We start from the raw sequence: 112,135 nt of genomic DNA, 5'->3' as shown, positions 1-112,135 counted from the left end.
GTCGCGCCCGATCAGGTCGAGCATCAGGTCGAGCGCGGCGATGCCGCCGGAGCAGGTGATGCGGTCGCCCTGGATCTCGAACAGCGATCGGACAACCGCGATCTCGGGGTAGCGCTCCTCGAAGGCCGGAACGTGCTCCCAGTGCAGGGTGCAGCGCCGCCCCGAGAGCAGGCCGGCGCGCGCCAGGAGATAGGGCCCGCCGGAGATGCCGCCGAGCGTCACCCCGTGGCGGGCGAGCCCGCGCAGCCACGCGAACAGGGCGGGATCGTCGAACTCGGCCGGATTGCCGCCGGCGCAGACGAAGACGCGGTCGGCGGCGATGCTTCCGGCGCCCACGGCGACGTCGGTGAGGATGCCGAGCCCGTTCGAGGCCTGCACCACGCCGCCGCCGGGAGCGGCGTGCCACCAGCGGTAGAGTTCGCAGCCCGACAGCGTGTTGGCGGCGCGCAGGGGCTCGACCGCCGCGGTGTAGGCCATCAGCGGAAAGTCCGGCACCAGCACGAAGCCGACCGTGCGCGGGGCGGGTGTGGCCGCCCGCGGCGCCCTGCGCCCGGACCGGGCCCGGCCGGTCGGTTCGTGTGTCTCATGCATTTCTACGCGATTTGCCGGAATCATGTCGCGAAATGCAAGCCAGACCGCGGGCGATGTCGGCTAGTGCTGGGGGCGAGCGACACTCCTCCGGCGATTGAGCGGATCCCCGCATGCGCTACTCCCTCTTCAGCGTCCTGGGACAAGCCCTGCGCGGCCAGCGCGACTGGACCCCGCAATGGCGCGACGCCGCCCCGCAGGAGGCCTACGACGTGGTGATCGTCGGCGGCGGCGGGCACGGGCTCGCCACCGCCTACTACCTCGCGCGTGAGCACGGCATCACCAACGTCGCCGTGCTGGAGAAGAGCCACATCGGCTCCGGCAATGTCGGGCGCAACACCACCATCGTGCGCTCGAATTACGGTCTGCCGGGCAACATCCCATTCTACGAGCGGTCGATGAAGCTCTGGGAGGGGCTGGAGCAGGACATCAACTACAATGCCATGGTCAGCCAGCGCGGCGTGCTGAACCTGTACCACTCGGATGCGCAGCGCGACGCCTATGCCCGCCGCGGCAACGCCATGCGGCTCGCCGGCATCGACGCCGAACTTCTGGACCGCGAGGGCGTGCGCCGCCTCGTGCCGTTCATCGACTTCGACAACGCGCGCTTCCCCGTGAAGGGCGGCCTGCTCCAGCGCCGCGGCGGCACCGTGCGCCACGATGCGGTGGCCTGGGGCTATGCCCGCGCGGCCGACGCGCGCGGCGTCGACATCGTCCAGAACTGCGCCGTCACCGGCATCCGCCGCGAGAACGGCCGCGTCACCGGCGTCGAGACCAGCCGCGGCTTCATCCGTGCGGGGAAGGTCGCGATCTCGGTGGCCGGCTCCTCCTCGCTGCTGGCCGGCATGGTCGACATGCGCCTGCCGATCGAGAGCCACGTGCTCCAGGCCTTCGTCAGCGAGGGCGTGAAGCCCCTGATCGACGGCGTGATGACCTTCGGCGCCGGCCACTTCTACGTCAGCCAGTCGGACAAGGGCGGCCTCGTCTTCGGTGGCGATATCGACGGCTACAACTCGTATGCGAGCCGCGGCAACCTCCACACCATCGAGGACGTGATGGAGGGCGGGATGGCGCTGTGGCCCGGCCTCGGGCGCCTGCGGCTGCTGCGCCACTGGGGCGGCATCATGGACATGTCGATGGACGGGAGCCCGATCATCGACCGCACCGATATCGGCGGCCTCTATCTCAATGCCGGCTGGTGCTACGGCGGCTTCAAGGCGACGCCGGCCGCGGGCTTCTGCTTCGCCCACCTGATCGCCCGCGACGAACCCCACGCGGATGCGAGCGCCTACCGTCTCGACCGCTTCGCCACCGGTCATCTCATCGACGAGAAGGGCATGGGCGCGCAGCCCAACCTGCATTGATACTTCCTTGGCGGCGCCCGCTGCGCGGGCGCCGATCTCGAAGAGGAGCGACACGCCATGCGCATCCGATGCCCCCATTGCGGCGAGCGCGACAACGGTGAGTTCAGCTATCTCGGCGACGCCGCCCCCGTGCGTCCCGACGGGATGGATGCCTCGGCGCAAGCCATGCACGACTACGTCTATCTGCGCGACAACCCCGCCGGGACCATCCGCGAACTCTGGTACCACGCTGCCGGATGCCGCTCCTGGCTGGTCGTGACCCGCGACACCCGCACCCACGCGATCGAATCGGTCGAGCCGGCGCGCGACGTCGCGCGGGCGCACCGCTCGGGAGAGGCCGCATGACCACGCTCGCCCTTCAGCGCGCCGAGGCGCCCGCTCCCGCGAACGCGGCCGACCAGCCGTTCCGCACCGCCGCCGGCGGCCTGATCGACCGGAGCCGGCCGCGCGACTTCACCTTCGACGGGCGGCGCCTCACCGGCTTCCATGGCGACACGCTGGCCTCGGCGCTGCTCGCCAACGGCGTGCGCCTCGTCGGCCGCTCGTTCAAGTATCACCGGCCCCGCGGCATCCTCTCGGCGGGTTCGGAGGAGCCGAACGCCCTGGTGGAACTGCGCTCCGGGGCGCGACGCGAGCCCAACACCCGCGCCACCATGGCCGAACTCTACGAGGGGTTGGAGGCGACGAGCCAGAACCGCTGGCCCTCGCTCGCCGTGGATGCGCTCTCGGTCAACGCGCTGCTCAGCCCCGTCTTCGCGGCGGGCTTCTACTACAAGACCTTCATGTGGCCGGCCGCGTTCTGGGAGAAGCTCTACGAGCCGATGATCCGGCGTGCAGCCGGCCTCGGCCGGGCCGCCGACGCCCCCGATCCTGACACCTACGACCACGTTCATGCCCATTGCGACGTGCTCGTCATCGGCGGCGGCCCGGCCGGTCTTTCGGCGGCGCTCACTGCGGGCCGCTCCGGCGCGCGGGTGATCCTGGTCGACGAGGATTTTTCGATTGGCGGCCGCCTGCTGGCGGAGCGTCGCGAGATCGGCGGCGCGAGCGGGGCCGAGTGGGCCGCCCGGGCGGTGGCCGAACTGGAGAGCTTGGCCGAGGTGCGCATCCTGTCGCGCACCACCTTGTTCGGCGTCTACGACCACGGCGCCTACGGTGCGGTCGAGCGCGTCTCCGACCATCTCGCGGTGCCCCCGGCCCACGCCCCGCGCCAGCGGCTGTGGCGGATCGTGGCGCGGCGCGCGGTGCTCGCGGCCGGCGCCATCGAGCGCCCGCACGTCTTCGGCGGCAACGATCGCCCCGGCGTGATGCTGGCCGGCGCGGTGCGGACCTATCTCAACCGCTACGGCGTCTTGCCGGGCCGGCGCCTCGCGGTGTTCACGTCGAGCGACGACGGCTGGCGCACTGCCGCCGACATCCTGGCCGCGGGCGGCGGGCTTGCGGCGGTGATCGACACCCGCACCACCGTTGCCCCCGCCTTGCGCCGGATGGCGGAAGCCGCCGGGGCGCGGGTGGTGACCGGCGGATACGTTGCCGGCACCAAGGGCCATCTGGGCCTCAGCGCGATCCAGGTCGTGGACGGCTACAACAGCACCGAGACCATTCCCTGCGACGGCCTCGCCATGGCCAATGGCTGGAACCCGATCGTCCACCTCGACTCGCATCTCTCCCGCCGGCCGGTCTGGGACGGGGCGATCCACGCCTTCGTGCCGGGCACCCTCCCCTCCGGCATGCGGGCGGCGGGCGCCGCCGCCGGGCGCTTCACCCTCGCCGAATGCCTGGAGACCGGCGCGCAGGCCGGCGCGGAGGCGGCGACCGATTGCGGTTTCACCGCGATGCCCGAGGCCGCGCCGCTGACCGACCCGGAGAGCGTGAGTCACACCCCGCTCTGGCGCGTGCCCAAGCCCCGCGGAAAGGCCTTTGTCGATTTTCAGAACGACGTGGCCGCCTCCGACGTCGAACTCGCCCACCGCGAGGGGTTCCGCGCGGTCGAGCTGCTGAAGCGCTACACCACGCTCGGCATGGCGACCGACCAGGGCAAGACCTCGAACCTCGCCGGCCTGTCGATCATGGCCGAGCTGACGGGCAAGGACATCCCGAGCGTCGGCACCACGGTGTTCCGCCCGCCCTTCACCCCCGTCGCCATCGGCGCCTTTGCCGGCCATCACCGCGGCAAGGAATTCCGTGCCACCCGCCATGTCCCGTCGCACGCCTGGGCCGAGGAGAACGGCGGCGTCTTCGTCGAGACCGGCCTGTGGCTGCGCCCGGCCTACTTCCCCCGCGCCGACGAGACGGATTGGCTCGACACGGTGGTGCGGGAGGTCGAGACCGTGCGCGCCCGCGTCGGGATCTGCGACGTCACCACGCTCGGCAAGATCGACATCCAGGGCCGCGATGCGCTAGCGTTCATCGAGCGGGTCTGCGCCAACCCCTTCGCAACGCTGCCCGTCGGCAAGGCCCGCTACGCCGTGCTGCTGCGCGAGGACGGCTTCATCCTGGATGACGGCACCGTCGCGCGCCTCGGCGAGACGCACTACGTCATGACCGCCTCGACGGCGAACGCCGCGCGGGTGATGCAGCACCTCGAATTTTGCCGGCAATGGTTATGGCCGGAGCTCGACGTGCAACTCGCCTCGGTCAGCGAGCAATGGGCGCAATATGCGGTCGCCGGCCCCCGCGCCCGCGATACGCTCCGCCGGATCGTCGATCCCGGCTTCGACCTCTCCAACGAGGCCTTCCCGTTCCTCGCCTGCGCCGACATCACCGTCGGCGGCGGCATCCCGGCGCGGCTGTTCCGCATCTCGTTCTCGGGTGAACTCGCCTACGAGTTGGCGGTGCCGGCCGCCTACGGCGACGCCGCGTGGCGGGCGGTCATGCAGGCGGGCCTGCCCTACGGCATCACCGCCTACGGTTCGGAGGCGCTCTCGGTGATGCGCATCGAGAAGGGCCACGCGGCGGGTGCCGAAATCAACGGCCAGACTACCGCCCGCGACCTCGGTCTCGGCGGGATGCTCGCCAAGAAGAAGGACTATGTCGGCCGCCTGATGAAGGAGCGTCCGGGGCTGGTCGATCCGGCCCGTCCGATCCTGGCCGGTTTCCGGCCGGTCGATCCCGGCGTGCGGCTACGGGCAGGCGCGCATTTCCTGAGTCTCGACGCGGAGCCGAGCCTGGAGGCGGACGAGGGCGTGATGACCTCGGTCGCCTACTCGCCGAGCCTGAAAGGCTGGATCGGCCTCGGCCTGATCCGGCGCGGGACGGAGCGTCACGGCGAGCGGGTGCGCGCCGCCGATCCGGTGCGCGGCGCCGACATCGAGGTCGAGATCTGTTCGCCGGTCTTCGTCGATCCCAAGGAGGAGAAGCTGCGTGTCTGAGGCGGCAACGATCCAAGCTTCGGCTTTCCAAATGCCCGCATCCCTCTGGCGCCCCCGCGGCGCCTGGGAAGGGGCCGCGAAGACCGGACGGCACGGCGCGGCGAAGGGCCCAGCGGGCATCCGCCTGCGGCTCCGCGAAGGCTGCGGCCTCGCCACGCTCATCGCGGCGGATGGAAAAGAAGCCGACTTACAAGCCGCTCTCGCGGATCGGTTCGGCCCGTCCCTGCCGGAGGCCGGCACCGCCGTCTTCGAGGGTGAGACGGGTTTGGTTTGGTCCGCGCCCGGCCAGTGGCTCGCGGTGGCGCCATCACCGCGCGATCTGTGGGATCTGCCCGAGACCCTGCGCGGCGTCGCGGCAGTCACCGACCAGAGCGACAGCCGCGCCCTGGTGCGGATCTCCGGTCCGCAGGCCCGCGCCCTACTCGCCAAGGGCGTCGCGATCGATCTGCATCCTCGCGCCTTCGGGCCGGGCCGGGCGGCGGTGACGAGCATCGCCCATATCGGCGTGCAGCTTTGGCAGCGCGATGCCGGCCCGACCTACGACCTCGCCGTCGCCCGCAGCTTCGCCGGCAGCTTCTGGCGCTGGCTGGAGCACGCGGCGGCCGAGTTCGGCTACGAGGTCGAGGGCGCGTAGGGCGCGGATCAGCGCCGGCCGAAATAGCGCCGGTCCGCGGCGCCGTTCTCGGAGAGCGGCATGACGAGGCGCCCCGTCCGGTCGATGAGGCCCCAGCGCCCGCCGACCATGGAGGCGGGCTCGCGTCCGTCCGAGCGGCAGCCCTCGCAGACCAGCGCCTCGCCGCGGGCGTTGAATGGGAAGGACCAGTCGTAGGGCGTGGCGAGGACGAGCCGCAGCCGGCGGTCGTAGAAGGCGACCTTGCGCTCGCGCCGACTGCGCACGAGGCCTTGCGCGAACGGGTCCGGCCCGTTGTCGAGCATGTAGACGGGCAGTGCGAGGCCGTCGCGGCGTGCCCAGAGACAGCCGACTCCCGGCACGCGCAACTCGGCCAAGCCGCGCTCGAACTGCATCCGCGCGGCGTGCGCCGGAGCGACCCGGACCATCCCGCCCTCACGCCGGGCGCAATGCTCGTACGAGTCGAGATCCCGTCGAAAGTAGGCGCAGGCCAGCGGATACGCGGTGGCCGCCGCGCCCTGGCCTGCGCCGAGCGCCGGAAACGGAAGCGCCACGAGCACTGTGAGGCCAGCCAGAACCCTCCGCGCGACCCGATGGGAATGGCGGCTTCGCAAGGGGAGTGCTTCGGCGCGGATCGCAGTCTCAGCCATCCGCCGCCTCTACCCGCCTTCCGTGCCGCGGACAAACCAAGAGGTTGAGGCGAGCGTCCCTACCCGACGCCGGTCGGCCCGTCGATCACCCGGCGCACCCGGCGGGCCAGCTCCATCCGCTTGTAGGGCTTGTTGATGATCTCGAACTCGGTGCCGCCCGCGTCGGTGCGCTCCATCGAAGCCTCGGCGTAGCCGGTGGTGAGCAGCACCTTGATCTTGGGCTGCCGCTCCCGCGCGGCGCGGGCCAGCATCACGCCGTTCATGCCGCCGGGCATGATGAGGTCGGTGAACAGCAGGTCGATGCGCCCCTCGCCGTCGAGGATTTCGAGCGCCGCCTTGGGACCGTCGACGACGGTGACCTTGTAGCCGAAATCCTCCAGGATGATGCCGGCGGTCTCGGCCACGTCGGGCCGGTCGTCCACGACGAGCACCGTCTCGGTGCCGTGCCGGTCGGCGGCGCGGATGGTCGGCTTGTGCTCCTCCTCGGCCTTCTGGTCGGAGGCGGGAAACAGGAGCCGCACCGTCGTGCCGTGCCCGACCTCGGAATAGATCTTCACCGAGCCGCCGGATTGCTTGGCAAAGCCGTAGACCATGGCGAGGCCGAGTCCCGTGCCTTTGCCCTCACCCTTGGTGGTGAAGAACGGCTCCATAACGCGCGCTAGGATCTCGGACGGCATGCCGGTCCCGGTATCGGTCACCGAGATCACCACGTAGGCGCCCGGCGGCACCGTCTTGTAGAGCGCGGTGTCCTCGTCCTCGATCAGCAGGTTCTCGGTCCGCACCGTGACCGAGCCGCCCTCCGGCATCGCGTCGCGGGCGTTGATCAGCACGTTGAGCAGGGCGACCTCGGCCTGCGTCGGGTCGATGCGGGTGGTCCAGAGGTCCGACGCGAGAACGGATTTCAGGACGACGTCGTCGCCCAGCGTCCGCCCGGCCATCTCGCCCATGCTCTCGACGAGGCCGTTGAGGTTCAGGAGCCGCCCCTCCAGTCGCTGCTTGCGCGAGAAGGCGAGGAGCTGGTGGGTGAGCTTGGCGGCGCGATCGGTCGCCGCCCGCACCGCCTCGCCGGCCCGGCGCATCCGCGGCACGTTGAGGGTGGGATGGTCGAGCAGCGCCAGCATCACCTCGTTGTGGCCCGACACGACCTGCAGCAGGTTGTTGAAGTCGTGAGCGATGCCGCCGGTGAGCTGGCCGAGGCTCTCCATTTTCTGGGCTTGGTGCAGCGATTCCTCCGCATCGCGGCGGCGCGACACGTCGAGCTGCGAGCCGAAGAAGTAGACGAGGTCGCCCGAGCGGTTGAACACCGGGCTGACGAACAGCGCGTTCCAGAACGAGGAGCCGTCCTTGCGGTAGTTCAGGATCTCGGCGGCGAATTCCCGATGCTCCCGGATGGCGTCGCGCACCTCCGAGACGGTGTCGCGGTCCGTATCGGGGCCCTGGAGAAAGCGGCAGTTCGATCCAATCAGCTCGTCGGCCGAATAGCCGGTCATCCGGACAAAGGCGCGGTTGGCGAAGATGATCGGGTTGTCCGGCTGGTGCGGATCGGTGACGATCATCGGCATGCGCGTCGTCTCGACGGCCGCGAAGAAGATGTCGTGATGTTGATCGACGACGCCGGAGGCACCGCTGCCGGTGACAGGCGTATTCGGCCCGGGTGCACTGGGCTTCTCGGGTGACGAAGGCATCGAAACTTTCCAGCGGGGACGACCCACTGGGTCGGATTGCGCGTGTCAATCCGATGCTACAGCAGCGCGTTCCCGATGAAATGACGGCTTGAACGCTTCGTGAACGACACAAGGTCGCAGAACCGGCGGGCAGGTTGGATTGCGCCAATCCGCCGCCCGTCACGGCATCGCAGCCGGACCCGGAAGGCCAGGGCCGGCTGCCACGGGATCAGACGTGGATCGCGCGCTTATCGACGGCGAGCGCGGCTTCCTTGATCGCCTCGGTCAGCGTCGGGTGGGCGTGGCAGGTGCGGGCGATGTCCTCGGCGGAAGCCGCGAACTCCATCGCCACGGCGACCTCGGCGATGAGGTTGCCGGCATCCGCGCCGACGATGTGCACCCCGAGCACGCGGTCGGTCTGCGCATCCGCGAGGATCTTCACGAAGCCGTCGGTGGTGCCGTTGGCCTTGGCCCGGCCGTTGGCGGTGAAGGGGAACTTGCCGACGTTGTAGCCGATCCCGTCCTTCTTCAGCTCCTCCTCGGACTTGCCGACCGAGGCAACCTCCGGGAAGGTGTAGACCACGTTCGGGATCACGCCGTAATTCACGTGACCCGACTGGCCGGCCAGGATCTCGGCGACCGCGACGCCTTCGTCCTCGGCCTTGTGCGCGAGCATCGGCCCGGCGATCACGTCGCCGATGGCGTAGATGCCGGTCACGTTGGTGGCGTAGTGGTTGTCGGTCTCGATGCGGCCCTTGTCGTCGGTGGCCACACCCACCGTCTCGAGCCCGAGCCCTTCCGTGTAGGGCACCCGGCCGATGGCCACGAGCACCACGTCGGCCTCGAGCTTCTCCGAGTCGCCGCCCTGCGCCGGCTCGACGGTGACGGTCGCGCGGCCCTTCTTGCCGGTCTCGACACCGGTCACCTTGGTCGAGAGCTTGAAGACCATGCCCTGCTTGGCCAGGATGCGCTGGAACTGCTTGCCGACCTCGCCGTCCATGCCCGGCAGCACGCGGTCGAGATACTCGATCACCGTCACCTCGGCGCCGAGGCGGCGCCAGACCGAGCCGAGTTCGAGCCCGATCACGCCCGCGCCGATCACCACGAGGCGCTTGGGCACCTCGGCGAGTTCGAGCGCGCCGGTAGAGGAGACCACCGTCTTCTCGTCGATCTCGACGCCCGGCAGCCGGGTCACGTCGGAACCGGTGGCGATGACGATGCTCTTCGTCTCCAGCAACTGGTTGCCGCCGTCGTCCGAGATCACCTCGACGCGGCCGGCCCCCGCGATGCGGCCGCGGCCGTGATAGGTGTCGACCTTGTTCTTCTTGAGCAGGAACTCGACGCCCTTGGTGTTGCCGTCGACGCCGCCCTGCTTGAAGCCCTGCATTTTTTTGAGATCAAGCTTCGGCGTGCCCACGTCGATGCCCAACTCCGAAAAGTGCTTGTTGGCCTCCTCGAACGCCTCAGAGGCGTGCAGCAGCGCCTTCGAGGGGATGCAGCCGACGTTGAGGCAGGTGCCGCCGTGGGTCGCCCGCTTCTCGACCACCGCGGTCTTCAGCCCGAGCTGGGCCGCCCGGATGGCGCAGACATAGCCGCCGGGGCCGGTGCCGATGACGACGAGATCGTAGGACATCAAGTCTACCTGACGAGTCGGAGAAGAAGTCGAGCAAGCCCGCGCGCGGAGAAAATAAGAGAGACGCCAGCGCGGCTATCGCAGCGAAATCAAGAAGCAAGGCGACGAACTGACGGCCGTCGGCAGGTCGGTGTCGGCAGCCATCGCGGGCGAAACCGCCATCGCGATCGCTGCCGACAGCGCTGTTTACAGGTCGAGCACGAGGCGGGCCGGATCCTCCAGCGCCTCCTTGACGCGAACGAGGAAGGTCACGGCCTCCTTCCCGTCGACGATGCGGTGATCGTAGGACAGCGCCAGATACATCATCGGCCGCGCCTCGATCTTGCCGTTGCGCACCACCGGCCGCTCCTCGATACGGTGCATGCCGAGGATGCCCGATTGCGGGGCGTTGAGGATCGGCGTCGACATCAGCGAGCCGTAGATGCCGCCGTTGGTAATGGTGAAGGTGCCGCCCTGCATCTCGTCGATGGAGAGCTTGCCCTCGCGCGCCTTCTTGCCGAAGCCCGAGATCTTCTTCTCGATGCCGGCGATCGAGAGGTCGTCGGCGTCGCGCACCACCGGCACGACGAGGCCCTTATCGGTGCCGACCGCGATGCCGATGTGGTAGTAGTTCTTGTAGACGAGATCCTGTCCGTCGATCTCGGCATTGACCGCCGGCACGTCCTTGAGGGCGCCGATCACCGCCTTGGTGAAGAAGCCCATGAAGCCGAGCTTCGTCCCGTGCTTCTTCTCGAAGATGTCCTTGTACTGCGAGCGCATCGCCATCACCGCGCCCATGTCCACGTCGTTGAACGTGGTCAGCATCGCCGCCGTTTCCTGGGCGCTCTTGAGGCGCTTGGCGATGGTCTGGCGCAGCTTGGTCATCCGCACGCGCTCCTCGCGCGCGGCATCGTCCGGCGCGGAGGGGGCGCGCGGCGGGGCGGGGGCCTTGGTCTCGCTCTTGGCGTCCTGGGCCGGGGCCTTCTGGCCGTTCTTGTCGATCGCGGCGAGCATGTCGCCCTTGGTCACGCGGCCGTCCTTGCCGCTGCCGTTGAGGCTCGCCGGGTCGATGCCGGATTCGCGGGCGAGCTTGGCCACCGCCGGGCCGCTGTCGTCGGCCGGGCGCCCGTCGGTGGGCGGAGCGTCGCCGTGGCTGCCGTAGGAGGCGGAGGATTCCTGGGCCGGGGCGTCGTCCTTGGCGGGCTTGCTCTCGCCCTTCTCCTCGCGGGACTGTGCCTTGGTCTCGGCCGGCTCGGCGCTCTTCGGAGCGGGCTTCGCATCCGACTTGGAGTCCGATTTGCCCGAACCCTTGCCGCCCTCGACGATCGAGCCGAGCACCGCGCCGGGCTCCACCGTCTCGCCGTCCTTGACGAGGATCTCGCCGAGTTCGCCCGCTGCGGGGGCGTTCACTTCGAGGGTGACCTTGTCGGTCTCGAGTTCGACGAGGGGCTCGTCGGCGGCCACCGTGTCGCCGGGCTTCTTGAACCAGCGGCCGATCGTGGCCTCACTGACGGATTCGCCGAGCGTGGGGACGAGGATGTCGGTCGCCATAATCTGTGTTCACCGGAGTTTCGGGGCGCGCATCGGGCAGGCGCGGCCCCGGTTGGTGGGTCGGTCGAAAAGTGCCGGCGGCGTCAGACCGCCAGCGCCTCGTTGAGGAAGGCCTGGAGCTGGGCGAGGTGCTTCGACATCAGGCCGACCGCGGTCGAGGCCGAGGCCGGGCGGCCGACGTAGCGGGCGCGCTTCGAGGCGGAGCCGGCTTGGCCCAGCACCCAATCGAGATAGGGCTCGACGAAGGACCACGAGCCCATGTTCTTGGGCTCTTCCTGGCACCACACCACCTCCGCGTTGCGGAAGCGGGTCATCTCGTTGGCCAGCGCCTTGAGCGGGAACGGGTAGAGCTGCTCGACGCGCATCAGGTAGACGTCGTTGACGCCGCGCTTCTCCCGCTCGTCGTAGAGGTCGTAATAGACCTTGCCCGAGCACAGCACGACGCGCCGGATCTTGTCGTCGCGGGTGAGCTTCACGCCGTTCTCGTCGTGCTCGGCGTCGTCCCACAGGATGCGGTGGAAGGTCGAGCCGTCGGCGATGTCCTCGATCTTCGAGACCGCCCGCTTGTGGCGCAGCAGCGATTTGGGCGTCATCAGGATCAGCGGCTTGCGGAAGTCGCGCTTCAGCTGGCGGCGCAGGATGTGGAAGTAGTTCGAGGGCGTCGAGCAGTTGGCGACCTGCATGTTGTCCTCGGCGCACATCTGGAGATAGCGCTCCAGACGGGCCGACGAGTGCTCCGGTCCCTGGCCCTCGTAGCCGTGGGGCAGCAGCATCACGAGGCCGGACATGCGCAGCCACTTGCGCTCGCCCGATGAGATGAACTGGTCGATCACCACCTGCGCGCCGTTGGCGAAGTCGCCGAACTGCGCCTCCCACAGCACCAGGGAGTTCGGCTCGGCCAGCGAGTAGCCGTACTCGAAGCCGAGCACCGCTTCCTCGGAGAGCATCGAGTTGATGACTTCCAGGCTCGCCTGCCCCTCGCGCAGGGAGTTGAGCGGGGTGTAGCGCTGCTCGTTCTCCTGGTCGATCACCACGGCGTGGCGCTGCGAGAAGGTGCCGCGCTCGACGTCCTGGCCCGAAAGCCGGACCCGGTGGCCCTCGATCAGCAGCGAGCCGAAGGCGAGCGCTTCCGCCGTCGCCCAATCGATGCCGACACCGGTCTCGACCGCCTTGGCGCGGTTGTCGAAGAAGCGCTGGATCGTGCGGTGCAGGTGGAAGCCCGGCGGGGGCGTGGTGATCCGGGTGGCGATGTCGCGCAGCGTCTCGAGCGGCACGCCGGTGCGGCCGCGGCGGGGATCGTCCACGTCCTCGCGCACCGCCTTGAAGCCGGACCAGCGCCCGTCGAGCCAATCCGCCTTGTTCGGCTTGTAGCCGCCCGCGACCTCGAGCTCACCCTCCAGTATCGAGCGGAACTCGGCCTTGCGCGCGTCGAGCTGCTCCTGGGTCAGGTCGCCCTGCGCGACGAGTTTCTTGCCGTAGGTCTCCAGCGCGGTCGGATGCTTGCGGATGCGCTGGTACATCTTCGGCTGGGTGAAGGCCGGCTCGTCGCCCTCGTTGTGGCCGAAGCGGCGGTAGCACAGCATGTCGATCACGACCGGCTTGCCGAACTTCTGCCGGTACTCGACCGCGACCTTCGCCGCGAAGGTCACCGCCTCCGGGTCGTCGCCGTTGCAGTGGAAGATCGGCGCCTCGACCATCTTCGCCACGTCGGACGGATAGGGCGAGGAGCGCGAGAAGCGCGGATCGGTGGTGAAGCCGATCTGGTTGTTGATGATGAAGTGGATCGAGCCGCCGGTGCGGTGACCCTTCAGACCGGACAGGCCCAGGCACTCCGCCACCACGCCCTGGCCCGCGAAGGCCGCGTCGCCGTGGATCAGCAGCGGCAGCACACGGCGGCGCTCGACGTTGGGCTTGGCCTTCTGGTCCTGCTTGGCACGCACCTTCCCCAGCACCACCGGATCGACGATCTCGAGGTGGGACGGGTTGGCGGTGAGCGAGAGGTGGACGGTGTTGTCGTCGAAGGCGCGGTCGGACGAGGCGCCGAGATGGTACTTCACGTCGCCCGAGCCCTCGACCTCCGCGGGAGAGGCCGAGCCGCCCTTGAACTCGTGGAACACCGCCCGGAAGGGCTTGGCCATCACGTTGGTGAGCACGTTCAGCCGGCCGCGATGGGCCATGCCGAGCACGATCTCCTCGACGCCCAGCGCGCCGCCGCGCTTGATGATCTGCTCCATGGCCGGGACCATCGACTCGCCGCCGTCGAGGCCGAAGCGCTTGGTCCCGGTGTACTTGAGATCGAGGAACTTCTCGAAGCCTTCGGCCTCGATCAGCTTGTTCAGGATCGCCCGCCGCCCTTCCGGCGTGAACGAAATTTCCTTGTCCTTGCCCTCGATGCGCTCCTGGATCCACGCCTTCTCCTCGGGATCGGAGATGTGCATGAACTCGACGCCGAGCGTCTGGCAGTAGGTGCGCTCCAGGATCGCGACGATCTCGCGGATCGTCGAGAATTCCATGCCCAGCACGTTGTCGAGGAAGATCTTGCGGTCCCAGTCGCTCTCTTGGAAGCCGTAATGCTGCGGGTGCAGTTCCTCGTGGTCGCCGCGCGGGGCGAGCCCGATCGGGTCGAGCTTGGCGTGAAGGTGGCCGCGCATGCGGTAGGCGCGGATCAGCATGATCGCGCGCACGGAATCCTTGGTCGCCTGCTCGACCGAGACACCGGTGGCCGCGACGATGGCCGCGCCCTTGGTCGAGTCGCCTGGCTTGCCGGGCTGAGCCTTGGCCTGGATCTTCTCGCCGAGCGTCTTTTCCAGGGCGCCCCAGTTGCCGTCGAGCGCCGAGACGATCTCGCCGTTCGCCACGACCGGCCAGTTCGGCTTGGCCCAGGAGGCGCCCTCGGCGTTCTTCTTCACCAGGGCGTTGTCCTCGCCCAGATCCTTGAAGAACTGTTGCCACTCGGGATCGACCGAGTTCGGATCGCGGGCATAGGCCGCCTGCAGTTCCTCGATCCAGGCGGCGTTGGCGCCGTAGAGGAAGGAGGTTCGAAGAAGCGCTTCGTTCGCGTCCTGGCGTGCCATCGCTGCCTGTCCTACCGCTCGGGCGGCGCTGTCTCAGCGGGCCGCCGCGTCGAGTTCGATCCGGCGCGTCGATCCGAGCGAGGTTTCAGAACCCCGCTTCGCGCCTCCGGATCAGGCCGGGGCACGGTCGCGCCCCGACATGTTCTTCCATATGGGTCGCCCGAGCACGCGTGCGGTGCAACACAGCCGCGCAGGTCCCGGTTACAGACCCCCTCAACTCTTCATCACCTGGACTTCAGCACGTCCACGAGCGTGGAGCCGAGCCGGGCCGGCGAGGGCGAGACGCGGATGCCCGCAGCTTCCATCGCCGCGATCTTGTCCTCGGCGCCGCCCTTGCCGCCGGAGATGATGGCGCCGGCATGGCCCATGCGGCGGCCGGGGGGCGCCGTGCGGCCGGCGATGAAGCCGACCATCGGCTTCTTGCGGCCGCGCTTGGCCTCGTCGGCGAGGAACTGCGCCGCCTCTTCCTCGGCCGAGCCGCCGATCTCGCCGATCATCACGATCGACTCGGTCTTGGGATCGGCGAGGAACAGCTCCAGCATGGCGATGAATTCAGTGCCCTTCACCGGATCGCCGCCGATGCCGACGGCGGTGGTCTGGCCGAGCCCCTCGACGGTGGTCTGGAACACCGCCTCGTAGGTCAGCGTGCCGGAGCGGGAGACGATGCCGACGGAGCCCGGCTTAAAGATGTTGGCCGGCATGATGCCGATCTTCGACTGGCCCGCGGTGACGACGCCGGGGCAGTTCGGCCCGATCAGGCGGGACTTCGAGCCTTCGAGCGCTCGCTTGACCCGCACCATGTCGAGCACCGGAATGCCCTCGGTGATGCAGACGATCAGCGGGATCTCCGCCTGGATCGCCTCGCAGATCGCATCGGCCGCGCCCGGCGGCGGCACGTAGACGACGGAGGCGTCGGCGCCGGTGGCCTCGCGCGCCTCGGCCACGGTGTCGAACACCGGCAGGCCGAGATGGGTGGAGCCGCCCTTACCCGGGCTCGTGCCGCCGACCATCTTTGTGCCGTAGGCGATGGCCTGCTCGGAATGGAAGGTGCCGTTCTTGCCGGTGAAGCCCTGGCAGATGACCTTGGTGTTCTGGTCGATGAGAATGGACATCTGTCAGCTCAACCCTTCTTCACGGCGGCGACGATCTTCTGCGCGGCGTCGTCCAGATCGTCCGCGGGGATGACGTTGAGGCCGGAGTTCCGGATGATCTCCTTGCCCTCCTCGACGTTGGTGCCCTCCAGGCGCACGACGAGCGGCACTTCGAGGCCGACGGCCTTCACCGCCGCGATCACGCCGCGGGCGATGACGTCGCACTTCATGATCCCGCCGAAGATGTTGACGAGGATGCCCTTCACCTGCGGGTCGGCGGTGATGATCTTGAAGGCCGCCGTGACCTTCTCCTCGGAGGCGCCGCCGCCCACATCGAGGAAGTTCGCCGGCTCCTCGCCGTAGAGCTTGATGATATCGAGCGTGGCCATGGCCAGACCCGCGCCGTTGACCATGCAGCCGATGGTGCCGTCGAGCGCGATATAGGCGAGGTCGTACTTCGAGGCCTCGATCTCCTTGGCGTCCTCCTCGGTCTCGTCGCGCAGCGCGACGATCTCGGGGTGGCGGTAGAGCGCGTTCGAGTCGAAGGAGATCTTGGCGTCGAGGCACTTGAGACCGCCCTCGCCGGTGAGCACCAGCGGGTTGATCTCTAGCATGCTCATGTCCTTGGCCGTGAAGGCCGCATAGAGCTTCTCGGTGAGCGCGCCCGCTTCCTTGGCCTGGGGCCCGGAGAGGCCGAGCGCCTTGGCGACGGCACGGCCGTGATGGGGCATGATGCCGGTGGCCGGATCGACCGAGAAGGTGACGATCTTCTCAGGCGTGTCGTGGGCGACCTGCTCGATGTCCATGCCGCCTTCCGTCGAGACGACGAAGGCGACGCGGCCAGTCTCGCGATCGACCAGCATCGACAGGTAGAACTCGGCGGCGATCGCCGCACCTTCCTCGATGTAGAGGCGGTTGACCTGCTTGCCGGCCTCGCCGGTCTGCACCGTCACCAGCGTCTGCCCGAGCATCTCGGCCGCGAACTGCACCACCTCGTCCTTGGACTTGGTGACGCGCACGCCGCCCTTGGCGCCCTCGGGCGCGCCCTTGAAGGTGCCCTTGCCGCGCCCGCCCGCATGGATCTGCGACTTCACCACCCAGACCGGGCCGCCGAGCTCGTCGGCCGCGGCCGCCGCCTCCTCCGGCTTGAAGATCGGCACGCCGCGAGAGACGGGCAGGCCGAATTCCTTCAGGACAGCCTTGGCCTGGTATTCGTGGATGTTCATCGAGACCTCGTCGGACGGGCTGGGAGGGAGGGCTGAGCGGGCGGCCGAGCCTCCCGCCGCCGAGCCTGACGGCGCTTGGAGTGCCTCACAAAACTCCCGGTTACTGACCGTGTCGCCTTCTTCGGCGACGGTGCAGCGGGAATTTTGTGCGCGTCACTCAGGCGAGCTTGTCGTTGACGCTCTTGCAGGCCTCGATCAAGCCCTTCACCGAGTTGACCGACTTCTCGAACATCGCCTTCTCGGCCTCGTCGAAGGTCACTTCGAGGACCCGCTCGACGCCGTTCTCGCCGATCACCACCGGCACGCCGACATAGAGGCCGTCGATGCCGTACTCGCCCGAGAGGTAGGCCGCGCAGGGCAGCACCCGCTTCTTGTCGCGCAGGTAGCTCTCGGCCATCGCGATGGCGGAAGCCGCCGGGGCGTAGAAGGCCGAGCCGGTCTTCAGAAGGTTGACGATCTCGCCGCCGCCCTTGCGGGTGCGCTCGACCATGGCGTCGAGCTTCTCCTGGGTGGTCCAGCCCAGCTTGACCAGATCCGTCAGCGGCACGCCGGCCACCGTCGAGTAGCGGGTCAGCGGCACCATGTCGTCGCCGTGGCCGCCGAGCACGAAGGCGGTCACATCCTCGACCGACACGCCGAACTCTTCCGCGAGGAAGTGGCGGAAGCGGGCGGAGTCGAGCACGCCGGCCATGCCGACGACCTTGTTGGTGGGCAGGCCCGAGAACTTCTGCAGCGCCCATACCATCGCGTCGAGCGGGTTGGTGATGCAGATCACGAAGGCGTCGGGCGCGTGCTCCTTGATGCCGGCGCCGACCGCCTCCATCACCTTCAGGTTGATGCCGATGAGGTCGTCACGGCTCATGCCGGGCTTGCGCGGCACGCCCGCCGTCACGATCACCACGTCGGCCCCGGCGATCGCGGAATAGTCGCTGGCGCCCGAATACTTGGCATCGAAGCCGTCGACGGGAGCGGACTCGGCGATGTCGAGCGCCTTGCCCTGCGGAACGCCGTCGACGATGTCGAACAGCACCACGTCACCGAGTTCCTTGAGGCCGGCGAGATGGGCCAGCGTGCCGCCGATCTGTCCGGCGCCGATGAGCGCGATCTTGCTGCGTGCCATGGATGGTCTAGCCTCCGGTCGGAATTCGCGACGGTTCGGAAATCATGTCAGCGATGTCGCGGATGGTGCGCTGCGGCCGAACCTTCGCCGATCAATTCTGATGGGGCGGTGTTTGGCGGAAAAGCCACAGCGCTTCAACCCGACGAAGGTCGGGAGGAGCGGGGCTACACCAAGGTTTGAAGAGCGGCCGAGCCTGGAGGGCCTCAATAAAACCTATTTTATTTCAACGCCTTATATTGATTGAGCCCGCCGAAGGGTCGCCGGCAAGGTGTCGGTGACAGGTTTTGCGCTCTGTCATCGAGTGGCATCCCGGCCCCGCCGCGATGCAGCACTGAGATCATATTCCGTATTCAGAAAGTACCGGTCCGCAGCGCCCGCTGGATCGACTGGATCACCGCGCCGAGCCGGGCATCGAGCAGGTCGCGGGGAACATCCGCGTCGTGCTGGATTGCGACCGGATGGGTGAAGCGGTAGCTCGCGTCGAAGATGACGGCGATGGCCCGTTCACGGTCGCGGGCGGCGAAGACGCCGGTGCCGATGCCCTCTTCCACCACGCGCTCGACAAGCGCACGCAGCCGCACGCGGTGGCGGCGGGCGATCGGACGGGAGGCCACGGTGGCGTCGAGATGCACGGCGAACAGGTTCGGCTCGCGGGTCAGCATCTCGCTCTGTGCGCTGGCCAGCGCGCTGACGAAACGCTCGATCTTGTCGTCGGCGGGATCGGGTGCGTCGGCGATGCCGGCGAGTTCCGTCTCCAGGTCGCGCAGCCAGCGCCCGGCAACCGCGTCGAGCAGGGCGTCCTTAGAGGGGAAGTAGCGGTAGACGTTGGCATGGGTCATGCCGGCTTCCGCCGCGACCGCCACCACCGTCACCCGTTTCGGCCCGAGCCGGGTCAGGTGCTCCGTGGCGATGGCGAGCAGCCGCGCGTCCGTCGAGACCGGTGTGGACCTGGCGCGGGCGGCAGGGCCGGTGAGGCGCGACGATCGAGGAGGGCCGGCACGGGGATCGGAGACTGGATCGCTCGCCTCCCTCTCGCTCTCGGCCAGGGTGACGGGAAGGGTGAGGGATCCGTACGGCAACATCATTTTCCCGGCACAGAGACAACAAGCGTGGGGGCACTCGACCAAGCAGGCCTGGTCGAGAGCGGTGCCGTCCCACGCGCTCGCGTATAAGCCTTTCCCTCTGCGCGGCACTTTGCAACCCCTTCCGGCACCGGTTTTTCTGCAGATCCCGTCTGGATTGCAGTCACGGCGAGGTCGTGGGGCTTTCGACTCGGCGCCGAGGGCGGTACCGGACGCTTCGCCGCGTCCGCAAAACCGTCTATGACCGCCCGATGACCGTCCCCCTGCCGCCGGCGCCGCCGCCCGGCGAACCGATCGAAGCACGTTTGCGCCGCGGCCTCGGAGCCCGGTCGATCGTGCTCGTCGGTCTGATGGGGGCGGGCAAGAGCACGGTCGGGCGCCGCCTCGCCGGCCGCCTCGGGCTGATGTTCAAGGATGCCGACCACGAGATCGAGGCGGCGGCCAAGCTCACCATCGCCGACATCTTCGCGATCTACGGCGAGGCGAGCTTCCGCGGGGGCGAGGAGCGGGTGATCACGCGTCTGCTGCGCGAGGGGCCGATGGTGCTGGCCACCGGCGGCGGCGCCTTCATGCGCGAGGCGACGCGGGCGCGGATCGCCGAGGGGGGTATCTCGGTCTGGCTCAAGGCCGACCTCGAAGTGCTGATGCGACGCGTCCGCAAACGCAACACCCGCCCTCTCCTCCAGACCGAGGATCCGGAGGCGACCATGCGCGCCCTGATGGAGGTGCGCCATCCGGTCTATGCCCAGGCCGATGTCACGGTTCTGTCCCGTGAGGTGTCCCACGACCGCGTGGTGGAGGACGTGATGGAAGCGCTCGATGTCCACATCAACCCATCTCATACGACACAATCACAACAATTGACATTCTCCATGGCGAAGCAACCCTCGCGTGTAAACGTTCCCCTGTCGGGGGGGCGGGAATACGATATCCGAATCGGGCGGGGCCTCATCGACGCGGTGGGCGCAGAAGCGCGCGATCTCGGTGCGAGGGCCGCCGGTATTGTCACCGACGAGACGGTCGCCGGCCTCTACGGCGAGCGCGTGCGGGCGAGCCTGGAAGCCGCCGGCTTGCGCTGCGGAATCATCGCCGTGCCGCCGGGCGAGGCTTCGAAGAGCTACGCCGAATTCGCCCGCGTCTGCGACGGGCTCCTGGCCCAGAAGATCGAGCGCGGCGACCTTGTCGTGGCGCTCGGTGGCGGGGTGGTCGGCGATCTGGCGGGCTTTGCCGCCGCCTCCCTGCGGCGCGGGGTCCGCTTCCTCCAGGTTCCGACGACCCTGCTCGCACAGGTTGATTCCTCGGTGGGGGGAAAGACCGGGATCAACTCGCCGCTCGGCAAGAACCTGATCGGCGCCTTCCACCAGCCCCGCCTCGTTCTGGCCGACACCGCCACCCTCGACACGCTCTCGGAGCGCGAGATGCGGGCGGGCTACGCCGAGGTCGCCAAGTACGGCCTGATCGGCGATGCCGACTTCTTCGAGTGGTGCGAGGCGAACTGGGCCGGTATCTTTTCCGGCGGGCCGGAGCGCGACGAGGCGGTCGCCGCCTGCTGCCGCGCCAAGGCCGGCGTCGTGACCCGCGACGAGCGGGAGGACGGCGAGCGCGCCCTGCTCAATCTCGGCCACACCTTCGGCCACGCTTTGGAGCGGCTGACCGGCTACGACGCCGCCCGGCTCGTCCACGGCGAGGGCGTCGCGATCGGGCTGGCGCTGGCCTTCCGCTTCTCGGCCCGGCTCGGCCTCTGCCCCGGCCAGGATGCGGGGCGCGTGGCCAACCACCTCGCGCTCGCCGGCCTGCCGACCCGCCTGCAACAGGTGCCGGGCGGGGCCGGCGATCCGGACGCGCTCCTCGACGCCATGGCCCAGGACAAGAAGGTCCGCGACGGCCAGCTCACCTTCATCCTCGCCCGCGGCATCGGCCAGAGCTTCATCGCGCCGGGCATCGACGCGGGCGAAGTGCGGGCCTTCCTGGAGGAGGAGCTGCGGGGCTGAGCGGGCCCCAGCGCGATGCAAGGGAGATCCGGAGCAGGCGCAGTCGCGTTCCCGCCCGAATACGACTATATGAGAGCCGTTCCAGCTTTCTAAGGTCTTGAGCCATGGCGACGGCGTCGTTCGACTCCGCCCCGGGCGCATCGCGCGCCCTCCCCGCAATCGAGAAGACCCCCGAGGTCACGGCGCTCTCGACCCTGCCCGGCCGCAAGGCCTCCCTCGTCGGCCTCACGCGCGAGGGTCTGAAGCAGGCGATGCTCGGCATCGGCGTGCCCGAGCGCGAGACGCGGATGCGGGTGAGCCAGGTCTGGCACTGGCTCTACGTGCGCGGCGCGCGCGAATTCTCCGAGATGACCAATGTCGGCAAGGGGCTCAAGGCGCAGCTTGCGGACCACTTCACCCTGGAGCGGCCGGAGGTCGTCACCGAGCAGGTCTCGCGTGACGGCACCCGCAAGTGGCTGCTGCGCATGGCGCCGACCGGCGCGCATGACCACAACCGCGGCGCCGAGATCGAGTGCGTCTACATCCCCGGCGACGACCGCGGCACGCTCTGCGTCTCGTCCCAGGTCGGCTGCACCCTGACCTGCTCGTTCTGCCACACCGGCACGCAGCGCCTCGTGCGCAACCTCTCGACGGCGGAGATCGTGGCGCAGCTCGTCGTCGCCCGCGACGCCCTCGGCGATTTCACCGGCCAGATGCCGGGCAAGGATGGCGGCGAGCCCGGTCGGCTCGTCACCAACATCGTGTTCATGGGCATGGGCGAGCCGCTCTACAATCTCGACGCGGTGATCGACGCCATCGCGGTGATGTCGGACCAGGAGGGTCTCGCGCTCTCGCGGCGGCGCATCACGGTCTCGACCTCCGGCGTGGTGCCGCAGATCGAGCGACTGGGGTTGGAGGCCAACGCCATGCTGGCGATCTCGCTGCACGCGGTGCGCGACGAGTTGCGCAACGAACTGGTGCCGCTGAACCGCAAATACCCGATCGCACAGTTGCTCGACGCCTGCCGGAACTATCCGGGGCTGAGCAACGCCCGTCGCATCACCTTCGAGTACGTGATGCTGAAGGGCGTCAACGATTCGGACGTCGATGCCCGCGCCCTGGTGCGGCTCCTCAAGGGCATTCCGGCCAAGATCAACCTGATCCCGTTCAACCCCTGGCCCGGCTCGACATACGAGTGCTCGGATTGGGAGCGGATCGAGCGGTTCTCCGAGATCGTGTTCGATGCCGGCTACGCCTCGCCGGTGCGCACCCCGCGCGGACGCGACATCCTGGCGGCCTGCGGCCAGCTCAAGAGCGAGACCGAAAAGCTGCGCGCCCGCACCCGGATGATGCTCGAGGCGGGCATGGGCGCGGAGGCGGTCTACGCCGATCAGGTCGACTGATTCTCGTGTCCCCTCCCCGCTCGCGCAGGGAGGGGCTGTGATCGCTCAGGCCGCGATCTGGGCGGCGACCGGCTCGGCGGCACGCACGTCGGCATCGACGTGGCTCTCGAAGCGCTTGAAGTTCTCACGGAACATCGTGACGAGGCGCGTGGCGGTGTCGGCGAACGCCGCCTTGTTGGTCCAGGTCTCGACCGGCGAGAGCACCTGCGTCTCGACGCCGGGCACCTCGACGGGCACCGAGAAGCCGAAATACGGGTCGCGGCGGAACTCGACCTGCGCCAGCGAGCCGTCCAGCGCCGCCGAGAGCAGACGGCGGGTGACGCGGATCGGCATGCGCCGCCCGGTGCCGACCCCGCCGCCGGTCCAGCCGGTGTTGACGAGCCAGCAATCGACGCCGTGCTCGGCCATCAGCTCGCGCAGCAGGTTGCCGTAGACGCTCGGGTGGCGGGGCATGAACGGCGCGCCGAAGCAGGTCGAGAAGGTCGCCTCCGGCGCGGTCAGGCCGCGCTCGGTGCCCGCCACCTTGGCGGTGTAGCCGGAGAGGAAGTGGTACATCGCCTCCGCGCCCGTCAGCTTGGCGATCGGCGGCATCACGCCGAAGGCATCGCAGGTCAGCATCACGATGTTCTTCGGATGCCCGGCCCGGCCTGTGGCGCTGGCATTCGCGATGAAGTCCAGCGGATAAGCGCAGCGGGTGTTCTCGGTCAGCGTCGCGTCGTCGAAATCCGGCACGCGGCTCACGGGATCGATGACGACGTTCTCCATCACCGTGCCGAAGCGCTCGGTGGTGGCGTAGATCTCCGGCTCGGCGTTGCGCGAGAGGCGGATGGTCTTGGCGTAGCAGCCGCCCTCGAAGTTGAAGATGCCGTCCCGGCTCCAGCCGTGCTCGTCGTCGCCGATCAGTTGGCGCGAGGAATCGTTCGAGAGCGTGGTCTTGCCGGTGCCGGACAGGCCGAAGAACAGGGCCGAATCACCGGTCTCGTCGAGGCTGGCATTGGCCGAGCAGTGCATCGGCATCACGCCCGCGCCGGGGAGCACGTAATTGAGGTAGGTGAAGACCGACTTCTTCATCTCGCCGGCATAGGCCGAGCCGCCGATCAGTACGATCTTCTGCGCGAAATCGATGGCGATGACGGTCTTGGAGCGGCAGCCGTGCCGGGCCGGATCGGCCTGGAAGCTCGGCAGGTCGATGATCGTCAGTTCCGGCACGTAGGCCGCGAGCTCGTCGCGCTCGGGGCGGATCAGCAGGTTGCGGATGAACAGCGAGTGCCACGCGAACTCGGTATAGACCCTCGCCCGTACCCGGTGGGCCGGGTCGGCGCCGCCGAACAGATCCTGGGCGAACAGCTCCTTGCCGCGGGCATGCGCGCGGAAGTCGTCGAGCAGCGTCGCGAACTGGTCGGGCGTGATCGAGCCGTTGTTGTCCCACCAGATCTCGTTCTCGGTGCTGGCGTCGCGCACCACGACCTTGTCCTTGGGCGAACGGCCGGTATGGCTGCCGGTGGTCGCCACCAGCGCACCGCCGCGGGCGAGCCCTGCCTCGCCGCGCTGCAAGGCTTCCTCGTAGAGGCGCGGCGCCTCCAGGTTCCAGTGGACGGCGGCGAGATCGGTCAGGCCGATCGCTTCCGGACCGTGGGCCGCGTTGAATTCACCGATGGTCTTCACGGATAGTTCCTCCCTCACGGCCCCTGATCGCGCCGTCACGCCGGTCGGTCCGGCTGTTTCGCGTTCTCGGTGGGGCGTCCGTGCGGTCGCTCAGGGCCGCCGCACGCAGGTTCTCCGCCCCGTCCGTTCAATGGATCGGTCTCCGGCTTGGCCGTCAACTAATCCTTGGTATGGGCTCAAATAAAATTTGTGCGCCGACTCCCCATGCCGCGGCCAAGCTGTCGCAATCCTGAACGGGCAAAATCCCGGCGGCAAAATCCCGATGGAACGCCTATGTGAGGGAGGGCGCCCGCCGCCCCTCCTCAGCCACAGCCGTTTCGCACCCGCATGCCCCAAGCCGTCGCCGGCCCCGAGATCGAGCGCCTGATCCAGCTTCTCGGGCGCATGCCGGGCCTCGGGCCCCGCTCCGCCCGCCGGGCCGCGCTTCAGCTCATCAAGAAACGGGAGACGTTGCTCGCGCCCCTGGCCGACGCGATGCGGGTCGCCGTCGAGCGCATCGTCGTGTGTCACTCGTGCGGCAACGTCGATACCAGCGACCCCTGCACGATCTGCCGGGACGAGACCCGCGACCCCACCACCCTCGTCGTCGTCGAGGACGTGTCCGATCTCTGGGCGCTGGAACGCTCCGGCGCGGTCAAGGCGCGCTACCACGTGCTTGGCGGCGTGCTCTCGGCGCTCGACGGGGTGCGGCCCGAACACCTCACCATCGCCCGCCTCGTGGAGCGGGCGAGCGAGCCGGGCGTCAAGGAGATCATCCTGGCGCTGAACGCCACCGTCGATGGCCAGACCACGGCCCACTACCTCACCGAGTCGATCAAGCATCTCGGGCTGACGATCACGCGCCTCGCCCACGGCGTGCCGGTGGGCGGCGAACTCGATTACCTCGACGAGGGCACGCTCACGGCGGCGATCCGCAGCCGCACGGCGTTCTGAGCCGGCGGTCTGCGCAGGTCGGGACGCGGCTCTAACCGCCCTTTAAGTCGCAGCGGGATAGCCTCGGCATCGGCCGCCGCGTCGCGTGACGGTCTTGTCCAAGTCGGGTGATCCGTCATGCGAACGGCATCGTTGCCAGTGGAGCAGAACCGGCCCCGCCCAGCGACGGTCTACGAGCGGTTCGCGACGCCCCTCGTGGTGCGCACCCTTCTCGCGGCCCTCGCGGTGGTGATCCTGGGCCGGACGGCGCGATTCACCGGGCTTCTCGGCCCCGCGGGGCTCTCGGATTTCGACATCCTCCACATCGCGGGCCGGATGGTGTGGCGGGGCGACATCGCGGACGCCTACCACCTGCCGGCCCTGTTGCGGGTCCAGCAGGCGCTCACGGGGCAGCAGGATTTCCTGCCCTGGGCCTATCCGCCGCCGTTCAACCTCGTGGTGGCCGGGCTCGCGACCCTGCCGGTCAGCCTCGCCTACCTGCTCTTCACCGGCACGACGCTCGCCGCGTTCCTGTTCGTGCTGCGCCGGATCGCCGGCACGCATTTTCCTGCCCTTCTGATCGCCCTGTTTCCGGTCCTCTTCATCACGGTGACCTGCGGCCAGAACGGGTTCCTCACGGGCACGCTGATCGGCCTGACCTGCCTCGGGCTGGTGCAGGGGAGGGCGATGGCCGGCCTGCCGCTCGGCCTGATGGTGATCAAGCCGCATCTCGCCGTCGGCGTCGCGGTCTGCGCCCTGGCCATGCGGCGGTGGGCGTGCCTGGCCGTCGCCGCCGTCACCGCCGGCCTAGCGGCGGCGCTCGCCACCGCCGTGCTCGGCCCCGCGATCTGGCTGGCCTTCCTGCGCGGCGCCGACGAGGCGTCGGCCAACCTGGCCGCCGGCCTCTATCCCCTGTTCCGGATGATCTCGGTCTACGCCTCGCTGCGCAGCCTCGGCCTGCCAGCGTCGGTCGCCCTCGCGGCGCAGGCGGTGACGGCCGTCACGGCGCTCGGCTTCGTCCTGCTCGCGCTCCGGCGCGGCCTGCCGCGGCATCAGGTGGTCGGCCTCGCCGCCGTGGCGGGCCTGCTCGTAAGCCCCTACGCCTACGATTACGACCTGCCGCTCTACGGCGTCGGTCTGGCCCTGCTGCTTCCCGATCTTCTCGCTCGCACGAGCCGCCGCGAGCAGGCGGCCCTGCTCGGTCTCAGCTGGGTAAGCGGCGGCTATGGCTTCGTCGCGGGGACGATCAACGAGCGCTTCGTCGCGGCGGGAGCGGAGCCCTCCGTCGCGCTGTCGCTGCCCGGCCCATTTCTGCTGATCCTGCTCACGTTGATGTGGCACGTCCTGCGGCGGGAGCGTGCTCCGGCCTCGGCCGCACGGGCTGGTTCGGTGCTGGCCCCGGCGCCGGCGTCCGTGGCGATGTGACGGATGCACCCGCGGGGTATTTGACCGCCCCGGCGCTGCCGCCTATCTGCGGATGGTGAAACGCCTTTTCAGGCTCCTGCTCGTGCTTTTGCCCATCCCAGCCCGGAAGCCATGACCGTCCGCCCCCTCGTGATCCTGCCCGACGCGCAGCTGCGTCTCACCTCCGAGCCGGTGGCGGCCGTCACCGATGAGATCCGGACGCTTGCCCGCGACATGATCGAGACGATGTACGACGCCCCCGGCGTCGGCCTCGCCGCGATCCAGATCGGGGTGGCCAAGCGGGTCGTCACCATCGACACCTCGAAGGACGAGAACGCGAAGAATCCGACCGTCTACCTCAACCCGGAGATCGTCTGGGTGTCGGAGGAGAAGCGGGTCTACGACGAGGGCTGCCTGTCGATCCCCGAATTCTACGGCGAGGTCGAGCGGCCGGACCGCGTCCGGGTGCGCTACATGGACCTCGATGGGCAGACCGTGGAGCAGGAGGCCGACGGCCTGCTCGCGACCTGCCTCCAGCACGAGATCGACCACCTCAACGGCGTCCTGTTCATCGATCACCTGTCGAAGCTGAAGCGTGACCGGGTGATGAAGAAGTTCACCAAGGCCGCCAAGCGCGACGCCGCCTGACGAAGGTCCGATGCGCATCGTCTTCATGGGAACGCCGGATTTTGCCGTTCCCACCCTGAATCGTCTTCACGCCGACGGTCACACGATCGCCGCCGTCTACACCCGCGCCCCGGCCAGAGCCGGCCGCGGCATGGCGCTGAAGCTCTCTCCGGTCCATGCCCGCGCCGAGGCGTTGGGCCTGCCCGTTCTGACGCCGACGACGCTGAAGAGCGACGGGGCCGCCGAGACCTTCGCCGGACATGAGGCGGACGTGGCGGTGGTCGTCGCCTACGGCATGCTGCTCCCGCAAAGGATCCTCGACCTTCCGCGCTTCGGCTGCCTCAACCTGCACGGCTCGCTGCTGCCGCGCTGGCGCGGGGCCGCGCCGATCCAGCGGGCGGTGATGGCGGGCGACGCGGAGAGCGGTGTCGGCGTGATGCGGATGGAGGCCGGGCTCGATACCGGTCCGGTGGCGATGGAAGCACGTCTTGCGATCACCGAAGGGATGAGTGCGGGCGAGCTGCACGACGCGCTGATGCCGCTCGGCGCCGACCTGATGGGGCGGGCGATCGCCGCGTTGGAGCGGGACGGCCTCGCTTTCACGCCTCAAGGCGAAGACGGTGTCGCTTACGCCCACAAGATCACCAACGAGGAGGCGCGGATCGACTGGTCGCGCCCGGCTCACGAGGTCGCGCGCCACATCAACGGGCTGTCACCGTTTCCGGGGGCCGCCTTCGAGGCCGATCTGGGCAAGGGCCCGGAGCGGGTGAAGGTGCTGCGCGCCCTGCCTGCCGAGGGCTCCGGCGCACCGGGCACGCTGCTCGATGCCGCTGGCACGGTGGCCTGCGGCACGGGCGCGGTGCGGCTCCTCGAACTGCGTCGGGCCGGAAAGGGCGGCACCGCCAGCGGGGAGGCGTTCTTGCGCGGCGCGCGGCTGGCGGCGGGGGCGCGGCTCGGGTGAGCGCGCAAGCCTGATGCCTCGCTACAAGCTCGTCATCGAGTACGACGGTGCGCCGTTCCGCGGCTGGCAGCGTCAGACCGACGACCCGACCGTACAGGCCGCCATCGAGACCGCCGTGACCCGTTTCTCCGGCGAGACGGCGCGGCTCACCTGCGCCGGCCGCACCGATGCGGGCGTGCACGCGATCCATCAGGTCGCCCATCTCGACCTTGCCAAGGATTGGCGCACCGACACTGTCCGCGACGCGCTCAACGCACATCTGCGCCCGCAGCCGATCTCCATCCTCTCCGCCGAGATCGTCGGACAAGAGTTCGACGCGCGTCACTCGGCGATCCGGCGGCACTACCGCTACCGCATCCTCAACCGGCGCAGCCCCGCCGCGCTGACCCGCGCCCATGTCTGGCAGGTGCACTGGCCGCTCGATGCCGGGCTGATGCACGTGGCGGCGCAACGGCTCCTCGGCCACCACGATTTCTCGGCGTTCCGCGCCGCCGAGTGCCAGGCGAAATCGCCCATGCGCACGCTGGAACAGCTCGACGTGACCCGCCAGCGGATGGGCCTGTTCGAGGAGATCGTGATCGCGACCTCGGCGCGCTCGTTCCTGCACCATCAGGTCCGCGCCATGGCCGGCACGCTGATGCTCGCCGGCTGCAAACGTCTTTCCGCGGACGACGTGGCAGAGATCCTGGCCACAAGAGCCAAGCACCGTTGCGGGCCGCTGGCCCCGGCCTGCGGGCTGACCTTCGTCGGCGTGGATTATTGCTAAGACAGTCAAGCACTGGGCATCGGACCGGACCGGTCATTGCGCCATTCTCGCCAGGCTCCTGCCTCCGTCCGGCCCGGAACGCGCCTTCAGCATAGAAAGCCGATTTGCGGTCTGACTTAATCTCAAGTTGACACAGGGCGCGTAAGTTGCGCCTATGCTCTCAATGGTAGGTTGAGATTCGGGCCATGACTTTCGCGGCGGCACCTCTGCTAGCGGCAATCGCGCTAAGCTTGCTTCCGCCGCTCGTATTCATTGGAATGCGTCAGTCTGTAAAGATAAATAGGCAAGAGATCGTTCGAGATTTGTCTGCGGTCTTCTCGCTGCCAGAGTCGAAAAACGAAAGTCCCATCGCTTCTTTCGAGTTCGTCAAGTACAAATACTTTTTTAATCGTCTCGGGCTGGACTCAAGTGCCTCGTCACCACGCGACCATTCAGCCATTTCATGGGTGATCGGTGCTGTCCCACTCGTCCTACTGCTGTTTTCCGTTGGCTACGTCGTCACCGGTATCCTGTGGCCGCTCGTCTTGCAGCGTTGCCTCGATCCGTCGGCCGGTCCCGAGCACTGTTCGGGCGGGGTCGGTGCCGCATCGCGCTGGGCCTGGGCCTTCTGCGCGGCCTTCGCTGGTGGCTATGTCTTCATGCTTCGAAGCTTCTACCGGGCAATCAACAATTTCGATCTGAGCCCGCTGTCCTTCGCCGGAGCGTGCAACAACCTCTTAGTTGGGTTGGTCGGCGCCCAGGTCTTCCTCTTCGCCCTGATCCTGCCCGTGACCGATGCCGTAGGCATCGAGTCGGTTTCCATCGCATCGACCGTCGTCCTGTCCTTCGCGATCGGGTATCTGCCCGAGGCTGCGACGCGCACCTTGCTCTGGCGCAGCGATCTGGGAAGCTTCAAGCGCGAGAACAACGACATCTACAAGTCGGCTCTGACGACGCCGATTGAGATCATCGATGGTATCGATACAGAAATTCGGGATCGTCTTGCTGATTACCACATCCGGTCTACACAGAATTTGGCCGCTGCGAACCCACTGATGCTGTTCGTCGAGACGCCGTTCGGCGTCTACCAGATTATGGATTGGGTTGCGCAGGCGCAGCTATGCTGCTCGGTCGGGCCACAGGCGCTCACCAAGCTCTGGCCGCTCGGGATCCGGACCCTGTTCGACCTGGAGCGAGTTGCGCTCGATCCTGCCTGCTACGATCCTCGGCTCTTGCAGATGATCGGGGCCATTCTCCTGAACTCCTCTGAGTCCGCCCAGGCCGGTGCCGGACCCAGGCCGTCGAGCCTGGATAACGCAACGATCGTCTGCAACATCGTCGTGCGCCTCGACGATCCGCATGTCCACCGGCTGCGGCAGATCTACATCCGCGTGGGCGAACGGCTTGGCGGAGATAGTCGGCGCTTTGCATCCAGCAACCGTACGACAACGTCCGGCGCTACGCCGAAGGAACCTTGAAATAGCACCCCAGCACCCGCCCGTAGATCGCGGTGAGCCGGTCGAGATCCGCTACCGCCACCCGCTCGTCGGTCTCGTGCATGGTCCGTCCGACGAGGCCGAACTCGATCACCGGGCAGGCATCCTTGATGAAGCGGGCGTCCGAGGTGCCCCCCGTGGTCGAGAGGACCGGCCGCCGGCCGGTCTCGGCTTGAATTGCATTGGCCACCAACTCGACGAAGGCGTCGGGCTGCGTCAGGAAGGCGGGCGAGTTCGAGGGCTGAAGGTCGAGGCTGAAGCGCACCACGTTGCCGGCCGCCGCCTCCAGCCGCCGCCGGATCTCGGCGCCGAGGGTGTCGGCGGTCCAGTCGTCGTTGAAGCGCACGTTGAACACGGCCTTGGCCGAGGCCGGGATCACGTTGGTGGCCGGGTTGCCGACATCGATCGTCGTGAATTCGAGGTTCGAGGCATCGAAATGCGCGGTGCCGCCGTCGAGGGGATCGGCGATCAGCGCCGAGGCGAGGCGAAGTAAGCCAGGGATCGGGTTCTCGGCCCGGTGCGGATAGGCGACGTGGCCCTGGCGCCCGTGCACGGTGATGCGGCCCGTGAGCGAGCCGCGACGGCCGATCTTGATCATCTCGCCGAGGGTGTCGGGGTTGGTCGGCTCGCCGAGCAGGCAATGGTCCAAGCGCTCGCCCCTCGCCCTTGCCCAGTCGAGCAGCTTGACGGTGCCGTTGACCGCCGGCCCCTCCTCGTCGCCGGTGATGAGAAAGGCGATGGAGCCGCCGAAATCCGGCCCGTGCCGGTCGAGGAAGGCGAGTGTCGCGGCGAGCATGCAGGCGATGCCGCCCTTCATGTCCACCGCGCCGCGCCCATAGAGGAAGCCGTCGGCGACTTCGCCCGAGAACGGTCTGTGGGTCCATGAGCCCTCTTCGCCCGGCGGCACCACGTCGGTATGGCCGGCGAAGACGAGGACCGGGCCTGCGGTGCCGATGCGGGCGTAGAGGTTCTCGATGTCCGGCGTGCCGGCTTGCGAGAAGACCGGGCGCTCGACGGAGAAGCCCGCCCTCGCGAGGCGATCCGCCAGGAAGGACAGGGCGCCGCCCTCCTCCGGGGTGACGGAGGGGCAGCGGATCAGCGCCTGGGCGAGGGCGAGGGGAGAGTGGTCGGACAAGGGCGGTCCCGGTGGCTTGGTCGCAATCGCGTCTCCCATCCGCTCCCTCATCCTGAGGTGCCGCAGCGCAGCGGAGGCCTCGAAGGATCTTCCAGTTGCCGTGCGGTCCCTGAAGGATCCTTCGAGGCCTGCTCACGCAGGCACCTCAGGATGAGGGCTACGGGTCGGAGGCGCATCGCTTCGATGTCTGCCAGCCGTAGCACGCACCCACTCCACACGCAGCACGGCCCTGCCGCTTCCGCTACCCGCCTGACGCGCTTACATGGCGCGCATGGCCCTCTCGTCCGAAGAAGTCGAACGCTACGCCCGCCACCTCGTCCTGCGCGAGGTCGGCGGCCCGGGTCAGGCCCGGCTGAAGGCCGGGCGCGTGCTCGTCATCGGCGCGGGCGGGCTCGGCGCGCCGCTGATCCAGTATCTCGCCGCGGCCGGTCTCGGCACGATCGGCATCGTCGATGACGACACCGTCTCGCTCTCGAACCTGCAGCGGCAGGTCATCCACGGCACGCCGGATGTCGGCCGCCCGAAGGTCGAGAGCGCAGCCGACGCCGTGGCCCGGCTCAACCCGCATGTGCGCGTCGAGACCCATGCCTGCCGCCTGACGCCCGAGAACGCTCCCGCCCTGCTCGCCGAATACGATCTCGTGGCCGACGGCTCGGACAATTTCTCCACTCGCTACGCCGTCTCGGATGCGTGTTTCGCGGCTAGAAAACCGCTGGTGACGGCGGCGCTCGGCGCCTTCGACGGCTCGCTCACCACCATCCGCGCCCACGAATCCGGCCCAACGGGGGAGCCGAACCCGACCTATCGCTGCCTGTTTCCGAGCCCGCCGCCGCCCGGCAGCGTCGCGCCCTGTTCGGAGGCCGGCGTGCTCGGGGCGCTCGCGGGCGTGATGGGCTCGCTGATGGCGATGGAGGTGATCCGGGCGCTCGCCGGCTTCGGCGAGCCCCTGGTCGGGCGCCTGCTGATGGTGGATGCCCGCTCGATGCGGTTCGAGACGCTGGCCTATGCCTGGGACCCGGACAACCCGCTGAACGGGGTCAGGACAGGCCGGGCAGACGCACCGGAGCCGGCTTCACCTCAAGGGCGTTGAGGCAGCACTTCTTGTACTTCTTGCCCGAGCCGCAGGGGCAGGGATCGTTGCGGCCGACATCCTTGAACGGGTTCTTGACCGGCTGGCCGTAGCTCTCCGCGGTCCAACCGAGTGTCGTCACCGGATCGTCGAGATAGGTGTAGTGGCGCGCGTCGAAGGCACTGAGATCCGGCGGCTCGGCGCTGGCCTGCCTAAGCGTCTTGCGGAACCAGGGAAGGTCGCTGAACTCGTCGGTGATGCGGCCGTCGCGCCGGGCCGCCTCCACCCGCGGGGTCAGGCCGGCCAGCCCGAGATAGGCGATCGTCTCCTCCCAGGCGGTCCAGGCCGGTCCCTCCTCCACCGCGGCACGCGCCTCGTCGAAGCGCACCAGCAGGGCTTCCGTCTCCTCCAACGGAATCCGGCCCTGCCGCGTCAGGAAGCCCAGGGCGCTGAAGGCCGCGCCGCGCACGAAATCGTCGGCGGTGCTGTCGAGGATCAGCCGGGCCAGTGCGCTGGTATCGCCGTCGAAGGTCGAGGCGATCACCGGCGACAGGCCCTCGGTGATGCCGTCGCCGAGGAGCCCCTCCACCGCCTCCCCGTCCTGATGCAGCAGCCGCATCAGGAGCGGGAAGACCCGCGTGTCGCGCGCTGCGGCCAGGGCGTGCAGCCCCCAGAATAGGAGGTTGGTCTCCTCGTCCGCGATCGCCTCGGCATCCTCGGCTGCCCGCTCCAGCAGGGCGAGCACCGGTTCGGCGATCGCCTCGGGGTTCTGGGCGGCGCGCTTCAGCGCTTCGGCCGGGAGATGGTTCTCTTGCGTGAGAACCGCGACGAGGTCCGCATCCATGACCATCTCTCCCTCGGCCTTTCTCGATCAGGAGCGCAGGGTCGCGCCGGTCTTCTTGCCCACCTCGGCGACGATCTTGGCGCTCACCGCCTCGATCTCCGTGTCGGTGAGCGTGCGCTCGGACGGCTGCAGCCGCACCGCGACCGCGACCGACTTCGAGCCTTCCGGGATGCCGGCACCCTCGTAAAGGTCGAACACCTCGATCCCGGTGATCAGCTTGCGCTCGGCGCCCTGCGCCGCCTTCAGGATATCGGCCGCTGCCACGTCGCGGGGGACGACGAAGGCGAAGTCGCGGGAGATCGCTTGAAGGTCGGGTAGCACCAGGGCGGGCTTTGCCTTGGTCGGCCGGTGGCGCGGCAGCGGTAGGGAATCGAGTGTGATCTCGAAGGCCACCAATGTGCCCTTGAGGTCCATCGCCTTCAGGAGCCGCGGATGCAGCTCGCCGAAATGGCCGACCACGTTCTTCGGCCCGAATTGCAGCGTGCCCGACCGGCCGGGATGCAGCCAGTCGGGGCCGCCGGCCACGACCTGGAGGCCGCCGGTCGGCACGCCGAGGGCCGCGAGCAGCGCCAGCGCATCGGCCTTGGCCTCGAAAGCATCGACGGTCTCCGCCGCGCCGCTCCAGTGGCGCCCGGAGCCGGCGTGCCGCGCCGTGCCGCGGCGCAGGCCGGTGGCGCGCAAGCTCTGGCCCTCCGGCTCGTCGCTGGCGAAGCACTGGCCGACCTCGAACAGGGCGGTGTCGGCAAAGCCGCGGTCGGCGTTGCGCTGTGCGGCCCGCAACAGGCCCGGCACGAGGCTCGGGCGCATGTCGGAGAGGTCGGCGGCGATGGGGTTGGCCAGCGCCAGATCCGCCTTGCCGCCGCCGAACAACTTCGCGTCGTCGTGCGCGATGAAGGAATAGGTTACCGCTTCCAGCATGCCGCGGCCCGCCAGCGCCCGCTTGGCGAGACGCCCGCGCCGCTGCAGCACGGTCAGCATCGGCGCGACCGCCACCGTCTCGATCCGCGGCAGCGGCTTCGGCTCGATCCGGTCGAGGCCGGCGATGCGCACGATCTCCTCGACGAGGTCGGCCTTGCCTTCCACGTCCGGCCGCCAGGACGGCGGCAGCACCTTCACCCGGTCTCCCGAGCCGGAGATGTGGAAGCCGAGCGACTCCAGCGTCACCTTCATCTCGGCCCGCGACAACTCGATGCCGGCGAGCCGGCGAACCTCGGTCCAGGGGAAGTCGATGACGCGGTCGAGATCCGGGATCTCGCCGGCGATGGTGGCCTCGCTCGGGCTGCCGCCGCAGAGATCGATCACGAGGCGGGTGGCGAGGTCGAGGCCCGGCAGGGCGAAGGCCGGATCGACGCCGCGCTCGAAGCGGTAGCGCGCATCGGTGATGATGCCGAGGCGCCGGCCGGTGCGGGCGATGTTGCGCGGGTCCCAGAGGGCCGACTCGATCAGCACGTCGGTGGTGCTCTCGTCGCAACCCGAGGCCTGCCCGCCCATGATGCCGCCGATCGACTCGACGCCGTTGCCGTCGGCGATCACCACCGCATCGGAATCGAGCCGGTAGGTTTTGCCGTCGAGCGCGACGAGGGTCTCGCCGTCTTCCGCCCGGCGCACGGTGAGGCCGCCCGCGACCTTCCCGGCGTCGAACACGTGAAGCGGCCGGCCACGGTCGAAGGTCATGTAATTGGTGATGTCGACCAGCGCATTGATCGGGCGCAGGCCGATCGCCCGCAGGCGCTTCTGCATCCACTCGGGCGACGGCCCGTTCTTCACCCCGCGCACGAGGCGGAGCGCGAAGAGCGGGCAGAGGCCCCGGTCGTGTGCGTCGAACTGCAGCGTGACAGGGGTCGGGCAGGCGCCATCGCCGCGGACCGGCGGCATCGGCTCGCGCTTGAGGGTGCCGAGGCCGGTGGCGGCAAGATCGCGGGCGATGCCGTGGATCGAGGTGCAATCCGAGCGGTTCGGCGTCAGGTTGATCTCGATGACCGGATCGTCGAGCCCGGCCCAGAGGGCGTAAGGCGTGCCGACCGGCGCGTCGGCGGGTAGGTCGAGGATGCCGTCGTGATCCTCGCCGAGGCCGAGTTCCGCGCCGGAGCAGAGCATGCCGCGGCTCTCGACGCCGCGGATCGTGCCGACCGACAGGGTGATGGCCTTGCCCGGAACGTAGGTGCCGGGCGGCGCGAAGACCGAGAGCATCCCGGCGCGCGCGTTCGGCGCCCCGCAGACGACCTGGAGCGGCTGGCCGTCGCCGGCATCGACCTGACAGACCCGCAGGCGGTCGGCATTCGGGTGCTGCTCGGCCGAGATCACCCGCGCGATCACGTAGGGGCGAAGCGCAGAAGCCTTGTCCTCGATGCCTTCGACCTCGAGGCCGATCCGCGTCAGCGTCTCGGCAATCGCGTCGAGCGAAGCCTCGGTGTCGAGGTGGTCCTTGAGCCAGGAGAGGGTGAATTTCATCTCAGAACATCCTCGCGGCCGCCGGAGCGGACCGGGCCGGGATCGAAAGGCGGGGCGGCGGGACTCAGGCGGTCAAGCCGCCGACCAGGCTCGGCACGTCGATCGGCCGGAAGCCGTAATGCTCCAGCCAGCGCACATCCGCCTCGAAGAAGGGGCGCAGGTCCGGCATGCCGTATTTGAGCATGGCGAGGCGGTCGATGCCCATGCCGAAGGCGAAGCCCTGGACCTGATCCGGATCGAGCCCGCCGCTGCGCAGGACGTTGGGATGGACCATGCCGCAGCCGAGGATCTCCAGCCAATCCGTGCCCTCGCCGAAGCGCAGTTCGCCGCCTTTTCGCGAGCACTGGATATCGACCTCGGCCGACGGCTCGGTGAAGGGGAAGAACGACGGGCGGAAGCGCATCGTCACGTTCTCGACCTCGAAGAAGGCGCGGCAGAACGATTCGAGCACCCATTTCAAGTTTGCGATGTTGGCCGAGCGGTCGATGACGAGGCCCTCGACCTGATGGAACATCGGGGTGTGGGTCTGGTCGGAATCGTGCCGGTAGGTGCGGCCGGGCATGATCACGCGGATCGGCGGCTGCCCCGCGCGCATGGTGCGCACCTGAACCGGCGAGGTGTGGGTGCGCAGGAGCTTCCTCCGCCCGAGATGGTCGGGGCGCAAGAAGAACGTGTCGTGCATCTCCCGCGCCGGGTGGCCTTCGGGGAAGTTGAGCGCGGTGAAGTTCAGCTCGTCCGTCTCGATATCGGGCCCTTCCGCCACCGAGAACCCGAGATCGGCGAAGATCGCGGTGATCTCCTCGATCACTTGGCTGATCGGGTGGATGCGGCCGCGGATCTCCGGCGCCTCGCGCAAGGGCAGCGTCACGTCGATCCGCTCGGCGGCGAGCCGCGCGTCGAGGGCGGCGTTCGCCAGCGCCTCGCGCTTCTGCGCGATCGCACCCTGCACCCGGTCACGCAGGCCGTTGATGAGGGGGCCGCGCTCCTTGCGCTCGTCGGGCGTCATCGCGCCCAGCGTCTTCAGCAGCTCCGAGACGCTGCCCTTCTTGCCGAGCGCCGCCACGCGCAGGGCTTCGAGGCCGGCCTCGTCCCCGGCCTGCTCGATCTGCCCGAGAAGATCGCGTTCGAGAGCGTCGAGATCCATTACCGCTGTCCTTGGCCAGTCGTCCGGGGCTGCCTTCGCGCGTCGTTCGCAATCCTGCAAGCGCACGAATGGGGCGGACCGGGGCCGTCGGGCAAACACGCCCCGGCCCGAAATGAAGAAGGCGCGGCGCTTGCCGCGCCGCGCCTTGTCAGAGCTTCGAGCGTTCCGCCGTGCGGCGGAACGATCAGGCGGCCTTCGGCAGGGCCGACTTCGCCTTCTCGACCACCGCCGCGAAGGCGGCCGGCTCGTGGATGGCGAGTTCGGAGAGCGCCTTGCGGTCCACCTCGATGCCGGACTTGGCCAGGGCATTGATGAAGCGGGAATAGGTCAGGCCGTGCTCGCGCACCGCCGCGTTGAGCCGCTGGATCCAGAGGGCGCGGAAGGTGCGCTTCTTGTTCTTGCGGTCGCGGTAGGCGTACTGCAGACCCTTCTCCACCGCCTGCTTGGCGATGCGGATCGTATTCTTGCGGCGGCCGTAATAACCCTTGGCAGCCTTCAGAACCTTCTTGTGCTTCGCGTGACTGGTCACGCCACGCTTGACGCGGGCCATGGGAGATCTCCTGGAACGTTAAGACAAAACAGATCGCGAGGGGTGGAAGAACTTACCGCTGGTTCGGCAGGAAGTACTTCTTCACGTTGGCGGCATCGCCCTCGAACAGGGTCGTCGTGCCGCGCAGGTTGCGGATCTGCTTGTTGGTCCGCTTGATCATCCCGTGGCGCTTGCCGGCCTGGGCGTAGACCACCTTGCCGGTGCCGGTAACCTTGAAGCGCTTCTTGGCGCCCGACTTCGTCTTCAGCTTGGGCATTTGGCTCTCCTGAAACGCGACAGCGATCCGACCGGCGGCCGGCACTTCGCGCTTGAATGCTGCTGGAGCAACGGGAACCGCCACGGCAGCCCTGATCGGCCGGGCGGTTCAACGCGGGCGGCTTATGGCAGAAACATCCGGCGGTTTCAATCGACTTGGACGGCTGGCGGAGCCTGCGCCATGGGCAAGGCACGCGCATTGCGTCTCGGCCACCGTCAAGGCGCGCATCGCCGAATCCGAGGCCGCCGACCAACATATGTGGAAAACCGGTATTGCGTGGGCTTGCAAAGATTGCCGCTCGCCCCAGTCGCCGCCTGGAACCATAAACCTTGGCTGTCTGTTTCGTTCATGTCCCGCTCAGGCCGCGTCCCCCATTAGTCTGCCCAACATCCCATTTTCCTGTCACAGGAGACGTCTTCGTGCGCATTGCCCAGGTTGCCCCGCTCGCGGAAGCCGTGCCGCCGAAGTTCTATGGCGGCACCGAGCGTGTCGTTTCGTGGATCACGGAAGAGCTCGTCCGCCAGGGTCACGACGTGACCTTGTTCGCGAGCGGTGATTCTCAGACTTCGGCCAAGCTCGCCGCCTGCCACCCGGAGGGCCTGCGCCTTCTCGGCTACCGCGACCACACCGCGGGCCACCTCGCCATGCTGCATCACGTGCATCGCCGGGCGCACGAGTTCGACGTGATCCACTTCCACATCGATCTCTTGCAGTATCCGATGTTCGAGGATCTCTACCACAAGTGCCTGACGACCATGCATGGTCGCCTCGACGTGCCGGACTTCATGCCGGTCTACAATACGTTCACCGGCATGCCCCTGGTCTCGATCTCGGACAACCAGCGCGAGCCGATGCCGGACAGCTCCAACTGGCTGGCCACGATCCATCACGGTCTGCCCAAGCAGAACTGCCCCTTCTACCCGGAGACCAAGGGCGGCTACCTCGCCTTCCTCGGCCGCATCTCGCCCGAGAAGCGGCCCGATCGCGCGATCGAGATGGCGATCCGCTCCGGCACGCCGCTGAAGATCGCCGCCAAGGTCGATAAGGCCGACCAAGAGTACTGGGACGAAAAGATCGAGCCGATGATCCACCACCCGCTGGTGGAGTATATCGGCGAGATCAACGAGGAGCAGAAGAAGGACTTCCTCGGCAACGCCCTCGCGCTCGCCTTCCCGATCGACTGGCCGGAGCCCTTCGGCCTCGTGATGATCGAGGCGATGTCGGCCGGCACCCCCGTGATTGCCTTCGGCAACGGCTCGGTCCCGGAAGTTATCAAGGACGGCGTCTCGGGCTTCATCGTCAACTCGATGGACGAGGCGGTCGAGGCCTGCCGCAAGGTCAAGGATCTGCCGCGTACCGGCGTCCGCGCCCATTTCGAGGGCCGCTTCACCGCCGAGGTCATGGTCCGCAAGTACGTCTCGGCCTACGAGCAGCTCCTGGCCGGCCAGGGCAACGTCATCAAGATGCCCGCCGCCGGCGCCTTCTCGCCCCAGTACGGCGAACTGAACGGTTCGGCCCACGGCCCGATCCACGTCGCCGCGATGCCGGCCTGAAAGGCTTAACGGAATCTTTGTCGGCCCCTCGCCGGGGCCGGCAGAGCGCCTAACTGAACGGGTCCGACAGGGCCGCCGGTCGCTGCGAGGCACCGGCGGCCTTCGTTTTGCGAGGGCGACCTCGCATCCATCGGATCAACGGCAAAAAGGCGCTTCGCATGGCGGCACAGGACGACGCAGCCCATCTCCACGCCGAACACTCCGAGGAGCGGACGGCCTCGAAATTCGGCCTGCTCGACGCCGACGAGAACCTGCCGCAGTACCATATCGAGGCACAGGCCTCCCTGGTGGACCGCCCCTTACGCGCCCTCAAATACGGCGAAGCCTTCGCCGTTCTCGACAGCTACGGCGACATTGGTTGGACGCCGGGGCCGGAGGGCCTCTACTTCCAGGACACGCGCTACCTCTCGCGCCTCGCGCTGACGATCGAGGACGAGCGGCCGATGATGCTCTCCTCGGCGATCCAAGACGACAACGGGGCGCTCAGCGTCGATCTCACCACCCCCGACATCCGCCTCGACGCGGGCGACGAGACCGCGATTCCCCGCGAGCTGATCGCCATCGAGCGCACCAAGTTCCTGTTCAAGGGTGCCTGCTACGACCGGATCGGTCTGCGCAACTACGACACCCGCCGACGTCACCTGCGCATCGGCGTCACGTTCGACGCCGACTACCGCGACCTGTTCGAGGTGCGCGGCTCCGACCGGACCAACCGCGGCAAGCGCACGGTCGAGCGCCGCAGCGAGGCCGAGGTGCAGTTCCGCTACGCCGGCCTCGACGAGATCGTGCGCACCACCTCGCTGCATTTCGGGCCGAAGCCGCACACACTGGAACCGGGCAGGGCCGAGTTCGTGGTCGAGCTGGAACCCGGCGCCAACACCTCGCTGTTCATCCGCGTGGTCTGCCAATCGCACCGCGCCTATACCAGCGCGCCAGGGCCCGAGAAGGCCGGCGAGTCCGCGGCCGCGGCCCTGTCGCGGGCGGCGGGCAGCCTCGCCGAGCAGCCTGACCGGCATTTGAGCGAGGGGCGCGTCTTCGCCCGCGCTTATCGCGACAACCGCCGCGACCAGCGCCAGATCACCGCCGGCATCACCACGATCATCTCCTCGAACGACCAGTTCAACGAGGGGCTCTGCCGCGCGACGGCCGACCTCTACATGCTGGCGACCCGGACGCAGGAGGGCATCTACCCGTTCGCCGGCATCCCCTGGTACTCCACCGTGTTCGGGCGCGACGGCATCATCACGGCGATGATGGCGCTCTGGATCGATCCGAATTTCGGCAAGGGCGTGCTGCGCTTCCTCGCCGCGACGCAGGCCAAGACCGTCGATCCGGCCGCCGACGCCCAGCCCGGCAAGGTGCTCCACGAGACCCGCCGCGGCGAGATGGCAATGCTCGGCGAGGTGCCCTTCCGCCACTATTACGGCACCATCGACGGCACGCCGCTCTTCGTGATGTTGGCGGCGCAGTATCACGAGGTCACGGGCGACCTCGACACGATCCGGGCGATCTGGCCGCAGCTCAAGCTCTCGCTCGAATGGATCGACCAGTACGGCGACCGCGACGGCGACGGCTTCGTCGAATATGCCCGCGAGACCGAGCAGGGCTTGGCCAACCAGGGCTGGAAGGACAGCCACGATTCGATCTTCCACGCCGACGGCGCCATGGCCAAGGGGCCGATCGCCCTGTGCGAGGTCCAGGGCTACGTCTACGCGGCCAAGCGCGGCGCGGCACGACTCGCGAGATTGCTCGGCGAAGACGATCTTTCAGCCCGCCTGTCCGCAGCCGCCAACACGTTGCGCGAAAACTTCGACAAGGCGTTCTGGTGCGAGGAGATCGGCACCTACGCGCTCGCCCTCGACGGCGCCAAGCGCCAATGCGCCGTGCGCTCGTCCAACACCGGCCACGCCCTGTTCACCGACATCGCCCTGCCGGAGCGGGCCGCGCAGGTCGCGGCGCAGCTCCTGTCCAACGACGGCTTCAACGGCTGGGGCATCCGCACCATCGCCAAGGGCGAGGCGCGCTACAACCCGATGTCCTACCACAACGGCTCGATCTGGCCGCACGACAACGCGATCTGCGCCCTCGGGCTCGCCCGCTACGGCCTCAAGGAGGAGGCGGCGCGGGTGTTCGAGGGGATGTTCGACACGAGCCTCTACTACGACCAGAAGCGGCTGCCGGAGCTGTTCTGCGGCTTCATGCGGCGGCGCCAGCGCGGGCCCGTGAGCTATCCCGTGGCCTGCTCGCCGCAGGCCTGGGCGGCGGCGGCCCCCTTCGCCTTCCTGGCTGCCTGTCTCGGGCTCGAAATCGACCACGCCCGCAACCGCATCCGCTTCCGCAACCCGGTCCTGCCGCGCTTCCTCGAAGCGGTGGAACTGTTCAACCTCAAGCTCGGCGACGCGCGGGCCGACATCCGCCTTCACCGCCACGGCGGCGACGTGACGGTGTCGGTGACGCGGCGCGTGGGCGACGTGCAGATCGCGATGCTGAAGTAGGTTTTTTGGCAAGCGACCGGGCGGCCTCGTCTGTTCGGGGACGCCCGGTCGCCATCCCCTGACGAAAAACGAAAAATGCGCCGCCCCCGCGAGGGAGCAGCGCATTTGCAGACGAGCCTTTTTCCGCGAGACGGCGGAAGGGCCGAGACGCTTAGCGCGGCGCCAGGATCATGATCATCTGGCGGCCTTCGAGCATCGGCTCGCTCTCGACCTTGGCGATCTCCTGAGTCTCCTGCTTCACGCGCTCCAAGAGCCGGAGGCCGATATCCTGGTGGGCGATCTCGCGGCCGCGGAAGCGGAGGGTGACCTTGACCTTGTCGCCTTCCTCGAAGAACCGCTGCACGGCCTTCATCTTCACTTCGTAATCGTGCTTGTCGATGCCGGGGCGGAGCTTGATCTCCTTCACCTCGACCGTCTTCTGCCTCTTGCGCGCCTCGTTCTGCTTCTTCTGTTCGTTGAAGCGGAAGCGCCCGTAATCGAGGAACTTGCAGACGGGAGGGACCGAATTCGGCGCGATTTCGACGAGGTCGAGGCCGACCTCCTCAGCCATGGCCAGCGCGTCGAAGAAGGGCACGACACCCCGGTTCTGCCCATCTTGGTCGATGAGCTGGACGTCGCGGACGCCGCGTATGTCCCGGTTTGCGCGCGGCCCGTCCTTCTGCGGGGCCGGCATGGCTCTCATTGGTCTGCGAATGGCTCAGTTCTCCTGTATCAACGACAAAACGGCAGCCTGAGAGCCACCGCGTCTGGCGAGCCCCGGCCACCGATTGATCCGGCTCGGCCGGACGGCACTAACTTGGCAAATCTTCTTGCCGAGTCAACTCGCGGGACTGATTTCGGTTCACCCTGTCACGTTTTCGCTCGGTTCAGAAGGTTGGCATAGACGTTCAAGGTGCCGTCGATCATGCGGTCGAGCGAAAAATTCGCCTCGACATGGGCTTGCGCCCGGCGGGCGAGCCCGTCGCGGGCGCTGGCGCCGAGCGACAGGGCCTCCTTCAGCGCCTCGGCCAGAGCTGCGGCATCGCCGGGCGGCACCCGCCAGCCGGTGCGCTGGCCGGGCTCGACGTCGGGGGGGGCCAGCACGGTCTCGGGCACGGCGCCGAGATCGGACACGACCACGGGGATGCCGAGCGCCTGCGCCTCGACCGCCGAGCGGCCGAACGCTTCCGGCTCCACGGAAGGCACCGCGACGACGGAGGCCGCGCGGAAGGCTGCCGGCATGTCGCTGCAGTGCCCGACCCTGCGCACGATGCCCGACAGGCCACGCGTCTCGATCAGCGCGTCGAGCTCGCGCTCGTAGGCGTGACGTCCCTGCGGATCGCCCGCGAGCACGACGGCGAAGTCGGTGAGGCCGAGATCGCGCAGCCGGGCGGCGGCCTCGATCAGCACGCGCTGGCCCTTCCAGGCCGTGAGCCGGGCCGCGAGCAGCACGACCCGCTCGTGCGGCGCCACGTTCCAGGCCCGGCGCAGGCTCTCGACCCGTGCCGCCGCGACCGCCGACGGCGTGAACGCCGCCAGATCCGTACCGCGGTGGATCACGCTGATCCGGCCGCCGGCCTGGTCGGGATGGGTCCGGCGGATCAGGTCGGCGGTGTAGTGCGAGTTGGCGATCACGACGTCGCCCCGCGCCATCACCGAATTGTACAGAACCTTGACGCTGGTCCGGCCCGAATAGCTGCCGTGATAGGTCGTCACGAAGGGCAGCTTCAGCCGGCGGGCCGCGCCGAGGGCGACCCAGGCCGGGGCGCGGGAGCGGGCGTGCAGGATCTGCACGTTCTCCCGGCGGCAGAGCCGGACGAGGCGCTCAACGTTGAGCGCCATGGCGAACGGGTTCTTGGTGTTGGCCGGGAACGGCACCCAGATCCCGCCCTTGGCCTGCAACTCGCCGACGAGCCGCCCGCCTTCCGTGGCCACGAGCGGCCGGGCGCCGGCCTCGGCGAGGGCGGCCGCGACGTCGACGGTGGTGCGCTCGGCGCCCCCCGCCTCCAGCGCCGGGATGATCTGCAGTACCGTGACGCCCGCCAGCGGCGACGCCTCGGACAACCGCACAGGGCCGCCGGACAGGCTGCCTCCGTTCATCGCGTCACCCGTAGCGGGACGGTCGCTTGGAATTGGGTCATGAGGTAAGGATTGTCCCCGCGGCTTTACGGTTCGGTAAACGAAGCGTCGCCGCGTTGTTTCAGAATCACAGGATATTGCGCCCCAGTGAGCGATCCGGAGACTTCGCCGGGCGAATTGCCCCTCGTGACGCTCGACATCGAAGGCGCCTCCCCACGCCGGCTGGCGGTGCGGGTCCGAGAGGGCGAGGGGCCGCCCGTAGTCTGGCTCGGCGGCTTCCGCTCCGACATGCGGGCGACGAAGGCCGCCGCCCTCGACGCCTGGGCCGCGGAGAGCGGCCGGCGCATGGTGCGGTTCGACTATTCCGGGCATGGCGAGTCGGAGGGGCGCTTCGAGGATGGCACCATCTCCGATTGGCTCGCCGATGCCTGCGCCGTCATCGACCGCTACGCGAACGAGCGGCCGATCCTCGTCGGCTCCTCCATGGGCGGCTGGATCGCCTGCCTCGTCGCCCGCGAGCGGGCGCGGCGCGCGGCGGATCTCGGCGGGCAAGTTGGCGGGATGGTGCTGATCGCCCCGGCCCTCGACTTCACCGAGACGCTGATGTGGGACGCCTTCCCGCCCGAGGTCCGGATGACCCTGGAGCGCGACGGCGTATGGTATCGGGAGACGCCCTATGCCCCGAAGCCCGACCCGATCCGCATGGCGCTGATCGAGGATGGGCGGCGTCACCTGTTGCTGAACGCGGCCCTGGAGCCGGGCTGCCCGGTTCACATCCTCCAGGGCATGGCCGATCCGGACGTGCCCTATCCCCATGCCCTGCGGATTTTGGAGCGCCTGCCCGCGCAGGGGACGAGGTTGACGCTGATCAAGGATGGCGACCACCGCCTGTCGCGGCCCGAGGATATCGACCTCCTCGTGCGCACGGTCGCGGCGATGGCATGAGATGTGTACCCGCCGAGCGGCGGGGAGACGACTCCAGAGTTCGTCCCGGATATCGGACCCGGGACGATGCTCTCGCCTTTTGTTTTTACATCAGCTTCTTCCGAAAGCCGGCAACCCGCTTTCGGGATGATGTTCTAGTGAAGGCTCACCGGGTAGAGCTGGTGGGCCATGGCGTTCGCCACGGCGACCTCGCGGGAATCGGTGAGCAGGATCGGCGCGCCGCTCGCCGAGAGCAGGGCGAACAGGTCGAGGCCGGGGCTCATCTCGGGCGCCTGAGGGAACAGGTTGCGCACCTCGTCCGAGCGGATCGGGCGGACATAGGCGATGTGCCCTTCGCCGAGTGCGGCGAACTCTGCCGGATCGACGGCAGGGTTGGCAGTCGTATCGATGGTCAGGTCGTTTGTGGCAGTGGTCATGGAATGCCCTCCTTCCGAGGCAGAGCGTTGAACCGGATATGGTCCCGCACATCGGCAGCGACAAATCCGGGATGGGGTGGAGGCCCGAGAGACGGGCGGTGGAGCCTGCGATCCATCGACGCGGATCGCCCGCGTCGCCACTGGGTTGAGCAGGTCCGGATCGCCCCGCAGGATCAGGGATCCTTGGCGGCGATCGCGATCTTGCGCACGATGCGCTCGGGCTCGGGTCGTGCTAGATCGATCGCCAGTAGCCCGTTCGACAGCTCCGCGCCCAAGACCTCCATGCCGTCGGCAAGAAGGAAGGCCCGCTGAAACTGCCGCGCCGCGATGCCGCGATGCAGGTAGTGACGGGACTTGTCGTCGACCTGCCGCCCCCGCACGACCAGTTGATTCTCCTCCAGGGAAACGTCGAGCTGATCCTGCGTAAAGCCGGCCACGGCGAGCGTGATCCGCAAGCGTTCGGGCTCGCGTTCGCTGCGGGTAACACGTTCGATGTTGTAGGGCGGATACCCGTCGCTGGCGGCCTTCGAGACACGATCGAGTGCCTGCTCGATCTCGTCGAAGCCGAGCAGGAATGGATACCCGAACGGGGACGGCCGCGTCATCGTCGCTCAAACCTCCGGCGAGGCCCTGGGGGATCGAACGGCGTCGAGCCCTTGGCGGCACCTCGCGGTCTCGAGCCCGCCTCGCGGCAGCGCTCTTAGCTCAGGATATGGAAAGTGGGCGGATACCGATCAAGGGTGGTCGGCTGCGCGGGCGGTGAAGCACGGGGAATGGGGATTCGGGATAAAACGGCAACTGCGCCGGGATAAAAGAGAAATCCCAATCCGAGTGCCGGCTTTCTTCAATAGTTTGGAATTGCTCTGAAATTCTTAGCAAACCTTGATCAACACCCTGCTTGTCGGATAGGCACGCTCCGGAAACGTACACGGTGCTGTCGGAAGCGCTGGGCGTGACCTTTGCTGTATCCGCACATCGCCATGCGGCGGAGACCGCGTCACGGTGATCCCGCTTCGGATGACGGCGCCTCTCGGTGCCGTCGAAACCACGGCGAAGCGAATGTCGGCGGGACAGCGGCAGTCCTTCGGCCTTCGGGTCAAGCGGCCCGCGCCGGATCTCCGGGGCGGCGCGAGATTGGGGAGATGAGATCGTCGTGATTCAGGAAGGCTGGGGAATGAGCGATGCAGGGCCGGGACGCAGCGGGATCGGGGGACGCCTCGTCGCGAGTGCCGCCCTCGCCGCAGCGCTGATCACCGCGATCCCCGCCGCGATGGCACAGGATGCGACGCCGCCGGCCAAATCGGACGCCCCTCCCCTGAAGATCGAGCTGAACCGGCTCGAGCCCGCGGGCGAGGCCTGCCGCACCTACATGCTCGTCGACAACAGCCGCGGGCCCGCGCTGAAGTCGCTCAAGGTCGATCTGTTCGCCTTCGACACGGAGGGCGTCGCCCAGAAGCGCCTCGCCGTCGAGTTGGGCCCGGTGCAAGAGAAGAAGACCGTGGTGCGGCTCTTCGACTTCGCCGGCCTCTCCTGCCCGAAAATCGGCCGCCTTCTGCTCAACGACGTGCTCGCTTGCGAGGGCGGTGACGCCACCCGCGAGACCTGCCTGGAGCGGATCGAGCCCGCCACCAAGACATCGGCCGCCTTCGATCGCTGAGGCCGGCCGCGTCCGTCCCACCGGTTCGACCGGGTGTGACGGACGCATATTGGAGCCACGAGGAGTCACACATGGATCCGACGTCCGTGCCCGCCGAGGCGGTCGCTGCAGCCCACGACATGTCGTTCATCGGTCTGTTCCTGCAGGCCGACCCGATCGTCAAAAGCGTGATGATTCTCCTCGTGGTGGCCTCGCTCGCCTGCTGGACCGTCGTCTTCGAGAAGATCGTGCGCCTCTCCGCCGCCAAACGGCAGGCCAAGGCCTTCGACGCGATGGTCCGCTCGGAGGGCACCATCGATACCGGGCAGAAGGGCATCTCCGGCCACGTGATCAAGGCGGGGCTCGACGCGTGGCGTGACCAGGATCCGAGCGAGAGCCGGGCCGAGCGCCGCGAGCGGATCGAGCGGGCGATGAAGGGCGCGCTCAGCCTGGAGGTGAAGCGTCTCCAGAGCGGATTGCCGCTGCTGGCGACCTCCGGTTCCACCGCCCCCTTCGTCGGCCTGTTCGGCACGGTCTGGGGTATCATGAACTCGTTCTCGTCGATCGCGAAGAGCCAGGACACCAGCCTCGCGGTCGTGGCGCCCGGCATCGCGGAGGCGCTGTTCGCCACCGCCATCGGCCTCGTCGTCGCGATCCCGGCGGTGATGGCCTACAACAAGCTCTCGGGTGACGTCGCCCGCATCCAGTCGAGCTTCGTCTCCTGCATCTCGGTGCTTGGCAACCGCCTCGCCCGTGACCGCGGTCCCCACGCCCGGGCCGCGGCGGCCGAGTAATCCGCTTCTTCGCCGACTCCTGAAACCTTCGCGGCGCCCGCCTCAGCTCGGCGGGCCGTCGCCGACACCCGGAAGGGCGAAGCCATGGCCATGGGAACCGCGCGTTCGGCGAGCGACGACGAGGACGGCCTCGACGCCACGCCGATGTCCGAGATCAACGTCACGCCGATGGTCGACGTGATGCTGGTGCTGCTGATCATCTTCATGGTGGCCGCGCCGCTGATGACGACGGGCGTGCCGGTGCAACTGCCGAAGACGACCGCCGCCAAGGTGGCGCAGTCACAGAAGCCGCTCGAAGTCTCCATCGACAAGGACGGCAATCCGTTCATCGCCAAGGACGGCTTCACGCCGGAGACGATCCTGCCGCGCCTGAAGCAGCTCAGGGCGGAGAACCCGGATCAGGTCGTGCTCGTGCGCGGCGACCGGGACGTGCCCTACGGCCGGATCATGGAAGTGATGGGCCTCGTCGGTCAGGCGGGCTTCACCAAGGTCTCGCTGATTGCCCAGTCGGCGGGTGGCGCGCCAGCCGCAGGGACGCCCCGTTAAGCCGATGGCCGCTCCCAAGCCAGCTCCGAAGGCCGCCCCCATGCCGCCGATGCAGGCCCCGATATCTGCTCCGATGCCGGCTCCCGTGCCCGCTCATGCCGGGCAGGGATTACCCTCGGGCCCTTCCGAGGGAGGCGGCCAGGGGCGCCTCACGGTCGCCTTCGCCCTGGCCCTGGCCCTGCACGCCGCGGGGTTGATCGGCATCACCTATCTGCATCTGACCCCGCCCGCGCCCCCGGGGGATCAGGAGATCACGATCGATCTCGCGCCGCAGATGGCGGAGGCCGAGACCCAGGCGCCTGCCGAGTCGCAGCGGGTCGAAGAGATTCCCGAGGAGGCCAAGCCCGAGGGCGAGCCGGAGACGGCCGAGCCGGTCGAGACACCGGACGAGGTGAAGCCCCCGCCCCCCCCGGAGATGACGGAGGTGATGCCGGAGGAGGTACAGCCGCCGCCTCCGCCGCCGGAAGCCGTGACGGAAGTTCCGCCCGACACGGTTCCCCCGCCGCCGGAGGAGCAGATCATCGCCTCCGAGGCGCAGGAGGCGGAGCCGCTGGCGCCGCCCCCGCCCGTGGTGGCGAAGGCCCCGGAGCCGCCCAAGCCCGATCCCAAGATCGAGGAGCGCCGCAAGGCCGAGCTGGAGAAGAAGCGCGAGGCACGCCGCAAGGAGATCATCGAGAAGAAGCGCGAGGAGGCGCAGAAGGAAGCGCGGATCAAGGCCGCCAAGGCGAAGGCCGAGCGTGACGCCGCCCGGCGTGCCCAGGCGGCGCAGGTGGGCAATTCGCAGCGCAACTCCGCCGCCACCTCGCGCCAGAGCGCGACGGGCACGGCCGCCGCGGCCAACGACCCCAACGCCATGGCGGCCTGGAAGGGCTCCATCGCTGCGACGATCCGTGGCCGGATGAACCGTGAAGCCGCGGCCGGCACCAGTGGCGGCGTGGCCACCGTGCGCTTCACCGTGAGCCGCTCCGGCGCGGTGAGCGGAGCGTCTCTGAGCAGCAGCAGCGGGATCGGCGCCATCGACAGCGCCGCGCTCGCGGCGGTGCGCGGCAGCTTGCCGCCCGCCCCCGCCGGCGTAACGCAGTCGAGCCTCCCGGTCACCGTACCGCTGCGCTTCAGCCCAGGACGTTAGGCCGGCATCGTTCTCCCATCCGCCGCGTTGTCCCGCTCACACCGGACAGCGCGGCGGATGACCATCTTCTTCACGAGCGACACGCATTTCGGCGACCCCCGGATCCTGCGGATCGACCGGCGCCCCTTCGCGGATCTGCCGTCCCACGACGCGGCCCTCGTCGAGGCCTGGAACGCCGTCGTCGGGCCGGACGATACCGTCTGGCATCTCGGAGACTTCGCCCTCGGCCCTCCCCCGGAGCGCATCGCGGCCCTACTCGGCGCGCTCAACGGCCGCAAGCACCTGATCGTCGGCAACAACGACGGCCCCGCCACCCTCTCGGCGCCCGGCTGGACTTCGGTGGCGCATTACGCGGAGACCGAGGTCGAGGGCCGCCGGCTCGTACTGTGCCACTACGCCTTCCGCACCTGGAACGGCCTCGGCCGCGGCGCGATCAACCTGCACGGCCATTCCCACGGCCGGCTCAAGCCGATCCCGCGACAATACGATGTCGGCGTCGATGCGCAGGGCTTGGCGCCGGTCACCCTCGACCAGATTTTCGTCTCGCGCCGCGGGCGTGTGTCGGGGACGGCGCGCCAAAACCGCGCCGGGCAGGATCTCCGTCGCCAAGATCTCGGTCAAAAGGAGTCCACCGAGGGATAGGGGTGTCGATCGAATCCCAGTGCGCCGAATGTTCCACCAAGAATCGTCCGGGAAGCCTCCAAGAATCTTGGCAGATCCTGCAGGCCAGTTTCGGAACCATCGGCTTAGCGTCACCGTTCAAAAGCCGACACGAGCGACGACGCAGTGGCCGGATCGGTGAAGACACTGTGATGGCCGCGTGCTGAACGCTCCTTAACCTTATCATGACTTCGGTCGAACAAAGTCGGTCTGCCCCATGCGTCACCTCATGCGACACACCGTTTTCGCCGGCCTTGCGGCCTCCCTCGTCGGCGTCTCCCTGGCTTCCTCCGCGCTCGCGGCGCCGGGCTGCCTCGATGGCCGCCGCAAGATCCAGGAAGCCAGCGCTCTGCGCTATCAGGCCCGCCAGGAAGCACAGCTCGGCAATCACGACCGGGTTTGCGACACCCTCGACGAGATCGGCGACCGCTACCACGAGGCGCAGGACGCCTTCGAGGATTGCGGGGCCGACATCGTGTCGATCGATCTGCGCAGCGAGCTCCGCTCCCTGCGCGCCGCCAAGCAGGTCAACCGCTGCGACTGACCGCGGCCGGCCCCGCGCTCCCGGCGGATCGAGACTGCCTCTAACCCGATGCTGCCAAAGCCGGATCCGTCCGCGGTTTCGAGTGTGGTCCCGCACCGCCAAGCGTCACTGTGAAGCGCAGATTCACTGCAATCGAACCGATCGCTTCGCGCCGGAAAACTCCTCTTCTTCCCTCAGGGTCTTGCCATGATCGCCACCGACAACGCCCTCCGTCAGCCCACCGCCGACATGCAGACCGGCCCTTCCTTCGCCGCGGCCCTGTTCGGCTTCCTCGGCAGCACCGTTGCGACGACGATGGTGATGTTTCTGCTCAGCAGCAGCGTCTGATCCGGCTTCCGCTCAGATCCAGGCGGGGACCGGTCAGCAAGCCCGCGCGGTGCTCGCACGAGACACGACATCGTGCCCTGCGAAGCGAACGAGCGGATTTCCTGAGGCCTGCCTCAAGGGATCAGGACTGGCCTCAGGGGGCGACCGACCAGAGGCGGCTACGCGAGAACAGCATCTCCGGATTGCCGACTTGGTTCGCCGTCTTCGGCACCGGGCAGCGGGGCGTTTCAGGGCGGGGTGCTACGACGACCGCCGCCTGAGCGGGCGGCACGAGGCCGAGCCGCATTTGCACCGCCGGGTGCCGGGCAGCGGTGATGGTGACGACACCGGCGATGATGCAGCCGGCCATCAATCCGAGAAAGAAATTCGTCATCTGAAGCGGGTTCCGGACCCGATGTGGCACGGACTGGCCATAACGGCCGCCACGTCGAAGCACTCACCCCCTTTCGGGGCGCCAATACGGCAGAACGCTCGCATACCGGCTTTTAACAAAAACGATGCATTGATTCGCCTGCGATCGGCCGAGGGCGGCGCAGGGAGAACACTGACGATGCAGTACGCGGCCAATGCCTATGCGAAGGCTTCGCGCGTGGCGCTCTCCCCTCGGGAAGCCGAGGCGGCCGTTCTGCTGAAGGCCGCCGGCCGTCTCCAGTCCCTCGGCTCACAGATCGAGGCGGGGCCGGCGCTCAACGACGCGCTGACGTTCAACCAGCGTGTCTGGACGATCCTGGCCTCCGCCGCGACCGAGCCGAACAGCCCGCTCCCCACCGAGGTCCGCACCGGCATGGCGCAGCTCTCGGCCTACGTGTTCCATACGATTTTGGACACGATGATCGAGCCGACGGCGCAGAAGATCGAGTCGCTCGTCTCGCTCAACAACCACATCGCCGCGGGGCTTCAGGGCGACGCCGGGCCGGGGGTGTAAAGGCCGGCTTCCAGAAAACCGAATCGCTTCAGAGCTGCCGGAGCGGATCGCCTTCGGCAGCGGCGTACCGTCTGGGCCGCTGACCATAGGCCGACGCGGCGCGCGCGTGCCCGCACGTCCGGTCCCGTCGGATGGCTGGTCATACCAAATCCGCCATCCCGAAGGGATCGAGCGGATTTGGTATCAGGCCGTCTTGGCGATGCGCTCGCCCGGAGATGGCGCTGCTTCCCGCGCGTAGGCCCGCGCCTTGAGGATCACTTCGTCGGGGATCTGCATCACGACATCGCCGGTCTGCGGATCGGTGACACGGAAAACGAGGCTCTGGCTGTCCGCATCGCGGGTATAGGCACGCCGCTCCGGCTCGGACGGTTTCGTGTCCGCACTCTCGGGGCTCACGGCGACGGTGACCGCGGGATCGAGCACGCGGGAGGCGGGCGCCTCGTCGCGAACGGTCTCCGCGACCGGTCGGACGGGGGTGATGGGGGCGGTGGAGACGGGCGGCGTCGAGGCCGCGGCCCTGATCGGGTCCATGGCTGCATTCCTTCGGTTCCGGCGCGAGGCCGGACCTCAGGAGATTGCGCGCGTCGCTACCGGAATCTTAAGGCCCGCCGCTTGTCCCCCGGGAATGCCGGCCAGCCTCACCGATCCGTAACGATGACCTGAAGAATTTTCGCGAATTCGCATCAAACGATAGGTTTTGCGAGGATGGTCGCCCGCCGGGCGGCCATCCCGTATTCGGCGCGCGGCTTACTCCGCCGCGTCGACGTAGAGCTTGCCGCCCTCCTCCAGGAACTCCTGCGATTTGGCCGCCATGCCGGCCAGGCGCTCGGCGTCGCTCATCGGCTGGGCTTGGCCGATGACGATGCCGGCCTCCTCCATGGCGAGCACGTCGGCGCGCAGATCCTGCGTGATCTTCATCGAGCAGAATTTCGGGCCGCACATCGAGCAGAAATGGGCGACCTTGTGCGCGTCCTTCGGCAGGGTTTCGTCGTGGTAGGTACGCGCCGTGTCGGGATCCAGCGAGAGGTTGAACTGGTCCTCCCAACGGAAGTCGAAGCGGGCGCGGCTAAGGGCGTCGTCACGGAGCTGCGCCGCGGGGTGGCCCTTGGCGAGGTCGGCGGCGTGCGCGGCGATCTTGTAGGTGATGACGCCGGTCTTCACGTCGTCGCGGTTCGGCAGGCCGAGATGCTCCTTCGGCGTGACGTAGCAGAGCATGGCGCAGCCGAACCAGCCGATCATCGCCGCGCCGATCCCGCTCGTGATGTGGTCGTAGCCCGGCGCGATGTCGGTGGTCAGCGGGCCGAGCGTGTAGAACGGCGCCTCGCCGCACTCAGTCAGCTGCTTCTCCATGTTGATCTTGATCTTGTGCATCGGCACGTGGCCGGGGCCCTCGATCATGGTCTGGCAGCCCTTGTCCCAGGCGATCTTGGTGAGTTCGCCGAGCGTCTCCAGTTCGGCGAATTGGGCCGCGTCGTTGGCATCCGCGATGGAGCCGGGGCGCAGGCCGTCGCCGAGCGAGAACGACACGTCGTAGGCCCGCATGATGTCGCAGATTTCGTCGAACCGCTCGTAAAGGAACGACTCGCGGTGCCCGGCGAGGCACCACCGCGCCATGATCGAGCCGCCGCGCGATACGATGCCGGTGGTGCGCCGCGCGGTGAGCGGCACGTGGGCCAGCCGCACGCCGGCATGGATCGTAAAGTAGTCGATGCCCTGCTCGGCCTGCTCGATAAGCGTGTCCTTGAACACCTCCCAATCGAGCTTCAGCGGGTCGCCGCCGACTTTCTCCAGCGCCTGATAGATCGGCACGGTGCCGATCGGCACGGGCGAGTTGCGCACGATCCACGAGCGGATGTTGTGGATGTTGCGGCCCGTCGAGAGGTCCATGACCGTGTCCGCACCCCAGCGGATCGACCAGACCAGTTTTTCGACCTCCTCGGCAGCCGACGACGTGACGGCGGAGTTGCCGATGTTGGCGTTGATCTTGACGAGGAAGTTGCGGCCGATCGCCATCGGCTCGAGTTCGAGGTGGTTGATGTTGGCCGGGATGATGGCCCGCCCGCGGGCCACCTCGTCGCGGACGAATTCGGGCGTGATGAAGGGCGGCACCGCCGCGCCGTAGCTCTCGCCGTCGGCGAGCGCGGCCTCGGCGCGCTCCAGCATCTGCGCGCGGCAGGCATTCTCGCGATGCGCCACGTAGATCATCTCTTCCGTGATGATCCCGGCGCGGGCGAACTCGTATTGCGTGACCAGCTGCCCCGGCTCAGCCCGGCGGATCGTACGCTCGGCGGGGCACGGCGCCACGAGCTTGTCGGCGGCGGCAAAGCCGTTGTCCTCCGGCTTCACCTCACGCGGCTTCACGGCGGCGTAGCCGCGCCCGACGATCCACGGCTCGCGGACCGGGGCCAGACCCTTCTCGAGATCGATGCCCGCATCGGTCTCGGTGTAGGGGCCCGACGGGTCGTAGACCCGCACCGGCTCCTCCTTCGGGTCGGAGAGGGCGATCTCCCGGTAGGGCACGCGGATGTCGGGGCGGCCGGGCGCCTCGGCATAGACCTTGCGCGAGCCCTGCACGGGGCCGGTGGTCACGCTGGCGGGATTGCCGTTGGGAAGATCTTTGGGACGGACGGGTGCGTTCATCGCTGTCGCTCCTGATAGGGGAGGCGACCCGTGGTCCCGACGATGGTGCGGCTGGCCGATGCTGCTTGTGAGCAGCGGCCACTGGTTCCCGTCCCTCCGCCGGTACGAGCCGGATCAGGTTCAAGGGTCAGGGCGCCTGCCCACTCTCAGCCCCATACGGGGCCCCCCTCGGAACGATTCCAGCCTCTGCTTCGGCGCGATCCTTGTCAATGCATCGCCGGAACGGGCCGATTCGGAGGAAAGATTTTTTGTTTCGGAACTGGCCCGGTGTCACGGCGGGAAAGCTTGACCGATTGCCGCGGATTCGAGCCACGGTTTCGACGAAAAACTCACCAATTGAGCCGGGAAGCCTCCTTTGGCGACCCCGCGCTGCGGCTTGGGTGTGGATGACGCCCGGTCGGCGGGTGGCCACGCGCCCGCCTTTTCGCGACACACGATGGCGATGAGCACGGTCGTCCCTTTCCGCCGCCCCCCTGCCCCCGCCACGCCGGTCCGCTCCGGCTGCGACGTTGCGGCTGTCGCGGGCGACCTCCTGGACGTTCTCGATCAGCTTGAAGGGCTGGTGGCGCGGGCGGCCGGCATGGACCGGCCCCGGATCGAGGTGGAGCGCAGCGTGCAGCACCTGCTCGATGCGATCAGCGCCGTCGAGCGCGCCTCCGACACCCTAGGCGAGGGCAGCAGCATCTCCGAGCCGGCCTGAGCATTCAGGCGCCGTCGGCCTTCGGCCGGGTTTCGCGCGTTTTTGCTTGTTCCCAGCTCACGCGCTGCATCGACATCGCGCGTGGCAACGGCTTCGCAGCCCGGTGCCGGGAAAGGCAGGACCGTTCACGCCCCGGCGTGCAGCACGCTCGCCATGATCGTCCCGTAATGGCAGGCGGTCGCGGCCAGGACGAAGGCGTGCCAGATCGCGTTCTGGAACGGCAGGCTGCGCCAGACGTGGAAGACCACGCCGCCCGAGTAGAGCAGGCCGCCGATAGCGAGGAGCCAGAGGGCGGACGGGGTGAGCCCCGAGATCACCGATTCGTAGGCGAGGACGCCGCTCCAGCCGAGCATCAGGTAGAGCACGATCGAGACCCGGTCCCAGCGGCCGGGCATCAGGATCTTGATGGCGATGCCGGTGAGGGCGACCGTCCAGATCAGGGCAAGCAGCGTCCAGGCGACGGGGCCGGAGCCGACCAGCGCCACCACCGGCGTGTAGGTGCCGGCGATCATCAGATAGATGAAGGCATGGTCGAAACGGCGCAGGATCCACTTGCGCGGGCTCACCGGCCACATGTTGTAGGCGGCAGATGCGCCAAGCATCGCCAGCAACGCGGTGGCGTAGACCAGCAGAGAGGCCCGTTCGATCCACCCGAGATGGTTGAGGGCTGCCATCGCGATCAAGCAGATCGCGCCGAGAAACCCGAGGGCGATACCTGCGATATGGACTACACCGTCCGCCCGCAATTCACTGGGCGTGTAGTTCCATGTCAGCGCAAGCGGGCGTCCGTCCTCGGCCAGAAACATCCTCTGCTCCTGTGTTGGCGAGGTATTTAATTCTATAGAGCGGCGAGTCGTTCCATCGTCGGACTACCGAGGGCAGAGTCTTCCACCGAAATTGCTGTGACGACGACTGGAGCCCACCTTTTGCGCTGCAAGGTACACCGCTTTCTATGCTGCATCGCAGTCGGCCAAGGTTCCATTCCGAGCCTTCCCCCAGCATCCAAGCCGATCGCGACGGTTTCATGAACCGGGCGCGGACGCCGAGCAGGTTTCGCGCCAAACCACTGGAATGCCGCGGAGCCGTTTCAGGCGCCGCGGCCGGCGAGCGCTTCCAGCCCGATCGGCACCTCCGCCCCCGTGGGCGCGGAGGCGGCGGGCACGCCGAGGCTGAGGCGGGCATGGACGGTGGCCATGATCAGCACCGCCATGGCGAAGACCTGATGCGCCAGACCCGCCCAGAGCGGCACCTGCAGGAGCAGGGTCGCGATGCCGAGACCCATCTGTGCCGTTGCCAGCGCCGCCACGCCCATCGCCCGGCCCGCCGCGGCGCTTCTGGGCGCCGTAAGCGCGGCCTGGACCGCGTGGGCGATGGCCGCCAGCACCACGAGATAGGCGAAGAGGCGGTGGTTGAACTGCACCAGGGCGAGGTTGTCGATGAAGTTCTCGATGAAGGGCACCTTGTCGAACAGCATCCGGGCCGGCGGCACGAGAACGCCGTCCATGTCCGGCCACGTGTTGTAGAGCAGGCCCGCCTTCGAGCCGGCAACGAGCCCGCCGAGCCAGATCTGGACCAGCACCAGGGCCGGCAACAGGCAAGCGACGACCCGCACCGGTTCGGGCGCCGGAGCGAGCGCCCGCGGGCGGGTGCCGGCGGCGAGCCAGACGAGACCGGCGAGGATCAGACTCGCGGTGGTGAGGTGGAGTGCGAGCTTGAGCGGCGCCACCGCCGTCATGCCGGGCTGGAGGCCCGAGGCGACCATGATCCAGCCGATGGCGCCCTGAAGCCCGCCGAGCAGGCCGAGGCCGAGGAGGCCGGTGAGCAGGCGGCGCCCGAGCATGCCGCGGGCCCAGAACCACGCAAACGGCAGGAAGAACACGAGGCCGACGATCCGCCCGAGCAGGCGGTGCCCCCATTCCCACCAGTACAGCGTCTTGAAGCCGTCGAGCCCGATGCCCTGGTTGAGGATGCGGAATTGCGGCGTGTCGCGGTACTTGTCGAACTCCGCCGCCCAGTCGGCGGCGTCGAGTGGCGGGACCACGCCGGTCACGGGCCGCCACTCGGTGATCGAGAGGCCCGAGCCGGTGAGCCGCGTCGCGCCGCCGACGGCGACCATCGCGACGACGAGCACGGCGAGCCCATAGAGCCACGCGCGCACCGCACCGTGTCCGGGGCGGTAGGAGGCCGCCGGAACGGCGTCGAAGCGGTCGAGGGTCGGGTTCGTCGACAGTCTCATGGTCTCGCGCGTCAGGTCCGGCGGCCGGGAACGTTCGGGTGTGGCTTACGGGAAGCGGGACCCCGCGCGCAACGCGAGCTATGACGCATGCAGGGGGATCGCCTGAGGCGATCCCCCTGTTTCCTGCCAGCCTCAGTCGCCGGCGCCCGCCTCCGCAGGTTCATGCTTTCGCTCCGCTTGACGCCTTGGCTGAGCCGAGGCACGCGCCGCGAAGCCGCATTCCGCGACTTCGAGCGATCGCCCCGTGACGCAGGCTTCCCGCATTGCGGCGTCCGAACAGGACCGGTACGACCCGTCCTGGCGCGTGGACCGGCGCGCCGTCCTGACACGAGAGATCGAAGGCCCCCATGCGCCGCCGCACGCGCACCCTGCTCGGAACCTTCGGGATCCTGGCCTTCGTGATCGTCTACGCGCCGCTGGCCATGGCGCTTGCCGACAGCCGCATCTCGGAAACCCATCCGGCGGTGCAGACGGTGATATACTCGATCCTCGGCATCGCCTGGATCTTCCCGCTGATGCCGCTGATCCGCTGGATGGATCGGCCGGACGATTAGGGATTAGAACACGCCGGGCCCCTTTTTTCGCCGTACTCCCTGGCGAAAAGGCGAGACGTCTTACGCTCAAGGTTCGCTTCCGAAGGTCGCCCGCCGCCCATGCGCCCCTCCTCGCGCCGTCCCGCGCTTTCGTTCCGTCCGCACCTCCTCGCCGCCTCGTTGATGCTCGCCGCGCCGCTGGCCGCCGAAACCGCTGCCGCGCAGGGGACGCCGCGTTCCATGGCGGAATGCGAGCGGCTGAAGAACGATCTCGCCTACAACCAGTGCCTCGCCATGTTCGGCCCGCCCGCCCGGAACGTCGCCAGCGGTGGCGGCTATGTCAGCGGCAACGACGCCTCCACCACCTCCTCGGTCGCCTCGACCGCGACGATCCCCGGCATTCCCTCGATCGAGGAGCCCGATGTCGAGCCGGCGCGGCGCCGCGGACGGCGCTCCGGCCGGCGCGGCCGGGCCAGCGCCAGCTTCGATGTCGGCAGCGCCGATGCCGGTGCGGGGGAGTCGGAGGGCGGCTCGTCGCGCTCGCGCCGCCGCCGCCGCTGAGGCGGCCTATCCTCACGCCACGTTGAGCCGCCGCCCGCGGTTCCAGGCCAGGAACGGCACGCCGGACAGGAGGCTCGCCAGCGCGGCCTCACTCTGGTGCAGCCCGTTCACCGAGACCCGCGGCAGGGCGTGGCAATGCTCCACGTGCCCTGCGAACAGGTGGCCCGGCCGGGTCGTCACCGCGGTGGCGAAACCTAGTTTTTTTGCGGTTTCGAATTCCCGCGTCCCGGCCGAAGTCGGATCGCCCACCGGATAGGATAGGTGGCGCACCGGGCGACCCAGCTCCGCCTCGATCCGCGCACGGCTCTCGGCCATCTCCCGCTGCGCGAAACCGGCGTCGTGCTTGGCGAGCATCGGGTGCGAGAGCGTGTGCGCGCCGATGCAGACGGCCGGGTCGCGGGCGAGGTCGCGCAGTTCCTCCCAGGTCAGGCAGAGTTCGCGGGCGAGCCCGCCCGGCTCGAACCCGGCCTCGCGACAGAGGCGGGCGATTTCTTCGAGCAGCACCGGCTCCGGGCCGGCGCGCAGGGCGCGGTAGACCGTCTCGAAGGCGGTCGTCTTTTCCGCATTCGTGCGGGCAGGCAGGACGAGGCCGGAGCCGAGCCGCACCGCGTCGAGCCGGGCCACGGCCCGCTCCAGTTCGAGCCACCACAGCCGCCCGCGCCCCTCGGCGAAATCGCTCGTCACGAACAGCGTCCAGGGCGCGCCGTGCCGTGCCAGCACGGGCCGGGCGTGCTCGACATTGTCGCGGTAGCCGTCGTCGAAGGTCAGCACCGCGAAGGGAGGCCCAGAATCCGAGCTTGCGAGCCGCTCGGTGACTTGGTCGAGGCCGATCAGTTCGAAGCCACGGGCGGCGAGCCCCTTCAGCGTCCGTTCGAGAAAGGCGGGGGTGATCGACAAGAGAGCGTTCGGCGCGAAACCCGGCACCGGCTCGGGGCGGACATGGTGGAAGGTGAGGATGATCCCGCGCCCGCGGGTGGCGGGGGCGAGCCAGCGGTCGGCACCCGTGGCGGTGATCGCCCGAAAGCCGGCGCGGAACAGGCGGTGTCGTGTGCGGGGCGACAGCATGGCGCGTCAGGACTCGGGGCACCGGGCGATCCCGGCATCGCCTTGATCCTAGCGGCCGACGCGAAAAGCTTTCGTTACCCATCCCCGCAGATCGGCCGCCGGCATCAACCGAGGCTTGAGGACAGACCGGGCAGGATCGCCCGCAGGCGATTTTGTGGGGCTGTCCGTCCTGGCCGTGACGGGCGCCCGCAACGGGGGATGTGGGAATGGCGGCTCTCGCCGAAGATCTGGGGCGCCCCGTGCGGGCGGAGCTGCGGGGCCATGGCGGCCTCACCGCGGAGGTGTTTTCCGATCTCGCCGCGGTCGAGGGGCTGTGGCGAGGCTTGGAATCCAATCCGGCCGTCCTGATGACGCCCTACCAGCGCTTCGACTGGGTGGCGGCGTATCTCGGCGCCGGGATCGATGCCGGTGAGGAGACGCGCATTCTCGTGCTCCGCGACGCGCATGGACGGGTGCGGCTTCTGCTCCCGTTCGCGATCGGGCGCCGCGGTCCGCTGCGGGTCGCGCGGGTGGTCGGCGACCGGCACGCCAACTTCCACATGCCGCTCTTCGCCTCCCGCGAGGCGGCGGCGATGCCGGCCGAGGATCTGACCGAGGCGCTGGTCCGGGCCGGCCGCGCGGCGGGCATCGATGCCTTCGCGCTCCGCAACCAGCCGCGCGTCTGGGACGGCACCCCGAACCCGTTGGCCGGAGGCGGCCTGCCGGCGCCGAGCGACGCCTACGGCATGCTGCTCGGCCCCGATACCGAAGCGACCCTGCGCCGGGTGTTCAGCGGCGACACCCGCAAGAAGCTGCGGGCCAAGGAGCGCAAGCTCGTGGAATTTCTGGGCGCCGTCGAGCACCGCGTCGCCGAGACGCCGGAGGCGGCCGCCGAGATCCAGGCGGCGTTCTACGCGCAGAAGGCCGCGCGCTTCGCCGATCTCGGTGTCGCCGACCCTTACGCGGATGCCGAGATCCGCCGCTTCATCGCCGCCGCCACCGTGCCAGGCGCGGAGGGCCGCGCGGCGGCGATCGAGACCCACGCCCTGGTGGCGAGCGAGAGCGGACGTATCCTGGCGACGTTCGGTGGCGCGGTGGACGGTGCCCGCTTCTGCGGGATGTGGACGTCCTTCGACACCGACCCCGAACTTGGCCGGTTCAGCCCCGGCGAGATCCTGCTGCACCGGCTCGTCGGCGATCAGGCCGCGCGGGGCCGCAGGGCGCTCGACCTCGGCGTCGGAGAGGCCGGCTACAAGGCCAAGACCTGCGACGAAACCATCGAACTCGTGGAGCAGATCGTGCCGGTGAGCCCGGCGAGCCACGCCCTCGTGCTCGCCTCACGGCTGGCGGTGCGGCTCAAGCACCGGATCAAGCGCTCGCCGCGGCTCTGGGCGGCGGCCCAGAACCTGCGTCGGCGGCTGCGGCGCTGAGCCGAGGCGGCTCAGAAGCCGCGGCTGGCGATCGAGGGCAGCGAGGGCTGCGTGTAGGCGCGGTTCACGTCCCGGCGGGTCTGGGTGCCGTTGGTGTCAGACGAATGGCGGTAGTTGCTGGTCTCGAAAGCCGAGGCCAGGCCGGGGCCGCCGGAATCGGTGCTGTTGCAGGCCGACAGCCCGCAGGCGAGGACGGCGGCGGCGAGGACGAGCAGCGTGGAGCGCATCGGGACTTCCTGTCGAAGGCGGGGCAGCCCCGCGGGTCGTGACGGCAGGCCTGCCGCGCCCCGCCGCCCCTCGGCAAGGAAAAAGTCGCGGCGCGGGAGCGTTGCGGTGCGATCCCGCGCCACCTGTGACCTATTCGGCGTGACTACTCGGCCGCGGCCTTGAGGTAGCGGGCCGGGTCGTAGTTGAGGATCGGCCCGAGCCAGCGCTCGACCTCGGCGATGTCCATGCCCTTGCGCCCGGCATAGTCCTCGACCTGATCCCGCTCGACCTTGGCGACGCCGAAATAGTGTGCGTCGGGATGGGCGAGGTAGAGGCCCGAGACCGAGGAGCCCGGCCACATGGCGTAGGACTCGGTGAGCTTCACGCCGATGCGGCTCTCCGCCTTGAGCAGGTCGAACAACTGCACCTTTTCCGTATGGTCGGGCTGGGCCGGGTAGCCCGGCGCGGGCCGGATGCCGTCATACTTCTCGTGCACCAGTTCGTCGGGCGTGTAGCTCTCGTCTGGCGCATAGCCCCAGAACTCCCTGCGGACGCGCTCGTGCATCCGCTCGGCGAAGGCCTCGGCGATGCGGTCGGCGAGGGCCTTGACGAGGATCGAGCGGTAATCGTCGTTCGCCCGCTCGAACCGCTCGGCGATGCGCACCTCTTCCAGCCCCGCCGTCACGACGAAGGCGCCGACGTAATCGGCGATGCCGGTCTCGGCCGGCGCCACGAAGTCGGAGATGCAGGTGTTGGCGCGCCCGTCGCGCTTCGAGAGCTGCTGGCGCAGGCCGTGGAAGGTCGCGAGCGTCTCCCCCCGGCTCTCGCCGGTATAGAGCCGGATGTCGTCGCCGACGCTGTTGGCCGGCCAGAAGCCGATCACCGCCTTCGGGTTGAACCAGCGCTCCTCCACGATCTGCTTGAGCATCACCTGCGCGTCCTCGAACAGCGCCCGCGCCGCCAGGCCCTGCTCGGGATCGTCGAGGATCGCGGGGTAGCGGCCCTTGAACTCGTAGGTCTGCAGGAACGGCGTCCAGTCGATGTAGGGGACGAGGTCCGCCACCTCGTAGGAGCCGTAGACGCGGGTACCGGTGAAGCTGGGCTTGGCCGGCTTGTAGGCCGACCAATCCACCTTGAAGGCATTCGCACGCGCCTTGGCGAGCGGCAGGCGCTGCTTGTCGGCCTCCGAGCGGCGGTGCGCATCGGCAACCTTGGCGTATTCGGCGCGCACCTTCTCCACGGTGGCCCCGCGGGTCTCCTTCGAGATCAGGCTCGAGACCACGCCGACGGCCCGGCTGGCATCGGTCACGTAGACCGCCTGCCCCTTGGCGTAGGCCGGGTGGATCTTCACCGCCGTGTGCACGCGGCTGGTGGTGGCACCGCCGATCAGGAGCGGCATCTCCATGCCCTCGCGCTCCATCTCGGCGGCCACATGCACCATCTCGTCGAGCGAGGGGGTGATGAGGCCCGACAGGCCGACGATGTCGACGTTCTCGCGCCGGGCGGTCTCGAGGATCTTGGCCGCCGGCACCATCACGCCGAGGTCGATGATCTCGTAGTTGTTACAGGCGAGCACGACGCCGACGATGTTCTTGCCGATGTCGTGGACGTCGCCCTTCACGGTCGCCATCAGCACCTTGCCGGCGGCCTGGCGCTTGCCGTCGCCGCCATTGGCCCGCTTCTCCTCCTCCATGAAGGGTTCGAGATAGGCCACCGCCTGCTTCATCACGCGGGCGGACTTCACCACCTGCGGCAGGAACATCTTACCCGACCCGAACAGGTCGCCGACCACGTTCATGCCGGCCATCAGCGGGCCTTCGATGACGTGGAGCGGCCGCGCGACCTCTTTGCGCGCCTCCTCGGTGTCGGCGACGATGTATTCGGTGATGCCGTTGACCAGCGCGTGCTCGATGCGCTTGGCGACCGGGGCCTCGCGCCAGGACAGGTCGGCGGTCTTGGCCTGGGCCGAGGCGCCGGTCTTGAAGCGCTCGGCGGCCTCCAGCAGGCGCTCGGTCGAGTCGTCGCGCCGGTTGAGGACCACGTCCTCGCACAGCTCACGGAGTTCGGCCGGAATCTCGTCGTAGACGGCCAATTGGCCGGCATTGACGATGCCCATGTCCATGCCCGCCTTGATGCAGTGGAACAGGAACACCGCGTGCATCGCCTCGCGCACCGGCTCGTTGCCGCGGAAGGCGAAGGACAGGTTCGAGACGCCGCCGGAGATGTGGGCGTGGGGCAGCGTCTCGCGGATGGTGCGGGTCGCCTCGATGAAGGCGACGCCGTAGGGGTTATGCTCCTCGATACCCGTCGCCACCGCGAAGATGTTCGGGTCGAAGATGATGTCTTCGGCTGGGAAGCCGATCTGCTCGGTGAGGATCGTGTAGGCCTTGGTGCAGATCTCGACCTTGCGCTCGTAGGAATCGGCCTGGCCCTGCTCGTCGAAGGCCATGACGACGACCGCCGCGCCGTAGGAGCGGCAGATCTTGGCAGCTTCGATGAACTTCGCTTCGCCCTCCTTCATGGAGATCGAGTTCACGATCGGCTTGCCCTGGATGCACTTCAGGCCAGCCTCGATCACCTCGAATTTCGAGGAATCGACCATCACCGGCACGCGGGCGATGTCAGGCTCGGCGGCGACGAGGTTGAGGAACTCGACCATCGCCTTCTCGCTGTCGAGCAGGCCCTCATCCATGTTGACGTCGATGACCTGGGCACCGGCCGCGACCTGATCGCGGGCGACGTCGAGCGCGGCGGCGTAGTCGTTGTTGGTGATGAGCTTGCGGAATTTGGCCGAGCCGGTGACGTTGGTGCGCTCGCCGACGTTCACGAAGGGGATCTCCTTCGTCAGCACGAAGGGCTCGAGGCCCGACAAACGCATCAGGCGCGGGATCTCGGGAATCGCGCGCGGAGTCTTGTCGGCGACGGCTTCCGCGATGGCACGGATGTGGTCCGGCGTGGTGCCGCAGCAGCCGCCGACCATGTTGACGAGGCCAGACGCGGCGAACTCGCCGACGAGCTTGCCCATGGCCTCCGGGCTCTCGTCGTAGAGGCCGAACTCGTTGGGCAGGCCGGCATTCGGATAAGCGCAGACCAGCGTGTCGCAGATGCGCGACAGCTCGGCGATGTGGCCACGCATCTCCTTGGCGCCGAGCGCGCAGTTGAGGCCGAAGGTGAGCGGGCTCGAATGGCGCAGCGAGTTCCAGAACGCGGCCGGCGTCTGGCCCGAGAGGGTGCGGCCGGACAGGTCGGTGATGGTGCCGGAGATCTGGATCGGCAGGCGGATGCCGGTCTCGTCGAACACAGCCCAAGCGGCGGCGATCGCCGCCTTGGCGTTCAGCGTGTCGAAGATCGTCTCGATCAGGATGAGTTCGGCGCCGCCGTCGATGAGGCCGCGCACCTGCTCGATATAGGCCTGCTTGACTTGGTCGAACGTCACGGCGCGATAGCCGGGATTGTTGACGTCCGGCGAGATCGACAGCGTGCGGTTGGTCGGGCCGATGGCGCCGGCCACGAAGCGGCGGCGGCCATCCTGCTCTTCCGCGAGTTTGGCGGCCTCGCGGGCGAGCCGGGCGCCCTCGGCGTTCAGCTCGTGGATGATCGATTCCATGCCGTAATCGGCCTGGGCGATCGTGGTGCCGGAGAAGGTGTTGGTCTCGCAGACGTCGGCGCCTGCGAGGAAGTAGTCGAGGTGGATCTGCCGGATCGCGTCGGGCTGGGTGAGGATCAGGAGGTCGTTGTTGCCCTTCTGGTCGTGGCCGTGATCCTTGAAGCGCTCACCCCGGAAATCCTCTTCCGTGTACTTCAGCCGCTGGATCACCGTGCCCATCGCCCCATCGAGGACGAGGATCTTCTCCGAGGCGCGCTGGCGCAGCGCGCGCTCGATCTCGGTGCCGTCGACGGGGGGGAAAGCGGTCATGTCGGACGATCCTGGGATGTTCCGGGACGGCGATGGCCGAAAGCGTCGGCCGCATCAACCCACCTCATCCTGAGGCGCCGGGGCGGAGGCCTCGGAGGCCTCCAGAAAACGCGGTCGCTCCTGGCACCCGCCCGCGCGGCGACCGCGGCGCGGTCGCATCTCGGGATGAGGTTCAGGAGCGGGGTGGCGAGGGGTCAGGCCGCCTTGGCTTCCGGCTTCGCCGCCGGCTTGGCCGGCGCCTGGGAGCGCAGGCCGAGCAGATGGCAGATGGCGTAGACCAGATCCGAGCGGTTCATCGAGTAGAAGTGGAAGTCCTCCACGCCCTCGTCGACGAGGTCGAGCACCTGCTCGGCGGCGACCGCGGCGGCGACGAGGCGGCGGGTCTCCACGTCGTTGTCGAGGCCCTCGAACCGGGCGGCGAGCCAATAGGGCACCGAGGCGCCGGTGCGACGGGCGAAGCTGGCCGCTTGCTTGAAGTTCTGCACCGGCAGGATGCCGGGGATGATCGGGATGTCGATGCCGGCCGCGCGCACCTTGTCGCGGTAGCGCAGGTAGATCTCGTTATCGAAGAAGAACTGGGTGATCGCCTGGTCCGCCCCGGCATCGACCTTGGCCTTCAAGGCGTCGATGTCGGCATCGAGCGAGGCGGCTTCCGGATGCTTCTCCGGATAGGCCGAGACCGAGACCTTGAAGTCGCCGATCCGCTTGATGCCGGCCACGAGGTCTGAGGTCTGCGCGTAGCCGCCGGGATGAGGCCGGTAGCTGTGGCCGACGCCCTCGGCCGGGTCGCCGCGCAGGGCCACGATGTGGCGCACGCCCGCATCCCAGTAGGACTGCACCACCGCGTCGATCTCCTCCTTCGTCGCCGCGACGCAGGTGAGGTGGGCGGCGGGCTTGAGGCTGGTCTCGCGCACCATGCGCGCCACGGTGTTGTGAGTGCGCTCGCGGGTGGAACCGCCGGCCCCGTAGGTCACCGAGACGAATTTCGGCTGAAGCGGCGCGAGGCGCTCGATCGAGGACCAGAGGATCTTCTCCATCTCCTCGGTCTTGGGCGGGAAGAACTCGATCGAGACCCGGATCGGGCGGAAGCCGTCGCGGCTGGCGCGGTGTTGGGAGGCGTTGGGCATCTCTTCGTCCCTTCTCCTGGACGTCTGTCGTGGTGTCGGTCGTCGATGGAAGTCGGCCAGGGCCCGAAGTTCAGGCCACGGCGCGTTCGAGGGTTGGCGCCTCGATCGCGGCGGCGGTGTCGTGCGCGAGCCAGAGGGTGACGGTGAGCGGGTGCTCGATCCCGTCCTCCGGCGCGAGGTCGCGGCTCTCGACATCGCCCAGGCCCGCCTGGACGAGCCAGCCCGCGATCTGCTCCGCACCGAAACCGAGGCGGCGATGGGCTTGGCTCTCGCGCAACTGCTCCAAGGTGTGGGGCGCGAAATCGACCACGAGCAACCGCCCGCCCGGCGCGACGAGGCGGGCGGCCTCGCGCAGCGCCCGAGCCGGGTCGTCGAGGTAGTGCAGCACCTGATGCAGCACCACGAGATCGAAGCCGCCGCGGCCGAAGGGCGGCGCGTGGAGGTCGCCCTGGCGCAGATCGACCCGCGACAGGCCGAGCCGTTCGAGGTTGGCCCGAGCGACCGAGAGCATGGCATGGCTCGAATCGAGCCCGGTGGCGCGACCGGCGAGCGGTGCCAGCAGGCCGAGCATCTTTCCGGTCCCGGTGCCGAGATCGATCACGTGGCGGATCGGCCGGTCTCCGAGCGCCTCGATCACCGCCGCCTCGACGGCGGCCTCGGGCACGTGCAGGGAGCGCAGGCCGTCCCATTTGGGAGCGAGCCGGGCGAAGAAGGTCTGCGCCGCCTCGGCCCGTTGCGTCCGCACCGAGTCGAGCCGGGCGCGATCCTCGGAAAGCGGCGGCCCGGCGCGTTCCAGCGCTGCGATCAGGGGCTCGACGAAGCCGATGGCGGCCTCGCGCAGGCGGAAGAACGCCCAGGCGCCCTCGCGGTGACGCTCGATCAGGCCGGATTCGACGAGGAGCTTGAGATGGCGCGAGATGCGCGGCTGCGACTGGCCGAGGATGTCGGTGAGGTCGGAGACCGACAGCTCACCCTCGGCCAGCAGCGCGAGGATGCGCAGGCGCGTCTCCTCCGCCGCCGCCCGCAGCACGGCGAGCGCCTCGGCGAAAGGCACCGGGACCGGGGTCGCGCTGTTCGTGAGGCCGCTCTCGCTAGACATAAAGATATCTTTATGTGCGTAGCGGGCCGGTGGCAAGAGGTTTCGCTGACGACCCGGTCCCTTCGTCAGCGACGGGCCGCTACTGGTAGGCCTTCTTGAGGTCGAGGGTGCAGCGCACGCCGACCTCGTCGTAGCCCTCCGCGAGCCAAGCCTTGGCGGCGGCGCGGCCCTTGTCGCGTAGGCGCTCGATCATCCGCCAGCGGGCATCGATGCGCGAGGAGGCGGCGTAGTTGTCGAGCGAGTCGGTCCCGTCGATGCGGTGGAGGAAGACCCGCTCCAAGCCCGGAACCTGCCCCTGTCCGCCCTCGTCGATCAGGCCGTGCACGAAGTCGATGGAGCGCAGTTCCCGCATCAGGTTGGCGTTGAAGGTGATCTCGTTGAGACGGTCCTGGATGTCGCTGGCCGAGCGCGGGGTTTCGCGGCGTTCCACGGGGTTGATCTGCACGAGCAGGATGTCGCGGGTGCTCGACCCGTGCAGGGGGTAGAGGGCCGGATTGCCGAGGTAGCCGCCGTCCCAGTAGGGCACGCCGTCGATCTCGACCGCCTGGAACACCGTCGGCAGGCAGGCCGAGGCCATCAGGTGATCGACCGTGAGGCAATCGCGCTCGAACACCGCGAGCTTGCCGGTCCAGACGTTGGTCGCCGAGACGAAGACGTTGGCGGTGTCGGAGGCGCGCAGACGGTCGAAATCGACGGTGTGTTCCAGCGCGTCGCGCAGCGGATTGAAGTTGAACGGATTGGTCGCGTAGGGGCCGGGGTTGAGGGCCTTCATCCATGCTTCGGCGAAGGGGTTGCCCTTCCAAAAGTTGAAGAGGCCGTTGATCCAGCTCTGCTGCGAGGGCCGCAGGTCGGCGTCCAGGCTCGCCTCGCGCCAGAACTTCTCCAGCGCCGTGCGGGCTCCGTCGGGGCCGCCCGCGAGCCAGCCGTCCACGAGGACGACGGCGTTCATCGCCCCGGCGCTCGCACCCGTCACCGCCTCGAAGGCGACGCGCCCGTCCTCGATCAGCGCGTCGAGTACGCCCCAGGTGAAGGCGCCGTGCGAGCCGCCGCCCTGAAGCGCCAGCGAGACGGCCTTCTCCGCGCGCGGTCCGGCAAGGCCCCGAAACGCGGCGCCCGGCCGGGTCGAATCCGCGATCGGATCGGGAACGGCGGTCGCGGGGTTGTGGGCGTCGTCGTGAGACGGTCCGTCGAGGGTTCCGGTGCGCTCACGGGTATCGACCGGAGGCGAGCCGGCGGACCGAGCCTCGATCTGCTCACTGTCGGTGGAGTGAATGTCCGGGCTCGTCCTGTCCATCTTGCCTCACGTGATTTATTGCGATGCACATTCAAATGGTGCAAAGCAGCAAGTGTGCCCGTGCGGTTCTTTGACCCGCGGGCACGCGAATGCAAGGTATGATAAGGCGCTTTCGTCTCCTGACATCCTTGCATACGCTCGACATCCCGCTCGGGATGCGACATGGAAGCGGCCTCGTATCGAGGCATGCTGCGCATCCGTCCGCGCGGGCGCGGCGCGGAGACGATCTCCAGGTCGCGGATCGAACCGGATTCGGATAGGATCACGCCCGCGCCTGCGGGACGCCGAAAGCCGGCACGCGCGGACGACAGTTTGACCCGCGAAGGCACGATGGAAGTCATGGAAGCTCCCGACGCCCTGGCAAACCCGCTCGACTCCCGCAGCCCCAACATGACGGGGCCGGAGATCGCCGGGCCGGCACCGCGGCACCGCACCGTCGGCGTGCAGATCGGCAGCGGCGAAGGCGCCGTCACCGTCGGCGGCGGCGCCCCGATCGTCGTGCAGTCGATGACCAACACCGACACGGCCGACATCGACGGCACCGTGGCCCAGGTCGCCCAGCTCGCCCGCGCCGGCTCGGAACTGGTGCGCATCACCGTCGATCGCGACGAGGCGGCGGCCGCCGTGCCGAAGATCCGCGAGCGGCTCGACCGCATCGGCGTGCACGTGCCGCTGGTGGGCGACTTCCACTATATCGGCCACAAGCTCCTGTCCGACCATCCGGCATGCGCCGAGGCGCTGGCTAAGTACCGGATCAATCCGGGCAATGTCGGCTTCAAGGAGAAGAAGGACACTCAGTTCTCGACCATCGTCGAGCAGGCCGTGAAGTACGGCAAGACGGTGCGCATCGGCGCGAACTGGGGTTCGCTCGACGAAGCCCTGCTGACGCACCTCATGGACGAGAACGCCCGGTCGCCCCGTCCCATCGATGCCCGCGCGGTGATGCGCGAGGCCATGGTGCAGTCGGCGCTGACCTCCGCCGACCGGGCGGTGGAACTCGGCCTGCCGAAGGACCGCATCATTCTGTCGGCCAAGGTCTCGGCGGTGCAGGATCTGATCGCGGTCTACCGCGAAGTGGCGCGCCGCTCCGACTACGCGATCCATCTCGGCCTGACCGAGGCCGGCATGGGCTCGAAGGGCATCGTCGCGGCCTCGGCCGCCATCGGCGTGCTGCTGCAAGAAGGCATCGGCGACACGATCCGCTACTCGCTGACGCCCGAGCCCGGCGGCGACCGGACCGTGGAGGTCAAGGCCGCGCAGGAACTCCTGCAGACCATGGGCTTCCGCACCTTCGTGCCGCTCGTGGCGGCGTGCCCCGGCTGCGGTCGCACCACCTCGACGACGTTCCAGGAATTGGCTCGCGACATCCAGAACTGGATTTCCACCTCCATGCCGGAGTGGAAGAAGACCTATCCGGGCGTGGAAGGCCTCAACGTTGCGGTGATGGGCTGCATCGTCAACGGTCCCGGCGAGTCGAAGCACGCTGATATCGGCATCTCGCTGCCCGGCACCGGCGAGAGCCCGAGCGCACCGGTCTTCATCGACGGCAAGAAGGCGATGACCCTGCGCGGCGCCACGCTCGCCAAGGACTTCGAGACGATCGTGGTCGATTACATCGAACGCCGCTTCGGCCAGGGCAAGCGCGACGCCGCCGAGTGAGCCCCTCGGGTGGGCCGGCTCCCGAAACCTTCGCGGTGAGGGAAGCGGCCCGCCCTTCGTTGTCCGAACCGGGCCGCCCTGTTGGCGGACCGCCCGCGTTCCCTGCCCCCCGCCTCGCACCCGCCATGACGTTCCGGTTCGAGCCTCGCGAACCGAACGCGGACGATGTTCCTGTGCCGCGAGACGGCTCGCGGTGGTGTGGCCGCCTCGGGGGCGTCGCGGTGACCGGCGCGCATCGATCCGCATCTCCGACGCATTCCCTTCATGCGACTCCGGCACACCCGGCCGGACGACGCGCGAGCCCAGGCACGCCTGCCCGATGACCCAGCCCGACAGCCCCCATTCCGCCGGATCCAAGCCGCCGGACGGCCCCGTCGCCGCTCCCGCGGGCGGGCCGGCGCCCGGCGAGGGAGGCCCGGTCGCGGCCTCGGCGGGCGCGGTCGATGCGACCCAGGAGGAAGCGCACGGCCACGCCAAGACCGGCTTCTGGGCCCTCACGGTCGGTTCCGTCGGCGTCGTCTACGGCGATATCGGCACGAGCCCGCTCTACGCCTTCCGTGAGGCGCTGGCGCCTTCGCGCACCGACGGCATCCTGCTCCCCGAGGAGGTGATCGGCACCGCCTCGCTCATCATCTGGGCGCTGCTCCTGATCGTGACGATCAAGTACGTCGCGATCCTGCTGCGCATGGACAACAACGGCGAGGGCGGCATCCTCTCGCTGATGGCCCAGGCCCGCCACGCGCTCGGCGGCTCCAAGATCGTGTTCATGCTGGGCCTGCTCGGCGCCTCGCTGTTCTACGGCGATTCCGTCATCACCCCGGCGATCTCGGTGCTCTCCGCGGTGGAGGGTCTGAAGCTCGTCACGCCCGCCTTTGACGATTACGTGCTGCCGATCACGGTGGCGATCATCCTTGGCCTGTTCGCGGTCCAGAGCCACGGCACGGCGCGGGTCGCGACCTTCTTCGGGCCGGCCATGGTGGTGTGGTTCCTGGCCATGGCCGCCGCCGCCCTTCCGCACATCGCCGGCAATCCCGGCGTGCTCGCCGCCTTCAATCCCTGGTACGCCGTGCATTACCTGCTCGGCCACGGCACCGGCGCGCTCGTGGCGCTCGGCGCGGTGTTCCTGGCGGTGACCGGGGCGGAGGCCCTGTTCGCCGATCTCGGCCATTTCGGGCGCCGCCCGATCCAGGTGGCGTGGCTCGGCCTCGTCGCGCCCTGCCTCGTTCTGAACTATCTCGGCCAGACCGCCCTCGTATTGGCCAAGCCCGAGACCACCGATCCGTTCTACCAGCTCGTGCCGGAATGGGGCCTGATCCCCATGGTGCTGCTGGCGACACTCGCCACGGTGACGGCGAGCCAGGCGGTCATCACCGGAGCCTTCTCTCTGTCGCGGCAGGCGATCCAGCTCGGCATGCTGCCGCGCATGGAGATCCGCCACACCTCCGAGTCGCATTCCGGCCAGATCTACCTGCCGCAGATCAACACCCTGCTCGCCCTCGGCGTGGTGATCCTGGCGATCACCTTCCGCTCCTCCTCGGCGCTGGCTTCGGCCTACGGCATCGCCGTGACGGGCACGATGCTGCTCACCGCCTCCATGGCCTACGTGGTGCTGTGGAAGGTCGTGCGGCTCTCGCCGCTCGTCTCGGCGGCGATCATCGTGCCGTTCATCGTGCTGGAGACGCTGTTCCTGCTCTCGAACCTCCTGAAGCTGCACGAGGGCGGCTACGTGCCCCTGCTGCTGGCCGGCGGCCTGATGCTGATGATGTGGACCTGGGTGCGGGGCGTCACGATCCTGTTCAACAAGACCCGCAAGACCGATGTGCCGTTGGTCGAACTCGTCGGCATGCTGGAGAAGAGCACCTCCTACCAGAGGGTGAAGGGCACCGCGGTCTTCCTCACGAGCGATCCGCAGATCGCCCCGGCCGCATTGCTGCACAACATGAAGCACAACAAGGTGATCCACGAGAAGAACGTGGTGCTCACCGTCGAGACCATGGACCGGCCCCGCGCGACGAAAGGGGAGCGGGTGCGCATCGAGCCCGTGGGCTTCGGCTTCTACCGGGTGGTGATGCGCTTCGGCTACATGGAGACGCCCAACATCCCGCGCACCCTGACGCTGCTCAAGCCCCAGGGCTTCAAGTTCGACATCATGTCGACCTCGTTCTTCCTGTCGCGCCGCTCGATCCGTCCGGCGGCTCATTCCGGCATGCCGCTCTGGCAGGATCGGATCTTCATCACGCTGGCCAAAAACGCCAACGACGCGACGGACTTCTTCCAGATCCCGACCGGCCGTGTCGTCGAGGTCGGCACGCAGGTGACCGTGTAGACCATCGTATGGGACGATCGGGCCGGATGCATTCCGGCTCGGTCTGCCAACGAAGGGTTGTGCACAATCCTGTGGCCTGCCGGCTACAGGACGACCATTTGCGCGCGACCGACTTGCACCCCCTGGCGCCGCCCCGTACGGCTTGGCTTGCGAAAAGCAAGTAACAACAACACTTTAGCATAATTCCAAACAACCGACCTGCCGGGTTCCGCGTGTCTCCTGCGGAGGGTTCCGGCTGCGCCGGGCGGAGGGACCACGGTGATGGAGTCGGTACACACTCTCGTAGGCATCCGCGCCCTGCGGACCGCGGTCCTGGCAGGCGCCTCGCTGGTCGCCCTCACGGTTGGCGCCGCGGCGCAGGCGACGGCGCGGCTGGAAGAGTTGTCGGTCGAAGGCAGCGGCCGGGGCGCGGGCGCCACCGGCGGAGGGCAGGCTGCCCAACGCGGACCCGACGGGCGTGCCGCGCCCGAGGATCCCCGCGGTCCCGTCCAGGGCTACGTCGCCACCCGCTCGGCCACCGCGACGAAGACCAACACGCCCCTCATCGAGACCCCGCAATCGATCACCGTCGTGGGTCGCGAGCAGATCGACGCGCAGAAGGCTCAGACCCTGACGCAGGCGACGCAATACACAGCCGGAATCTATTCAGGCACCTTCGGTGCCGACACCCGCGTCGACTACTTCACCCTGCGCGGCTTCATCGCCAGCGATTACGGCATCTACCGCGACGGCCTCCAGGTGCTGAACTACGGCTTCGGCACCTTCAAGGTCGAGACCTTCGGCCTGGAGCGGATCGAGGTTCTGCGCGGGCCCGCCGCGGTTCTGTTCGGAGCGGGCAACCCAGGCGGCATCATCAACCAGATCACCAAGCGGCCGACGACCCAGCCCTTCGGCTATGTCGAGGTCGGCGGCGGCTCGTTCGGTCAGGTCTACGGCGCCTTCGACATCGGCGGGCCGGCCGACGATTCCGGGCATTGGTTCTATCGCCTCACCGGCTTCGGCCGGCAGGGCGGCACCCAGGTGGACAATGCACCCGACGACCGCGCCTATATCGCACCGGCCCTGACCTACCGCCCGGATGCCGGCACCTCGCTGACCATCCTGACCAGCTATCAGCGCGACTCGACTGCCGTCACCGCGAACTTCCTGCCCTATTCCGGCACCGTGCGGCGCAATCTCAGCGGCCTGCGCATCCCGCGCTCGCTCAACGTCGGCGATCCGGCGATCAACACCTTCCAGCGCGAGCAGGTCTTCGCCGGCTACGAGTTCGAGCACGCCATCGACGAGACCTGGACCTTCCGCCAGAACCTCCGCTACTCGTTCAGCGACGCGTTCCAGAACTCGTACCTGAACCAGACCGGCTACATCGACGCCGCAACGGAGACGGTTCTCAACCGCTACCAGTTCCTGACCAGCTCGAAGGTCGGGATCTTCCAGGTCGACAACCAGGCCGAGGCGCGCTTCTTCGACGGCTTCTTCGCCCACGATCTGCTGATCGGCCTCGACTACAAGCGCTACGATCTGCACGACAACCAGGGCACCAATTTCGCGAATTTCTACCCCGTTCCGGGCCTGAGCCTCCTCAACCCCGTCTATGGCCAGATCAGCGGCCGCCCGTCGCCCTACCTCGTCAACGCCGATACGTTCCAGCAACTCGGCATCTATGCCCAGGACCAGATCAAGCTCACCGACCGCCTGACCCTGGTTCTCGGCGGCCGCCAGGACTTCGCCGACAACGTGGTGCGCGACCGGCTCACCCCGGCCAACAGCAGCCGCCGCAGTGACGAAGCCTTCAGCGGGCGCGCCGCCCTCATCTACAACTTCCCCGAGGGGCTAGCGCCCTATGTCAGCTACTCGACCTCGTTCCAGCCGCAGATCGGCTCGGACGCCAACCGCCGCAGTTTCGCGCCCGAATACGGCGAGCAGGTCGAGGTCGGCGTCAAGTTCGAGCCCGTCGGCTACGGCTTCTTCCTGACGGCGGCGGCCTTCGATCTCGTGCGCCAGAACGTGCTGCAGCCGGTGCCCGGCACCTTCTTCAGCTCCCAGCTCGGCGAGGTGCGCTCGCGCGGCGTCGAGGTTCAAGCGGTTGCCAACCTCGCGCAGGGCCTGAACCTCGTGGCGGCCTTCACCGCCTACGACCTTCAGACCATCAAGGGCGAGGCCGATCAGGTCGGGCGCACGCCGACCCGCATCCCGGAGGTGCTGGCCTCGGTCTTTGCCGACTACACGATCCCGACCGGCGACTGGCGCGGCTTCGGCTTCGGCGGCGGCGTCCGCTATGTGGGGCGTTCCTTCGCGAACGTGGCCAACACCCTGATCGTGCCGGACTACGTGCTGTTCGACGCGCAGGTCCACTACACCTGGGACAATTGGCGCGCGGCGATCAACGCCACCAATATCGGCGACCGCCGCTTCGTCTCCTCGTGCATTTCGGCCAACGAGTGCTTCTATGGCGATGCTCGCCGCGTGCTTGCGAGCGTGAGCTACAAGTGGTGAACCGCCGCAGGGCCCCGCTCCGGGCCCTGCACCATCTTGGAGGCGACGGGCTGCCGGTCTATCTCGGGGTTTCGTAAGCGGATCATGAGAATCCGCCGCCCGAGGAACGCCGATGATCGCCCGCCCCCTCTTTGCCGCCCTCCTGATGGTCGGGATGGCTTGCCCTGCCGGTGCGCAGGAAACCGCCCCGCCCCCGGCGCAGCCCGCGCCGCAGGAGCCCTCGAAGGAGGCCGCACCCCCGCGGCCGATCCGCAACGCGCCGAGCCCGCGGGCGCTGGAATTTGCCGCCTACATCTTCTCGGCGGTCAATGTCTGCGGCTACCGGCTCAACGCGCCCGAGTTCGAGGCGCTGCTCGCCAAGCAGAACACGCGGCCCGAGGACGTGAGCCCCCGAGGGCCCTTCGGCAACCGGGTGATCGGCATCTTCACGCTGATGTCCAACCAGATGAACCTCAACCGCGAACAGGCCTGCCTCGCGGTGGCCGGCGAGTACGGCCCCGAGGGGAACGTGGTGAAGAACGTCCTGCTGCCGCCGGGCTCCGGCGAGCCGGTCCCCGCGCCTGAGGGCAAGCCGGCGCAGCCATAGCGCTGCCCACCGGCCCAGGGCGGGCACGGACAGCGGAGGGCGCGGGATCGGTGCGCCGCCAACTCGGCGGCTCCCCGTTCCCGCGAAATGCTGTAGAGGGACGGGCGATACCCGCGTCCGACGCTCCCGCTGGCTCTCGTCGACTGACCCTCGCCCATGTCCGCAACCGATCCCGTGCTTCGCCCTCAGCCGCGCCCCGGCGTGCTCGCCATCGAGGCCTACGTGCCCGGCAAGAGCGCCGCGCCGGGCGTGGCGAAGATCCACAAGCTCTCCTCCAACGAGACGCCTTTGGGCCCGAGCCCGCACGCGATCGAGGCTCTGCGCGCGGAGGCCGCGACGCTGGCCCTCTATCCTGACGGCAGCGCGACCCGCCTGCGCACGGCGATCGGCGCGCGCTACGGGCTCGATCCCGCCCGCATCGTCTGCGGCGCCGGTTCGGACGAGCTGCTGACGCTGCTGGCGATGGCCTTCGTCGGGCCGGGTGACGAGGGCATCTTCTGCGAGCACGGCTTCCTCGTGTACCGCATCGCGATCCTCACCGCGGGCGGTACGCCGGTGGTGGCGCCGGAAACGAACCTGACGGCGGATGTCGATGCTATCCTCGCCGCAGTCACGCCCCGCACCCGGATCGTCTACCTCGCCAACCCCAACAACCCGACCGGCACCTACCTGCCGTTCGAGGAGGTTCGCCGCCTGCATGCCGGCCTGCCCGGCAACGTGCTCCTCGTGCTCGACGGGGCCTATGCCGAGTACGTGCGCGCCAACGACTACACCGCCGGCCTCGAACTGGCGCTCGACGCAGCCAACGTCGTGATGACGCGCACCTTCTCGAAGATCCACGGATTGGCGGCGCAGCGCATCGGCTGGATGGTCGGGTCCGAGGCCGTGGTCGATGCGATCAACCGCATCCGCGGGCCGTTCAACCTCTCGGCGGGCGGCATCGCGGCGGGTGCTGCGGCGATCGCCGACGAGGCCCACGTCGCGGCAGCGGTCGCCCACAACGACGAATGGCTCGCCTGGCTCACCCGCGCGGTCGAGGCGCTGGGGCTCACCGTGACGCCGAGCGTCGGCAACTTCCTGCTCCTGCACTTCTCGGACAGGCCCGGCCGCACGGCGGCGGAGGCGGATGCGCATCTGACCAGCGCAGGCGTGATCGTGCGGCGCGTCTCCTCCTACGGCCTGCCGAACGCCCTGCGGGTGACGGTCGGCGGCGAGGAGGCCAATCGCGCCTTCGTGGATGCGTTGGCCGCTTTCCTGGGAGCCAAGCGTCCGTGACGGTCGTCAAGCGCCTCGCCATCGTCGGGCTGGGCCTGATCGGCTCCTCGGTCGCCCGCGGCGCCCGGACCTACGGTCTTGCCGACGCGATCATTGCGATCGACCGCGACGCGGGCGTGATCGAGCGGGTGATGGCCCTGGGTCTGGCCGAGGCGACAAGCACCGAAGCCTCGGCGGTGGCCGAGGCCGACCTCGTCATCCTCTGCGTGCCGGTGGGCGCCATCGGCGCGGTGGCGGCTGAGATCGCGCCGCACCTGAAGCCCGGCGCGGTGGTGTCCGATGTCGGCTCGGTCAAGGCCGCGGTGGTGGCGGCCGTCACGCCGCATCTCTCGCCAGACAACCCGTTCGTGCCGGCGCATCCGGTGGCGGGCACCGAGTATTCCGGGCCGGATTCAGGGTTCGCCACCCTGTTCTCGAACCGCTGGTGCATCCTCACCCCGCTGGAGGGAGCCGACGCGGCGGCGGTGGAGCGGGTGCAGGGCCTGTGGCAGGGCTTGGGCGCCATCGTCGAGACCATGACGCCCGAGCACCACGACCTCGTGCTCGCCATCACCAGCCACGTGCCGCACCTGATCGCCTACAACATCGTCGGCACGGCGGCCGACCTCGAAGAGGTCACCCAGTCGGAAGTGATCAAGTTCTCCGCCGGCGGCTTTCGCGATTTCACCCGCATCGCGGCCTCTGACCCGACGATGTGGCGCGACATCTTCCTGACCAACCGCGACGCGGTGCTGGAGATGCTCGGGCGCTTCAATGAGGATCTGTCGGCCCTGTCGCGGGCGATCCGCTGGGGCGACGGCGAGGCTCTGCACGAACTGTTCACCCGCACCCGCACCATCCGCCGGGGCATCGTCGCCATGGGCCAGGAAACGGCCGAGCCGGATTTCGGCCGCGCCCGCAACGCGGCGGCGCCCGCGGCGAAGCAGAGCTGAAGGAAAGGGCGCCCGAGATGCGCACATTCGCCATCGTTGCCGTCGTCGAGGGCGCGGCGCCCGATCTGTTCGAGTGGCTCGCCTTCCACCGGGCGGTCGGCGTGCGCCACTTCGTGATCTACGACAACGGACTCGACGGTGAGGCCGCGGCGCTCCTGAAGGCGCACGCGGCGATCGGGGTCACCACCCTGCCCTGCCCGACCCGCATCGACCGCACGCCGCGCTTTGCGGCCTACGACCATTTCCTCGCCTCGTGGGCGCGGCTGTTCCGCTTCGCCGCCTTCCTCGGCACCGATGAATTCCTGGTGCCGGCCCCCGGCCGTTCGATCGAAGACTGGATCGCCCGCATCCCGCCGCATGCCGGTGCGGTGGTGGTCAACCGGCGCGTCTTCGACACCGCGGAGCCGGACGGCCCGGCCTCCGGGCTCGTCCTGCGCCGCTTCCCTCGCGCCTTCACGAAGGCGGACCGCGCGGAGAACCGCGTCGTCACATCGATCTACCGGCAGGGCGCCGTCGCCACGATCGCCGACGCGCACATGGCGGAACTCGTGCAGGGCGAGCGGCTGATGAGCGATTTCGGACCCGCCGAGCCGGACCCGCAGCGGCCCGGCGCGATCCTCGCCGTGCGGCACGGGGAGATCCGGCTCAACCATTATCCCCGTCCTGCTCCGGGCGCATCGGCACCCGAAACGCGCGCAGAGACGGAGCCGTGCGCCCGGACGGCGAGCTGGGTGCGGCCGACCCTCGACGAAATGCGCCATCTCCTGACGTACCTGGAGAGCGTCGCACCGGCCGAGGCCGCGCGGCTGCGCGCGCGCACCGCTGCGGTGCCCGAGCTGGCGCAGCCGGTCGCGCTGCGGGAGCATCGCCTGTGGCGGCTGCGCCATCTGCACAGGCTGCGGGTGGAAGCCGCCGGGCGCTTCGTTCGGCGCAAGATCTTCGGGGCACCGCGCCCCTGGTAGACGAGGGCCGGAGCATCTGCGTAGCGGGCGCTCGGATCAGGCCGCAATGCGGATCGTCGAGGGGATTTCGTCCACGACGCTCGACAGGCGGCCGTCTGCGTCTCGCGTCACCAAGCCGAGTTCCGCCAGCGCCACCACATCTTCGTGTACGCGCCGGACATCCCGCCCGAGCGCTCGGGCGAGGGCACGGATGCCGCTCTCGGGCGAGCGCCGCAGGTGACGCAGGAGTTCGTGGCGTTTAGGCGTCATGCCAACCTCGAACCGGCTCCACGGGGCGCTCTTCGGACCCGGAAGGCCGAGCAATCACTCAGTACAGGGCGGGCAGCGCCACGTTCGGCACGGCGAGCGGGCCGAGCATCAGGCGCCCGTCGCCCAGGCGCAGCGTCGGCAGGGGCTTGAGACCGTTGGGGCTGTCCGCCGCCTGCGCTTCGCCGGCTGCGCCCTCGCGCTTGCGCAGCCCGCCGAGGAACTGGCCGACGAGATTGCCGATCAACGCACCCTTGTCTGAGCCGAAGCGCTGGCCCATCACCTGCCCGACCAGGGCTTCGAGCCCCAGCGCGCGGATGTCGAAGCGCCCCTCGGGCCGATGGGCCTCGTCGAGGCCGACTTCGCCCTTGGCTTGGAGACGACGCTCGCCCTTGGCGATCGACAGGCGGGTCACGTCGAGGCGGCCGTCGGCCCGGCGCCATTTCTCCAACTCCCGCGCCACCGTGCCGGTGCGTAGCACCGTGGCCCGCTCGATGGTCGTGTCGAGATCGACGTCGGCCGGGTCGCCGCTGCCGCTGAGGGCATCGAGCCGCGGCACGGCGGCCTTGGCGAGGCGCAGGCTGAGGTCGACGGCGCCGTCGCTCTCGAAGCGGCCCGGAGTCGGCCGGGCATGTAGTTCGAGGTGTTGAGCGGCGAAGTCCACCGGGCCCGGATCGGGGGATTGCACCGTGCCCTTGGGGCCATCGACGACGAGGGAGGCGCGGTTGAAGCCGTTCGAGGCAGCGTGGAAGCTCGCCTCGAGAGATGTCCAGGTCACATCGGCGGTCAGTTCGCCTTGCTCGACATGGAAGGGGCCGGCGACTTCGAGAACGGCGTGGCGCGGATCGTAGACCTGTACCACGGCGGTGGTCGGCCCGAGGGTGAAATTGCCGTCGGAGCGGGCGAAGCGGACCGAGCCGCAGCGCAGTTCGAGGCGGAAGGGATAGCCGGTGATCGAGCGGTCGGCGCAGGTCCATTCCCGGCCGGCCTGAGCCTCACGGGCGAGCCACGCATCCATCTCGCTCTCGGCCTTGCCGCGGATGAAGAACCACGCGGCGGTCCAGGCGATGGCGAGGGTAGCGAGCAGAATGTAGGGAAGGAAAAGGCCAACCCGCCTGCGCCGCGGGAGCGGTCCGCCGGGAATCGGATCGGGTGTCTGCGCCATCGGCCTCGTTCCTGCGCGGCCCGGCAGGAGAGGCCGGACGCCCCGTGTTTGGAGACCGGGGCTGTCCAAGGCAAGGGCCCCGCCCTCCCCCTGGCTTTCAAAGGCCGGAGAGGCGACGTCGGCGGCGTCGAGTCAGGCGCTTGCCTGCTCCGTGTCGGCAGCGAGGTCGAGCACGACGGCGCGGCGCTCGGTCTCGCCCTCGGCGAGGCGGTGAACGTGCATCTCCGTCGCGCCGCCCTGGCGGGCGCGGGCCAGCCAGTTGCGGTGCAGGCGCTCGCGCGGCCCCTTGCCGGTCGCGGCGATGGAAACGGCCTGGGCAATGCCGGCCTCGTCCCGCCGCACGGCGATGACCACCGCCTCATCGACCTCGGCAAGGTCGGGCGCGGCCAGCTCGTGGACGCCGACGACGTAGCGGCGGCCGGACCGGCCGCGCCACGCGCTCAGGGCGGGGGCGGCAGCACCGCGCAGGCCCGCCATGGTTCGGAGACGCTCCTCGCGCACATCCGCTCTCCGGGATCGATCGTCCTTGAGATCGCGAAGCGCGACCGACCAGGACAGGGCTCGTTTGTTCGCCATTTGTTCTGTTCTACAGCGCTCGTCCGACCACCGTCAAGGCGCTGGTTCGGAAGGGGTTCCGGGGTCAAGATAAGGTGGGGATCGCCGCTTGGTTCCACAAGCGAGGGCGCCTTGCCGCGTCCCGATTCGGTCGAGCGATCATCGTCCCGCCGCACAGCATTCGTAAAGCATGGGTCTGGCAGGGTGACCGGGCACGATGCCTGCCGTAGAAGATGCTTGCCGTACAAGCGGGGCAGCGTGCTGCGCTTGGGTTCGCAGCGACGGTTTTCGGACGGATCGACGTGACGCGGCGGGGAACAGCCTTGGGGCGGGTGATGGGTGTGGCGAGGAACAGGCCGGGGGTTCAGATCGCGCGGCTCGCGCTCGCCGCCGGCCTCGCGCTGAATCTCGGCGCCTGTTTCCGTCCCCTCTACGGGCCGACGGCGTCGGGCGAATCGATGCAGGGCTTGCTCGCGGCGATCCAAGTGGATGACGTGAACATGGCCCAGGACCAAGAGCGCCTCGGGCACTACCTGCGCAGCGAACTGATCTTCGATCTCGACGGCTCCGGCCAGCCGGCCGTGCCCAAGCGCTACCGGCTGAAGATGCAGGGCTCCGAGCAGGTCCAGACGCCGATCGTCTCCTCGACCACGGCGCGGGCGGAAGCCGGCACCATCGTCGGCACGGTGAAGTTCTCTTTGGAGAGCCTGGACGGGCGCCGCATCCTCACCGAGGGCGTCGCGACCAGCACCGCGACCTATGATCGCTCGATCCAGCGTTTCGCCTCGCTGCGTGCCGCGCGCGACGCCGAGATCCGCCTCGCCAAGGTGCTGGCCGACCAGATCAAGACCCGGATCGCCTCCGTCCTCACCGTCAAGACGAATCCCTGACGGGCGTGGCATGACGGCGGTCAAAGCCGGCGACGTCGAGGGGCTGATCCGGCGCGGCCCCGATCCGCGTATCGCGGTGGTTCTGATCTACGGGCCCGATGTCGGTCTCGTCGCCGACCGGGCGATGCGGCTGGTCCGGGGGATGGTCGCCGACCCGGACGACCCCTTCGCCCTCATCCGGATCGACGGCGACACCCTCGCCTCCGATCCGGGCCGTCTGGTGGACGAGGCCGGCACCGTCGGCCTGTTCGGCGGCAGCCGCACGATCTGGGTGCGCTCCGGCAGCCGCAACTACGCCCCGGCCGTCGATGCGGTGCTGAAGGCGCCGACCGAGGGTGCCCGCATCGTCGTGGAGGCGGGTGATCTGGCCCGCTCCGCCCCCCTGCGCACGCTGTGTGAGGGCTCGCCCAGGGCGCTCGCTCTGCCATGCTACCCCGACGACGAGCGCACGCTCGCCGACCTGATCGAGCGCACATTGCAGGAGGACGGGCTGCGCATCGACCGCGACGCCCGCGACCTGCTGACGGGCAGCCTCGGCAGCGACCGCCGCGCCAGCCTCTCCGAGATCGGCAAGCTCGCTCTCTACGCCCGCGGCCAGGGCAGCGTCGGCGTGGACGACGTCGAGGCGATCGTCAGCGATGTCGGGGCGAGCGTCCTCAACGCGCTGATCGACGCAGCCTTCGCCGGCCGTGCCAGCGAGGCCGAGCGCGAGTATCGCCGCTTCCGCCACGAGGGGATGGACCCTTCGGCGATGCTCGGGGCCGGTTTGCGCCATGCCCTCACCCTGCTGTCGCTGCGCCTCGACAATCCACGCGGCAGCGCGAGCCAGATCGTTGCCAATTGGCGCGGCCTGCATTTCCGCCGCAAGGCGCTGGCTGAAACCCAGCTCGCCCGCTGGTCGGCACCGGGGCTGCAGCAGGCCGTGGCCTGGCTTCAGGACGCGGTGCTTGCCTGCCGCCGCTCCGAACCGGACCTCGCCCACGCCCAGGCGCAGGGTGTGTTTTTGCGCATCGCCATCGAAGCCGCGCGGCGGCGGGCCTGACAGGACGAAACAATCGAGACATCCTCCCGGCGTATCGCATCCCCCCATGCCATCGGCGGGAGAAGGACGAATGCCGGAACTCACCAGTTCGCGCCGTGGTCTGCTCGCGATCCTGAGCGCGGGAACCGCCGGTCTCTTCTCCGCCAGGCCGGTCGCCGCTGCGGCAACGCACGTCTCCGACGAGGGCGCCTGCCTGCTGACGCCGCAAGCGATCGAGGGGCCGTTCTACACCGACCCACGCCTCGTCCGCGCCGACATCACCGAGGGGCGGCCCGGCGTGCCCTTGCGCCTGCGCCTGCGCGTGATCGAGGCCGGACCCTGTACGCCGGTGGAGAGCGCACGGGTCGATGTCTGGCACTGCGATGCGCAGGGGCTTTACTCGGGCTATCCCGGCCAGGGCGATTCGCGCAGCATCGACACCAGCGGCCAGACATTTCTGCGCGGTACCGGGCACACGGATTCGAGCGGCTGGGCCACGTTCGAGACGATCTATCCGGGTTGGTACGCGGGCCGGGCGACGCATGTTCACGTCAAGGTCTTCCTCGACCGGCGCACGGTGCTGACCGGGCAGATCTACTTTCCCGACGCGCTCAATGAGTTCCTCTACACGCAGGTCCCGGCCTATGGCGGGCGCAAGGCCGAGCGCCTCGTCGTCAACGCCAATGACGGCATCGCCAGCGAGGAGGATCCGCAGCGGCGGGCCTTCTGTGCGGTGAAGGAGGAGCGCGACCGCTACGTCGCGAGCCTCGTCATCGGCGTGGACCGCGGTGCCGACGTGGCGGAACTGACCGACCGAGTGCGCACGCCCTCCGGCCGGCCCGAGCGGCCACCACCGGGCGGGCCGCCGCAGGGTCCGCCGCCCGGTTTCGGGCCGCCGCGGCTCGCCCTCAAGGACCGGCTCGCCGCCCTGGTGCCGGGTCTGTCACGTCGCCCTTGAGCGGCTCGGTGAAGGCCGCGCGGCCGGTGTGGAGCGCGGTCTGATCGGGAAGGCCGCCGCTCGTTTCGTGACAGCGGCAGTGCATCCCCCTCAGGCTCCGCCGAGCTTGCGGCAGAGCGCGTCGCGCTCCTCGGCGCTGGTATAGCGGATGCGGATCTCGCCCTCACCGCTCGCCTTGGCCTTCACCGCCACGCTGTAGCCGAGTGCCCGGCCGAGCACGTCCTCCAGGGAGCGCAGGGCAGCATCCCCCTCGGCGGAGCGGCGCGGACGGCCGGGGCGGGGCGTGTCGTCCTGCGGGGTCTCCGCTGCGGCCAGCGCCTCGACCTCACGAACCGACAGCCCCTCGGCAACGATCCGCCGGGCCACCGCCTCCGGATCGCGCACGGAGAGCAGCGCGCGGGCATGGCCGGCGGTGATTTCGCTGGCGATCACGCGGTCCTGAATCGCGGGGGGAAGCTGAAGTAGGCGCAGGGTGTTGGCGAGATGGCTACGGCTTTTGCCGAGCAGATCGGCCAGCTCGGCCTGGGTATATTTGAACTCGCCCATCAACCGCTCGTAGCCCGATGCCTCCTCGATGGCGTTCAGATCGGCCCGCTGGACGTTCTCCAGAATCGCGTATTCGAGCGAGGTGCGGTCGTCGATCTCGACCACCACCACGGGCACCTCGTTGAGGCCCGCCCGTTGGGCTGCGCGCCAGCGGCGCTCGCCGGCTACGATCTCGAAAGTGCCGGGCACGCCCGAAAGCGCACGCACGACGATCGGCTGGATCACGCCGCGCTGGCGGATCGAGGCTGCCAGTTCGTCGAGTTCCGGCTCGGAGAAGCGGCGGCGCGGATTGCGTGGATTCGGGCGCAGGAACTCCACCGCCACCTTGCGCTGCGCGTGCCCGGCGGTGCGGGCGGCCTCCTCCGGCACGTCGTCGGAAAAATCGCCGATCAGCGCCGCAAGGCCGCGTCCGAGCCGCGGCCGCGCCGCATCATCCGCCATTGCCACGATCGAAACTCCAGATTTTTGAATTGCTTAAGCGGCGGCGGCGGGCGGGGGCGCCCGGCCCTCGCGCTGAATCACTTCGGAGGCAAGCCGCAGATAGGCCTGCGAGCCGGCGCATTTGAGATCGTAGAGCAGGACCGGCTTGCCGTGCGAGGGCGCCTCCGAGACACGCACGTTGCGCGGGATCATCGTCTCGTAGACCTTGTCGCCCATGAATCCGCGGACATCGGCGACCACCTGGGTCGAGAGGTTGTTGCGCGGGTCGTACATAGTCAGCACGACGCCCTGAATCTGAAGCTTGGGGTTCAGCGCCCCGCGCACCTGCTCGACGGTGCGCAGCAACTGGCTCAGACCTTCGAGGGCGAAGAACTCGCATTGCAGCGGCACCATCACCGCGTCGGCGGCAGCCAGCGCGTTGATGGTGAGCAGGTTCAGCGAGGGCGGGCAATCGATCAGCACGTAGCTGATGGGTTCGATCCCCTCCGGCATCGTCAGGTCGCGCAGGATGTTGCGCAGGCGATGGGCGCGGTCGGAGGCGCTTGCCAGTTCGAGTTCGAGGCCGAGCAGATCCATCGTCGAAGGCGCGACGGAGAGGCGTGGCACGGCGGTCGGCGTGATCGCGTCCACCAGCGGCGCCTCGCCGGCCATGACATGATAGGTCGAGACCTTGCGGCGGCGGCGGTCGATGCCGAGACCGGTCGAGGCGTTGCCCTGCGGGTCGAGGTCGATCACCAGCACCTGCTCGCCGATGGCGGCCAGTGCCGTGCCGAGATTGATCGCCGTCGTGGTCTTGCCGACGCCGCCCTTCTGGTTGGCGAGCGCGAGCACGCGCAGCGGTTTGGCTTGAGCAGGAGCAGCCTGCGCCGGTAAGGCCGTGGATGAGTCGGTCATGGGTCCACGCGGGAAAGCGACGTGACGCGCACGATCCGTGCCTGCGAGTCGGTGCGGCTCGGAATCAGGTCGCGGGTGAATGTCCACGCATCCTCGGCCTCGGTCAATTCCGTGGCTGCATCACGTCCCTTCGGAAACAGCCCGACGGTGCCCCTTGTCAACAATGGTTCGGTCCAGGCGAGCAATTGCGTGAGTGGGGCTAGGGCGCGGGCGCAGACGATTTCAGTGTCGGCGAGGGTCCCGATCATCGCCTCGATACGCGCATTGTGGACAGTGACCGGCGCACCGGTGAGGCGCGCGGTCTCAGAGAGGAAGGCGCATTTGCGCGCGTTGCTCTCGACCAGACGGACATGAAAGCCCGGTCGCTCTTTGCCGGCGATGGCGAGGATGAGGCCGGGGATGCCGGCGCCCGATCCAAGGTCGAGCCAGCGAGACGCACCGGGCGCGATGGTCAGAAGCTGAAGCGCGTCGGCGATGTGCCGGTGCCAGACCTCCTTCAGCGTGGCGGGGCCGACGAGGTTTTTGACGGATTGCCAGCGCGTGAGCTGTGCGACGTAAAGATCGAGAGACGCAGCTGTTTCACGTGAAACATGATGCTCACTCAGGACGCGGTTGCGCCGATCAGTGCTCATTCTGCCGTCCTCGTGTCGGAGCAGGCCGGCATTCTCATGCCGATGCCTGGACCCGGCTCCGGCGAGCGTGGGCAGCAAGCAGGGTCAGGGCGGCCGGTGTTACGCCCTCGATGCGGGCGGCCTGCCCCAGTGTGGTCGGGCGCACGCCGTCGAGCTTTGCCCGCATCTCGTTGGAAAGGCCGGCGATGGCGCCGTAATCGAGGGCGGTCGGCAAGTGCACCGCCTCGTCGCGGCGGAAGGCCGTGATGTCGGCTTGCTGCCGATTGAGATAGACGGCGTAGGTCGCGTCCGTCCGCAGGCGTTCCGCGACCCGCGGCGGCACCGCTGCCAGTTCGGGCCAAACTGCGGCGAGCCGCTCCCAGCCGATTTCCGGGTAGGACAGGATCTGGAAGGCGTTGCGGCGCAGGCCATCATGGTTGAGGGCGAGGCCGTGCTGGGCCGCCTCGTTCGGGGTGAGGCTCAAGGTGTCGAGCCGGGCGCGTGCCTCGGACAACGCTGTCTGCGAAGCGGCGAAATGCGCGGCCCGAGCCGAGCCGACACAGCCGAGTGCTGCGCCGCGGGGCGTGAGGCGCTCGTCGGCATTGTCCACGCGCAGGCTCAGACGGTACTCCGAGCGCGAGGTGAACATGCGGTAGGGCTCGCTCACTCCATGGGTGACGAGGTCGTCGATCATCACGCCGAGATAGGATTCAGCCCGGTCGAAGACCGTGAGATTGGAGCCGCCCGCCAGCCGGGCCGCGTTGAGGCCGGCGATGAGCCCCTGCCCTGCCGCCTCCTCGTATCCGGTGGTGCCGTTGATCTGGCCGGCCAGGAACAAGCCGGGCAGACGCTTGGTCTGGAGCGTCGCGTCGAGTTCGCGGGGATCGACGTAATCGTACTCGATGGCGTAGCCGGGGCGCAGGATGCGGGTGCGCTCCAGCCCGGGGATGGCGGCGATGATGCCGGCCTGAACCTCCTCGGGAAGCGCCGTCGAGATGCCGTTCGGGTAGACGGTCGGATCGTCGAGCCCCTCCGGCTCCAGGAAGATCTGGTGGCCTTCGCGGTCACCGAAGCGCACGACCTTGTCCTCGATCGAGGGACAGTAACGCGGGCCGCGGCTGCTGATGCCGCCGGAATACATCGGTGAGCGGTGGAGGTTGGCCCGGATCAGGTCGTGCACCGCTTGCGTCGTGCGGGTGATGCCGCAGGCGATCTGCGGCGTGGTGATCCGCTCGGTCAGGGTCGAGAACGGCACGGGCTCCGCGTCCGCGTGCTGCATCTCCAGCGCGGCCCAATCGATCGTACGTCCATCAAGGCGCGGCGGCGTGCCGGTCTTCAGGCGGCCAAGGCGGAAGCCGTGCCGGTCGAGCGTGCGCGCCAGCCCCATGGCGGGCTCTTCGCCGACGCGGCCCGCGGGGATCTGTTGCTCGCCGATATGGATCAGCCCGCGCAGGAAGGTGCCCGTGGTGATGACGACGGCTGCCGCGGTGAGGGCGCGGCCGTCTGCGAGCAACACACCCGCGACACGGCCTGAATGTACGGTCAGGTCGTCGGCCTCGCCCTCGATCACGGTGAGCCCTGGTGTCTCCGCCACCGCCATTTGCATGGCGCGGGCGTAGAGCGCTCGGTCGGCCTGAGTGCGTGGGCCACGCACGGCCGGGCCCTTGCGGCGATTGAGCAGGCGAAACTGGATGCCAGCGGCGTCCGCGACGCGGCCCATCAACCCGTCGAGGGCGTCCACCTCGCGCACGAGATGGCCCTTGCCAAGGCCGCCGATGGCCGGGTTGCACGACATCGCGCCAATGGTGGCGGCCCGGTGTGTCACCAAGGCGGTGCGGGCACCGACGCGCGCCGATGCCGCGGCGGCCTCGACGCCGGCATGGCCGCCGCCGACGACGATGACGTCGTAACTGGAAGAATGGGCGTGCATGACCCGTGCTTATGCGCGCGCCATCGAAGAGGTCAACGCAGACCCGCTTCATTGCCTCGGCTGGCAGTGGTTCAAAGCCTTCGGTTCTGCACGCCCTCGCGACATCGACCCCGCAAAACGCCCACATCCCCGCTGCGGAGGGGTGGTGAGAATTTTTGCGAGACACGCGTCAGGCGGCGGACCGGTGTGGCGCTGGGAGGGCCGAGGCTAGGGACGGACGGATATGCAGGTCGATGCAGAACGACGACGACGTCGCCTCCTCGATCACCTCCAGGGACCATGTATCGCCCAGGTTCATCCGATGGCCGGATTCTTTGAGCAGAGAGCCGGCATAGCGCACCGCTGTGCACAGAGCGGCTTCCAGATCGGCGCATTCAACCCCATCGTCATCCGCGATGTCGAGGCCGTCGTGCACGTTGAAGAAGTACTTTGGCATATCGCATTCGGTGATTGAGCGTAATGAAAAGCAATGATGACCCAAATCCCGTAAATAATAAAGTTTGTAGTCAATAATTTGCTGAGCACTTTGTGCTCATACGCTTCGACGACAGTTTATGTTTCGCCAAAAAATGCTCAAATGGGCTGATGCCCGGAAGAATATGTTGCATTGTTCGATGTTAAATAGCGCGCGATATATCACTTGGAAGGCAATCGAGGAAAATGGCCGCGTCCTGAGATATTGGGCTTGGTCCGTCGGTTGAGACAGCGTTGTCCGTCGCAGATCTACCCAGCTCCCCGGTGAGAGATGAGCGAAAATCGTCCAGGCCCTTTCGTATCACGCCGCAATCCTGCATCGGCTCGCCGATGAACGCGGCGGATTTCAGCTTCTCGTCGTCCGACTTCCTGCGGCTTCTGGAAAGTATCGGCCTCACCGGTACCTGGGGCTGGACGTTCGCGACGGGGGAACAGGTTTGGTCGCCCGGCCTTTTCCGCTTGCTCGGGCTCCCTGTTGGCGAGACCACGCCGAGCTATGAGCGACTGATCCAGTTCGTCCATCCGGAGGATCAGGACCGGCTCGAACGTGCGGATGATGTCAGAGTCGAAGGCATGCTCGGCGCGCACACCGTCCGTGTGCTGCGCCCCGACGGAGCCCTGCGGATCCTGAGCCTTCGAGGTACCGTCTATCACACGCCCGAAGGCCGCCCGCGCGCGGCGGCCGGCATCGTGCTGGATGTGACGGATCGTGAGCAGATGGCGGCGTCGTTGCGCATGGAGCGCCGTCGCCAATGGGCTTTGTTCGAGGTGCTGCAATCCTGGTCAAACGCGGCGCTCTATGTCGGCGGGCAACGGACGGCGTCGCCCGAGATTCTCAGTCTGACCGGCGTGAGCCAGGATGTGTTCAAGGCGGATTGCGACCGGATCGTCGCCCCCGACGACCGCGCCCGCATGCGCGCGCATATTCAGGCCATGATTGCCGAGGGGAAGTCGTTCGAGGTCTCGAAACGCCTGCTTATGGCGGATGGTGACCAGGGCCAGTTCCGCTTCCTCTACGCCCCCGTCCGCGACGCCGAGGGCCGCACCGAGACCTGGGCGACCTACGCATCGCGGCTGGGTGGCCCCAAGGCTCCGGTCATCGATCAGGTGCGCCGGGGACTGGTGCAGAGCATCGACGGCAGCCATCTGCGCGCGGCGCGTGCGCTGCTCGGCTGGTCGATGCAGGATCTGGCTCAAGCGGGCGGCCTGTCATTCGCCACTGTCCGACGCCTCGAGGAGAATGCCGGCGGGCGGCGCGCCCACAGCCATGAGAGGGCCGTGGCCGCGCTTCAGAGGGCAGGAATCGGCTTCCAGATCGTCGAGGGCAACCGTATCGCGGTATTCCGGCGCTAGAGCATCGTCCTGAAAGGGGGCTTCCGGCTTTCGGAAAAAAGTGATGCAAAATCAAAAAGCTAGAGCATCGTCCTGGATCCGATATCCAGGACGATGCTCTAGCCACCCAGGCCCGCTACTTGCCGATGCAGAACCCAGAGAAGAGGCGGTCCAGCAACTCCTCGACGCCGACATGGCCTCCGACTTCGCCCAACGCCCGGACGGCGAGGCGGAGATCCTCCGCCATCAGTTCGGGCGGGAAGCCAACTGAAGCGGTGGCAACGCGGTCGAGATGATCCGCGGCCCGGGACAAGGCCTCGCGATGACGCTCGCGGGTGACGAGGGCGTCGCCTTGACCGAGGGCCGTTTGAGCTGCGGCCTGGATGGCATCCAGGAGCGCGTCGAGCCCGGCGCCCGTGACAGCCGAGACGGCGACGCCGCCCGCCCCCGACACCTCCGGCGCAAGGTCGGTTTTCGTGCGAACGAGAAGGATGGGGACGTCCGCTGAAAGCCCGGTATCGGCATTGCCGTCCGTTGGTACGAGATGGAGCACGAGGTCGGCGGTGCGGATACGACTTTGCGTGCGCTTGACGCCTTCCGCCTCGATCGCATCCGCCGTCTCGCGCAGGCCCGCGGTATCGACCAGCACAGCCGGCAGGCCGCCGAGATCGCAGCGCACCTCGATGGCATCGCGGGTCGTGCCGGGAATATCCGAGACGATGGCCGCGTCGCGCCCGCTCAGCGCATTGAGCAGGGTCGATTTCCCGGCATTGGGCGCTCCGGCCAGCACGACGCAGAAGCCCTCGCGCAGGCGCTCGCCCCGGCGTCCGTCGGCCAGCGCGGCTCGGATCGCATCGCGCAGGGCGGCGGCGCGGCCGGACAGGGCGGCGTCGAGGCCGTCCTCATCGACATCGCCCTCGTCGGCAAAATCGAGGGCCGCCTCCGCTCCGGCGAGCAGATCGATGCCGGTCTCGCGCCAGGTGGCGACCTGGCGGCCGAGGGCGCCGTCGAGCTGACGCAGGGCCTGGACACGCTGCGCTTCAGTCTCGGCGTCGATGAGGTCGGCGATGCCCTCCGCCTCGGTGAGGTCGATGCGGCCGTTGAGGAAGGCGCGGCGGCTGAAGGCCCCAGCCTCCGCCGGGCGGCAGCCCGGCACACGCCCGAGCGCTCCAAGCACGGCGGAGCGCACGGCGAGGCCCCCATGCAGGTGCAACTCGGCCATGTCCTCGCCGGTGGCCGTGGCAGGGCCCGGCAGCCATGCCGCGAGGGCCTGATCGAGGATGTCGCGGGAGTCGGGGTCGCGCAGGCGGCGCAGGGAGAGACGGCGCGGCTCCGGGCGCCCGCCGGCCAGCCGGTCGAGCGCAAGCCCCGCCGCTGGCCCGCTGATGCGCACCACCGTCACCGCCGCACGGCCGAAGCCGCTCGCCGGGGCGAAGATGGTGTCGTCGCGGTCGGGGAGGGATGGGGGCATGGCGATGAGGCTTGTCCCGCCGCCGCGCCCCATTCCTCTTGCGGGAGGAGGGACGCGGCAGCCGCGAGACCTGTTTTATACGAGAGGCCGGTCAGACCACCAGATTCACGATCCGCCCTGGCACGACGATGACCTTGCGTGGGGCCCGGCCTTCGAGGGCGCGCTGCACCGGTTCCAGGGCCAGCGTCGCCGCCTCGACGGCCCCCGCATCCGCGTCGCGCGGGACGGTCACGTCCGCCCGCTTCTTGCCGTTGATCTGGACCGGCAGGGTGATCTCGTCCTCGACCAGCAGAGCCTGATCGGCCACCGGCCAGGCCGTTTCCGCGACGAGCCCCTCCCCGCCCAGCACACGCCAGGATTCCTCGGCGAGATGCGGCATCATCGGTGCGATGAGCTGCACGAGGATGCGGGCCGCCTCGCCCGCCGCGGCCTGCGAGGCACCGCCGCGCAGGCCCTCGTCGAGGGCGTTGGCCAGGGTGTAGATGTGGGCCACGCAGCGATTGAAGCGCAGACGCTCGATATCTTCGCCGACGGCGGCGAGCGCCTTGTGGGCGGCCTTGCGCAAGGGCGTGTCGGCGGCGCCCCCAGGCCCGTTCGCGGTCGCCACTCCGTGGACGAGGCGCCAGACGCGCTGCACGAAGCGGGCGGCACCCTGCACGCCCTCCTCGGTCCAGATCACATCCCGCTCGGGCGGCGAGTCGGACAGCATGAACCAGCGCGCGGTGTCGGCGCCGTAGCTGGCGATGATGTCGTCGGGGTCGACGACGTTCCTCTTCGACTTCGACATCTTTTCCGTCGGGCCGATCTCGATCGGCTCGCCGGTTTTCACGTGAAAAGCCTTGCGCGCCCCGTCTTGCGTCTCGAAGCGAATCTCGGCGGGCGGCGTCCAGGCGCCAGCCGCATCCTTGTAGGTCTCGTGGACGACCATGCCCTGCGTGAACAGGCCGGCGAACGGCTCGGACACGCCGGACCAGCCCGTCGCCTGCATCGCCCGCATGAAGAAGCGCGAGTAGAGCAAGTGCAGGATCGCGTGCTCGACGCCGCCGATATACTGATCCACCGGCAGCCAGTGATCGACGGTCGTCCGGTCGGTCGGAGCGTCGGCGAGCCAGGGCGCGGTGAAGCGGGCGTAGTACCAGGACGAATCCACGAAGGTGTCCATGGTGTCGGTCTCGCGCCGGGCCGCCGCACCGCAGCGCGGGCACGGCACCTGACGCCATGCCTGATCCCGCTCCAGCGGATTGCCGGGCTGATCGAACGAGACCTCGTCCGGCAGCTTCACCGGCAGGTCTTCCACCGGCACGGGCACCGGGCCGCAGGCCTCGCAGTGGATGATCGGGATCGGGCAACCCCAATAGCGCTGGCGCGACACGCCCCAATCGCGGAGGCGGAACTGGACCTTCCGGCGAGCGACGGGCGCAACGCCGAGGGTCTCGCCCTCCAGCCGGTCGGCGACGGCCTTGAACGCGTCGTCCGTCGTCATGCCGTCGAGGAAGCGCGAGTGGATCATCCGCCCATCGCCGTCATAGGCGGTGTCGGTGATGACAAAGGCGTCCGGGTCCTGTCCCTCGGGGCAGACCACCGGTGTGTTGCCGAGCCCGTACTTGTTGGAAAAGTCGAGGTCGCGCTGGTCGTGGGCCGGGCAGCCGAACACCGCGCCGGTGCCGTACTCCATCAGCACGAAGTTCGCGACGAAGACTGGCAACTCCCAGGACGGATCGAGCGGGTGGCGCACCGTGAGGCCGGTGTCGTGCCCGAGCTTTTCGGCCGTATCGATCGCTTCCTGCGCCGTGCCGATGCGGCGACACTCTTCGGCGAAGGCTTGCAACTCCGCGGCCTTCGGGCCGGATTCGGCCAGCGCCCTGGCGAGCGGGTGATCGACGGAGATCGCCAGGAACCGGGCGCCGAACAGCGTGTCGGGGCGGGTGGTGTAGACCGCCACCTCGTCCGTGCCGGCGAACGGCGCGGACAGCGCGAAGCGCACCTCCAGCCCCTCCGAGCGGCCGATCCAGTTGCGCTGCATCAGCCGGACCTTTTCCGGCCAGCGCTCCAGCCCGTCGAGGGCGTCGTGCAGATCCTGCGCGAAATCGGTAATCTTGAAGAACCACTGGGTCAGCTCGCGCTGCTCGACGAGCGCGCCCGAGCGCCAGCCGCGCCCGTCGATGACCTGCTCATTGGCGAGCACGGTGTGATCGACCGGGTCCCAGTTCACCTTCGCCGTGCGCCGGGTGACGAGCCCCTTGCCCAGGAAGTCGAGGAACATGCGCTGCTGGTGCTTGTAGTAGTCGGGATCGCAGGTCGCGATCTCCCGGCTCCAATCCAGCGACAGCCCCATGCTCTGAAGCTGCCCGCGCATGGTCGCGATGTTGGCGTAAGTCCACTCCCGCGGGTTGACCTTGCGCTCCATGGCGGCGTTCTCGGCCGGCAGGCCGAAGGCGTCCCAGCCCATCGGGTGCAGCACGTTGTGGCCCTTGGCGCGCTTGTAGCGGGCCACCACGTCGCCCATCGCGTAATTGCGCACATGGCCGATATGGATGCGCCCCGACGGGTAGGGGAACATCTCCAGCACATAGTATTTCGGTCGGGCGTCGTCGTTCTTCGTCTCGAACAGCTTGGCCGCGTCCCAGGCCTGCTGCCAGCGCGGCTCGGCGTCCTTGGCGTTGTAACGCTCGTGGTGGCGCTCTTGCGCTGTCGGAGAGAGCTGTGCGGAGTCGGTCATCGGGGGCGCCGGGATCAGCGTAAGAAGGAGGTGGGCCGCACGCGAGGCTGTCGCGGGGGCCGAAGCCCGGCACCTAGCATATCCGTGCGGTCAAGGGTCAACGATCGGCGCGGTTCAGGTCTGCTGATAGACTGCCACGACCCGATCGAAGCGCCGCTCGGCAAGATCGGAGGCACGGATCAGGAAGTAGACGGTACCCTCCCCGTTCTCCTGCAGGAAATCGCCGACATCGATCTGCAAGAGGAGGCGCCAGGCGCGTGCGCCGGTCTCGATTGCAGGCTTGTGCGCCTTCCATTCCTCCTGGCTGAGATGCTGCACGCCGAAGCGCGAGACGACCTCCGCCTCGAAGCGCGGATCGCTCTGTTCCGGCAGCGGCGAGCCGAGGAGCTGGTTGCGCCGCCCGGCATTGGCGGCCCCGTGATAGCTGTCGAAGGCCTTCGAGAAGAGGTCCTGATAGGCGTCGTGAAAGCTCTCCTCACCCTCGGTGCGGAGCGCCAACGCCGCCTTCAGGGCCGGTTGAGCGTCCATCTCCAGGCTCTCGATGGCCGGCGGGCGCAGGGTGGCGTGCAGGCTCAGCGGCCGGGCCGGGCCGCCATAGGGCGTGCCGGAGCCGGGCTTCGGGAGGGGCAGCTTGAACTGCCGGTTTGTCTTCGCGATCTCAGCCCGGTGCGCATCGGCCGCCGCCGCGAGGTCGGACGGTATGGTCTGGGGGGCGAGGCCTTCGCGCGGGCTCTCGTCCCAGATCACGCGGGCGGATTCGGTGCCGTTGTCCCACGGGCCGGCAGAGAGATCGTAGAAGAACAGCAGCCGCCCGTGCCCCGGCAGAGCGGCGGCGGGACCGCCCTCTCCCATCGTCGGCTTCTTGGCCGACTCCTTGGCCGGCTTCTTGGCTGGCCCTTCGGCCTGCCCCCTCGCCTCCCGGAGATCGACCTGCGCGAAGAAGGCGTAGGGCAACTCCTTGCGGAAGTGCCGCCGCATGTCCTCCCCGGCCTCTGCGTTCCCGCGCTTGGCAATAGCCTCCGCATCGGCAGGCATGGCCCGGCGCGGCCAGGTCAGCCCCGGCGGAAGGTCCGGTGTCCCGCCGATCCGCGTGCCGCCGACGCTTCCCTTGTCCGTCGGCAGCGGACGAAACACGAGGGTCGGCACCAGCGCCCCGACCACCCTCTCGACCTGTGGGCGCGCAAAGTGCTGCGCGAGTTGGGCCTGGGCGTCGGCGGGCGTATCGAACATCGGCGGGGCTTCTCCGTTCGGATCGGGAGAGGCCAGGATATCGCGGGCGCGAAGCAGGGAAACACCCCGCGACCCTTGAAGTCGTGTCTGCGCCGCCGCAAGGAGGGCCCATGATGGATGAGAGCCAAACCCCGGATCAGACCCTCGACGCCAAGCCGCCGGTGGGTGAGGCCGATGTCGCGGCCGGGCTCGCGGAGGTCCGCGCGAGCATCCGCCGGGCCGCCGAGGACAACGAGCGCGATCCGGCCGGCGTCCACCTCGTCGCCGTCTCGAAGACGGTGCCGGCCGAGGGCATCCTGCCGGCGCTGGAGGCCGGCCAGCGGATCTTCGGTGAGAACTACGTGCAGGAATCGCGGGCCAAGTGGCCGGCGCTGCGGGAGCGCTATCCGGATGTCGAGCTGCATCTCGTCGGCCCGCTCCAGTCGAACAAGGCGCGCGAGGCGGTCGAACTGTTCGACGTGATCCACGCCCTCGACCGGCTGTCGCTCGCCGCGGCGCTCGCCAAGGAGATCGAGCGGAGCGGCCGGGCGCCCAAGCTCCTGATCCAGGTCAATACCGGCGGCGAGACGCAGAAGGCGGGCGTCTCCCCCGATCAGGTCGATGTCCTGCTCTCGGAGTGCCGCGAAACCCACAATCTCGCGATCCACGGCCTGATGTGCATCCCGCCGGCCGAAGACCCGCCCTCCCCTCATTTCGCCCTGCTGGCCCGCATTGCCGAGCGCCACGGCCTACCGATCCTGTCGATGGGCATGAGCGCGGATTTTCCGGCCGCGATCCAGATGGGCGCCACCCATGTCCGCGTCGGCACGGCCATCTTCGGCCGGCGGACGAAGCGGGCCTGACCCGTTTGCAACCAACGGGCCGGCCTGTCCTTCGCCCAGACGGCCGCCCGGTTCCGGTAAAAACCTGATCCGCCGCAAGGATTAGCCGGTTAACGACCGATTATCGCCCAATCTTCATCCGCGTTCCCGGCCCGAGGCGGCGGAGCAGGCGCAGCAGGTCTGCGGGTTTCAGGGCGACGCAGCCTTCCGTCGGGCGGTAGCCGCTGCGGGCGATGTGCAGGAAGATCGCCGAGCCCCGGCCCGGACGGATCGGACCGCGGTTGTAATCGAGGTCGATCACGAGGTCGTAGAGTCCGTCGTCGCGCCAGAGCTGCTCGGCGCTCGCCGCCGTGCTCGGCAGCCGGATCGGCCGGTTGTAGCGGCGGTCCTGAGGCGCGTCGCACCAGCCGTCGTCACGTCGCGTGGCCCGCAGAGGGAGCGCGCTGACGGGGCGGACTGGGAAGCGGTCGGGCCGGTAGAAGCCGCCGCGCAGGCGAAAGACACCCCGCGGCGAGGCCCCGTCCCCTTCCCGCTTCTGCGTTGTGATGCCGGAGCGCCCGAGGGCACAGGGGATCACGACCCCGCCTGCGATCAGCGTGCCGCGGGTCGGATCGCCCGGCAGCGGGCGCACCCGCAGCAGATCGAGGGTGTCGGTCCGTCTCCCCTGTCCTGCCGCGGCGATCCCGGTCCGCTTTGCAACTTGAGCGCGCCGCATTGCCAGTTTGTCCCAGCTTGTTCCGAGCTTTGCTCAGTCTGACGTCGTGTCGCGGCACAGAAAGGTGGAAGATGGCGAAAATTCTGCATAAGCGCGCAATCCGGATTTCCCGGCGCGTAAAACGAACTAGGTTTGTCGTCAGGCGGCACCGCATGGGTTCCGTCCGCGGCCAGCCAATGGGCGATATGCCTATTCGAATCGGCGTGCCGCGATGAAATCGTCTTGGCCGCCTGCCGGATCTCTGTGCGAAGTCCAGGTGGCCGGAATGCTTGTTGAGAGCCGCTGCGTCGATGTCCAACCCCTATTGCCTCCTCGTCTGTGACGACGACGACGCCCTGCGTGAGGCATTGACGGAACAGATCGACGCCTATGACGAATTCTCCGTCATCGGCGAGCCGACGGCGACCGGGGCGCTGAACCGTGTCACGCAGGAGCCGGTCGATCTCGTGGTGATGGATGTCGCGCTGCCGGACATGGACGGGCGCGAGGCGGTGCGGACCCTGCGCCGCAACGGCTATCGCGGCCCGATCATCATGCTGACCGCCCAGGAATCCGACGACGACATGGTCGAGGGCCTGGAGGCGGGCGCCAACGATTACGTGGTCAAACCGTTCAAGTTCGCCGTTCTGCTCGCCCGCATCCGGGTGCAACTGCGCCAGCACGAGGCGAGCGAGGATGCGGTGTTCCGCATCGGCCCCTACACCTTCCGGCCGGGTGCCAAGCTGCTGGTCGGCGAGCGCGGCTCCAAGCTGAAGCTCACCGAGAAGGAGACGGCGATTCTGCGCTACCTCTACCGGGCGGGCCGCGAGGTGGTGGGGCGCGATACGCTGCTCGCCGAGGTGTGGGGCTACAATGCCCACGTCACCACCCACACCCTCGAAACGCACATCTACCGGCTGCGCCAGAAGATCGAGCCGAACCCGGCGGTCGCCGCGATTCTCGTCACCGAAGGCGGCGGCTACAAATTGCTACCCTGAAGGCCGATTCGGCGCCGGTATCCACCGTCCCGCACAGCACGCGGCCGGGCGACGTATCGCACCGCCTCCGCATCGGTTAAGCTTGCGCCCGGACAGTCAAGCATCGTCCCGGAAGGTGGTCGCCGGCTTTCGGAGTGAGAGTGCCTCACAGAACTCCCGATCACCGACCGTTCCCCTTCCGGGCACGGCGGCGCAGCGGGCGTTTCGTGAGAGTCACCGAGGCGATGCAACAGGCGTAGCGTATCGCGGCCGAGGGGCGGAGAGGCGTTGGGGCTCGACGACGACATCGCGATCCTCGCCGCGGCCCCCGTGTTCGAGCTGTTCGGGCGCGACGCCCTGCGCCTGCTCTGCTTTGCCGGTGAGCGCCGCCTCCTGGGGGAGGGCGACCTGCTGTTCGCCCGCGGCGAGCCGTCGGATGGCGGCTACGTCGTCATGTCCGGCACCATCGCGCTCGTCCCCCTGCGGTCCGGTGCGGAGCCGGTCACGGTGTCCCGTTCCGGGGTCATCGGGCGCAACGCCCTCTTCCGCCCGGTCGAGCGGCCAGCGGAGGCGCGCGCGGTCGAGCCTGCCGAAGTGATGCGCGTGACGCCCTCGGTGATGAGCCGTGTCCTGCGCGAGTTTCCCGACGCGGCGGCGGCGATCCGTGACGGCATGGCCGAGGAGCTGCTCGATCTCGTGCAGGGTCTGTCCGGCGTGCGCGAGCGACTTGTGGGCCTCGCGCCACGCAAACGGTGACAGGACCGGACGGCTTTTGTAAGCACGACCACCTTTCGCGCCTTCTAGAGCCGTATCCGGCCTGATTGCATCAGGCCGGCGTCTCCAGGCCCCTGTTTTGACGCGCATTCTTTCGACGAACCGGTAACCACTTCGTCGGAATGCGCTCTAGTCCGGAAAGCCCCGATGTCACACGCCGATCTCGAAAAGACCATCGAAGCCGCCTGGGAGGAGCGCGCCGGCATCTCGACCGCGACCACCGGCGCGGTGCGCGAGGCGGTGGACGAGGCGCTGAACCTGCTCGATTCCGGTCAGGCCCGCGTCGCCGAGAAGGCGGGTGACTCCTGGCAGGTCAACCAGTGGCTCAAGAAGGCGGTGCTGCTCTCCTTCCGCCTCAACGACATGGTGCCGATCGAGGGCGGCCCCGGCTCCTCCCCGTGGTGGGACAAGGTGCCCTCGAAGTTTTCCGGTTGGGGCGAGGCCGAGTTCCGCGCCGCGGGCTTCCGCGCCGTGCCGGGCTGCTTCGTGCGCCGCGGCTCCTACATCGCGCCGGGCGCGGTGCTGATGCCGAGCTTCATCAACCTCGGCGCCCATGTCGGCGAGGGCACCATGGTCGATACCTGGGTGACGATCGGCTCCTGCGCCCAGGTCGGGAAGAACTGTCACATCTCGGGTGGCGCCGGCATCGCCGGCGTGCTGGAGCCGCTCCAGGCCAACCCGGTTATCATCGAGGACAACTGCTTCGTCGGCGCCCGCGCCGAGGTCGCCGAAGGCGTGATCATCGGCGAGGGCTCGGTCCTGTCGATGGGCGTCTATATCGGCGCCTCGACCCGCATCATCGACCGCAATACGGGCGAGACCTTCTACGGCCGCGTGCCGCCCTACTCCGTGGTGGTATCGGGCACGACGCCCGGCAAGCCGTTGCCCGACGGCACCCCCGGCCCCGGCCTCTACTGCGCCGTGATCGTCAAGCGCGTCGATGCCGGCACCCGCGCCAAGACCGGTATCAACGAGCTGCTGCGGACCTGATGGCGTCGGCCAGCCCGTCGCCCGCCACCCGGACCCTCGACCTCACCGTCGCGGGGCACCGGGTGGCGACGCCCTGTGCCGTGATCGGGGAGGGCGCCGACGCGTTGCTCCTGCCCGCCCTTTCCTCGATCTCGGCGCGCGAGGAGATGCTGCCCCTTGCCCGCGAGCTCGGCGCGACGCATCGCTGCCTCGTGCCCGACTGGCCGGGCTTCGGCGCGCATCCGCGGGCCCGGCTGCCGCTGAATCCCGCCAACCTCCACGCCTTCCTCGATGCGCTGCTGGCGGCCGCACCCGGCCCCTACGCGCTCGGCGTCGCCGCGGGCCACGCCGCGCCCTACCTCGTCGCCGCCGCACGCCGCCATCCCGGCGCGTTTGCACGGCTCGTGCTCGTGGCGCCGACCTGGCGCGGGCCCCTGCCGACCGCGATGGGGCCGGAGCGCGCCGCGTGGTTCGGCCGAATTCGTCGCGCGGTCGAGACGCCGCTCCTCGGCGAAGCGCTCTACCGGATCAACATCAGCCGGCCGATCATCGGGCGGATGATGCGCGCCCATGTCTATGCCGAGCCGGCGCATGTCACGCCGGCCGTGATCGCCGCCAAGCACCGCATCACCCGCCAGAGCCGGGGCCGATTCGGCACCGCAGCCTTCGTCACGGGCGGCCTCGATCCAGCCTCTTCGCGCGAGCAATTCCTGGCTTCGTTCGGGGGCGATCTGCCGCCCGTGCAGGTGCTGCGTCCGGAGAAGGCGCCGCGCCGCTCGGGCGCCGAGATGGATGCGTTGATCGGCACGGGCCGCGTCTCGGCTCTCACCGTACCGGGGGCGCTGAGCGCCCACGAGGAGTTCTTCCGCGAGGTCGCCGCCGCGATCCGGACGCCCTGACGCCAGGCCGAAAAAGCGCTGCGGCCTGACACCGGATTGGGACTGTGACGCATCCGTCGCACGTCCCTTCTAGACAGGCCGGAAGCATCAGTTCGAAACTGAAGCCCGCTCCTGGCCTCCGCCACGATCCGTTCAGCCCCGGCGCCTGAAAGCTTCTCCTCCGATGACCCGCCCGACCCGTGCGCCGGTGCGCTTGGCCGCCCTGGTGGCGCTGACCCTCGCCGTCCCGCCGCTCCAAATCGTCCCCGTCAAGGCCGAGCCGGCGGCACCGGCCAGTCCGGCGACCTCCGCGCCCTCTCTGGAGAAGGACAAGCTCGCGGCCGCTGCCCCGAAGGGCTATCTCAGCGAGGAGGCGACGCCGAACCTCGTGGCGATCCTGCCTCCGCCCCCCGCGGGCCACTCGGCGGCGGAGGCGGCGGACCGGGCGGTCTACAACGCGACCCGGGCCTTCCAGGGCAGCCCGCGCTGGGCGCTCGCCACCAACGACGTCGCCGATGGCGGCGCCGCGCTTCTCGAGGACTATGCCTGCGTCCTCGGCCAGCGCATCGACCAGGGGCGCGTGCCCGACCTGATGCGGCTCCTCGACCGGGCCCGCATCGACATCGCCCGCGCCACCCGTGTGGCCAAGCGGCGCTACCGCCGTCTGCGCCCCTTCGTCGGCAACGATCTGCCGATTTGCGTCGCCCGCACGGCCGAGCTCGCCGACAGCTTCAGCTATCCCTCCGGCCATTCCGGCCAGGGCTGGGCCTACGGGATGATCATGGCGAACCTGATGCCGGAGAAGGCGACGCAGTTCCTAGTGCGGAGCCGGCTCTACGGCGAGAGCCGCGTGGTGTGCGGCGTCCACTGGCTCAGCGATGTCGAGGCCGCCCGCACCGGCGCCTCGGCGCTGGTCGCCGTGCTGCTCGCCGATCCCGAGTTCCGCACCGATCTGGAGCGCGCCCGGGCCGACCTCAAACGCGCGCTGAGCGGGGAGGGGGCAAAGCCTGACCCCACGCTATGTGCCCGCGAGGATGCGGCGGCGCGCCAGCCCTTGCTTTGAAGAAGCCGGGATAGGCCTGGACCCACCGCCTCACCGCTTCCAGACGCCGAGCCGCTCGGTGCGGGCGTGATCCTCGGCCGCCGCGAGATCCGGCGTCGCCTCGGATGAGGCGCGACCGCCGCCGTTGAACAGCACCACCTCGGAGAGGTCGCGGCCCTCCACGGTGCAGATATGCGCGCTGCTGCCGGGCGCGGGCTGGCAGGTCACCGAGCGCTTGCGGAGATACTTATTTAGCTCGTCGGACTGGCCGCCGCGGACCCACTCGACGCCGAACAGGCGCACGACCTTGCCGCCGACGCGCAGCGTCGCCGTGTCGATCACCTCCGGCACGCCGACGATGGCGTTGGCGCCCTTGCGCGGCGCCTCCGGCTCGGGCGGACGCTCGGCCGTGGTCCCCGGCGCGTCCGCGGGTGGTGCATCGGGGGCCGGCTCCTCCGCCGCCGGGACGCGCTCCGAGGCCGGCGGCGATCCGGTGGGCGTCGTCTGCGGGGCCGGGGTTTCGGCGATCTGCTGGACGGGGCGATCGGCTTCCTCTGTATCACGTCCGCTCAGGGAGAGCGCCGCGACGAGGCCTGCGCCCGCCAAGGCGCCGAACGCCATCAGCAGAACCGGCCGGCGGCTACCCGCAGCGAAGGCATCCTCCGCGAGGTCGCGCATCCGGTTCGCCGTCTGGCGGGGCTGAATCCCGCCGGCCACGCGCCGCCAGCCGTCTCCGACGCGGGCGCGCGCACCGGCAAGGCGCTCCGCCGCGTTCGGCGAGGACGCGGCCGGATCGAGGGAGGCGCCGACCGGTGCGGGCCGCGGGCGGGCCTTCAGTCGCTCGGCGAGGCGGCTGCGCCAGCCTTCGACGGTCTCGCTCGCGGCGCTCGCGAGCGCCCGGCTGCGCTCGGCGGAGCTGTTCGCCAGGGAGCGCGCCAGCGCCGACTGCGTCTCCACGAAGCGGGCGCCCGCGGCCCGCACGTCGGCGATGGTGTCGCGGGCGGGTTCTGGCTCCGGTTCGGGGGCAGGGGGGAGAAACAGCGGTGCGTGCTGCTCCCGAAGTTCCTCGACGAGGTCGTGAAGGGTCAGCGGCACGCCGGCACCCGCCTCGCCCCGCAGGCGCACTGTGCCGGTGCGATCGACGATCCGGTAGCCGGGCACCCCGTCGGCGGGCAAGACGAAGCCTTCGGCGATCAGGGCCAGCGTCCGGCGTGCCACCGGTCGCGCGCCGCGCCGGTCGAGCTCGGCCAGGATCAGCGCGCGGATCCGGCGGTCGTCCTCGGAGACCGGCGCCTCCGGCGGGGCCGCCGTCTCGTCCTTGCTCCGGCCTGCGGCCTTTGCCGATCCCTTCACGCGTGCGATGCCCTGTTCTCGTTCGTCGCCGGGGCGCCCCTCACGGCGGCGCCCGTCGGCTGCTTCTACAACATGGACCGGCCGGAGTATCCGGTCGATGCGGCGGCTGATCCCGCAGGATGACCGCCCAAGGCGAGCATCCTGATTTCCCGTCCGGCCTCAACCGCCTGCGCCCGCCTCCGCAGGCTTATGCTTCCCGCTCGCTCGATGCTTTCCGAGGCTCACGCCCCAAAGAGCACGCTCTTCGCGCCGGCAAGCCGCTTCCGGCGATGGATTCCGATCGTCAGGCCCCCGCCCGGCTCAGGACGCGGCTCGACTCCGACACGATGACCGGTGCGCCTCCGGCAAAGCTCACCGTCAGCGTGAGTTCGGCCACCCCCTGCGAACGCGCGCCGCGGGCCGGGCTGACCGCCGTGAAATCGTGGACGATGCGCACGAGGCAGGTGGCGCTGGGTCCGTCGCAGGCGATCCGCGGCTCCCCGTGCGGCTCGTAGCGCCGCTCGGGCCAGCGCCGCGCGAAGCGCCGCTTCTCAGGCAGGAGCGCGTTGGTGGTCATGACACGGCCGTGGAAGCGCACCGAGCTGCCGTAGAAGCGGGGCGCGGCGGACAGCATCGCGCCGTTGGGCGCCGACACGCTGTCGAGATAGCCGAAACTCAGGCGACGCGCCGCCACGGCCCAATCGGAGAAGCGCGGATCCGGCTCGGCGCGGGCCAGGTTCGCGGCGGGCGGCGGGGCAGGGCGGTGCATCCGGGCGCTGTGGGCGTGCCCCTCGTCGCGTGCGCGCTCGCGGATCGCGGCTCGGCGGGCGCGGCGCATCTCGGCGGCGCGGGTGCGGTCCTGGCGGTGCATCTCCCGCTGGGCGGGGGCGGCGGCCCGGCGCGAACGGGTCCCGGATTCCGGTTCGGCCTCGAAACGGGGGGCGGATTTGGCCGCCGGCTTCGTCCGCTCGCCGCCGGCAGGGGCGGCGTCGGATTTGGCGGGTGGGTCGATCCAGTTCGATCCCTGCTGGGCCAGGGCGCCTCCCGTCGCGCAGGCCGAGGAGAGGAGAAGGGTCAGAAACAGGACGGGGCGCATGACGGGACCGATCGGGCGAGCAGGCCTGAAGGTGCCTCGCGGAAGGCCGGGTCACCGGCGGCGCTCACCTCGGAAGGGTGACGGCGGCCGGCACTCCGCGGAAGGCGGTCGGTGAGAGGGAACGCGTGACGGCACCGCTACGGTTCCACGCCTTTCCGCCACCGGCTGAGTGCCTACACCGAGTCGGGCGCCCGTGCGACCGGTGCCTTCACCGGAAGGCCTGTTACCCCCGCTGTCCAAGCTTCCCTGGTCACGGCCCCTGGTGCCGGGCCAGCGCCAAGTGCCCTCGTACGCGCCCTTTCTCCGGGCCCTTGCCATCGCGCGGGAAGTGCCCACCTTGAGCATGGCGATCCCGGCTCGTCCTGCGCGCGAATGCAGCAGGCCGAGCGCGCTTGGTGCCAAGCATCGGGCGGGGCCGCCGAGGACGGGTCCGGGCCCCTCCGACGGTCGAGGCGTCGACCGTGATGTCGGATTTTTCACCGCTGGCGCGAACGCGGCGCGTGAAGCGTGCGAGGATATTCCTGTGCCGGCCATGTTGGTTTTCCTGTTCCGGCCCCATGCGAGCGGAGCGGCGGCTTGAGCGCGACCTCGGAGACCGGGAAGCGCCGCGCGCTTCTTCTCGTGAACGCCAAGGCTCGCAGCGGGTCCGCGTCGCTGGATGCGATCCGCACGATCCTGCGCGAGGGGGGGCTCGACCTCGTCGAGCCGGAGGACAGCGCCGATTGCAAGGAGGTGATCGGGCGGCATGCGTCCTCCGTCGATCTGGTGATCCTCGGGGGCGGCGACGGCACCATGAACGCGGCCGCACCCGCCCTGGTCGAGACGGGGCTGCCCTTCGGCATCCTGCCGCTCGGCACCGCCAACGATCTCGCCCGCTCCCTTGGCCTGCCCCTCGAGCCGGAGCCGGCCGCCCGCTTGATCCCCACGGCGCCGGAGAAGGCGATCGACCTCGGTTGGGTCAACGGGCACCTTTATTTCAACGTGGCGAGCGTCGGCTTTTCCGCAGATCTCGCCAGCGAGCTGACGGCGGAGGCCAAGAAGACCTGGGGCACGGTGGGCTATGCCATCGCCGCCTTCCGGCTTCTGCGCCGCGCCCGTCCCTTCACCGTGACGATCGAGCATGACGGCCGCACCGAGAAGGTCACGACCATCCAGGCTTCGGTCGGCAACGGGCGCCATTACGGCGGTGGCATGACCGTGCAGGAGGACGCCACCGTCGATGACGGACGGCTCGATTTCTACAGCCTGGAGGTCGCCCATTGGTGGCGGCTGATCGCGCTGCTGCCGGCCCTGCGCCGCGGGACCCACGGCAAGGCAGCGGATGTGCGTGCGTTCGAGACCACGGAGCTGATGCTGAAGACCCGCAAGCCGCGGGCGGTCAACACCGACGGTGAGTTGACGACCTGGACGCCGGCCCATTTCAAGGTGATGCCGAAGGCGGTGCGCGTTCTCGCGCCGCCGGACGCCGCGCCCGTCGCCACGAGCCGGTTCCCTCTTCCCTTCTGAACCCTCGGATCCGCCCGTGGACAGCCTGCTTCACCTCGCCGCCGACCCCACCGCCTGGGCGGCGCTGGCGACCCTCGTGGTGATGGAGGTCGTCCTCGGCATCGACAACCTGATCTTCATTTCGATCGTCACGAACAAGCTGCCCGAGGCCGAGCGGAGCCGGGCGCGGCGCCTGGGCATCGGCCTCGCCCTGATCCTGCGGCTGGCGCTGCTCGGCACGGTGGCCTGGATCGTCCACCTGACCGAGCCGGTCTTCGCGGTGCTGGGCAAGAGTTTCTCCTGGCGCGATCTCATCCTCATTGCGGGCGGCCTGTTCCTGCTGTGGAAGGCGACCAAGGAGATTCACCACAGCGTCGATCCGAGCCCGGAGGAGAAGCCCGGCAGCCGGGCAGCGCTCACCTTCGGCTCGGCCATCGGCCAGATTCTGGTGCTCGACCTCGTCTTCTCGATCGATTCGATCATCACCGCCGTCGGCATGACCGAGCACGTGCCGATCATGGTCATCGCCGTCGTCGCCGCCGTGACCGTGATGCTGATCGCCGCCGACCCGCTGTCGCGCTTCATCGCCGCCAACCCCACCGTGGTGATGCTGGCGCTCGGCTTCCTCATCATGATCGGCATGACGCTGCTCGCCGAAGGTTTCGGGGCGCATGTGCCGAAGGGCTACATCTACACCGCCATGGCGTTCTCGGCCGGTGTGGAGGGCCTCAACATGGTGGCCCGCCGCCGCAGGCGGGCGAAGACGCCAATGGGTGGCGCCTGAAGCCCGGCAGTTTTCCCGTGAAAACTGCCAGGAGATGCTGGGACGTCATACGGCCTCCGCTCCCGAGGCCGTGCCCGCTCGGATGGCGAGTTTCTCGGGGGGATGCGATCGATCCGAGAGAACTGGTCAACGGACGGTAAGGCATGAAAGCCGATCCCCGGCTGACCCGGCCCATGGGGTAAGGATCCGTTCACGCCGAAACGCTCATTTCGGCAGCATGACCTGAACCCAGGCGACTGCCCTCATGCGCTTCCTCCTCGCACCGGCCCTGCTCGCAGCCGCGTGCGGATCCTCCGTTGCGGCGGCGCCCTCGCCGTTTCGCGCGGCCCTCGCGGCGGCCGGCGGCTGCGGCGTGCACCGCGCCCTCGCGGAGGAGAGGCTCGGCCGGCTCGGTGCCGCCACGGCCCATGCCGTGCCGCAGGGTGAGGCCGACCTGTTCGGCAAGCCGGCCGGACAGTGGACCGAGGACGAGATTCGCGACGCCGTTTCCACCTTCGCGGCCTGCGAGACCCAGTCGGGGTTGGCCCGCACCGGAATGAGCGAGCGCCTCGCCCGCGACCTGCGCGGCCTGGAGACGGCCCTGCGCCGCGCCATCGTCGTTGGACATACCCGCGCGCCCGTCGAGGCGAGCGAGGAAGGGGCACCGCACGGGGTCGGGGGGGCTTCGAGTGGGACCTCCCGGCTTCGGCAGGGCTCGGCCTTCATCCCCGCCCTACGGAGCGGCGTAGCGCAGGTGGAAGTGCCACGCGCGCTTGCCGCGATGCCCGCCGCCTCCCCCGATGCGCGGGATGATGCACCACCCGTTCGAGCTTGGCAGGCGCAGCCCTCGGCCGCCGACGCGGCGGGCGAGCCGCCCCGCCTCGCCACGGCGTCGGTCGCCGCGCACCGGCCGCCGACGGAGCGGACCCAGTGCCCGGTCAGCCTCGGCACCTTCGATCTGCTCCAGGCCGAGATGCGTCTGGCCGAGGCCGAGGGCCTGCTCGGTTGCCGCGGCACCCTCGACGCCACCGCGACCCTACCCGGGCTCGGTACCTTCGAGACCTATCTCTGGTCGGACCGCGGCAGCGGCGGAACCGTCACACTGATCTTTCAGAATAAGCGCCTGCGCTCGAAGGCGCAGCGTGGCCTCGGCGCGGAAGCCGGGCGCGGCTGAGCGCGGAGCCGCTCTTCGAAACTTCAGCTGATCCTGAGGTGCCGCGGAGCGGCCGCGAAGGAGGCCTCCGCTCCAGAGCCTCACGATGAGGGGGGTGAACCGGATAGGCGGCTTTCCCCGCGCTGCCTGAGCAGGGGGCAGACCCCCTCACATTTCGAGAAGCCGGGCAGGCCGTGCCGCAGGCAGCAGAGCCGGCGGCGTGGCGCCTCAAGGCCCGCCAGCGCATCGGCACGCATCAGGGTGAGCGCCCCGCAGGCTTCGCGCGGCCAGCGCAGGGATTGTCGCGCCTCGGTCACCTCGCCGGTCCGCTCCGGATTCTCCCGCGCGATCGTCTTGAGCGTCCAGAACAGATGCCCCCCGGCATTCTCCCACAGCAGCCGCGTCGAGAGCCCCGTCTCGGCTCGCAGCGCCTGGATCACGGGTGCGAGGCACTCGGCGAGCAGCCGATCGACTTGAACGGGAAGCGAGGCGGGCCGCGCCCGTTCCGAAGCGAGATGGACCGTCGCTGGCAGCCCGGTCTCCGGCGCGAGACTAACCGCGTCGAGGGGGAGCACCATGCCGAGCCGCGCGCCCGCCGCCAGCGTCGGCGCGACCAGCGCCGCGAACAGGTAGGCGCTCCACAGCGAGGCCACCGCCCTGCGCTCGCCCCCGGACTGGACATCCGCGAAGCGGGCGACCCCGTCGCCGATCGCATCGCTGCGCGCGAGTTCCGACAGCGCACAGGCCCGAGGGGCAGGATCGCGTCGCAGCCGACCGGCGAAGGGGGCGAAGGCCCCGCTCAGGGCGCCGTCGAGGGATGTCTGGACGATGAGGGTCAGGGCGGGATCTGCCTCACCAGCGGTAGATCAGGCTCGCGAAGAACTTCCGGGGCTGGCCGCGGTGGCAGAGCCCCGCCTGGCAAGTGAAATAGCGGTGGTCGAACGCGTTGTTCACGTTGACCTGAAGTCGCAGGCGCTTCAGCCGCGGATTGGCCTTGACGAAGTCGGAGGCTGCGACCGCATCGAGCAGGGTGACGGTTGAGCGGCGGAAGCTGCCCAGCACCTCGTTGGTCGGGCTGGCGATCAGGACGTGGGCGACCGGGCCCGTGGCGAAGCGGGTCTCGAGCGGGTTGTCGAGCGAGAGCGTGTCGAGGGCGTTGGTGATGCGGCCGGCGGTCTGGAGATCTGGGTTGATCGTGTCGGTCCGGGTGTCTCTCAGGTCGCGGAAGACGTTGTAATTGTAGGGGTTCTTCCGGAATACGACATCCGGGCCGAAGCGGTGTTCGAAGGCGCGGCCGATGCAGTACTGTCGGGTGGTGAGATCCTGGAACGCGGGATCGCCCGAGAACGGGTTCGTCTTCTGGAAGCGCGGATCGGCGAAGTTCGAGAAGAGCGAGCCGTGACCCGGCACGGTGTTGTCGAGATTTCGGCGAGAGGCTTTTCTCAGCCGGCGCGGACCTCCCGAGAGGGCCGCGCCGATGCGGATCGGTTCAGCGCAACAGGTTGGTCTTGGCCAGATCGAGGATTGCGTCGCCGCGCCCGTTCATCACTGCCTGGAGTGCGTAGAGGCTGAAACCCTTCACCTGCTCGGCCTGGAGCTTGGGCGGCATCGCCAGTTCCTGGCGGTTCGTCACCACGTCGAGGAGAGCCGGACCGGGATGGGACAGCACGTCCTGAATGGCACCTTCCAGATCGCCCGGATCCTCGACCCGGCGGGCGTGGATGCCGATGGCACGGGCCATGGCGGCGAAATCCGGGTTTTCGAGCGTAACGCCGGTTTCGAGATAGCCTGCGGCCTTCATCTCCAGCTCGACGAAGCCGAGGGTGCCGTTGTTGTAGATCACGACCTTCACCGGCAGCCGCTCCTGCGTCAGCGTGAGGACGTCGCCCATCAGCATGGTGAAGCCGCCATCGCCCGACAGCGAGATCACCTGCCGGCCAGGGCTCGCCGCCTGGATGCCGATGGCGTGCGGCAGGGCGTTCGCCATCGAGCCGTGCGCCCAGGAGCCGATCAGGCGCCGTCCCGCCGTCATGGCGAGGTAGCGCGCGGCCCAGACGGTCGGCGTGCCGACATCGGCCGTGAACACCGCGTTGTCGGTCGCCGCCTCGCTGAGGAGCCGGGTGAGGTATTGCGGGTGGATCGGCTTGCGCCCCGGTTTGCCGGTGGCGAGGTCGTCGAGGTCTTCGCGCGCCTTGGCGTAGTGCTTGAGACTGGTCTCCAGATGGCGCCCGCTGTCGTTGCCGGTCAGCCGCGGCAGAAGCGCGTCGATGGTGGCGGCGACATCGCCGACGAGACCGAGTTCGAGCCGGCAGCGCTTGCCGAGATTCTCCGGACGCAGATCGACCTGCGCGATCTTGGCGTGCTCAGGGTAGAACTGGCGGTAAGGGAAGTCGGTGCCGAGCATCAGCAGGGTCTCGCAGGCTTCCATCGCCGCGTAGCCCGAACTGAACCCGATCAGACCGGTCATGCCGACATCGTAGGGATTGTCGTGCTCGACATGCTCCTTGCCGCCGAGCGCGTGGACGATCGGGCTCTTGAGACGCTCGGCCAGCCGCATCAGCGGGGCGTGCGCCCCGGCGCAGCCGCGCCCGCACAGAAGCGTGATCTTCTTGGACCCGTTGAGGAGATCCGCCAAGCGGTCGAGTTCATCCGCGGGCGGTACGGTGACCGGCGCGCGGGGGCGCAGCGTTGCGGGCGCGGACAGGGCGCGCTTGGGCGCCTCCTTCAGGGCGACAGTGCCAGGGATGACCACCACGGCGACGCCGCGTTGGCCGACCGCCGAGCGGATCGCCGCCTCAAGGACGTTGGGCAGCTGTGCCGGGTCGGAGACCGTCTCGCAGAAATGGCTGCAATCGCGGAACAACTCCTCGGGCCGCGTCGCCTGGAAGTAGTTGAGGCCGATCTCGCTCGACGGGATATGCGCGGCGATCGCCAGGACCGGGGTGCGCGTGCGGTGAGCGTCGAACAGGCCGTTGATGAGGTGGAGGTTGCCCGGTCCGCAGGAGCCGGCACAGACCGCGAGTTCGCCCGTGATCTGCGCCTCGCCGGCGGCGGCGAAGGCGGCGACCTCCTCGTGGCGGACATGGACCCAATCAATGACGCCGCGGGCGCGGATCGCCTCGGTGATCCCGTTCAGGCTGTCGCCGACGAGGCCGTAGACGCGGCGCACGCCCGCCTGCTGGAGCGTCTCGACCACGAGATCCGATACGTTGCGGGTTGCCATGCGCCGTCTCCGAACAGGACCGCCCGAGAAGGCGGTGACGGCGGGCCAACGTCAAACGCAAGCGAAGGTTCGATGGATCGAAGATTTTGTAATGACTGCACAATTTCGCATGCCGAGTGCATCGTCTCCGGCAGGATCGTCACTTCGCCGACCTGTGGCCGGGCCGGATCGATGACGGCCTTTCTGCCGTTCAGGCTGCTTCGTGCCCGAGCGATCCCATTGCGCGATAGGCTCTGACAAAAAAAGGGGGCCAGCCGATCGTGCCGGCGGGCCCCCTTGGCAAAATGCCTCGGCGAGGTGTTTCGCCTTATGTGTTCATCGAGTCGAAGAAGTCGCTGTTGCTCTTGGTCTGGCGCAGCTTGTCCATGAGGAACTCGATCGCGTCGGTGACGCCCATCGGGTTGAGGATGCGGCGGAGCACATAGGTCTTCTTGAGCGAATCCGGCGGCACCAGCAGCTCTTCCTTACGGGTGCCGGAGCGGGTGATGTCGATGGCCGGGAAGATGCGCTTGTCCGAGACCTTGCGGTCGAGAATGATCTCGGAATTGCCGGTGCCCTTGAACTCCTCGAAGATCACCTCGTCCATGCGCGAGCCGGTATCGATCAGCGCGGTCGCGATGATGGAGAGCGAGCCGCCCTCCTCGATGTTGCGGGCCGCACCGAAGAAGCGCTTGGGCCGCTGCAGGGCGTTGGCATCGACGCCGCCGGTCAGCACCTTGCCCGACGACGGCACGACCGTGTTGTAGGCGCGGCCGAGGCGGGTGATGGAATCGAGGAGGATCACCACGTCGCGGCCGTGCTCGACCAAGCGCTTGGCCTTCTCGATCACCATTTCGGCGACCTGCACGTGGCGGGTGGCCGGCTCGTCGAAGGTCGAGGCGATGACCTCGCCCTTCACCGAGCGGATCATGTCGGTCACCTCTTCCGGGCGCTCGTCGATGAGCAGCACGATGAGGTAGCATTCCGGGTGGTTGATCGTGATCGACTGCGCGATGTTCTGCATCAGCACGGTCTTGCCGGTGCGCGGCGGAGCGACGATCAGCGCGCGCTGGCCCTTGCCGATCGGCGAGACGATGTCGATGATCCGCGGGCTGAAGTCCTTCTTGGGCGGGTTGTCGAGTTCGAGCTTGAAGCGCTGCGTCGGGAACAGCGGCGTCAGGTTGTCGAAGTGGACCTTGTGCTTGATCTTCTCCGGGTTCTCGAAGTTGATCGTGTTGACCTTGAGCAGCGCGAAGTAGCGCTCGCCGTCCTTGGGGCCGCGGATCGGGCCCTCGACGGTGTCGCCGGTGCGCAGGCCGAAGCGGCGGATCTGGGTCGGCGAGATGTAGATGTCGTCCGGACCCGGCAGGTAGTTCGAATCGTGCGAGCGCAGGAAGCCGAACCCGTCCTGAAGCACCTCGACCGTGCCGGCGCCGATGATCTCGGTCTCGTTGGCCGCGAGCTGCTTGAGGATCGCAAACATCAGCTCTTGCTTGCGCATCGTCGAGGCATTCTCGACATCGAGCTCCTCCGCGAAGGCCGTGAGCTCGGTCGGCGTTTTGGACTTGAGGTCCTGAAGCTTCACCTCCCGCCGAGCGACGAGATCGGCCGGCGCGACGACGGCTTCGGCCGGAGCTTCGACAGGGGAGAGAGCGTCGTTCTGTGACGTCATGTGGGGAGATGCAACCAACGAAGGGCGGGGAGTGGTCGGCCGGTTCGGGAGCAGAGCCGGGCGCCGGGGAAGCGCCCCAGGGTCCGT

At 68.8% G+C, this 112,135-nt stretch carries 98 protein-coding genes and 1 riboswitch (1 of these 99 running past the window's edge); of the genes, 48 read left to right on the top strand and 50 right to left on the bottom strand.

Annotated elements, in window-relative coordinates; all coding sequences use genetic code 11:
* Window positions 1–591: the 5' portion of a GlxA family transcriptional regulator gene (locus J2W78_RS20520; protein ID WP_253373445.1), read on the bottom strand. It extends 408 nt beyond the left edge of the window; the window shows 591 of its 999 coding nt (coding positions 1–591); the start codon lies at window positions 589–591; its stop codon lies beyond the left edge, outside the window.
* A gap of 110 nt (window positions 592–701) precedes the next feature.
* On the opposite strand from J2W78_RS20520, the gene J2W78_RS20515 reads away from it, so the two are divergent.
* The 4 genes from J2W78_RS20515 to J2W78_RS20500 are packed head-to-tail and all read left to right on the top strand — an operon-like array spanning window position 702 to window position 5,957.
* Window positions 702–1,952: a sarcosine oxidase subunit beta family protein gene (locus J2W78_RS20515; protein ID WP_253373444.1), complete on the top strand. Its 1,251-nt coding sequence runs from the start codon at window positions 702–704 to the stop codon at window positions 1,950–1,952.
* Window positions 1,953–2,009: 57 nt separating this feature from the next.
* Window positions 2,010–2,297: a sarcosine oxidase subunit delta gene (locus J2W78_RS20510; RefSeq protein ID WP_253373443.1), complete on the top strand. Its 288-nt coding sequence runs from the start codon at window positions 2,010–2,012 to the stop codon at window positions 2,295–2,297.
* Window positions 2,294–5,323 carry a sarcosine oxidase subunit alpha family protein gene (locus J2W78_RS20505; protein WP_253373442.1) on the top strand — a complete coding sequence of 1,010 codons (3,030 nt, stop codon included), beginning with the start codon at window positions 2,294–2,296 and terminating at the stop codon, window positions 5,321–5,323. The genes J2W78_RS20510 and J2W78_RS20505 overlap by 4 nt, the downstream gene beginning before the upstream one ends.
* Before the next feature lie 31 nt (window positions 5,324–5,354).
* Window positions 5,355–5,957: a sarcosine oxidase subunit gamma gene (locus J2W78_RS20500; protein ID WP_253373441.1), complete on the top strand. Its 603-nt coding sequence runs from the start codon at window positions 5,355–5,357 to the stop codon at window positions 5,955–5,957.
* A gap of 8 nt (window positions 5,958–5,965) precedes the next feature.
* Here J2W78_RS20500 and J2W78_RS20495 read toward each other — a convergent pair whose 3' ends face one another.
* The 9 genes from J2W78_RS20495 to J2W78_RS20455 form a co-directional block, all read right to left on the bottom strand.
* Complete coding sequence (locus J2W78_RS20495; protein WP_253373440.1) at window positions 5,966–6,604, bottom strand: hypothetical protein; 639 nt, start codon at window positions 6,602–6,604, stop codon at window positions 5,966–5,968.
* A 59-nt stretch (window positions 6,605–6,663) separates the two neighbouring features.
* Complete coding sequence (locus tag J2W78_RS20490) at window positions 6,664–8,289, bottom strand: hybrid sensor histidine kinase/response regulator (RefSeq protein WP_253373439.1); 1,626 nt, start codon at window positions 8,287–8,289, stop codon at window positions 6,664–6,666.
* 208 nt (window positions 8,290–8,497) lie between these two features.
* On the bottom strand, window positions 8,498–9,901 hold the full coding sequence (gene lpdA / locus J2W78_RS20485; RefSeq protein ID WP_253373438.1) for a dihydrolipoyl dehydrogenase: 1,404 nt from the start codon (window positions 9,899–9,901) through the stop codon (window positions 8,498–8,500).
* Between the two features lie 186 nt (window positions 9,902–10,087).
* The gene (gene odhB / locus J2W78_RS20480) at window positions 10,088–11,431 is read right to left on the bottom strand and encodes a 2-oxoglutarate dehydrogenase complex dihydrolipoyllysine-residue succinyltransferase (RefSeq protein WP_253373437.1); all 1,344 of its coding nucleotides are present in this window, start codon (window positions 11,429–11,431) and stop codon (window positions 10,088–10,090) included.
* 83 nt (window positions 11,432–11,514) lie between these two features.
* Window positions 11,515–14,505 carry a 2-oxoglutarate dehydrogenase E1 component gene (locus J2W78_RS20475; RefSeq protein ID WP_253373436.1) on the bottom strand — a complete coding sequence of 997 codons (2,991 nt, stop codon included), beginning with the start codon at window positions 14,503–14,505 and terminating at the stop codon, window positions 11,515–11,517.
* Between the two features lie 224 nt (window positions 14,506–14,729).
* Window positions 14,730–15,617, bottom strand: coding sequence for a succinate--CoA ligase subunit alpha (sucD, locus tag J2W78_RS20470; protein WP_012253228.1), 888 nt, complete (start codon window positions 15,615–15,617; stop codon window positions 14,730–14,732).
* Window positions 15,618–15,625: 8 nt separating this feature from the next.
* Complete coding sequence (gene sucC, locus J2W78_RS20465) at window positions 15,626–16,822, bottom strand: ADP-forming succinate--CoA ligase subunit beta (RefSeq protein WP_253373435.1); 1,197 nt, start codon at window positions 16,820–16,822, stop codon at window positions 15,626–15,628.
* A 157-nt stretch (window positions 16,823–16,979) separates the two neighbouring features.
* Entirely contained in the window at window positions 16,980–17,942 is a 963-nt protein-coding gene (mdh, locus tag J2W78_RS20460) for a malate dehydrogenase (protein ID WP_253373434.1), read from the bottom strand.
* Window positions 17,943–18,292: 350 nt separating this feature from the next.
* Complete coding sequence (locus tag J2W78_RS20455) at window positions 18,293–19,024, bottom strand: TetR family transcriptional regulator (RefSeq protein ID WP_253374102.1); 732 nt, start codon at window positions 19,022–19,024, stop codon at window positions 18,293–18,295.
* A gap of 251 nt (window positions 19,025–19,275) precedes the next feature.
* Between J2W78_RS20455 and aroB the strand changes: the two genes are divergently transcribed.
* Window positions 19,276–21,015 (top strand): 3-dehydroquinate synthase, encoded by a 1,740-nt coding sequence (aroB, locus tag J2W78_RS20450; protein WP_253373433.1) that lies wholly within the window; start codon window positions 19,276–19,278, stop codon window positions 21,013–21,015.
* Window positions 21,016–21,119: 104 nt separating this feature from the next.
* The gene (rlmN, locus tag J2W78_RS20445; RefSeq protein WP_253373432.1) at window positions 21,120–22,397 is read left to right on the top strand and encodes a 23S rRNA (adenine(2503)-C(2))-methyltransferase RlmN; all 1,278 of its coding nucleotides are present in this window, start codon (window positions 21,120–21,122) and stop codon (window positions 22,395–22,397) included.
* A 45-nt stretch (window positions 22,398–22,442) separates the two neighbouring features.
* Here rlmN and J2W78_RS20440 read toward each other — a convergent pair whose 3' ends face one another.
* Window positions 22,443–24,062, bottom strand: coding sequence for a phosphoenolpyruvate carboxykinase (locus J2W78_RS20440; protein ID WP_253373431.1), 1,620 nt, complete (start codon window positions 24,060–24,062; stop codon window positions 22,443–22,445).
* A gap of 327 nt (window positions 24,063–24,389) precedes the next feature.
* Between J2W78_RS20440 and recR the strand changes: the two genes are divergently transcribed.
* The 6 genes from recR (at window position 24,390) to J2W78_RS20410 (ending at window position 30,189) form a co-directional block, all read left to right on the top strand.
* Complete coding sequence (gene recR / locus J2W78_RS20435) at window positions 24,390–24,995, top strand: recombination mediator RecR (RefSeq protein ID WP_253373430.1); 606 nt, start codon at window positions 24,390–24,392, stop codon at window positions 24,993–24,995.
* A 117-nt stretch (window positions 24,996–25,112) separates the two neighbouring features.
* Complete coding sequence (locus J2W78_RS20430; RefSeq protein ID WP_253373429.1) at window positions 25,113–26,399, top strand: glycosyltransferase family 87 protein; 1,287 nt, start codon at window positions 25,113–25,115, stop codon at window positions 26,397–26,399.
* Between the two features lie 111 nt (window positions 26,400–26,510).
* Window positions 26,511–27,026 (top strand): peptide deformylase, encoded by a 516-nt coding sequence (locus tag J2W78_RS20425; protein ID WP_253373428.1) that lies wholly within the window; start codon window positions 26,511–26,513, stop codon window positions 27,024–27,026.
* Between the two features lie 10 nt (window positions 27,027–27,036).
* A complete protein-coding gene (gene fmt / locus J2W78_RS20420; RefSeq protein ID WP_253373427.1) occupies window positions 27,037–27,966 on the top strand; it encodes a methionyl-tRNA formyltransferase in 930 nt (309 codons plus the stop codon).
* Window positions 27,967–27,979: 13 nt separating this feature from the next.
* A complete protein-coding gene (truA, locus tag J2W78_RS20415) occupies window positions 27,980–28,732 on the top strand; it encodes a tRNA pseudouridine(38-40) synthase TruA (RefSeq protein ID WP_253373426.1) in 753 nt (250 codons plus the stop codon).
* 302 nt (window positions 28,733–29,034) lie between these two features.
* Window positions 29,035–30,189 carry a hypothetical protein gene (locus tag J2W78_RS20410; RefSeq protein ID WP_253373425.1) on the top strand — a complete coding sequence of 385 codons (1,155 nt, stop codon included), beginning with the start codon at window positions 29,035–29,037 and terminating at the stop codon, window positions 30,187–30,189.
* Here J2W78_RS20410 and dapE read toward each other — a convergent pair.
* A complete protein-coding gene (dapE, locus tag J2W78_RS20405; RefSeq protein ID WP_253373424.1) occupies window positions 30,170–31,381 on the bottom strand; it encodes a succinyl-diaminopimelate desuccinylase in 1,212 nt (403 codons plus the stop codon). The genes J2W78_RS20410 and dapE overlap by 20 nt on opposite strands.
* 232 nt (window positions 31,382–31,613) lie before the next feature.
* On the opposite strand from dapE, the gene J2W78_RS20400 reads away from it, so the two are divergent.
* Window positions 31,614–32,432 carry a HesA/MoeB/ThiF family protein gene (locus J2W78_RS20400; protein ID WP_253374101.1) on the top strand — a complete coding sequence of 273 codons (819 nt, stop codon included), beginning with the start codon at window positions 31,614–31,616 and terminating at the stop codon, window positions 32,430–32,432.
* On the opposite strand, the gene J2W78_RS20395 is transcribed toward J2W78_RS20400, so the two are convergent.
* The 5 genes from J2W78_RS20395 to rpmI all read right to left on the bottom strand — a co-directional run bounded on the left by J2W78_RS20395 (window position 32,380) and on the right by rpmI (window position 37,656).
* Window positions 32,380–33,255 (bottom strand): DUF1186 domain-containing protein, encoded by an 876-nt coding sequence (locus tag J2W78_RS20395; protein ID WP_253373423.1) that lies wholly within the window; start codon window positions 33,253–33,255, stop codon window positions 32,380–32,382. The genes J2W78_RS20400 and J2W78_RS20395 overlap by 53 nt on opposite strands.
* Window positions 33,256–33,282: 27 nt before the next feature.
* Window positions 33,283–35,706 (bottom strand): phenylalanine--tRNA ligase subunit beta, encoded by a 2,424-nt coding sequence (gene pheT, locus J2W78_RS20390; RefSeq protein ID WP_253373422.1) that lies wholly within the window; start codon window positions 35,704–35,706, stop codon window positions 33,283–33,285.
* Window positions 35,707–35,770: 64 nt separating this feature from the next.
* On the bottom strand, window positions 35,771–36,850 hold the full coding sequence (gene pheS / locus J2W78_RS20385; RefSeq protein WP_253373421.1) for a phenylalanine--tRNA ligase subunit alpha: 1,080 nt from the start codon (window positions 36,848–36,850) through the stop codon (window positions 35,771–35,773).
* 184 nt (window positions 36,851–37,034) lie between these two features.
* Window positions 37,035–37,400 (bottom strand): 50S ribosomal protein L20, encoded by a 366-nt coding sequence (rplT, locus tag J2W78_RS20380; protein ID WP_012453520.1) that lies wholly within the window; start codon window positions 37,398–37,400, stop codon window positions 37,035–37,037.
* A gap of 52 nt (window positions 37,401–37,452) precedes the next feature.
* The gene (rpmI, locus tag J2W78_RS20375; RefSeq protein ID WP_009863555.1) at window positions 37,453–37,656 is read right to left on the bottom strand and encodes a 50S ribosomal protein L35; all 204 of its coding nucleotides are present in this window, start codon (window positions 37,654–37,656) and stop codon (window positions 37,453–37,455) included.
* 419 nt (window positions 37,657–38,075) lie between these two features.
* Between rpmI and J2W78_RS20370 the strand changes: the two genes are divergently transcribed.
* Together J2W78_RS20370 and J2W78_RS20365 are read left to right on the top strand one after the other, a co-directional pair.
* Complete coding sequence (locus tag J2W78_RS20370) at window positions 38,076–39,209, top strand: glycosyltransferase family 4 protein (RefSeq protein ID WP_253373420.1); 1,134 nt, start codon at window positions 38,076–38,078, stop codon at window positions 39,207–39,209.
* Window positions 39,210–39,367: 158 nt separating this feature from the next.
* Entirely contained in the window at window positions 39,368–41,704 is a 2,337-nt protein-coding gene (locus J2W78_RS20365; protein WP_253373419.1) for an amylo-alpha-1,6-glucosidase, read from the top strand.
* 151 nt (window positions 41,705–41,855) lie between these two features.
* Here J2W78_RS20365 and infC read toward each other — a convergent pair whose 3' ends face one another.
* On the bottom strand, window positions 41,856–42,377 hold the full coding sequence (gene infC / locus J2W78_RS20360) for a translation initiation factor IF-3 (RefSeq protein ID WP_003602674.1): 522 nt from the start codon (window positions 42,375–42,377) through the stop codon (window positions 41,856–41,858).
* A 176-nt stretch (window positions 42,378–42,553) separates the two neighbouring features.
* The gene (locus J2W78_RS20355; protein ID WP_253373418.1) at window positions 42,554–43,783 is read right to left on the bottom strand and encodes a glycosyltransferase family 4 protein; all 1,230 of its coding nucleotides are present in this window, start codon (window positions 43,781–43,783) and stop codon (window positions 42,554–42,556) included.
* A gap of 126 nt (window positions 43,784–43,909) precedes the next feature.
* Between J2W78_RS20355 and J2W78_RS20350 the strand changes: the two genes are divergently transcribed.
* Window positions 43,910–44,707: an alpha/beta hydrolase gene (locus J2W78_RS20350; RefSeq protein WP_253373417.1), complete on the top strand. Its 798-nt coding sequence runs from the start codon at window positions 43,910–43,912 to the stop codon at window positions 44,705–44,707.
* A gap of 134 nt (window positions 44,708–44,841) precedes the next feature.
* On the opposite strand, the gene J2W78_RS20345 is transcribed toward J2W78_RS20350, so the two are convergent.
* Entirely contained in the window at window positions 44,842–45,123 is a 282-nt protein-coding gene (locus tag J2W78_RS20345; protein ID WP_253373416.1) for a DUF1150 family protein, read from the bottom strand.
* 173 nt (window positions 45,124–45,296) lie between these two features.
* Window positions 45,297–45,728: an Hsp20 family protein gene (locus J2W78_RS20340; protein ID WP_003602681.1), complete on the bottom strand. Its 432-nt coding sequence runs from the start codon at window positions 45,726–45,728 to the stop codon at window positions 45,297–45,299.
* Between the two features lie 569 nt (window positions 45,729–46,297).
* Here J2W78_RS20340 and J2W78_RS20335 point away from each other — a divergent pair.
* The 7 genes from J2W78_RS20335 (at window position 46,298) to J2W78_RS20305 (ending at window position 50,759) form a co-directional block, all read left to right on the top strand.
* Window positions 46,298–46,780 (top strand): Tat pathway signal protein, encoded by a 483-nt coding sequence (locus tag J2W78_RS20335; protein ID WP_253373415.1) that lies wholly within the window; start codon window positions 46,298–46,300, stop codon window positions 46,778–46,780.
* 71 nt (window positions 46,781–46,851) lie between these two features.
* Window positions 46,852–47,553, top strand: coding sequence for a MotA/TolQ/ExbB proton channel family protein (locus J2W78_RS20330; protein ID WP_253373414.1), 702 nt, complete (start codon window positions 46,852–46,854; stop codon window positions 47,551–47,553).
* 84 nt (window positions 47,554–47,637) lie between these two features.
* Entirely contained in the window at window positions 47,638–48,099 is a 462-nt protein-coding gene (tolR, locus tag J2W78_RS20325; RefSeq protein WP_253373413.1) for a protein TolR, read from the top strand.
* Window positions 48,100–48,139: 40 nt separating this feature from the next.
* The gene (locus J2W78_RS20320) at window positions 48,140–49,228 is read left to right on the top strand and encodes an energy transducer TonB family protein (RefSeq protein ID WP_367399389.1); all 1,089 of its coding nucleotides are present in this window, start codon (window positions 48,140–48,142) and stop codon (window positions 49,226–49,228) included.
* Between the two features lie 57 nt (window positions 49,229–49,285).
* Complete coding sequence (locus tag J2W78_RS20315; RefSeq protein ID WP_253373411.1) at window positions 49,286–49,870, top strand: metallophosphoesterase family protein; 585 nt, start codon at window positions 49,286–49,288, stop codon at window positions 49,868–49,870.
* Window positions 49,871–50,105: 235 nt separating this feature from the next.
* A complete protein-coding gene (locus J2W78_RS20310) occupies window positions 50,106–50,432 on the top strand; it encodes a hypothetical protein (protein ID WP_253373410.1) in 327 nt (108 codons plus the stop codon).
* A 186-nt stretch (window positions 50,433–50,618) separates the two neighbouring features.
* The gene (locus J2W78_RS20305) at window positions 50,619–50,759 is read left to right on the top strand and encodes a hypothetical protein (RefSeq protein WP_253373409.1); all 141 of its coding nucleotides are present in this window, start codon (window positions 50,619–50,621) and stop codon (window positions 50,757–50,759) included.
* 133 nt (window positions 50,760–50,892) lie between these two features.
* Here J2W78_RS20305 and J2W78_RS20300 read toward each other — a convergent pair whose 3' ends face one another.
* Window positions 50,893–51,132: a hypothetical protein gene (locus J2W78_RS20300; protein WP_253373408.1), complete on the bottom strand. Its 240-nt coding sequence runs from the start codon at window positions 51,130–51,132 to the stop codon at window positions 50,893–50,895.
* Window positions 51,133–51,309: 177 nt separating this feature from the next.
* On the opposite strand from J2W78_RS20300, the gene flaF reads away from it, so the two are divergent.
* On the top strand, window positions 51,310–51,684 hold the full coding sequence (gene flaF / locus J2W78_RS20295; protein ID WP_253373407.1) for a flagellar biosynthesis regulator FlaF: 375 nt from the start codon (window positions 51,310–51,312) through the stop codon (window positions 51,682–51,684).
* Between the two features lie 183 nt (window positions 51,685–51,867).
* On the opposite strand, the gene J2W78_RS20290 is transcribed toward flaF, so the two are convergent.
* Window positions 51,868–52,215, bottom strand: coding sequence for a flagellar protein FlaG (locus J2W78_RS20290; RefSeq protein WP_253373406.1), 348 nt, complete (start codon window positions 52,213–52,215; stop codon window positions 51,868–51,870).
* Window positions 52,216–52,431: 216 nt separating this feature from the next.
* Complete coding sequence (thiC, locus tag J2W78_RS20285) at window positions 52,432–54,324, bottom strand: phosphomethylpyrimidine synthase ThiC (protein WP_253373405.1); 1,893 nt, start codon at window positions 54,322–54,324, stop codon at window positions 52,432–52,434.
* 74 nt (window positions 54,325–54,398) lie between these two features.
* Window positions 54,399–54,503: riboswitch (TPP riboswitch) on the bottom strand.
* Between the two features lie 257 nt (window positions 54,504–54,760).
* Between thiC and J2W78_RS20280 the strand changes: the two genes are divergently transcribed.
* Entirely contained in the window at window positions 54,761–55,024 is a 264-nt protein-coding gene (locus J2W78_RS20280) for a hypothetical protein (protein WP_253373404.1), read from the top strand.
* Window positions 55,025–55,149: 125 nt separating this feature from the next.
* On the opposite strand, the gene trhA is transcribed toward J2W78_RS20280, so the two are convergent.
* Together trhA and J2W78_RS20270 are read right to left on the bottom strand one after the other, a co-directional pair.
* Entirely contained in the window at window positions 55,150–55,830 is a 681-nt protein-coding gene (gene trhA / locus J2W78_RS20275; RefSeq protein WP_253373403.1) for a PAQR family membrane homeostasis protein TrhA, read from the bottom strand.
* 281 nt (window positions 55,831–56,111) lie between these two features.
* Window positions 56,112–57,260 (bottom strand): COX15/CtaA family protein, encoded by a 1,149-nt coding sequence (locus J2W78_RS20270; protein WP_253373402.1) that lies wholly within the window; start codon window positions 57,258–57,260, stop codon window positions 56,112–56,114.
* Window positions 57,261–57,607: 347 nt separating this feature from the next.
* Between J2W78_RS20270 and J2W78_RS20265 the strand changes: the two genes are divergently transcribed.
* Window positions 57,608–57,814: a DUF2842 domain-containing protein gene (locus J2W78_RS20265; RefSeq protein WP_009863569.1), complete on the top strand. Its 207-nt coding sequence runs from the start codon at window positions 57,608–57,610 to the stop codon at window positions 57,812–57,814.
* 99 nt (window positions 57,815–57,913) lie between these two features.
* Window positions 57,914–58,354: a hypothetical protein gene (locus J2W78_RS20260; protein ID WP_253373401.1), complete on the top strand. Its 441-nt coding sequence runs from the start codon at window positions 57,914–57,916 to the stop codon at window positions 58,352–58,354.
* A gap of 12 nt (window positions 58,355–58,366) precedes the next feature.
* On the opposite strand, the gene J2W78_RS20255 is transcribed toward J2W78_RS20260, so the two are convergent.
* Window positions 58,367–59,419 carry a polysaccharide deacetylase family protein gene (locus J2W78_RS20255; RefSeq protein WP_253373400.1) on the bottom strand — a complete coding sequence of 351 codons (1,053 nt, stop codon included), beginning with the start codon at window positions 59,417–59,419 and terminating at the stop codon, window positions 58,367–58,369.
* A 206-nt stretch (window positions 59,420–59,625) separates the two neighbouring features.
* On the opposite strand from J2W78_RS20255, the gene J2W78_RS20250 reads away from it, so the two are divergent.
* On the top strand, window positions 59,626–60,828 hold the full coding sequence (locus J2W78_RS20250) for a GNAT family N-acetyltransferase (RefSeq protein ID WP_253373399.1): 1,203 nt from the start codon (window positions 59,626–59,628) through the stop codon (window positions 60,826–60,828).
* Window positions 60,829–60,839: 11 nt separating this feature from the next.
* Here the strand turns inward: J2W78_RS20250 and J2W78_RS20245 are convergent, their stop codons facing one another.
* The 5 genes from J2W78_RS20245 to J2W78_RS20225 all read right to left on the bottom strand — a co-directional run bounded on the left by J2W78_RS20245 (window position 60,840) and on the right by J2W78_RS20225 (window position 68,471).
* On the bottom strand, window positions 60,840–61,055 hold the full coding sequence (locus J2W78_RS20245; protein WP_253373398.1) for a hypothetical protein: 216 nt from the start codon (window positions 61,053–61,055) through the stop codon (window positions 60,840–60,842).
* A gap of 143 nt (window positions 61,056–61,198) precedes the next feature.
* A complete protein-coding gene (gene metH / locus J2W78_RS20240; protein ID WP_253373397.1) occupies window positions 61,199–64,951 on the bottom strand; it encodes a methionine synthase in 3,753 nt (1,250 codons plus the stop codon).
* A gap of 194 nt (window positions 64,952–65,145) precedes the next feature.
* A complete protein-coding gene (gene metF / locus J2W78_RS20235; protein ID WP_253373396.1) occupies window positions 65,146–66,078 on the bottom strand; it encodes a methylenetetrahydrofolate reductase [NAD(P)H] in 933 nt (310 codons plus the stop codon).
* Between the two features lie 70 nt (window positions 66,079–66,148).
* On the bottom strand, window positions 66,149–67,177 hold the full coding sequence (locus J2W78_RS20230; protein ID WP_253373395.1) for an ArsR/SmtB family transcription factor: 1,029 nt from the start codon (window positions 67,175–67,177) through the stop codon (window positions 66,149–66,151).
* Between the two features lie 79 nt (window positions 67,178–67,256).
* On the bottom strand, window positions 67,257–68,471 hold the full coding sequence (locus tag J2W78_RS20225) for a patatin-like phospholipase family protein (protein ID WP_253373394.1): 1,215 nt from the start codon (window positions 68,469–68,471) through the stop codon (window positions 67,257–67,259).
* A gap of 330 nt (window positions 68,472–68,801) precedes the next feature.
* On the opposite strand from J2W78_RS20225, the gene ispG reads away from it, so the two are divergent.
* The 7 genes from ispG (at window position 68,802) to J2W78_RS20190 (ending at window position 78,707) form a co-directional block, all read left to right on the top strand.
* Window positions 68,802–70,130 carry a flavodoxin-dependent (E)-4-hydroxy-3-methylbut-2-enyl-diphosphate synthase gene (gene ispG, locus J2W78_RS20220; RefSeq protein ID WP_437178534.1) on the top strand — a complete coding sequence of 443 codons (1,329 nt, stop codon included), beginning with the start codon at window positions 68,802–68,804 and terminating at the stop codon, window positions 70,128–70,130.
* A 319-nt stretch (window positions 70,131–70,449) separates the two neighbouring features.
* On the top strand, window positions 70,450–72,456 hold the full coding sequence (locus J2W78_RS20215) for a potassium transporter Kup (protein WP_253373392.1): 2,007 nt from the start codon (window positions 70,450–70,452) through the stop codon (window positions 72,454–72,456).
* A 261-nt stretch (window positions 72,457–72,717) separates the two neighbouring features.
* The gene (locus J2W78_RS20210) at window positions 72,718–74,952 is read left to right on the top strand and encodes a TonB-dependent siderophore receptor (protein WP_253373391.1); all 2,235 of its coding nucleotides are present in this window, start codon (window positions 72,718–72,720) and stop codon (window positions 74,950–74,952) included.
* A 112-nt stretch (window positions 74,953–75,064) separates the two neighbouring features.
* Window positions 75,065–75,538, top strand: a complete 474-nt coding sequence (locus J2W78_RS20205) for a hypothetical protein (RefSeq protein ID WP_253373390.1) — start codon at window positions 75,065–75,067, stop codon at window positions 75,536–75,538.
* A 156-nt stretch (window positions 75,539–75,694) separates the two neighbouring features.
* Window positions 75,695–76,813 (top strand): pyridoxal phosphate-dependent aminotransferase, encoded by a 1,119-nt coding sequence (locus J2W78_RS20200; protein ID WP_253373389.1) that lies wholly within the window; start codon window positions 75,695–75,697, stop codon window positions 76,811–76,813.
* Window positions 76,810–77,745 carry a prephenate/arogenate dehydrogenase family protein gene (locus tag J2W78_RS20195; protein ID WP_253373388.1) on the top strand — a complete coding sequence of 312 codons (936 nt, stop codon included), beginning with the start codon at window positions 76,810–76,812 and terminating at the stop codon, window positions 77,743–77,745. Before J2W78_RS20200 ends, J2W78_RS20195 begins: the two co-directional genes overlap by 4 nt.
* 17 nt (window positions 77,746–77,762) lie before the next feature.
* Window positions 77,763–78,707, top strand: a complete 945-nt coding sequence (locus J2W78_RS20190; RefSeq protein WP_253373387.1) for a glycosyltransferase family 2 protein — start codon at window positions 77,763–77,765, stop codon at window positions 78,705–78,707.
* A 36-nt stretch (window positions 78,708–78,743) separates the two neighbouring features.
* Here J2W78_RS20190 and J2W78_RS20185 read toward each other — a convergent pair whose 3' ends face one another.
* From J2W78_RS20185 to J2W78_RS20175, 3 genes are all read right to left on the bottom strand, one after another.
* Complete coding sequence (locus J2W78_RS20185; protein ID WP_253373386.1) at window positions 78,744–78,956, bottom strand: HVO_A0114 family putative DNA-binding protein; 213 nt, start codon at window positions 78,954–78,956, stop codon at window positions 78,744–78,746.
* A 58-nt stretch (window positions 78,957–79,014) separates the two neighbouring features.
* Window positions 79,015–80,118 carry a DUF2125 domain-containing protein gene (locus J2W78_RS20180; protein WP_253373385.1) on the bottom strand — a complete coding sequence of 368 codons (1,104 nt, stop codon included), beginning with the start codon at window positions 80,116–80,118 and terminating at the stop codon, window positions 79,015–79,017.
* A 132-nt stretch (window positions 80,119–80,250) separates the two neighbouring features.
* Window positions 80,251–80,595, bottom strand: coding sequence for a hypothetical protein (locus J2W78_RS20175; protein WP_253373384.1), 345 nt, complete (start codon window positions 80,593–80,595; stop codon window positions 80,251–80,253).
* 413 nt (window positions 80,596–81,008) lie between these two features.
* Here J2W78_RS20175 and lptE point away from each other — a divergent pair, with 413 nt between their 5' ends.
* From lptE to J2W78_RS20160, 3 genes are all read left to right on the top strand, one after another.
* Complete coding sequence (gene lptE, locus J2W78_RS20170; RefSeq protein ID WP_253374100.1) at window positions 81,009–81,563, top strand: LPS assembly lipoprotein LptE; 555 nt, start codon at window positions 81,009–81,011, stop codon at window positions 81,561–81,563.
* Between the two features lie 10 nt (window positions 81,564–81,573).
* Window positions 81,574–82,605 (top strand): DNA polymerase III subunit delta, encoded by a 1,032-nt coding sequence (gene holA / locus J2W78_RS20165; protein ID WP_253373383.1) that lies wholly within the window; start codon window positions 81,574–81,576, stop codon window positions 82,603–82,605.
* Window positions 82,606–82,675: 70 nt separating this feature from the next.
* Window positions 82,676–83,542, top strand: a complete 867-nt coding sequence (locus J2W78_RS20160) for an intradiol ring-cleavage dioxygenase (RefSeq protein WP_253373382.1) — start codon at window positions 82,676–82,678, stop codon at window positions 83,540–83,542.
* Window positions 83,543–83,632: 90 nt separating this feature from the next.
* Here the strand turns inward: J2W78_RS20160 and J2W78_RS20155 are convergent, their stop codons facing one another.
* From J2W78_RS20155 to J2W78_RS20135, 5 genes are all read right to left on the bottom strand, one after another.
* Entirely contained in the window at window positions 83,633–84,529 is an 897-nt protein-coding gene (locus tag J2W78_RS20155) for a ParB/RepB/Spo0J family partition protein (protein ID WP_253374099.1), read from the bottom strand.
* Window positions 84,530–84,562: 33 nt separating this feature from the next.
* On the bottom strand, window positions 84,563–85,423 hold the full coding sequence (locus J2W78_RS20150) for a ParA family protein (RefSeq protein WP_253373381.1): 861 nt from the start codon (window positions 85,421–85,423) through the stop codon (window positions 84,563–84,565).
* Complete coding sequence (gene rsmG / locus J2W78_RS20145; RefSeq protein ID WP_253373380.1) at window positions 85,420–86,055, bottom strand: 16S rRNA (guanine(527)-N(7))-methyltransferase RsmG; 636 nt, start codon at window positions 86,053–86,055, stop codon at window positions 85,420–85,422. The genes J2W78_RS20150 and rsmG overlap by 4 nt, the downstream gene beginning before the upstream one ends.
* A gap of 34 nt (window positions 86,056–86,089) precedes the next feature.
* A complete protein-coding gene (mnmG, locus tag J2W78_RS20140) occupies window positions 86,090–87,964 on the bottom strand; it encodes a tRNA uridine-5-carboxymethylaminomethyl(34) synthesis enzyme MnmG (RefSeq protein ID WP_253373379.1) in 1,875 nt (624 codons plus the stop codon).
* 169 nt (window positions 87,965–88,133) lie between these two features.
* Entirely contained in the window at window positions 88,134–88,400 is a 267-nt protein-coding gene (locus tag J2W78_RS20135; protein WP_253373378.1) for a DUF6894 family protein, read from the bottom strand.
* Between the two features lie 368 nt (window positions 88,401–88,768).
* On the opposite strand from J2W78_RS20135, the gene J2W78_RS20130 reads away from it, so the two are divergent.
* Complete coding sequence (locus J2W78_RS20130) at window positions 88,769–89,791, top strand: PAS domain-containing protein (RefSeq protein WP_253373377.1); 1,023 nt, start codon at window positions 88,769–88,771, stop codon at window positions 89,789–89,791.
* 115 nt (window positions 89,792–89,906) lie between these two features.
* On the opposite strand, the gene mnmE is transcribed toward J2W78_RS20130, so the two are convergent.
* From mnmE to J2W78_RS20115, 3 genes are all read right to left on the bottom strand, one after another.
* A complete protein-coding gene (gene mnmE / locus J2W78_RS20125; RefSeq protein ID WP_253373376.1) occupies window positions 89,907–91,241 on the bottom strand; it encodes a tRNA uridine-5-carboxymethylaminomethyl(34) synthesis GTPase MnmE in 1,335 nt (444 codons plus the stop codon).
* Between the two features lie 91 nt (window positions 91,242–91,332).
* A complete protein-coding gene (gene leuS, locus J2W78_RS20120) occupies window positions 91,333–93,960 on the bottom strand; it encodes a leucine--tRNA ligase (protein ID WP_253373375.1) in 2,628 nt (875 codons plus the stop codon).
* A 114-nt stretch (window positions 93,961–94,074) separates the two neighbouring features.
* Window positions 94,075–95,190, bottom strand: coding sequence for a DUF1963 domain-containing protein (locus J2W78_RS20115; RefSeq protein WP_253373374.1), 1,116 nt, complete (start codon window positions 95,188–95,190; stop codon window positions 94,075–94,077).
* 110 nt (window positions 95,191–95,300) lie between these two features.
* Here J2W78_RS20115 and J2W78_RS20110 point away from each other — a divergent pair, with 110 nt between their 5' ends.
* Window positions 95,301–96,032 carry a YggS family pyridoxal phosphate-dependent enzyme gene (locus J2W78_RS20110; protein WP_253373373.1) on the top strand — a complete coding sequence of 244 codons (732 nt, stop codon included), beginning with the start codon at window positions 95,301–95,303 and terminating at the stop codon, window positions 96,030–96,032.
* Between the two features lie 100 nt (window positions 96,033–96,132).
* Here J2W78_RS20110 and J2W78_RS20105 read toward each other — a convergent pair whose 3' ends face one another.
* Window positions 96,133–96,726 carry a L,D-transpeptidase family protein gene (locus J2W78_RS20105; RefSeq protein WP_253373372.1) on the bottom strand — a complete coding sequence of 198 codons (594 nt, stop codon included), beginning with the start codon at window positions 96,724–96,726 and terminating at the stop codon, window positions 96,133–96,135.
* 290 nt (window positions 96,727–97,016) lie between these two features.
* Here J2W78_RS20105 and J2W78_RS20100 point away from each other — a divergent pair, with 290 nt between their 5' ends.
* The 5 genes from J2W78_RS20100 (at window position 97,017) to J2W78_RS20080 (ending at window position 101,366) form a co-directional block, all read left to right on the top strand.
* Window positions 97,017–97,703 carry a response regulator transcription factor gene (locus J2W78_RS20100; protein WP_003601479.1) on the top strand — a complete coding sequence of 229 codons (687 nt, stop codon included), beginning with the start codon at window positions 97,017–97,019 and terminating at the stop codon, window positions 97,701–97,703.
* 267 nt (window positions 97,704–97,970) lie between these two features.
* Window positions 97,971–98,438 (top strand): Crp/Fnr family transcriptional regulator, encoded by a 468-nt coding sequence (locus J2W78_RS20095; RefSeq protein WP_253373371.1) that lies wholly within the window; start codon window positions 97,971–97,973, stop codon window positions 98,436–98,438.
* A gap of 165 nt (window positions 98,439–98,603) precedes the next feature.
* Entirely contained in the window at window positions 98,604–99,446 is an 843-nt protein-coding gene (dapD, locus tag J2W78_RS20090; protein ID WP_253373370.1) for a 2,3,4,5-tetrahydropyridine-2,6-dicarboxylate N-succinyltransferase, read from the top strand.
* The gene (locus tag J2W78_RS20085) at window positions 99,446–100,324 is read left to right on the top strand and encodes an alpha/beta fold hydrolase (protein WP_253373369.1); all 879 of its coding nucleotides are present in this window, start codon (window positions 99,446–99,448) and stop codon (window positions 100,322–100,324) included. Before dapD ends, J2W78_RS20085 begins: the two co-directional genes overlap by 1 nt.
* A 163-nt stretch (window positions 100,325–100,487) precedes the next feature.
* Complete coding sequence (locus J2W78_RS20080; RefSeq protein ID WP_253373368.1) at window positions 100,488–101,366, top strand: acid phosphatase; 879 nt, start codon at window positions 100,488–100,490, stop codon at window positions 101,364–101,366.
* A 30-nt stretch (window positions 101,367–101,396) separates the two neighbouring features.
* On the opposite strand, the gene J2W78_RS20075 is transcribed toward J2W78_RS20080, so the two are convergent.
* The gene (locus J2W78_RS20075; RefSeq protein ID WP_253373367.1) at window positions 101,397–102,698 is read right to left on the bottom strand and encodes a thermonuclease family protein; all 1,302 of its coding nucleotides are present in this window, start codon (window positions 102,696–102,698) and stop codon (window positions 101,397–101,399) included.
* Window positions 102,699–102,981: 283 nt separating this feature from the next.
* Window positions 102,982–103,773 (bottom strand): hypothetical protein, encoded by a 792-nt coding sequence (locus tag J2W78_RS20070; protein ID WP_253373366.1) that lies wholly within the window; start codon window positions 103,771–103,773, stop codon window positions 102,982–102,984.
* A 576-nt stretch (window positions 103,774–104,349) separates the two neighbouring features.
* Between J2W78_RS20070 and J2W78_RS20065 the strand changes: the two genes are divergently transcribed.
* From J2W78_RS20065 to J2W78_RS20055, 3 genes are all read left to right on the top strand, one after another.
* Complete coding sequence (locus J2W78_RS20065) at window positions 104,350–105,279, top strand: lipid kinase (RefSeq protein ID WP_253373365.1); 930 nt, start codon at window positions 104,350–104,352, stop codon at window positions 105,277–105,279.
* Between the two features lie 16 nt (window positions 105,280–105,295).
* Window positions 105,296–106,042, top strand: coding sequence for a TerC family protein (locus tag J2W78_RS20060; RefSeq protein ID WP_253373364.1), 747 nt, complete (start codon window positions 105,296–105,298; stop codon window positions 106,040–106,042).
* Between the two features lie 244 nt (window positions 106,043–106,286).
* Window positions 106,287–107,195 carry a hypothetical protein gene (locus J2W78_RS20055; RefSeq protein WP_253373363.1) on the top strand — a complete coding sequence of 303 codons (909 nt, stop codon included), beginning with the start codon at window positions 106,287–106,289 and terminating at the stop codon, window positions 107,193–107,195.
* Window positions 107,196–107,275: 80 nt separating this feature from the next.
* On the opposite strand, the gene fhuF is transcribed toward J2W78_RS20055, so the two are convergent.
* From fhuF to rho, 4 genes are all read right to left on the bottom strand, one after another.
* Window positions 107,276–107,827, bottom strand: a complete 552-nt coding sequence (fhuF, locus tag J2W78_RS20050; RefSeq protein WP_253373362.1) for a siderophore-iron reductase FhuF — start codon at window positions 107,825–107,827, stop codon at window positions 107,276–107,278.
* A gap of 199 nt (window positions 107,828–108,026) precedes the next feature.
* Window positions 108,027–108,584: a hypothetical protein gene (locus tag J2W78_RS20045; protein ID WP_253373361.1), complete on the bottom strand. Its 558-nt coding sequence runs from the start codon at window positions 108,582–108,584 to the stop codon at window positions 108,027–108,029.
* Window positions 108,585–108,663: 79 nt separating this feature from the next.
* Entirely contained in the window at window positions 108,664–110,397 is a 1,734-nt protein-coding gene (gene poxB, locus J2W78_RS20040) for a ubiquinone-dependent pyruvate dehydrogenase (protein ID WP_253373360.1), read from the bottom strand.
* Window positions 110,398–110,704: 307 nt separating this feature from the next.
* Window positions 110,705–112,048: a transcription termination factor Rho gene (gene rho / locus J2W78_RS20035; protein ID WP_253373359.1), complete on the bottom strand. Its 1,344-nt coding sequence runs from the start codon at window positions 112,046–112,048 to the stop codon at window positions 110,705–110,707.
* Window positions 112,049–112,135 lie beyond the last annotated feature (87 nt).

The organism is Methylorubrum extorquens (assembly GCF_024169925.1).
GTDB lineage: Bacteria > Pseudomonadota > Alphaproteobacteria > Rhizobiales > Beijerinckiaceae > Methylobacterium > Methylobacterium extorquens_A.
This window is presented reverse-complemented; position numbering and strand designations above follow the sequence as displayed.

What these genes read in the sequence shown, in the direction of transcription:
- J2W78_RS20175 (WP_253373384.1), bottom strand. Translation starts at nt 80,595, where the DNA reads ATGGCGGGCCTGCGCGGTGCTGCCGCCCCCGCCCTGAGCGCGTGGCGC.
- J2W78_RS20355 (WP_253373418.1), bottom strand. Translation starts at nt 43,783, where the DNA reads ATGAACGGAGGCAGCCTGTCCGGCGGCCCTGTGCGGTTGTCCGAGGCG.
- sucD (WP_012253228.1), bottom strand. Translation starts at nt 15,617, where the DNA reads ATGTCCATTCTCATCGACCAGAACACCAAGGTCATCTGCCAGGGCTTC.
- flaF (WP_253373407.1), top strand. Translation starts at nt 51,310, where the DNA reads ATGCAGTACGCGGCCAATGCCTATGCGAAGGCTTCGCGCGTGGCGCTC.
- J2W78_RS20105 (WP_253373372.1), bottom strand. Translation starts at nt 96,726, where the DNA reads ATGCGGCGCGCTCAAGTTGCAAAGCGGACCGGGATCGCCGCGGCAGGA.
- rplT (WP_012453520.1), bottom strand. Translation starts at nt 37,400, where the DNA reads ATGGCCCGCGTCAAGCGTGGCGTGACCAGTCACGCGAAGCACAAGAAG.
- infC (WP_003602674.1), bottom strand. Translation starts at nt 42,377, where the DNA reads ATGCCGGCCCCGCAGAAGGACGGGCCGCGCGCAAACCGGGACATACGC.
- J2W78_RS20340 (WP_003602681.1), bottom strand. Translation starts at nt 45,728, where the DNA reads ATGACGCGGCCGTCCCCGTTCGGGTATCCATTCCTGCTCGGCTTCGAC.
- mnmG (WP_253373379.1), bottom strand. Translation starts at nt 87,964, where the DNA reads ATGCACGCCCATTCTTCCAGTTACGACGTCATCGTCGTCGGCGGCGGC.
- lptE (WP_253374100.1), top strand. Translation starts at nt 81,009, where the DNA reads ATGGGTGTGGCGAGGAACAGGCCGGGGGTTCAGATCGCGCGGCTCGCG.
- J2W78_RS20260 (WP_253373401.1), top strand. Translation starts at nt 57,914, where the DNA reads ATGCGCCCCTCCTCGCGCCGTCCCGCGCTTTCGTTCCGTCCGCACCTC.
- J2W78_RS20495 (WP_253373440.1), bottom strand. Translation starts at nt 6,604, where the DNA reads ATGGCTGAGACTGCGATCCGCGCCGAAGCACTCCCCTTGCGAAGCCGC.
- J2W78_RS20215 (WP_253373392.1), top strand. Translation starts at nt 70,450, where the DNA reads ATGACCCAGCCCGACAGCCCCCATTCCGCCGGATCCAAGCCGCCGGAC.
- J2W78_RS20265 (WP_009863569.1), top strand. Translation starts at nt 57,608, where the DNA reads ATGCGCCGCCGCACGCGCACCCTGCTCGGAACCTTCGGGATCCTGGCC.
- J2W78_RS20250 (WP_253373399.1), top strand. Translation starts at nt 59,626, where the DNA reads ATGGCGGCTCTCGCCGAAGATCTGGGGCGCCCCGTGCGGGCGGAGCTG.
- J2W78_RS20270 (WP_253373402.1), bottom strand. Translation starts at nt 57,260, where the DNA reads ATGAGACTGTCGACGAACCCGACCCTCGACCGCTTCGACGCCGTTCCG.
- dapD (WP_253373370.1), top strand. Translation starts at nt 98,604, where the DNA reads ATGTCACACGCCGATCTCGAAAAGACCATCGAAGCCGCCTGGGAGGAG.
- sucC (WP_253373435.1), bottom strand. Translation starts at nt 16,822, where the DNA reads ATGAACATCCACGAATACCAGGCCAAGGCTGTCCTGAAGGAATTCGGC.
- J2W78_RS20205 (WP_253373390.1), top strand. Translation starts at nt 75,065, where the DNA reads ATGATCGCCCGCCCCCTCTTTGCCGCCCTCCTGATGGTCGGGATGGCT.
- J2W78_RS20080 (WP_253373368.1), top strand. Translation starts at nt 100,488, where the DNA reads ATGACCCGCCCGACCCGTGCGCCGGTGCGCTTGGCCGCCCTGGTGGCG.
- J2W78_RS20395 (WP_253373423.1), bottom strand. Translation starts at nt 33,255, where the DNA reads ATGGATGCGGACCTCGTCGCGGTTCTCACGCAAGAGAACCATCTCCCG.
- rlmN (WP_253373432.1), top strand. Translation starts at nt 21,120, where the DNA reads ATGGCGACGGCGTCGTTCGACTCCGCCCCGGGCGCATCGCGCGCCCTC.
- J2W78_RS20085 (WP_253373369.1), top strand. Translation starts at nt 99,446, where the DNA reads ATGGCGTCGGCCAGCCCGTCGCCCGCCACCCGGACCCTCGACCTCACC.
- pheS (WP_253373421.1), bottom strand. Translation starts at nt 36,850, where the DNA reads ATGGATCTCGACGCTCTCGAACGCGATCTTCTCGGGCAGATCGAGCAG.
- odhB (WP_253373437.1), bottom strand. Translation starts at nt 11,431, where the DNA reads ATGGCGACCGACATCCTCGTCCCCACGCTCGGCGAATCCGTCAGTGAG.
- J2W78_RS20135 (WP_253373378.1), bottom strand. Translation starts at nt 88,400, where the DNA reads ATGCCAAAGTACTTCTTCAACGTGCACGACGGCCTCGACATCGCGGAT.
- J2W78_RS20425 (WP_253373428.1), top strand. Translation starts at nt 26,511, where the DNA reads ATGACCGTCCGCCCCCTCGTGATCCTGCCCGACGCGCAGCTGCGTCTC.
- trhA (WP_253373403.1), bottom strand. Translation starts at nt 55,830, where the DNA reads ATGTTTCTGGCCGAGGACGGACGCCCGCTTGCGCTGACATGGAACTAC.
- metH (WP_253373397.1), bottom strand. Translation starts at nt 64,951, where the DNA reads ATGACCGCTTTCCCCCCCGTCGACGGCACCGAGATCGAGCGCGCGCTG.
- J2W78_RS20210 (WP_253373391.1), top strand. Translation starts at nt 72,718, where the DNA reads ATGGAGTCGGTACACACTCTCGTAGGCATCCGCGCCCTGCGGACCGCG.
- rho (WP_253373359.1), bottom strand. Translation starts at nt 112,048, where the DNA reads ATGACGTCACAGAACGACGCTCTCTCCCCTGTCGAAGCTCCGGCCGAA.
- J2W78_RS20505 (WP_253373442.1), top strand. Translation starts at nt 2,294, where the DNA reads ATGACCACGCTCGCCCTTCAGCGCGCCGAGGCGCCCGCTCCCGCGAAC.
- J2W78_RS20115 (WP_253373374.1), bottom strand. Translation starts at nt 95,190, where the DNA reads ATGTTCGATACGCCCGCCGACGCCCAGGCCCAACTCGCGCAGCACTTT.
- mnmE (WP_253373376.1), bottom strand. Translation starts at nt 91,241, where the DNA reads ATGCCCCCATCCCTCCCCGACCGCGACGACACCATCTTCGCCCCGGCG.
- J2W78_RS20150 (WP_253373381.1), bottom strand. Translation starts at nt 85,423, where the DNA reads ATGACCGACTCATCCACGGCCTTACCGGCGCAGGCTGCTCCTGCTCAA.
- J2W78_RS20245 (WP_253373398.1), bottom strand. Translation starts at nt 61,055, where the DNA reads ATGCGCTCCACGCTGCTCGTCCTCGCCGCCGCCGTCCTCGCCTGCGGG.
- mdh (WP_253373434.1), bottom strand. Translation starts at nt 17,942, where the DNA reads ATGGCACGCAGCAAGATCGCGCTCATCGGCGCCGGACAGATCGGCGGC.
- J2W78_RS20510 (WP_253373443.1), top strand. Translation starts at nt 2,010, where the DNA reads ATGCGCATCCGATGCCCCCATTGCGGCGAGCGCGACAACGGTGAGTTC.
- holA (WP_253373383.1), top strand. Translation starts at nt 81,574, where the DNA reads ATGACGGCGGTCAAAGCCGGCGACGTCGAGGGGCTGATCCGGCGCGGC.
- J2W78_RS20225 (WP_253373394.1), bottom strand. Translation starts at nt 68,471, where the DNA reads ATGGACAGGACGAGCCCGGACATTCACTCCACCGACAGTGAGCAGATC.
- J2W78_RS20110 (WP_253373373.1), top strand. Translation starts at nt 95,301, where the DNA reads ATGATGGATGAGAGCCAAACCCCGGATCAGACCCTCGACGCCAAGCCG.
- J2W78_RS20335 (WP_253373415.1), top strand. Translation starts at nt 46,298, where the DNA reads ATGAGCGATGCAGGGCCGGGACGCAGCGGGATCGGGGGACGCCTCGTC.
- leuS (WP_253373375.1), bottom strand. Translation starts at nt 93,960, where the DNA reads ATGACCGACTCCGCACAGCTCTCTCCGACAGCGCAAGAGCGCCACCAC.
- J2W78_RS20515 (WP_253373444.1), top strand. Translation starts at nt 702, where the DNA reads ATGCGCTACTCCCTCTTCAGCGTCCTGGGACAAGCCCTGCGCGGCCAG.
- J2W78_RS20200 (WP_253373389.1), top strand. Translation starts at nt 75,695, where the DNA reads ATGTCCGCAACCGATCCCGTGCTTCGCCCTCAGCCGCGCCCCGGCGTG.
- J2W78_RS20320 (WP_367399389.1), top strand. Translation starts at nt 48,140, where the DNA reads ATGCCGCCGATGCAGGCCCCGATATCTGCTCCGATGCCGGCTCCCGTG.
- poxB (WP_253373360.1), bottom strand. Translation starts at nt 110,397, where the DNA reads ATGGCAACCCGCAACGTATCGGATCTCGTGGTCGAGACGCTCCAGCAG.
- J2W78_RS20070 (WP_253373366.1), bottom strand. Translation starts at nt 103,773, where the DNA reads ATGCGCCCCGTCCTGTTTCTGACCCTTCTCCTCTCCTCGGCCTGCGCG.
- J2W78_RS20290 (WP_253373406.1), bottom strand. Translation starts at nt 52,215, where the DNA reads ATGGACCCGATCAGGGCCGCGGCCTCGACGCCGCCCGTCTCCACCGCC.
- thiC (WP_253373405.1), bottom strand. Translation starts at nt 54,324, where the DNA reads ATGAACGCACCCGTCCGTCCCAAAGATCTTCCCAACGGCAATCCCGCC.
- recR (WP_253373430.1), top strand. Translation starts at nt 24,390, where the DNA reads ATGCCCCAAGCCGTCGCCGGCCCCGAGATCGAGCGCCTGATCCAGCTT.
- J2W78_RS20160 (WP_253373382.1), top strand. Translation starts at nt 82,676, where the DNA reads ATGCCGGAACTCACCAGTTCGCGCCGTGGTCTGCTCGCGATCCTGAGC.
- metF (WP_253373396.1), bottom strand. Translation starts at nt 66,078, where the DNA reads ATGCCCAACGCCTCCCAACACCGCGCCAGCCGCGACGGCTTCCGCCCG.
- J2W78_RS20280 (WP_253373404.1), top strand. Translation starts at nt 54,761, where the DNA reads ATGGCGATGAGCACGGTCGTCCCTTTCCGCCGCCCCCCTGCCCCCGCC.
- fmt (WP_253373427.1), top strand. Translation starts at nt 27,037, where the DNA reads ATGCGCATCGTCTTCATGGGAACGCCGGATTTTGCCGTTCCCACCCTG.
- rpmI (WP_009863555.1), bottom strand. Translation starts at nt 37,656, where the DNA reads ATGCCCAAGCTGAAGACGAAGTCGGGCGCCAAGAAGCGCTTCAAGGTT.
- J2W78_RS20255 (WP_253373400.1), bottom strand. Translation starts at nt 59,419, where the DNA reads ATGCTGTCGCCCCGCACACGACACCGCCTGTTCCGCGCCGGCTTTCGG.
- J2W78_RS20305 (WP_253373409.1), top strand. Translation starts at nt 50,619, where the DNA reads ATGATCGCCACCGACAACGCCCTCCGTCAGCCCACCGCCGACATGCAG.
- rsmG (WP_253373380.1), bottom strand. Translation starts at nt 86,055, where the DNA reads ATGAGCACTGATCGGCGCAACCGCGTCCTGAGTGAGCATCATGTTTCA.
- J2W78_RS20310 (WP_253373410.1), top strand. Translation starts at nt 50,106, where the DNA reads ATGCGTCACCTCATGCGACACACCGTTTTCGCCGGCCTTGCGGCCTCC.
- J2W78_RS20100 (WP_003601479.1), top strand. Translation starts at nt 97,017, where the DNA reads ATGTCCAACCCCTATTGCCTCCTCGTCTGTGACGACGACGACGCCCTG.
- J2W78_RS20180 (WP_253373385.1), bottom strand. Translation starts at nt 80,118, where the DNA reads ATGGCGCAGACACCCGATCCGATTCCCGGCGGACCGCTCCCGCGGCGC.
- J2W78_RS20055 (WP_253373363.1), top strand. Translation starts at nt 106,287, where the DNA reads ATGCGCTTCCTCCTCGCACCGGCCCTGCTCGCAGCCGCGTGCGGATCC.
- J2W78_RS20155 (WP_253374099.1), bottom strand. Translation starts at nt 84,529, where the DNA reads ATGGCGGATGATGCGGCGCGGCCGCGGCTCGGACGCGGCCTTGCGGCG.
- J2W78_RS20185 (WP_253373386.1), bottom strand. Translation starts at nt 78,956, where the DNA reads ATGACGCCTAAACGCCACGAACTCCTGCGTCACCTGCGGCGCTCGCCC.
- ispG (WP_437178534.1), top strand. Translation starts at nt 68,802, where the DNA reads ATGGAAGTCATGGAAGCTCCCGACGCCCTGGCAAACCCGCTCGACTCC.
- dapE (WP_253373424.1), bottom strand. Translation starts at nt 31,381, where the DNA reads ATGGGAGACGCGATTGCGACCAAGCCACCGGGACCGCCCTTGTCCGAC.
- aroB (WP_253373433.1), top strand. Translation starts at nt 19,276, where the DNA reads ATGACCGTCCCCCTGCCGCCGGCGCCGCCGCCCGGCGAACCGATCGAA.
- pheT (WP_253373422.1), bottom strand. Translation starts at nt 35,706, where the DNA reads ATGAAATTCACCCTCTCCTGGCTCAAGGACCACCTCGACACCGAGGCT.
- J2W78_RS20345 (WP_253373416.1), bottom strand. Translation starts at nt 45,123, where the DNA reads ATGACCACTGCCACAAACGACCTGACCATCGATACGACTGCCAACCCT.
- J2W78_RS20300 (WP_253373408.1), bottom strand. Translation starts at nt 51,132, where the DNA reads ATGACGAATTTCTTTCTCGGATTGATGGCCGGCTGCATCATCGCCGGT.
- J2W78_RS20230 (WP_253373395.1), bottom strand. Translation starts at nt 67,177, where the DNA reads ATGTCTAGCGAGAGCGGCCTCACGAACAGCGCGACCCCGGTCCCGGTG.
- J2W78_RS20330 (WP_253373414.1), top strand. Translation starts at nt 46,852, where the DNA reads ATGGATCCGACGTCCGTGCCCGCCGAGGCGGTCGCTGCAGCCCACGAC.
- J2W78_RS20490 (WP_253373439.1), bottom strand. Translation starts at nt 8,289, where the DNA reads ATGCCTTCGTCACCCGAGAAGCCCAGTGCACCCGGGCCGAATACGCCT.
- J2W78_RS20455 (WP_253374102.1), bottom strand. Translation starts at nt 19,024, where the DNA reads ATGTTGCCGTACGGATCCCTCACCCTTCCCGTCACCCTGGCCGAGAGC.
- lpdA (WP_253373438.1), bottom strand. Translation starts at nt 9,901, where the DNA reads ATGTCCTACGATCTCGTCGTCATCGGCACCGGCCCCGGCGGCTATGTC.
- J2W78_RS20500 (WP_253373441.1), top strand. Translation starts at nt 5,355, where the DNA reads ATGCCCGCATCCCTCTGGCGCCCCCGCGGCGCCTGGGAAGGGGCCGCG.
- J2W78_RS20130 (WP_253373377.1), top strand. Translation starts at nt 88,769, where the DNA reads ATGAACGCGGCGGATTTCAGCTTCTCGTCGTCCGACTTCCTGCGGCTT.
- truA (WP_253373426.1), top strand. Translation starts at nt 27,980, where the DNA reads ATGCCTCGCTACAAGCTCGTCATCGAGTACGACGGTGCGCCGTTCCGC.
- J2W78_RS20315 (WP_253373411.1), top strand. Translation starts at nt 49,286, where the DNA reads ATGACCATCTTCTTCACGAGCGACACGCATTTCGGCGACCCCCGGATC.
- J2W78_RS20475 (WP_253373436.1), bottom strand. Translation starts at nt 14,505, where the DNA reads ATGGCACGCCAGGACGCGAACGAAGCGCTTCTTCGAACCTCCTTCCTC.
- J2W78_RS20365 (WP_253373419.1), top strand. Translation starts at nt 39,368, where the DNA reads ATGGCGGCACAGGACGACGCAGCCCATCTCCACGCCGAACACTCCGAG.
- J2W78_RS20190 (WP_253373387.1), top strand. Translation starts at nt 77,763, where the DNA reads ATGCGCACATTCGCCATCGTTGCCGTCGTCGAGGGCGCGGCGCCCGAT.
- tolR (WP_253373413.1), top strand. Translation starts at nt 47,638, where the DNA reads ATGGCCATGGGAACCGCGCGTTCGGCGAGCGACGACGAGGACGGCCTC.
- J2W78_RS20430 (WP_253373429.1), top strand. Translation starts at nt 25,113, where the DNA reads ATGCGAACGGCATCGTTGCCAGTGGAGCAGAACCGGCCCCGCCCAGCG.
- J2W78_RS20400 (WP_253374101.1), top strand. Translation starts at nt 31,614, where the DNA reads ATGGCCCTCTCGTCCGAAGAAGTCGAACGCTACGCCCGCCACCTCGTC.